The following is a 113619-nucleotide window of genomic DNA, read 5'->3' on the forward strand; positions in this document are numbered from 1 at the left end:
CATGACGCGGGCGAATTCCTTTTGGCGGCCTTCGCTGGTGTCGGCCAGACGGGCTTCCCACTCGCCGCGCTCTGCCGCGCCACGGGTGCCGACTTCTTCCCACCAGCTCTTGATCTCTGCCGGGATCACGAAGGGGGCAGAGGTCCAGCCCCATGTTTCCTTGGCGGCGTCATTCTGGTCCGCGTTGGTCAGCGCGCCATGGCCCTTGGAGGTGTCCTGCGCCGCGTGGCCGATGGCGATGTGGCTCTTGCAGGCGATCATGGATGGCTGCGAGGTCTTCTTGGCCGCGGTGATGGCGGCGTCGATGGCCTCGGGATCGTGGCCGTCGATTTCCTGCACATCCCAACCGGCAGCGCGGAAGCGCGCGACCTGATCGGTGCGGTCGGAGAGCGACACCTTGCCGTCAATGGTGATGTCGTTGTTGTCCCAGAAGACGATCAGGTGACCCAGTTCCAGACGCCCGGCAAGGCCGATGGCCTCATGGCTGACGCCTTCCATTAGGCAGCCGTCGCCAGCGATCACATAGGTGTGGTGGTCGATCAGCTTCTTGCCGAACCGCGCGCGCAGCGACTCTTCGGCGATGGCAAAGCCGACAGAGTTGGCGATGCCCTGACCCAGCGGGCCGGTCGTCGTCTCGATCGCCTTGGCGAGGAAGTTTTCCGGGTGGCCCGCGGTCTTGGCGCCCAGCTGGCGGAAGTTCTTGACCTGGTCCAGCGTGATCTCTTCGTCGCCGCAGAGGTAGAGCAGCGCGTAAAGCAGCATGGAGCCGTGGCCCGCCGACAGGATGAACCGGTCACGGTCGGCCCAGTCGGGGGTCTTTGCGTCGAATTTCAGGTGCTTCGAAAACAGCACGGTGGCCACGTCCGCCATGCCGATGGGCATACCGGAATGGCCGGAATTTGCCGCGGCAACAGCGTCAAGCGCCAGCGCGCGGATGGCCGTTGCGCGCATCCAGTGTTCGGGGTTACGGGTGCGAAGCTCTTGGATATCCACCGGGTTTCCGTCCTATGGCTGAGTGTATCGCAGGCTGAATAGCAGCCACGCGGCGAAGTGCAAGCACACCCCATGGTGTCGCATGAAGGCCGCCGCGTAAGGCCTTGGAACATAAGGGGGCGCATTTTTCTTTTTCGCTTGTTAAACTTTCCCTTGCCGGGCTGTGGGCGATTCGCGGTCGGGCTGTTCCCGTGCGAGTGAGGCCGCGGGTCTGAGGCAAGAGGGCAAAATGAGCCAGATCGAAGAATTGCAGTCGCGGATCACCCGCGCACTGGACCGGATCGGACAGGGGATCGACAATGTCGGCTCCGGTATAACGGATGCGGACCTTGAGGCCGTGCGCGGCCGGGCGGAGGCCGCGGAACAGGAACTGTCGGAAACGCAACAGGCCCTGGCCGAGGCGCAGGAGGCTCTGGCCGCGGCGCGAGAGCAGGCCGAGGTCGAGCTGAACGCGGCGGTCGAGGCGGTCCGGAATGAGGCCGTGGCCGAGATCGAACGCATCCGGCAAGACGCGCAAGCCGATGCCAAGGCGCCCGAGGCAGAGCCCGAAGAGGGCGAGGATGCGGGGCAATTGCGCGCGCTTCTGGAAGACGAACAGATGGCCAATGCCCAGTTGCAGGAGCGGCTGCGCGTGCTCAAGGGCCGTCTGGCGGAGGCCGAGGCCGCCACGCAACTCGCACCCACGGACCCGCCCAAGGGCGATATGGCCGAACTGGACGCGGAATTGCAGCGGTTGCGCACGGCGAACGAACAGTTGACCGCCTCCAACGCGGCGCTGCGCGAGGCCAATGCGCATGGCGTCGGTGAGCCGGAATTGATCAACGCGGCGATGGCCGCTGAACTGGAGGCGCTGCGCGCCGCGCGGGCGACCGAAACGGCCGAGGCGCTGGCGGTCATGGGCGCGCTGACGCCGCTGCTGGCCGATGCGGCCGAAGAGGAGGCGCAGGGATGAGCCAGATCGAAGTCGAGATCAAGATCGGCGGGCGCAGCTTTGAGGTGGCCTGCCAGCAGGGAGAAGAACAGTTCCTGCAGGCGGCGGCCAAACTGCTGGACACCGAGGCGCAGGTTCTGGTCAGCCAGATCGGGCGGATGCCCGAGGCACGCATGCTGTTGATGGCGGGCCTGATGCTGGCGGACAAGACCGCCGGGCTCGAAGAGAAACTGAACGAGGTGCAGGACAAGCTGCAGTCGGTCGAGGCCGAACTGGCCGAGGTCAAGGCGCGTCCGGCCCCGGATCCCGAAAAGGTCGAAGTGGCGGTGATCCCGGACGATCTGACCGACTCTCTGGCAGAGATCGCGGCCCGGGCGGAATCGCTGGCCAATTCGCTGGAAGAGGCCAGGGGCTGACCGGCACCCACTGTCAGCCGCTTGCTTTCAGGCGGCGGGTCATGGCGTGAAAAATCACCGGTTCAAATAGAAAAGCGGGCAGGAAAACCTGCCCGCTTTGCCGTTGGGACGCGAAAAGCCCTGCCTCAGGAGGCGTTGGCTTCGCGGATCTTGTCGGCGGCGTCCTTGTTGTAGGCCACGCCATTTTCGTCAAAAAGCTGGTCTAACTCACCCGAGAGGGTCATCTCGGTGATGATGTCGCAACCGCCGACGAACTCACCCTTCACATAAAGCTGCGGGATGGTCGGCCAGTCGGAGAACTCCTTGATGCCTTGGCGCAGGGCGTCATCCTCCAGAACGTTCACGTCCTGAAAGTCGACGCCCATGTAGTTCAGAACGCCGGCCACGCGGCTGGAAAAACCACACTGCGGCATGGTCTTGTTGCCCTTCATGAAGAGCACGACGTCGTGGGATTTGACGGTATTGTCGATGGTGAGTTTTACGTCTGTCATGTGCGTTGATCCTGCGTATCTGCGTCTGTTTCTGCGGGATCCGTCTGTGCGGTGTCCCTGTCGTCGGCGTCCGAGGTGGCCGTGTGTTCGGGGTCAAACTCCTCGGGGTCGTAGCTTTGTGCGTCGTCTGCGATTGTCCCGACATAGGTGGTGTTCGATTCGGGATCATAGGTCAAACCGTAGGTGGAACGCCCCCGTTGCCGGTATCGTCTGTTTTCCTGCCACGCCGCAGAGATGAACACCGCGACGAAGGGCAGTAACAGAAGAATGGCGATAAGGCCGGGTTCCATATGGTCGATCGCAGTCCTTTCCTCAGTCCGGGGCCTTGGTGGTCAGGGCAAGCGCGTGCAGCGCCCCGTCCGGGCCATCCATCTTGCCTTTGAGCGCGGCGTAGACGGCGCGCTGCTGCTGGACCCGGTTCTTGCCGCGAAAGCTCTCGTCCACGACCATCGCCGACATATGGACACCGTCGCTGCCATCGACAGTGATCTTGGCGTCGGGAAAGGACTGCCGCAGCAGGTCCTCGATCTCCTTGGCGTACATGGGCATTCAGTGGCTCCGCTGGTCTAATGTTTCCGACAAAAATAGTGCGTTGCCCGGGCCGGTGCAAGGCGACGCCGTGTCCGGGCAGGGCTGTTGGGGCAGGGGGATCAGGCGTTCAACTCGACCCAGACCGGGACGTGATCCGAGGGGCGCGGATCCGAGCGGCCGCGCACGGCGGCGTCGATCTGGCAATCGGTCATCATGTCGGCGGCGGCGGGTGACAGCAGGAAATGGTCGATCCGGATGCCGTTGTTCCGTTCCCATGCCCCGGCCTGATAGTCCCAGAAGCTGTAATGCCCCGGCGCCTGGGTGCGGGCGCGAAAGGCCTCGGTGAAGCCGAGGTTCAGGATCCGGCGAAAGGCGGCGCGCGTTTCGGGCCGGTACAGCGCGTCCTCGGTCCACTGTTCGGGGCGGGCGGCGTCCTCTTCCTGCGGGATCACATTGTAATCCCCGGCCATGAGCGCGGGCATCTCTTCGGCCAGCAACTCGCGGGCGCGGGCCTCCAGCCGTTTCATCCAGGCCAGTTTGTAGTCGTATTTCGGTCCCGGGGCCGGGTTGCCATTGGGCAGGTACAGCCCGCAGAGCCGCACCGCCTGATGATCCCCCATCACGGTCGCCTCGATCCAGCGCGCCTGTTCGTCCGTGTCGTCGCCGGGCAGGCCGCGCCGCACGTCCTCCAGCGGGCGTTTGGAGAGGATGGCGACGCCGTTGAAACCCTTTTGACCGTGGGTTTCGACGTTGTAGCCGCGCTCTTCAAAGGGCTCATGCGGGAAATTTTCGTCGATGGATTTGATTTCCTGGCACAGCACCACGTCCGGTTGGGATTCGTCCAGCCAGTCGGTCAGGGCGCCGAGACGGGCCTTGATGCCGTTAATGTTGAACGTGGCGATCTTCATGGCGCTCTCCTGCGTCTGGCGCGGTCGCGGCCATGGTTCGCAGTTAGGCGCAGGGGCGTCAAGCGACGCTAAACAACATCAGATTGTCTCAATTCAGGTTGTATTTACCATGTTCGTGCAACCTATGGGCGTCTTCGCTGACACGAAGCGGAGCATGGACTGATACAGATTCGGGGGCGATTCGGGGTCATTTGACTTTGCAAAGCGTCGTTGCGCTGCAAAGTCTGAACTTATCCCCAAGAAATTACATCCTGTGGATAAGTCTGATTGTACCGGCTTTCGAAACGGCTGCGCGAATCGAAATTGTGGATAAACTTTCTTTTAAACAACCTTAACAAGAATTAACTTTTTTGCAAACGCTTTTTGATTGCAGATTTCAAGGGCATAGCGCTCAACCTGAACAAGGAGCAATTCCATGACTGCACTGATCAAAACGCACAGCCCTGAAAAATTCGTTTCCAAAGCGGAAACGAGCGCCTTCGCAGGCGACGCTGTCGAGGCTTTCACCTCGTGGTCCGGCCCCGCAGAGGGCGACCTTTTCAACGGCGGCTCGGTCGAAGCGTTCACTTCGTGGTCCGGTCCCACCACTGGCTCCCGTGAAACGGGCGATGCTGTCGAAGCATTCACGTCCTGGTCGGGTCCCGCAAGCGGCGATATCGAAAAAGGCGACTCTGTTGAGGCTTTCACGTCCTGGTCCGGCCCGGTTCGTGGCTCTCGTGACGCGGGCGACAACGTCGAGGCGTTCACCTCTTGGTCTGGCCCGGCAGTTGGCGACCGTGACGCAGGCGACAACGTCGAAGCCTTTACCTCGTGGTCCGGTCCGGCAGCTGGCGACATCGACAGCGGCGACAACGTTCAGGCGTTCACGTCGTGGTCCGGCCCGGCGGCAGGCGACCGTGACGCAGGCGACAACGTCGAGGCCTTCACCTCGTGGTCCGGTCCCGCAGCAGGCGACATCGACAGCGGCGACAACGTTCAGGCGTTCACGTCCTGGTCCGGTCCGGCGGCTGGCGATCGTGACGCGGGCGACAATGTCGAGGCCTTCACCTCGTGGTCCGGTCCGGTGACAGGCGATGCCGACAACGGCGACAGCGTTCAGGCCTTCACCAGCTGGTCCGGCCCGACCCGCGCCTGATCCGGCAAGAGCGATACCCGGGCGGGGCGTTAGGGCGCTCTGCCAAGACAAGAGGAGACCCGTCGTGATGAACAATGTCATCCAACTCACCGTCCCGTCCCGGATACCCCCGCTGGAAGCGCGCATCAGTGCGCTTCTGGGAGCCTTTGCCGATCACCGTCGCCACAGTGACGATGTGTTCTGGCTGAAGGAAAACGCGGAACTGCTGAATATCCTCGAATGCACAGGTCAGGCCGTCGCCCCCGAGGCGCTGGCCCGACATGCGGCGTTTTACGCACAGGCCCTGCAACGGCTGGAGTTCTTTCCGCAATACTACCGTTTCATCCTGTCGCTGGCACTGGATCTGGAGGATCTGGGTATGCCCGGCGACCAGGCCCAGAAGATGGTGGATTTCGCCGCCCGCGAGGGATTGGCCGATGCCGAACTGTCGGATCTTCAGCGGGCCGAGGCGCGCCGGTTGATGACCCGTCGCGGTGTCGATCCGGTGCAGGATCCGGGGCTGGACGACCGGCTGCGGGCGTTCTGTTCGCGGACCAGGACCTTTGCCCTGCCGAACAAGAAAGCCGCCTATGAACTGACCCATATCGTTTATTACCTGTCGGAATACGGTCGCCGCGACCCGCAATTGCCCACGGAGGCGCTGCAAAGCCTGCATTTCGCCGGGCTGACGGCCTTCCTTGACCAGAACGCCGACCTGCTGGCCGAAATCTGCATCGCGCTGCGGTATGCCGGGGCGATGCCGCCGGATGTCTGGACCGCATGGCTGCAACAGGAAACCGCCGTCTATGAGGTGCAGGCCGACGATCATGTCAGCCTGAACGACGACTACCACGAATTTTTCGTCTGCAACTGGCACCAGGCCGTCACCGGAGCGCCTGTGTTCCGCCAACCGCTGAGTGACAGCCGGTTGCGGTTCGAACGCGGCGCGCGCTTGCAGACCGTGCTGCGCGAACTCAGCCAGACGATCTATGGCATGGACCACCGGTCGGGCGACTGGGACCGGATGCGGCCGCGGATGGAGCCGGAGCTTTCGCCGCAGGCGCGTGACGTGCTCAGTATGGCGGCGCAGTCCTGCGACCTGTTCGACGCCTATTTCGAGGGCTTTGCCCGGGCAGGCCGCGCATGAACCGGCTGGCGCTTTCCGGCACCGCCATCGGCGCGGGCCTTGTCGTCATCTTCACCGGCATGATGGCCGCTGCGGATGGCATCACCAAGTTCATCGCGGGCGGTTACAGCGCGCCACAGCTGTTTGTCCTGTCCTCGGCGCTGATCATGGCGTTTGCGCTGGCCGGGGCGCGGTCCGGCGATGGTCCGGGCCTGCGGATCCGGTCGAAAAAGGCGATGATCGTGCGGTCGGTCCTGACCGTCATTGCCTCTGTTGCCTTCTTTCAGGCGTTCCGTCTGCTGCCATTTGCGGATGTCTTTCTGTTCATCGGGCTGATCCCGCTGATCGCAGCCGCGCTCAGCGGTCCGGTTCTGGGGGAGAGCCCGCGCCCGGCAGCGTGGGCCGCACTGGCCCTTGGGGTTGGTGGTATCCTGTTCCTGATGCCGGGCGGGCTGAGCGGCGCTCAGGCCGGTCACGCCTGGGCCCTGCTGGCTGCCGTTTCGGGCTGCGGGTCGATGCTGGCCGCGCGTGTCATCGCCAAGGCCGAACGCGCGCCTTTGGCACAGGTCTTCTGGCCCAATGCCGCGCTGATGGTGGTCATGGCCGTGGCGCTGCCCTTCGTGTGGAAACCGATGAGCCTGACGGATCTGGGCTGGGTCACGGTTTATGCCGCTGCGCTGTTCACCGCCCGCTACGTCGTGGCCGAGGCGCTGCGCCTGCTGCCCGCCTATGTGGCCACACCGCTGATGAACCTGCAGTTCGTCTGGATGGTTTTCATCGGCTTTCTCTTCTTCAACGAAATCCCGACCGTGGGCACATGGATGGGGGTCCTCTTGGTGGTGGGCTCTGGTTTCTGGCTGGTGGCCGAAGAGCATCTGGCCAAGCCCAAGGTCATCCCGGCGGAATGATCACATCCGAAAAACAGAAAAGGGCGCCCGATGGAGGCGCCCTTTTTCTTTTGTCGGATCGGGCGTGACGGGCCCGCTGCGGTCGGGATCAGATCGAAAACGACGTGCCGCAGCCACAGGAACTGGTGGCGTTGGGGTTCTCGATCACGAAACGCGCGCCGATCAGCTCATCGGAGAAATCGATCACCGCGCCGGTCAGAAAGGGAAGGGACACCGGGTCCACGATCACTCGCTCTCCGCTGTCTTCAAGCACCAGATCGTCCTCGGCCGGGGCGTCGAGCTTGATTTCATACTGGAACCCCGAACAGCCGCCCCCTTCGACGGCGACGCGCAGCGCCTTGCCTTCGGCGCTTGCACCGATCTCGGCAAGGCGGGCATAGGCTCTATCAGTGACTTTGGGCGGCAGTTGCATGGCGTCCTCTTTGGCGTGTTACCGCAATATAAGCATCCGCGGTTGGCCTTCAAGCAAGGCAGATCGCCCCCTTGGGGAACCAAGGGGGCGATCATCAAGGTTTAGGCCAGTTTACTGCTGGTCGCCGATCCAGTTGGCAAGATCAAGCGAATGGGTGGCAAAGCGGCGTCCGGTCGAACGTTCCTTGCTCAGGTGCAGGCCGACCACCGCGCCGGTCGCGGCATCGAAGATCGGGGCGCCCAGATCACCGAAGTCGCTTTCGCAGGTGTGCTCAAAGGCCTTCTCCGGCAGGTAGGCGGGATCCTGCGCCACCGCGTTGCAATGGGTGAACTTCATCGACTCGCCGCGCGGATAAGAGAGCATGAAGAGCGGCGCGCGGGGATCCGGCAAGGCCTTGCCCACCGGCTGAATGCGGTCGGAGGAGAAGGTCATATCCGGATCGGCCAGATGCAGGATCGCAATGCCAGTGTCCTTGCTGGACAGTTCGGTATCCAGACGCAGCATGTAGCCCTGCGCCGTCCACAGACGCTGATCCGGGAAGATGTGATCGAACACGATGCGGATCTCTTCGATCTGGGTGGCGTAGGTGTTGTAGTTCTCAAGGATGCCCGGCACGCAGGCATAAGAGGTCGCCACAACGGTGGGGGCGAACACGAAACCCGAGCAGAAGACCGGGCCGGCGTCGGTGGTGACGCGGATGCGCCCGGCACCGCGCACGCTGTCGATCACCGAGAGTTCATGATCGTCCTTCTTGGGGGCGGCGAAGGTGATGAAGGGCATTTCAGTCAGCGGCGTCACGTCCTGCGTGTCCTTGGGAATTGGGGTAGCACCAGTGCGGATCGGCGGATTGACCGGCGGCGGGGCCAGCAGCGGGGGCCGCGTGGTGGGGGGCGGGGCGACGTTGATCACCCGGTCGCGCGGCGGCTTTACCACCGGCGGGGCGGTGATGGCCGGCGGACGGGTCACCGGCGGGGCCGCGACGGGCGGCGCTGCAATGACCGGCTGGTTCGGCTTGGGCGTGGCGACCGGCGGTGCGGCCACCGGCGGGGTCACCACGGGGCGCGATGCGACCGGCGGCGCGGCGATGGCCGGGGCAAAGGTGCGCGGCTTGTCCGCTTCGTTCGGGTCCAGAACAAGCGTTTCGTCAACACGGTTCTTCTTGATGTCGGCCTGTGCAAGCACGGGGGCCGGAAGGGCGAGGATGATGCAGCAAATGGCAACGCTGCGCAAAGGGCTGAACATGGCTTTCTCCAAGGGTTATCGACAAACAACTTGGGCCACAGTCTACAGGCCGGGTGAATCCCCGCATAGTAAGGAACCCCACCAGTCCAGGGCAGGACCGCATCGGCCAAGTAGTTGAATTCGTTGAAGCCGCGATTTCGACGCCAATCTGGTAATCGGTGTCGGAGACGGTTCCGGGTGGCATGCCCACATGCCCCGGAGCCCGCGACCATGGGCGGATATCGGGCCGCTGACCGGGGCCACCGGCGCAGGTCGTTGTTTTCGCAACATTGCGGGGCTATGGGTGTGCCGGGACAAGAAAACTCGGGACGAATCCATATGCGCGCCAGCCCTGCCTGCACGCCGAAGGCCGCGCGCGGCCGCCGCTATCCGGAAGAAGAGAGTGCGCATCGCTCCTGCTTTCAGCGGGACCGCGACCGCATCATTCATTGCTCTGCCTTCCGGCGGCTGAAACACAAGACGCAGGTTTTCGTGGAACACGAGGGCGATTTTTATCGCACCCGGCTGACCCATTCGATCGAGGTGGCGCAGGTGGCGCGGACGATCACCGGGGCGCTGGGGCTGGACGTGGACCTGACAGAGGCGGTGGCGCTGGCGCATGACCTTGGGCACACGCCCTTCGGCCATACCGGAGAGGATGCGCTGAGCGCGCTCATGGCGCCCTACGGCGGCTTTGACCACAACGCCCAGACCCTGCGCATCGTGACCCGACTGGAACGGCATTATGCCGAATTCGACGGGCTGAACCTGACCTGGGACACGCTGGAAGGCATTGCCAAGCACAACGGCCCGGTGGTGGGGGACATTCCCTATGCGCTGGCTGAATACAATGCCGAGCACGATCTGGAACTGCACACCCACGCCAGCGCAGAGGCGCAGGTGGCCGCGCTGTCCGACGACGTGGCCTACAACAATCATGACCTGCATGACGGGTTGCGGGCTGATCTCTTTACCGAAGAGGAAATCGCCCATCTGCCCATCGTCTGCGATGCCTATGCAGAGGTCGACCGCAAGTACCCCACGACGGACGCCTATCGCCGTCGCCATGAGGCGCTGCGCCGGGTCTTTGGCGCGATGGTCACGGACCTGATCGAAACCTCGCGGGCGCAGATCGCCGGGTCCGGTGCCGAAACCGCGCAGGAGATCCGCGACCTTGGCCGCCCGGTCATCGGCTTTTCGCAGGCGATGTGGGCGGACCTGAAACAGATCCGCGCCTTTCTCTTTACCAATATGTACCGCGCGCCCCGCGTGATGGAACAGCGCGCCCGCGTGACAGAGGCGGTCAATGAATTGTTCCCGATCTACCTGGGCGATCCCAGGCTGCTGCCGCAGCGCTGGCAGGGGGATGTTGCGGAGGCCGGCGATGACACGGCGCTTGCGCGGCTGGTGGCGGATTACATCGCCGGGATGACGGATCGGTTCGCGCTGCAACAGCACGCGCGGCTGACCGGCAAGGATGTGCTGGAAGGGCTCTGGCCCGTGGACGAAACGCGGCACTCGGCGCAGTAGTCGACGGCGGCACGCGGCGCGGCTAAGCTGCCGCGATCAGAGGGCAGGGGACGGGATATGGCAGTAGCGGAAACTGGCGGTCTGGAGACCGTTCTGGCCTTTGGCCTTGTCGGGGCGCTTGGCGTGGGGTCGCAATGGCTGGCGTGGCGGTTGCGCCTGCCTGCCATCGTTCTGATGCTGGTGGCGGGTCTGGTGATCGGGCCGGTCACGGGCGTTCTGGACCCCGCGGCGCAGTTCGGCGACATGCTGCAACCAATGATCGCGGTGGCGGTCGCCATCATTCTCTTCGAGGGCGGTCTGACGCTGGACCTGCACCGGCTGTCCGATGCGGCCAAGGGGGTGCGCAGGCTGGTGCTGATCGGCGCGCCGCTGGGTTGGCTGGCCTCTACCTTTGCCCTGCATTTCGTGGCGGGCCTCAGCTGGGAGGCCTCGGCCGTCTTTGGCGGCATCATGATCGTCACCGGGCCGACGGTGATTGCACCGCTCTTGCGGCAGGCGCGGCTGCGCCGCCGACCTGCCGCGCTGTTGCAGTGGGAGGCCATCGTCAACGACCCCGTCGGGGCACTGGCCGCTGTTCTGGCCTTCGAGGTGGTGCTGGTCATGCGCACCGCGACAGAGGCGGACGGCGCGGGATGGGATCTGGTGATCGGGATCGGCGTCGCGACGGCGCTGGGTCTGGCCGGTGGCTGGGGCATCGTGCGGGCCTTTCGTCAGGCCTATGTTCCGGAGTACATGAAGGTCCCGGTGTTGTTCGTTGTTTTGCTTGGCGTTTTTGCGGTTTCCGATCACGTCCTGCATGAATCCGGCCTGCTGGCTGTGACGATCATGGGGCTGTGGATCGCCAACGCGGGCCTGCCCAGCTTTGCCGAGCTGTACCGGTTCAAGGAACATGCGACCGTCCTTCTGGTTTCTGGCGTCTTTATCCTGCTGGCGGCGGGTATGAGTTTCGAACGGCTGGCGGTGCTGGACTGGCGCGCGGGGCTATTTGTCTTGTCGGTGATCCTGATTGCGCGCCCCTTGCCGGTGCTGGCGGCGCTGGCCTTTACCAATCTGGAATGGAAGGAGCGCCTGCTGGTCGCCTTCACCGGGCCGCGCGGGGTTGTGCTTGTGGCGGTTGCCGGACTGTTTGGCGAGCGGCTGGTACAGATCGGGGTCGAGGACGCCGACCGCGTTGCGCCCCTGGCCTTTGCGCTGGTGGCGGCGACGGTGGTTCTGCACGGGTTCACGCTGGCGCCGATGGCGCGCCTGCTGGGGCTGACCGCCTCACGCCTGCCGGGCGTGATCATCATGGGCGGGTCGAAATGGGCGGTGGAATTGGGGGCCGCGTTCAAGAAGATGGAACTGCCCGTCATCATCGCCGACCCCAACAACGCCCATCTGCGCAGCGCCCGAGAGGCCGGGCTGGATACGTTTTATGGCGACATCCTGTCGGAGGCCGCTGAAGACCGGGTAGAGTTCGTAGCCTATGAAAAGCTGATCTGTGCCAGCGACAACGACGCCTACAACACGCTTGTCGCCACCGATCTTGCACCGGAGTTCGGACGCGAAAATGTCTTTCAGCTAAAGCGCGTGCGCGATCAGAGCAGTCGGCACACGTTGCCCGCCACGCTTGGCGGGCGCTCGGTTGGGGCGGATGAGACTTTTTTCGAGGTCAATGCCGCCATAGCCGGGGATAGTGAGTTTCGCGTGACCCGACTGGCCGAGGAATTCACGCTGGAGCAATGGTGGGACCGCAACCCGGAGGCCGTGCCGATGGCTGAACTGGGACCGAACGGGACCCTGCGGCTGCTGGGGCCAAAGGACGAACTGTCCGGGCGCGCCGAAAGCCGCATCCTCGCCCGGATGCCCAAGCGTGAAGAGCGCAAGGCAGACTGAGCGGGGATTTGACCCCACGGGCCAAAGTGATACAGACCGCTCAACTCTGGAGCTTCTGAAATGAACCTGTTTACCGAAATCCGCACCCTCGTGCTGGACGCCATTTCCGCCTTGCAAGCCGACGGCACGCTGCCCGACGGGCTGAATACCGATCCTGTCACGACAGAACCGCCGCGTGATCCGCTGCACGGCGATATGGCGACCAATGCCGCCATGGTGCTGGCCAAGCCCGCCAAGCTGAAGCCGCGCGATATCGCAGAGGCGCTGGCCGCCAAGCTGCGCGTCGACGGCCGCATCGCCAGCGCCGAGGTGGCGGGGCCGGGTTTCCTGAACCTGCGGCTGTCGTCTGCGGTCTGGCAGGCGCTGCCGGGCAAGATCCTGACCGAAGGCACCGCCTATGGCCGGTCCGAAATGGGCGCGGGCAAAAAGGTGAACGTGGAATATGTTTCGGCCAACCCCACCGGGCCGATGCATGTGGGCCATGCGCGCGGCGCCATCGTGGGCGATGCCATGGCCTCTTTGCTGGCCTATGCCGGCTATGACGTGACGCGCGAATATTACATCAACGACGGCGGCGCGCAGGTCGATGTGCTGGCGCGGTCCGTCTACCTGCGCTACCTCGAAGCGCACGGCCAAGAGGTGGAATTTGCCGATGGCACCTATCCGGGCGACTACCTGATCGAGGTTGGGCAAAAGCTGAAGGACAAGGTCGGCGACGCCTTTGTCGGCAAGGGCGAACAGTTCTGGCTGACCGAGGTGCGTGAGTTTTCTACCGACGCGATGATGGAGATGATCCGCGGCGATCTCGCCTCGCTGGGCGTGAAGATGGATCACTTCTTCTCGGAAAAATCGCTGTACGGCACCGGCAAGATCGAGGCGGCCATCGATAGCCTGCGCGACAAGGGGCTGATCTATCGCGGCGTGCTGGAGCCGCCCAAGGGCAAGAAGCCCGAGGACTGGGAGCCGCGCGAACAGACGTTGTTCAAATCCACCGAGCACGGTGACGATGTCGACCGCCCGATCATGAAATCGGACGGCAGCTGGACGTATTTCGCGCCTGATATCGCCTATCACTATGACAAGGTGAGCCGGGGCTTTGACCTGCTGATCGACATCTTCGGTGCCGATCACGGCGGCTATGTCAAACGGATGAAGGCAGCCGTGTCGGCGCTGTCCGATGGCACGGTGCCGCTGGACATCAAGCTGATCCAGTTGGTCAAGCTCTACAAGAACGGCGAGCCGTTCAAGATGTCCAAGCGGGCAGGGACCTTTGTCACCCTGCGCGACGTGGTCGAAATGGTCGGCGCAGACGTGGCGCGGTTCCACATGCTGACGCGCAAGAGCGACGCCTCGCTGGATTTCGACTTTGACAAGGTGGTTGAGCAATCCAAGGAAAACCCGGTCTTTTACGTGCAATACGCGCATGCGCGGATCTGTTCGGTGCTGCGCAAGGCAGCCGAAGAGGGCGTGGACGTCAGCGATGCCACGCTGGCCGAGGTGGACCTGTCTTCGATGACCCATGCGGCGGAAGTCGCGTTGGCCGCCAAGCTGGCCGAATGGCCGCGTCTGGTTGAAATCGCGGCCCGCACGCATGAGCCGCATCGCATCGCCACCTACCTCAGCGAACTGGCGGCAGAGCTGCACGGATTGTGGAACCGGGGCAACGATCAGCCGGAACTGCGGTTCCTGCAGGGCGATTCGGCCACGACGCAAGCGAAAATTGCATTGGCGCGGGCCACCGCGGTTGTGATTTCCGCCGGTCTTGGTATCTTGGGCGTGCATCCGGTCGAAGAAATGCGCTGATAAACAGGCGCCTCGGCCGGATTTGTATCGAGCAGCAAGGCACTCTGACGGCAATGCATCGTCGGGGGGACAAGAGGCACTGAATGGCGGATTTCACATATGACGGGGCCGGTGTGGCCCCTGCTTCGGGAAAGATGGCCTCGGTCACGAACTGGGCCGGGGCGGCGGTATCGCTTGCGCTGATCGCAGGGATCGGCGTCTGGGGTTACAAGGTCATCGCGCGCGATGTCAGCGGCGTGCCCATCGTGCAGGCCATGTCCGGTCCGATGCGCTTCGCGCCGGTCGATCCGGGCGGCACGCTGGCGGATCATCAGGGATTGGCGGTGAACGCGGTGGCCGGGCAGGGCGCAGCCGCCGGTCCTGCGGACCAGCTGATGCTGGCCCCGCGGCCTGCGGGACTGCAGGCAGACGACGTGGCGCTTGGCGCTTTGGCACCCACGACGGTCGAACCTGAATTCCAGCCCTCGCTGGCCCATAACGCCGAGATCGTCGAGATCGAGCCCAAGGCCGCGCCGATCGCGGAAAGCGATCCGGCGGACGGGGATGACCCGCTCCTGGCGCTTGCCAACCAGATTGCCAAGCAGTCCAAACCGCTGTCGCCCGTCTCGCCCTCTGACGGGGCTCAGGATGAGGTTCTGGCAGCCCTTGCCGCGATCCCGGCGGGCACAATCGTTACGCCCGAACCGGAAAGCACGCTGAAACAGGCAACATTCGACGGCCCCGGCCTGCGCCGGTCGTTGCGGCCCAAGGTCCGCCCAGCGGGCCTGTCCGCGGTTCAGCGCACCGCCGCCCCTGTGGCTGCGCCCGCAGCCGCGACGGTCAAGGAAATCGACCCCGAAACGCTGGCTGCCGGAACCCGGCTTGTCCAGATCGGCGCCTTTGACAGCCCCGAGGCCGCGCGTACCGAATGGACGCGGCTGGACGCCATCTTCGGCGACTATCTCGAAGGGAAGGACCGGGTGATCCAGAAGGCGACCTCTGGCGGACGGGTGTTCTATCGCCTGCGCGCGCACGGGTTCGAAGACCTTGCGGATTCCCGCCGTTTCTGCGCCGCCTTCGTGGCGCGTGACGTCGACTGTATCCCGGCGGTGGCCAGATGAGCGGCTTCGGCGCGGTCATTTTCGGCTGTGCCGGGTCCGAACTCTCGGATCAGGAACGAACTCTCTTTTCAGAGAGCAAGCCTTTCGGCTTTATCCTCTTTGATCGCAACCTGCGCGACCCCGAACAAATCCGCCGCCTCTGCGCGGATCTGCGGGCGGCGGCGGGTCATGACGCGCCAATCTTCATTGATCAGGAAGGCGGGCGGGTGCAACGCCTGCGCCCGCCATTGGCGCGGGAATGGCCCGCGCCGCTGGACGATGCGGCCGGGGAAAATCCCGAACGGCGGTTTTACCTGCGGGCCCGTCTGATCGCCGCCGAATTGCGCGCGCTTGGCATTGACGGAAACTGCGTGCCGACATTGGACATCGCCCGCGACGAAACGCACCCCGTGTTGCGCAACCGCTGTTACGGCACCGACCGGGACAGCGTGATCCGCAACGGGCGCGCCGTGGTAAAGGGATGCGTTGACGGCGGTGTATTGCCGGTGATGAAGCACATGCCCGGCCACGGTCTGGGCACGCTGGACAGTCACCTTGACCTGCCCCGCGTGACGGCCCCGCGCCGCGACCTGAACGCGCAAGATTTTGCGGTTTTCACCGCCTTCAAGGATCTGCCGCTGGGCATGTCGGCGCATCTGGTCTTCGAGGCGATCGACCCGCGCCCGGCCACGATCTCTCCGGTGGTGATCGACATGATCCGCTGGCAGATCGGCTTTGACGGGCTCTTGATGACCGATGACATTTCGATGCAGGCCTTGCCCGGCAGTATCCCGGAACGGGGCGCCGCCGCGCGTGCCGCCGGCTGTGACGTGATCCTGCACTGCAACGGAAAACTGCATGAGATGCGGGCGCTCTGGGCAGAGGTGGGGCGCATGGATGCGGATGGGCAGACCCGCGCCGAGGCGGCGCTGTCCACCCGTGGCGAGCCCGCGCCGGTTGACATCGCTGCGCTGGAGGCCGAGGCTTTTCCATCAACCCTCTCGGATACCTCCGTCGACCGCGCATGAGTGACCCCGATACCCCCGATCTGTTGACGCTGTCGGTCGCCGACCGGGTGGCGGCCGAGGCGCTGGTCGTCGATGTCGACGGCTATGAGGGGCCGCTGGACCTGCTGCTGAACATGGCGCGGACGCAAAAGGTGGACCTGCGCAAGATCTCGATCCTGCAACTGGCGCGGCAGTACCTGACCTTCGTCGAAAAGGCCAAGGAACTGCGGATCGAACTGGCCGCCGATTACCTTGTGATGGCGGCCTGGCTGGCCTTCCTGAAATCGCGTCTGCTGCTGCCGCCAGAGCCCGGCGAAGAGGGGCCTTCGGGCGATGAACTGGCCGCACACCTGGCCTTTCAGCTGGAGCGTTTGCAGGCCATGCGCGATGCCGCTGCCCGCCTGATGGCCCGGGACCGGCTGGGGCGGGATTTTTTTGCGCGCGGATTGCCGGAACAGATGGAACAGGTGCGCCGGGTGAAATACACCGCCTCGCTGCTGGACTTGATGCAGGGCTATGCCCGCATCCGGACGCGCGATGAATTCCGTCCATTCGTGTTGGACCGCGACCGAGTCTTTACCATGGAACAGGCGCTGGAACGGATGCGCGGGATGATCGGCTTTGCCGGGCAATGGACGGATATCCAAAGCTACCTGCCAGACGGTTGGGGCGAGGATCCGCAGCGTTGGCGCTCCGCCACGGCGGCCACCTTTGCCGCCTCTCTGGAACTGGTGAAAGAGGGCAAGGCCGTGTTGAAACAAGGCGGCACGTTCGAGCCGATCCTCCTGCGGCGAAGGGAGTCCCGGGATGAGTGAAGAGCAGCACGCGCCGGAAGAGGCGCAGAGCGAAAGCCTGTTCGAGGCCCCCGTGATGGCCGAACAGGAACGCATGGTCGAGGCGATCCTCTTTGCCAGTGCCGAACCGGTGACGGTGCGCGAGCTGAACGAGCGTATGCCCCACGGCTGCGACGCGGCAGAGGCGCTGGTCTATCTGCGCAAACGCTACGAAGGGCGGGGCGTTCACGTGGTCCGCGTGGGCGACGCCTGGGCGATCCGCACCGCGCCCGATCTTGGCTTTTTGATGCAGCGCGAAACAGAGGAGACGCGCAAGCTGTCGCGCGCCGCGATTGAGACACTGGCCATCATCGCCTATCATCAGCCGGTCACGCGGGCTGAGATCGAGGAAATCCGCGGCGTTTCCGTGTCGCGCGGCACCGTCGATCAACTGCTGGAGATGGAATGGATCCGCTTTGGCCGTCGGCGCATGACACCGGGGCGTCCCGTAACCTTTGTGGTGACGGAAACCTTCCTGGATCACTTCGGCCTTGAATCCGCGCGGGACCTGCCGGGCCTGGCCGATTTGCGCGCCGCCGGTCTGCTGGAAAGCCGCCCGTCGCCTCTGGGCACACCGCAGCCGGGCGAGGGCGATGTGGACGCCGACGAAGGCGCCGACGAAGGCCAGAGCGAGTTGTTCGAGGACTGACTCGCCCGAAAATCGGCACAATTTCCTGCTAGGGGCAGGGCAAATAAAAGAGGAGTCTCGGGCATGAACGGACAACAGATCATCAACATGATCCTGCGCACGGTGATGCGCAAACTGATCAACAAGGGTGTCGACGCAGGCATGAACCGCATGGGGGGCGGTGCCCAGCAGCAGGGGCGTGAGGCGCAACGCGCCGCCCGTCAGGCCCGCCGCGCGGCCCGGATGGCAAACCGTTTCTGATCCGGTTTCTTTGACCGGGTTCCGATGGCGGCAGGCCGCCGTTGGCGTCAGGTGCTTTGGAAATGCTTGCTCAGCTTGAGGCCTTGCCCCTGATAGTTGGAGGCAATGCCAGAGCCATAAAGCTGCGCGGGCACCTCTGACATCCGCTCATAGACCAGACGCCCCACGATCTGCCCGTGTTCCAGCACAAAGGGCGCTTCGTGGCAGCGCACTTCCAGCACGCCACGCGCGCCCGCGCCACCCGCCGCCGCATGGCCGAACCCGGGGTCGAAGAACCCGGCGTAATGCACGCGGAACTCTCCCACCATCGCCAGATAGGGTGCCATTTCAGCGGCATAGCCGGGCGGGATATGCACGGCCTCACGGCTGACAAGGATATAGAAGGCACCGGGATCAAGGATCAGACGCCCCTTGTCCGCACGCAATTCGTCCCAGAAATCCTGCGGCGCATAGGCACCGATCCGGTCAAGGTCGATCACCCCGGTATGGGGCCGCGCCCGGTATCCGACCAGCCCGCCGGGACCGGGTTCCAGATCGACGGAAAAGCCCAGCCCTTCGTCGATCACCGCCGGACCGCCACCCACCAGCGTTTCGGCATTGTGCAGGGCGCGCAATTCGGCATCGGTCAGCACCGATTGCCCGCGCCGAAAGCGGATCTGGTTCAGTCGCATGCCCGGACGGGCCAGCACGGAAAAACTGCGGGGGCAGATTTCTGCATACAGCGGGCCATGATAGCCCGGCGCGATCCGGTCGAATTCCACCCCGCCATCGGTGATCACGCGTGTCAACAGATCCAGACGCCCGGTCGAGCTCTTGGCGTTGGCGATGGCCTGAACACCGGGCGGCAGGGCCAGCTGTTCCATCAGCGGCACAAGATAGACACAGCCCTTTTCCAGCACCGCGCCAGAGCCCAGTTCGATCCTGTGCATCTCGAATTCGGCGATCCGGTCGGCCACGCTGCGGCCCTGACCAGCCAGGAAAGAGGCGCGCACGCGATAGGCCACCGTCCCAAGACGCAAATCAAGACTGGCCGGCTGAACCTGCCCATCGACAAACTCTGCCTGCGCGGACAATGCGCCCTCGGCGATCAGGCGTTCGATCTGTTGGCTGGCCAGCACACCGGTCATGGCATCCCCCTTGTTTCGCTCGTCTTAGCAAGCGTGTCCGGGAAGGGGGAGAGCAAATTGCCTCTGGCGGCGATCTCGCCGCAGGCCCAAAGCTGTTGAACTGTCGGGACTGTGTCCCGGACGTGTGCGGCGTTCAGTGGATCAGGGGAAAACATCGCCAATCCGGCATTTGGGGATTGGTTTCTGTTTGGATTGGCAGCTGCGATTTGATTGGTCGGGCTAGCAGGACTCGAACCTGCGACCTTCCGTCCCCCAGACGGACGCGCTACCAGGCTGCGCCATAGCCCGACTTGTCGCGCCTAATTACGCTATTCTGCGGCTGGCGCAACCCCTTTGCCGCAAAAATCCGCGCCCTAATTATGGGGCGAAGTGCGGTTTTCGCACAGCGCGCGCAGGGCCGGAAGATGGGCCGCGACAAGGCGCTGTTTTTCCGGCGAAAGCGCGGAAATCCTTGCAAGATATCTGAGCGGGCCGACCGGATCGGCGGACGGGGCAGGCGCTGCCGCCGGGGGCGGCGGGGCGTTGAAATCCGGCAGGTCCAGCGGACGGGTCGGGGTCTCTGGGGCCAGGACCTCCGGCTCTGCTTCCGACAGGTCCTCCTCTTCCACATCCTGGGTCGAGAGGGACTCTTCGCGTGTCTCTTCGGGCTCCGGTTCCTCGGCCGGTTCCGGGCTGACCTGATCCACTTCTTCTTCAAGGGCGGGCGGCGTGGCCGCCTCGACCGCATCCGGCTCTGGCGTGTCTTCCGGTTCCGTGGTGGCAGCAGCGGGGGCCGGTTCTGCCGCCGAGAACAGGTCAAAGGGCAACTGCGGTGAGTCCTTCGCCTCCCAAGCCTCGGGCGAGAGCGGCGCAGGCTCCGGAGTCGAGTCCGTGTCGGGCAGCGATTCCTTTGTCTCCGGCTCCATGGTCCCCAATACGGGATCGGGCGCGGGATCTGTCTCCTCGGGCTCTTCCGTCACCTCGGCGGCGACCGGAACAGGCTCATCATCTGGCTCATCATCAAGATGGGGCACAGGCTCGGTTACTAGCTCCGGCACATCCGCGGGAATCTCCTGAACGGGATCGGCCTGCGCGTCCTCCGTGGCGGTGATCTCTTCCTCAGACACGGGATCCGGTTCGACGCTCGGGGCCTGTGCCGTGTCCTGCGGCGCGGCGGCGCGAGAGGGATAGGGAATGACTGGGGCGGGCGAGTCGTCCAGCGGCACCTCGACAAAGGGCGCATCTTCGATCAGGTCTTCCTGCGCGTTCTCGTCCGGGTCGACCTCCAGCGCGCACAGCGCGGTCACATGGCGCACGCCCTGTTCGCGCAGCACCTTTTGGACGCCCTTGATGGTCATCCCGTCATCGTGGAGCAACTTCTTGATTCCGCCCAGCAATTCCATGTCGGATGGACGATAGTAACGGCGGCCTCCCGCGCGTTTCACCGGTTTCACCTGGGTGAACTTGCTCTCCCAGAAACGCAGGACATGCGCCGGAGTCTCAAGCCAGTCCGCGACCTCTGAAATGGTGCGGAACGCATCGCGGGATTTGGGCATCGGCAATGCCTCAGCGCTTGTTGCCCGCGGCCACGCGGTCTTTCATCAGGTGCGAGGGGCGAAAGGTCAGCACGCGGCGCGGCTGGATCGGAACCTCTTGCCCGGTCTTGGGATTGCGCCCGACGCGGGCGGCCTTTTCCCGGACCGAGAAGGTGCCGAAAGAGGAGATCTTGACCTGTTCGCCTTCGACCAGAGCGTCCGACATATGCTGCAGGACAGCCTCGACCAATTCCGCGCTTTCGTTGCGCGACAGACCCACTTCGCGAAACACCGCTTCGCTCAGGTCCATGCGCGTCAGGGTCTTATCCCCCATAGTCATCCCTCCCGCTGTTTTCAGCAGATTAGAGGGAGGTCAAAACACAAGTCAATATCAATGACTTGCAGGGCGCGTTTTATCTATCGCAGAAAGCCATTCGTGCAATAAAGGCACAACTCTGCGGCAGCGGTGCCCGGATTTGGGCAGTTACCAGCGCAGAACCACCGCGCCCCAGGCCAACCCGCCACCGATTGCCTCTGTCACGATGACATCGCCCGGCTTGATCTGGCCGCGCGCCTTGCCCACCGACAGGGCAAGGGGAATCGAGGCCGCAGAGGTGTTGCCGTGGTCCTGCACGGTGACGACCACACGCTCCATCGGCAGGCCCAGTTTCTTGGCCGTGCCGGTGATGATGCGGATGTTCGCCTGATGCGGCACGACCCAGTCGATCTCGTCCGAGGTGACGCCGCATTTTTCCATTGCATTGGTCGCGGTCGAGGCCAGCTTTTCCACCGCGTGGCGGAACACTTCCTTGCCCTGCATGCGCAGAAAACCGGTGTTCTGCGTGGCAACGCCGCCGTCCACGTAAAGGATGTCGCGAAAGCGGCCATCGCTGTTGAGGTCGGTGGAGAGGATACCGCGATCTGCCTTGGTGCCATCGCCTTCGGCGCGCTCAAGGATCAGGGCGCCCGCGCCATCGCCGAACAGCACGCAGGTGCTTCGGTCGGTCCAGTCCATGATCCGCGAGAAGGTTTCGGCACCGATCACCATGACGCGTTTGGCTTGACCGGAGACGATCAGCGCATTGGCATTGGCCAGCGCATAGATGAACCCGGCGCAGACCGCCTGCACGTCAAAGGCAAAGCCGCTGGTCATGCCCAGTTCGGCCTGCACCATCGTGGCGGCAGAGGGAAAGGTCAGGTCGGCGGTCGAGGTGGCGACAATCAGCGCATCGATCTCTGAGGCGTCGATTCCGGCATCGTCCAGCGCGGCGCGCGCAGCCCGCGTCGCGAGGTCAGAGGTGGTCTGTCCCTCGGCGGCGAAATGCCGACGCTCAATCCCCGACCGGGAGCGAATCCATTCATCCGATGTGTCCAGGGATTTTTCGAATTCGGCATTTTCGACAATGCGGTCAGGCAGATAGTGTCCGACACCGATGACGGCGGCGCGTGTTGTCATGTCTTTAGGAGTCCTTTTGTACCGCGCCATCCTGCGCCGCCTCGGCGGCAGAGGCAACCCGTGCGGCCAGACGATCCCCAAAGCCGGAGCGCGCAAGTTCAAAGGCCAGTTTGACGGCCGCCGATATCCCGGTCGCATCGGCAGAGCCGTGGGATTTCACCACAGTGCCGTTCAGGCCAAGGAAAACGCCACCGTTCACCCGTCGCGGGTCGATCCGTTTTTTCAGGCGCCGCATGGAGGTCAGCGCCAGCACTGAAGCGATGCGCGACAGGGGCGAATAGGCAAAGGCCTCGCGCAAGAGATCGCCGATCAGCGAGGCGGTGCCTTCGCCGGTTTTTAGCGCCACGTTGCCGGTAAAGCCGTCGGTGACGATCACATCGCAGGAATCGCCGGGAATATCGCCGCCTTCGACAAAGCCGACGAATTCGTATTTTCCGGCGTCGCGATGGCTGTCGATCAGGTCATGCGCCTCTCTCAACTCGGCGCGGCCCTTGTGTTCCTCGGTGCCCACGTTCAGCAGGCCAACGCGCGGGCGTTCAAGGCTCAGCCCGTTGCGGGCATAGGCCGCCCCCATCAGCGCGTATTGCAGAAGGTCCTGCGCATCGGCGCGGATGTCCGCGCCCACGTCCAGCATCACGTTGAACCCCTGCGGATTGCGCGAGGGCCAGAGAATCGCGATGGCGGGGCGGTTCACGCCGGGCAGTTTGCGCAGCCGGATCATCGACAGCGCCATCAGCGCGCCGGTGTTGCCACAGCTGACGGCGACGGTCGCCTCTCCGTCCCGGACCGATTCCAGCGCGGACCACATCGAGGTGCCCTTGCCGTGGCGCATCACCTGGCTGGGCTTGTCGTCCATCGTGACGACACCCTGCGCATCACGGATGGTACAGCGTTCGGGCAGGCCCTTGCGCCGCGAGACAAGCTTTTCCAGCTCATCCGCAGGTCCGTGCAGGATGAAATCCAGCTCGGGATTCTTGCGCGCAGAATACGAAATGCCGGCGACAACAGCCGCCGGCCCACGGTCGCCGCCCATGGCGTCGACGGAAATCACGATTCGGGACGCGCCGTTTCCTGCGGAGTTCTTCAGAGAAGACATTCAGGGGGCGTCCCGCTTGGGCTGATCAGGCCGCGTCTTCGTCCAGGTCGATGTCGTCGGTCATCGCGACGATTTCGCGCTCTGCGTAGTGGCCGCAGGACGGGCAGACGTGATGCGGGCGCTTCAGTTCGCCGCAGTTGTCACACTCGTTCGGGTTGGCCGCGACCAGCGCGTCATGTGCGCGGCGGTTGTTGCGGCGCGACTTGGATACCTTGTTCTGTTGGACAGCCATGTCTCAACCTCGTCTATCGGAGGGGCGCAGGGTCTGCTCCCCTTGTTTCGGATCGCGTCGTGCCTTGGGACCCCGGGGCCGCGTCGACACACGCCTGTCATACTCATGAGCGCGCGAAAATACGCAGAACCTGTGATTTGGCAAGCGGATTCTCAGTCTTCCTCGTCGCCTTCCTGCATTTTTTCGCGCAGGGCCGCAAGCCCTGCAAATGGACGCGCTGCTTCGTCGGTCAGCGGGGCCACACCATCCTCTGCAAACTGGGCCTCACCCAGTTCGACACCGTCCTTGCGCGGATAGGTCGGCAAGGCCAGCGACAGCGCCTCTGTCATGACCGCCTCTACGTCGATCTCTTCTCCCAGCGGCTCGACCGAGTCGTCCTCAGGCATCTCGATTTCGGACCCGGCTTCGGGTTCGTCCAGCATCTCCTGCGGGACGAATTCGCGCAGCACCTCTGTATCGATCCTTGTGGTCACCGGCTCCAGCGTCACGATGCAGGACTGCACCACGGTCGCGCCCAGTTGCCCCTGCAGCCGCCAGCCGCGCTTGCCCAGCGGCGTCAGCACGCCTTCGAACCGCAGCTTCTTGATCGATACCGCGCCAAGCTCTTGCGCCAGCGCCGCGCGTGTCCCGGCATCCGGTTCAAGCCGGACGGGCGTCTTGCCGGACTGGCGCAGGCTGGAAACACGCAGCCGCGGGGCGGTCAGGGGGCCTTGGGGCGAGGGGGTGGTCATCGGGGCGGGTTTTCCTGCGCTTGAATGGATGGCGTTCCTTCTATAAGCGGGATAGGTGGCAGACCGTCCCATGACAAGAGGCGCATGACATGTACAGGTTTTCGGCAATGGCAAAAGGTGCCGTCGTGGGGATGATGCTCGCGGCTCTGGGCGCCTGCACGGCACAGCACCGTGTGCATGGCTACATGCCTGCCGAGGATGAGTTGCAGCAGATCGTGCCGGGCGTCGATACCCGCGCCACGGTCGAAGAGATCGTAGGCCCGCCCAATGCCTCCGGCGTGCTGAACGGGTCGGGCTTCTATTATATAGAGACCGAGATCCGACACTTCGCCTATCAAAAGCCGAGGATCGTCGATCGCCAGATCCTTGCCATCACCTTTGATGAGGCCGACGTGGTGCGCAACATCGCCACCTACGGTCTGGAAGACGGCCGCGTCGTGCAGATCAACCGCCGCGTGACCGAAACCTCGGATGGCGACATCAGCTTTATCCGCAAGCTGTTCGGCAACATCGGCGGCCTCAGCGCGTCCAACATCCTCGGCAACTGACCTCTGGTGCGGTTCGCGCCCGGATTTCGTCACGCGATTGTCACGCCGGTTTGGCATGGCCTGACCCATGCGCGCATCATCCGGCGCGCCGGGCAGGAGTGAGCGAAATGATTCAGTTGAACCGCGGGCGCTATCGCGCGCGCATGGCCGAGGGGCCCGCTGATATCGCGGCGGCGCAACGGCTGCGCGGACGCGCCTTTCACGGCCATGACAGGCCGGATGCCGATGCCTATGACGCGGTCTGCGATCATGTGCTGGTCGAAGAGGCCAGAACCGGCGCGCTGGTCTGCTGCTTTCGCTTCCTGCCGTTGTCCTCGGGCGGTGAAATCTCGCGCAGCTACTCCGCCCAGTATTATGAACTCTCGGCGCTCGAATCCTTTGACGGGCGCATGGTCGAATTGGGCCGCTTCTGCATCGACCCCGATCACTCGGACCCGGATATCCTGCGCGTGGCATGGGGCGCGATGACTTCATACGTGGATGCACAGGGGGTCGAGCTGTTGTTCGGCTGTGCCTCTTTCGCGGGGACGGATGCGCGCGCCTATTATGATGCCTTTGCCATGCTCAAGGCGCGCCATCTTGCGCCGCGCCGTTGGCTGCCACGGGCCAAGGCACCGGATGTCTTTCGTTTTGCCCAGCGTCTGAGGCGCCAGCCCGACGCCCGCAAGGCGATGCTGCGCATGCCCCCCTTGCTGCGCACCTACCTGATGATGGGCGGCTGGGTCAGCGATCACGCGGTGGTGGATGCGCAGATGAACACGCTGCACGTCTTCACCGGGGTCGAAATCGCCGCCATCCCCCCGGCGCGGAAAAAACTGCTGCGCGCCGTGGCGCGATAAAAGGGAAGGGGCTCAGGCCACCTGTTCCGGGGCGCGTTCAGCGGCGGGCACCAGCAAGGGTTTGCGCCGCAGATCCGCAAGCCGCGCCGCCGCCTTGCGAAAGGCGAAACTGCGCCGGGCCAGCGCGCCATACCCTTCTGCGACCCCGGCAGCCAATCCGGGTATCAGGCGCATCAGTTCGAACCTCAGGTTGGGGGCGAGCGCCCGGAGCGCATTGGGACCGGGATAAAAGCTTTCCGACGGCAGACCCTCTGTCATCAGGATCTGATGATCGTTTAACAGGACATGGTGGTATTCTGCGCTGCGGCGTCCGCTCATCTGTCTGACGCCCGGAAGACCGACCATCGCCTTGGCCGGGACAAATACCTCTGAAACGCCGAACGCGGATTGCACGTCCGGTCCCGACAGCAGCACCCGGTGTTGCGGGGACAGGATGACATCCCGGTGCGGCAAACCGGTTCCCAGCGCCTTGGCGGTGATCATGATCGGCTTGGAATCGTCCTCCGCACCCGGCCAGTGCAATGTGGTCTTGCCCACCCAAATTACAGGTCTGGCCCCGGCGTCGCGTGTCAGAACAAGGTCGCCGGGAGCAAGCCGTTCGACCGGGACCGGCCCGGTCGGCGTGTCGATCCGCGTGCCTGCCAGAAAGCAGACCGCCGAGGGCGGTGGCGAGGTGTCGAGATTCTGGATGTCGATGGCCCCGTTGCCAAAGGCATCCATTTCCGTCTGCGTGGCGTTGTCATCTGGGAGAAAGGCAAGCCGGGCCGAACTGCCCGGGGTGGGATAGTCCTGCACCGTGATGATGTAGACGGCGTTGCCTTCGAACTGGTCAGGAACCTGTTGCGATCCGTTCTTCTTGGTCGTCGGCAGGGTTCCGACCAATTCGAAGGTAAAGCTGTAGGTCGTGCCGCCAATGGACACGACGGTATCGGGATCGATGCCACCGCCTGCAGGCTGATCAAGGAACAGGTCGCCGGTTCCGCCAGTAGGTGTTTCGTTGACAAAGGTGATCTCGACCGCCGGATCGCCGGTCATGTTCAGCGCTGGATTATTCGCTGAATTGCTGTCGAACCTTGCCCAGAACGTATCGTTCATGGTGAAGCTTGGCCTCGAATAATTACAGAGCGGCAATTTTGTTTCGTATTTATCGACAATTAGCAGCGAATTAAGGCCAAAATGTGTCAAAGCGTGCGGTGCCATCGTGTGGCGGCGCGGGCCTGAACGGCCCTTGGCGGGCAGGGTCGGGTATCCCGCAATACGGCGCATGGCCCGCGCATGGTAAATTTTCGGCAGGACCAGAAACTGCCAATCCATGACCCGGAGGGCCTCCCCATGACCCGCAAGATGACCCGCACGACCGTTGCATTTGTAATCGCCGCTCTGCTTGTTCCCGGCCTTGCCAGCGCCAAGACCTGCAAAAACGGGGTGATCATCGGCGACGCGATGAAGGCGACCTCGGTTGCCATCACGTCCAAGAGCGCGGCCAAAAGCGCCGCCTACCAGAACTGGATCGGCAACTGCATGAACCGCTACGGCAATCCGTGGTGCGATGCCCAGAACGCGGCCTATCCCAAGTACAATTTCAACCGCGTGCCCAACGGCTTTGGCGGCTACAACTGGACGGCGACGCTGCACGCCACGCCTTGCCGCAACTGATCGCCTCCCATTGACTATGTCACGGCGCGGGATTAGCTCGCGCCCATGGCCGCACCTCCTTTGCTTCAACTCACCGACATCTCGCTGACCTTCGGCGGAAACCCTGTCTTCGACGCTCTGTCGCTGACCGTGCATCAGGGCGACCGCGTCGCGCTGGTCGGTCGCAACGGCTCGGGCAAATCCACCTTGATGAAGGTCATGGCCGGTTTGGTCGAGGCCGACAGGGGCGACCGCGTCGTGCCTGCGGGGTTCTCCGTAGGCTACATGGAGCAGGAACCGGACCTCTCCGGGTTCGAGACGCTGGGTGAATTCGCCGCCTCCGAACTGACCGCGTCAGAGATGTACCGCGTCGAACGCGCCTCCGAGGGGCTGAAATTCGACCCGGACCGCCCCGTTGCCACCGCCTCGGGCGGGGAACGGCGGCGGGCGGCTCTGGCCAAGCTGATGGCCGAAGCGCCCGACCTGATGCTGTTGGACGAACCGACCAACCATCTGGACATCGAGGCGATCGGCTGGCTGGAAGATGAGCTGAAGTCCACGCGCAAGGCCTTTGTCCTGATCTCGCACGACCGGCGGTTCCTGACGGAACTCACCCGCGCCACGCTCTGGATCGACCGGGGAGAGGTGCGCCGGCAAGAGCAGGGTTTTGCCGGGTTCGAGGCCTGGCGCGACAAGTCCTGGGATGAGGAAGACACCCAGCGGCACAAGCTGAACCGCAAGATCAAGGCAGAGGCCCGCTGGGCCGTCGAAGGCATCAGCGCGCGGCGCAAACGCAATCAGGGCCGCGTGCGGCGCCTGCAGGACATGCGCGCCGAACGGGCCGGACAGATCCGGCGGCAGGGCGCGGCGGCGATGGAACTGAGCGCGGCACCGAAATCCGGCAAGAAGGTGATCGAGGCGGTGGGCATCACCCATGCCTTTGCCGACAAACCCATTGTGCGGGGCTTTGACCTGACCGTGCAGCGCGGCGAGCGCGTGGCCTTTGTTGGCCCCAACGGCGTCGGCAAGACAACTCTGATCCGCATCCTGATGGGTGAAATCACCCCGGACGAAGGAACCGTCAAACACGGCACCAACCTGCTGCCTGCGGTCTTTGACCAGAGCCGGGCGCAACTGGACCCCGACGCCACGCTGTGGGACAGCCTGACCCATGACCGCGACATGCGGGTTTCCGGCCATTCCGATCAGGTCATGGTGCGCGGCGCGCCGCGTCACGTGGTGGGCTATCTCAAGGATTTCCTCTTTGACGAAGGGCAGGCGCGCGCCCCTGTGCGGTCCCTGTCGGGTGGCGAAAAGGCGCGTCTGCTGCTGGCCAAGCTGCTGGCGCGGGAATCGAACCTTTTGGTGCTGGACGAACCGACCAACGATCTGGACGTCGAGACGCTGGATCTCTTGCAGGAACTGCTGGACGATTACGATGGCACCGTGCTGCTGATCTCGCACGACCGCGATTTCCTTGACCGCGTGGCCACGACCACCGTGGCGATGGAGGGGCGCGGGCGCGCCACCGTCTACGCGGGCGGCTGGTCTGACTACCAGTCGCAGAAGCGCGAGGCCGAAGCGCCGGCGAAAAAGGCCAAACCGGCCGGCAAATCCGGCAGTTCCGCGCCAGAGGCCACCGCGCCGAAACCGCAAGCGGGCCTCAGCTTTACCGAAAAGCACCGGCTGGAGGCGCTGCCCGTCCTGATCGACCGGCTCACGGCGGAAATCGCCAAGCTGGAGGAATTCCTTGTCGCGCCTGATCTCTTCACCAAGGAACCGCTGAAATTCCAGAAGGCGACCGACGCGCTGGTGGAACGCCAGAACGCGCTGTCGGCGGCAGAGGAAGAGTGGATGGAACTGATGGAAAAGGCCGAACAGGCCTGATCCGGTCCTAACGCAGTTTCAGCAGGCGTGACACCACGCCCATTTCAACCACCGTCATCAGGATGCGCGCCACGTGGTGCAGGCTGACCAGCGCCGGATTGGCCGCAAGGCTCAGCGCCACGATGGACATCTCGGCCACGCCGCCGGGCGCAAAGCTGATCAAGAGGTGCAGCCATTCGATGCCGGTGATCTGGTAGAGCACCCACGACAGCGCGCCGCCCAGGGCCATCATATAGGCCACCGACACCACGGCCAGCCACAGACAGCGGCGCAACAGCGCCATGTTCGCGCCCTTGAACCGCATCCCGAGGCTGACACCGATCACCAGCTGCGCGCTGGCGATCAGCCAGACCGGCAGATGCAATTCCACAACCCCGGTCACGGTGAACCCCGCGACCAGCAAGAGAGGCCCGCTCAGCTGTCCTGCGGGCAGGTTGACCAGCTTGGCCAGCCCAAGCCCCGCAGCGGCGGCAAGGCAGATCAGCATCAGCGCCAGCGGCGTCACCGGCTCTTCCGGCGCGCTGGCGCTCAGCCCGGCGGCGCTGCCCACCGGCGCACCCAGCCACAGCGACAGCCCCAGCGGCAGCAGCGTGATGACCACGATGATGCGCAGGAACTGCTGCGCCGTCAGGATGCGGATATCCGCGCCCGCGCCTTCGCCCATCACGATGCTTTCCGTCAGCCCGCCGGGTGTCCCGGAGTAAAACGCCGTCGCACGGTCATAGCCGCCAAGACGCTGAAAGATCAGCATGTTGCCCAGATGCGCGCAGAGCACAAAGACCACCAGCCCGGCCATCGTCCAGGTGAACTGCCCCGCCATCGCGGCCAGCTCTGGAGTCACCTGCGTGCCGATCATCACCCCGATCAGCGCCACGAACCCGGTCCGGAACCGCATCGGAAAATCATAATCCCGCAGGATCCACGGGTCCCAGATCAGCACGACCGCCGCAGAGGAAAACAACCCGCCCAGCATCCAGGGCATCGGCAGGTGCAGAACGGTGGCCAATGTGCCTCCGATGACGCCAAAGGCGAGCATGAGGGCGGACTGCCAGATCAGGCGGAACGGGGGCAGGGTCAGCATGATGAGGGGTTTTCCTTCGCCCCCAGATGGCTCTACCTGTCGGGGCATGTCCAGCCCCGTTTTCATCGGCTCGCCCATTTATCGCGGATCGGTCTACGGACCGCGCCACCCGCTGTCGATTCAGCGGGTGCCTGCAGTCATGGATCTGGCGCGCGCCCTCGGCTGGCTGCCGGAGGGGATGTACCGGACCTCGCCGCGCGCCAAACCCGTTGCCCTGACGCGCTTTCACACGCCCGATTACATCGCCGCGCTGCAAACCGCAGAGGCCGCGCAACAGGTCAGCGATGAGACCCGCGACCGGCACGGCCTTGGCACCCTGTCGAACCCGGTTTTCACAGAGATGTACCGCAGGCCCGCCACGGCGGCGGGCGGTGGTCTCCTGGCCGCCGAACTGGTGGCGCAGGGGGGCGTCGTCTACAACCCCGGCGGCGGTCAGCATCACGGCATGCCCGACCGCGCCGCCGGGTTCTGCTATCTCAACGAACCGGTCCTGACGATCTCGCGCCTGCTGGACATGGGGCTGGAACGGGTCGCCTACGTGGACATCGACGCGCATCACTGCGATGGCGTCGAACCGGCTTTTGCGGGAAGTGAGCGCGTCCGCATGATCTCTTTGCATGAGGCAAAGCGCTGGCCCTTCACCGGCGCGCTGGAGGATCGGGCAGAGGGCGCGGCGTTCAACCTGCCGGTGGCGCGGGGCTTCAACGATACGGAATTCACCCTTGTCCTGAACGAGTTGATCCTGCCCGCGATCGAGACGTTCCGCCCCGACGCCATCTATCTGCAATGCGGGGCCGATGCCCTGCTGGAGGATCCTCTGGCGCGACTGGCGCTCTCCAACCGCTGTCACGTGGCGGCGGTGCGCGCCCTGCGCCCACTGGCCCCGCGCCTGATCGTCTCCGGCGGCGGCGGCTACAACCCGTGGAGCGTGGCCCGCTGCTGGACCGCCGTCTGGGGCGAAATCTCGGGCTTTGACGCGCCCGACCACCTGCCGCCAAAGGCGCAGGCGCTGCTGCGCGGGATGGACTGGCACCGCAAGGGACGTCCAGAACAGACGCTGCTGACCACCCTGACCGACGCGCCGCGCGAAGGGGCGATTTCCGACAACCTGCGCAAGGACGTGTCCCGCCTGCGGGCGCGTCTGAAACCGGTCATCTGAGGGGAAAACATGGAGCGGGTAGCGGGAATCGAACCCGCGCGTTCAGCTTGGGAAGCTGACAGGCTACCATTACATCATACCCGCCGCGAGGCGCATCGGTAGCTCAGGCCCGCTGTTCCGTCAAGCGCCTTGCACACGCGCGCGCCTGCGCTAAGGCTGTGCAAAACGACAAGACGGGAGGAGCGACATGACACTGAACTTGCCTGAGACGGGAACCTTCGTGGGGCGGGTCTGGCGTCCGGAGATCGGACCGGCCCTGATCGTCCGGTGCGGCGAAGAGGCGGTGGATATCACCAGCCGTGAGGTGCCGACCCTGCAGGCGCTGCTGGAACGCGATGATCCGGCAGAGTACGCGCAGAACACGGCGGGAGAAAGCCTTGGCCCCCTCGATGAAATCGCGGCAGGCTCGGTTGAGGGCGCAGAGGGCCTGCGCCTGCTGTCCCCCTGTGACCTGCAGCCGGTCAAGGCCTGCGGCGTGACCTTCGTCTCCTCGATGCTGGAACGGGTGATCGAGGAGCAGGCCAAGGGCGATCCGGCCAAGGCCGAGGCAATCCGTGACCGCTGCACCGCAATCCTTGGTGAAAGCCTGCGCGCCGTCGAACCGGGGTCCGAAAAAGCCGGGCAACTCAAGGAAGTGCTGATCGCCGACGGCGTCTGGTCCCAGTATCTGGAAGTCGGCATCGGCCCCTATGCCGAGGTCTTTTCCAAGGCGCAGCCGATGTCGGCGGTTGGGTTCGGGGCCAGCGTCGGCCTGCACCCGATTTCCACATGGAACAACCCGGAGCCGGAGATCGTGCTGGCCTGCGACAGCCGCGGTCGCATTCGGGGCGCGACGCTGGGCAATGACGTGAACCTGCGCGACGTCGAGGGCCGCTCGGCTCTGCTGCTGGGTAAGGCCAAGGACAACAACGCCTCCTGCGCCATCGGCCCGATGCTTCGGCTGTTTGATGACAGCTATTCGCTGGATGACGCGCGGCAGGCGGAACTGACGCTGACCGTGACCGGCGAAGATGGCTTTGTCCTGAACGGGCGCAGCAGCATGTCCCAGATCAGCCGCGACCCCGAAGATCTGGTCAGCCAGACCCATGGTGCGCACCATCAATACCCGGACGGGTTTTTCCTGATGCTGGGCACGCTCTTTGCCCCGACCAAGGACCGCGACGTACCCGGCGGCGGCTTTACCCACAAACTGGGTGACGTGGTCGAAATCTCGGAACCTTCACTTGGGCTGCTGCGCAACACGGTGCGGCTGTCGACGGACTGCCCGCCCTGGCGTTTCGGCACCAGCGCGCTGATGCAGAACCTTGCGCAGCGGGGCTTGCTGTAAGGGGGCGCTGCCCCCTCGGCCTTCGGCCTCACCCCCGAGGTATTTCAAAGCCCAAAGAAGAGCGGGGTGTTTCGTTTCTTTGGGCTGAAAATACCTCGGGGGAGCCGCGCGCCCCGCGCGACGGGGGCAGCGCCCCCCGCGTCGTCGGTTATCCGCGCCGCCGCCGCCGTCGGCCACCGCCGTCCTCACCGCCAGTATTGAAGCTGACGTTCGGAAGGGTGACGATCTTTTTCAGTTCCGGGAAGGGGTCCGTCGCGTGGGGGATCGCGTTTGCGGCGACGAAATGCTCCTGGAATTTCGGTTCGATGGCGGTTTCCACCTTGGTGATCTCCCGGACCACGCGCTCGATCTCGCGCCGTGCGCCAAGGTTGCACAGGGCGATCCGCGCGCCGGTGCCGGCGGCGTTGCCCGCGCTTGTCACCTTGTCCAGCGGCACATCCGGGATCATGCCCAACACCATTGCGTGCTGCGGCGAGATATGCGCGCCAAAGGCCCCGGCCAGCACCACGCGGTCAACCTTGTCGACACCGCGCGTGTCCATCAGCAGGCGCGCGCCCGCGTAGAGTGCGGATTTCGCCAGCTGGATCGCGCGGATGTCGCCCTGGGTGACGGTGATGCGCGGCCCGCCTTCGGCGGTGGCGTCATGGATCAGGTAGCTGTGGGTGCGGCCCTCGGCAAAGCAGCGGTCCGTTCCGGTCTGCGCCGGGCCGCCGATTAGCCCTGAGGGGTCCAGCAGGCCCGCGGTGCGCAGTTCCGCGACCGCCTCGATGATGCCGGAACCGCAGATGCCGGTGATCCCGGTGGCGGCGGTTTCTTCCCAAAAGCCGTCCTCATCCGACCATTTTTCACAGCCGATCACACGAAAGCGCGGCTCTTTGGTCGCCGGGTCGATGCGGATCGCCTCGATCGCGCCGGGGGCCGCGCGCTGGCCGGAGCTGATCTGCGCGCCTTCAAAGGCCGGACCGGTGGGCGAGGAACAGGCCAGCACGCGCGTCTTGTCCCCCAGCACGATCTCGGCATTGGTGCCCACATCAACGATGAGCGCCAAGTCACTGGATTTACCCGGTTCTTCTGACAAGGCCACGGCGGCGGCATCGGCCCCCACATGGCCCGCGATACAAGGCAGCACGTAGATCTGCGCCGAGGCGGGCAGCGCGGTCAGCTCCAGATCGCGCGCAGTCAGCACCAGCGAATCCGAGGTCGCCAGCGCAAAGGGCGCCTGTCCCAGTTCCACCGGGTCGATGCCCAGCAGAAGGTGGTGCATCACCGGGTTGCAGACAAACACCGTCTCTAGGATCAGCGCGGGGTCGATTTTTGCTTCGCCCGCTATGTCCACCGCCAGCGTGTCGATCGCCTCCCGCACGGCGCGGGTCATCTCGACGTCGCCGCCGGGGTTCATCATGGCATAAGACACCCGGCTCATCAGGTCTTCGCCAAAGCGGATCTGCGGGTTCATGATCCCCGAGGAGGCCACGACCTCGCCGGTGTCCAGGTTGGTCAGATGCGCCGCGATGGTGGTCGATCCCAGATCGATGGCCAACCCGTAAATCCCGCCCTCATGCAGACCCGGCCAGATTGCGGTCAGGCGCGGGATGGCACCGTGATCGGCCTTGTTGAGCGCCACGGTGATCTTCCAGCCGCCCTTGCGCAGAACCGGCTGCAGGCGGGAAAGGACCGAGAACTCCGCCGAAATCTCCGGGATATCCCATTGCTCCGCCAGCGCCCGTTCGACCCGTTCCAGATCGCCGGTCGGCTCGTGCATGTCCGGTTCCTGCACCTCGATGTAGTAGAGGCGGGTGGCCGGGTCCATTTCGATGACGCGGGCGGTGGCGGCCTTACGCACCACCTGCCGGTGCACCTGGCTTTCGGGCGGTACGTCGATCACCACATCGCGCTGCACGGTGGCCTGACAGCCCAGCCGACGGCCGGACTTCAGCCCGCGCACCCGGTCATAGCGCTCTTCGACCGCGTTCCACTCGGACAGGGCATCCTTGGCGACAGTGACCCCGTGCTTGGGGAAATCGCCGTAGGACGGGGTGATCTGGCATTTCGAACAGATGCCGCGCCCGCCGCAGACCGAATCGAGGTCGACGCCCAGCTGGCGCGCAGCGGTCAGGACAGGGGTGCCCACGGGAAAGCGGCCGCGCTTGCCCGAGGGGGTAAAGATCACGAGCGGGTCTTGAGACATGCATAAACCTCCGAATTGCGCGGACCATAGCGCCGGTTGCGGCAATGAAAAGCCGTCAGGCGTCACGTCCGGGGCGGAAAACGGCACGGATGGCCAATGGTGGGAAATTCATGCGGCTGGCGTGTCAGCCCTGACCCAGCCAGCGCAGGATTTCACCGCGGTTGCCGTCCAGATCCGGGGCCGGGCCGCGCGATTTCGGGTCCGGCGCATCGGTCATCTTGATCGGGTTGCCGGCGGCCTTGTAGGCCTGCCGCCCGTTCTTGTCGAGCACATCGACCACCATGTTGCGCGCGATGATCTGCGGATCTTTCAGCACCTGATCGACGCTCTGGATCGGCCCGGTGGGAATGCCCGCCGCCTGCAGGCGCGAGATCCAGAAGGCGCGGGTGTTGTCCAGCGTCACCGCCTCGATCAGCCGTTTCAGCAGGCGCGCGTGTTTGCACCGCTCGGGGTTGGTGGCAAAGCGCGGATCGTCCGAAATCGGCAGGTTCAGCGCGATACACAGCTTTTCGAACAGCCGGTCATTGCCGGCGGCGATCACGAACAGCCCGTCGCTGGCGTGAAAGGTCTCAAACGGGGTGATCGAGGGATGCCGCGCCCCCGATGGCGCCGGGGCCTTGCCCGTCACCGTGGTCAGCGCCACCGCGTGTTCGAGGATCGCCAGCTGGCTGTCCAGCATGGCCACATCGATCTTGCGCCCGACGCCGTTGCGGTCCCGGTCCAGGAGCGCCGCCAGAATGCCCTGCGCCAGGAACATGCCCGCCACGATATCCCCGATGGAGGCCCCCACGCGCACCGGGTCACGGCCCTTTTCGCCGGTGATCGACATCACCCCGCCGCGCGCCTGAACGACCATGTCATAGGCAGGCCGCTTGGAATCCGGACCGGTATGGCCAAAGCCCGACACCGCGCCATAGACCAGCCGGGGAAAGGCCGCGTGCAGGTTGTCCCAGCCATAGCCCAGCCGTTCCATCACGCCGGGGCGGAAGTTTTCGACCACCACATCCGCCCGCGCCAGAAGCCGTTCAAAGATCGCGCGGTCCTCATCGGCCTTGAGGTTCAGCGCGATGCTTTTCTTGCCGTGGTTGATGGCGGCGAAATAGGCGGATTTGCCGTCCTTGAAGGGCGGAAAGGTGCGCGTGTCATCGCCGCCGCCCGGCGATTCGACCTTGATGACCTGCGCCCCCATGTCCGCCAGCGTCATGGTGCAGAACGGCCCGGCCAGCACATGCGTCAGGTCGAGGATCACGTATCCGGCAAGGGGGGCGGTCATGGGCGGGTCCTGTTGTTTGGGTCTTTGTGCTCCTCACCACACAAGCGTGACAGCGCGGTGACGGCAAGGGTCTGTTTGGCCACTGGCAAAGGATGGCCGGGGGATGGTGCGGGAATGACGGGATTTTGTGTGGTGGGCGGGGGAAATTGGCGGGGTAAATGGACGGGGAAGGCTGCTTCAGGGCTCACCAAAGCAAAACCCCAAGGTTTCGCCCCGAAGCCACCCCACGCTTCGATCCGGCCTGACATCCCGGCCCGCCGGCGCCAAGCGAAATAGCCGTCTCCCGCCTTTGGCGGGGCCCTCGGCGATTTCCCTTGTCTCCGTCCGTCCGCGCTGTCGTCTCGGTCTCAGGCGAGGGGCGGCTCCGAAGCAAAACCTTTCACGGGGAGGTGGGCCGGTCAGGGCCGCGGCAGGCGCGCGTGAAAGACAAAGCCCAGCAGGTTCATCAAGAGTTGCGCCGCAAGGATGGAGGTGCTGCCCGTCGGATCGTAATCCGGGGCAACCTCGACCAGATCGATGCCGACGACGGGGTGGCTGCGGGTGACATGCTGCAGCAGTTCCAGCACCTCATAGTAGAGAAAGCCGCCATGGCTGGGCGTGCCGGTGCCGGGCGCGATGGACGGGCAGAAGGCGTCGATATCGATGGTGATATAGACCGGCGCGCCCGCAGGCAGGCGGGCCGCGGTGGGTTCTGGCCCCAGTTTGCGCATCTGGCGCACCGACAGGATATCCGATCCGCGGGCGCGGGCGTCCTCGTACCCATCGCGCGCGGTGGACGACACGTTGCGGATGCCCACCTGGGTCAGGCCGGTGACATGTGGTTTCTCGGCGGCGCGGCGCATCGGGTTGCCGTGGCCGCGGGTGACACCGTGACGTTCATCGACGAAATCCAGATGGGCGTCGATCTGCAGCACATGGAAGGGGGCGCGGCCCTCGTAGGCCTCGATGCAGGGGATGTTGATCGAGTGGTCGCCGCCGATGGTTACGGGCAGGGCGCCGGCGTTCAGCGCGGCCTCGACGCCGCTGCGGATATTGGCGTGGCTGGTGAGCGTATCGGTATGCACGATATCGGCGTCGCCCATGTCCACAAGGCGCACCCCGTCAAGGTAGGTCACGTCGTCTTCGTGGTCATAGGCGCCCGCGTGGCCAAAGCTGAAGAGCGTACTGGCCTCGCGCACTCCGCGCGGGCCGAACCGCGCGCCCGCGCGCCATTGCGTGCCCGCGTCGAAGGGCGCGCCAAGAATGGCGGCATCCGCTTGCAGCGCGCTCCAGTCCGGCTGATAGGGCGCGCGCGCAAAGGTGCAGATGCCGGTAAACGGCAGGTTCAGGCGACCGGTTTCATATCCGTGGCTCATGCGGCATCTCCTTGGGTGGGGGCAACCTAACCGGACGGAACGCATGGGCAAGCGGGAAGCCTGTCAAGACAAATAAACACGTATTGGTTGCATTTGTTTTCTTGGAATCCCCCTTGTTGAGGTTAACGTAGCGTCACTTTTACCAACCACGGATTTGAAGGGGGACGTGCGATGACGGGACATGGACGGGCAATCGGGGCCTTGGGGGCCTTGCTGATGCTGCCGTTGGCGGCGGCGGCGCAGGATTTCGGGGTGGACATGCCGGCGAACCCGGCGCCGGGGGTCACATTCCCGACAGCGGAGGATGAGATCAACAGCTGGATCTTTGTCGAACCGCAGGACACGGCGGCCATTCACGCCCACGGCTGGGGCATCTGGGCCGGTTTGACCAAGCCGGTGGAGGGCGAGGGCGGCTTTGCCCGCGTGACCTATCAGACATGGCTGACCAAGGCGGATGTGATTTCTGTCTTCACCGGCAAGGACCCGGAAAAGGACTTCCTGCTGGGCGAGTCGAACCAGATGTTCAAGCACGGGCTGGTGGATGGCTTCCTGGCCAATGCCGCCTCGGAAAAGAAGGACGGGACGGAGCCGGTCAAGAACGCCGCCGGGATCATCGTGAACACCGACGTGCTGGAGAATGTCGCCTACAGCCCGCCCTCGGCAGCCTACCTGCTGGAAACCGGCACCGGAAAGCCCGAGGTGCTGGACCGGCTGCTGGCCGAGGGCGACAAGGTGGTTTTTCCCGATGACGCGGTGAACGTCAAACCGGTCTACAAGCTGATCACCGAAGACCGGCTGAGCGACTGGACCGATGCCGACGGCCGCGCGCGCAAGCTCTATGCCTTTACCGCCTGGCCGGGCATCCCGGACATCACCAACTGGACGCCCGACATGAAAGAGGGCGGCTATCCCGAAACCCTCTGGCAGCAATGCGTCTATGTCGATCTGGAGCTGAAGGGGCGCACCACCTCCACCGGCGTCGATGTGAACTGTGCCAGCCCCGATGAAAGCAGCATCTATTCGCTGGACGATTTCATCGCCGTGAACCTCAAGGACGTGGACGGCGGGTTCATCAACACCGCGACCGGCGAGACGGAGGAGTTCGGCGGCGACATCGCCATTGCCCTGCTTGTGGCGATGCACGTCACCTCGCGCGAGGTGACGCAATGGACGTGGCAGACCTTCTGGTGGCAGGCGGATGCCGCCCATCCCAACACGCCCTCCAGCGCCGCCATCGCCGCCGCGCGCCCCGATACCCTGACGACGCAGGCCGCGCATTACGCCATGGCCCCGGCCTATTCCATGCTGGTCCCGGCGCAGCCACTCATCGGCGGCAAGAACGTCGGCGCGCTGGTCACCGCCTTCAATCCCTATCTGGAGGCAGGGTTCGGCACGCCCGTGGTGTCGATCACCGAAACCGTGCAGATCCCGCAGGGCGACGGCTGGTCCACGATCACCACCGATCTGGGCATTCAGACCAACTGCATGACCTGCCACGGCCTTGCGGCCTGGGGCGGGCGCGGCACCGGCTATGCGGCGAACTTCTACGTGCCGCGCGATTTCTGGGTCTTCGACACCGCGCTGGACGTGGATTTCGCCTGGTCCGTGCAGGCCATCGGAGAGGCGGTGCAGGCCGCCAACAAGAAGGCCGCCGACACCAAATCCGACTGACACACCCCCGGATCGGGCGCAAAATAGCGCCCGATCCCCGCTTGCCAGACCCGTCCGCCTGTCGCACTCTGCCGCCGTCAGGTGCCCCGCCAAGGGGAGAATCGGGAAGCCGGTGAAAAACCGGCGCGGGCCCGCCGCTGTAAGGGGGACGGTGCGGATACAGGCCACTGGGGCAATCCCCGGGAAGGCGTCCACACCGGCAGAACCCAAGCCAGAAGACCGGCCTGACGACATGGACCGCCGCGGTGGAACGCGCGCGGTCGCTGTCTTTCGCGGAGCCGACCATGAGCGATCCCACAATCGCGCCCAAAGGCGCGTCCACTTATCCCGCGCCCGAACGGGCGCGCACCTTCACTGCGTCCGAACGCCGGGCGCTCTATGACGTCATCGACGCGCGCCGGGACGTGCGCAACGAATTCCTGCCCGATCCCATCGCCCCGGACCGCCTGCGCCGGGTGCTGCAGGCCGCCCATGCCGCGCCCTCTGTCGGCTTCATGCAGCCGTGGAATTTCATCCTGATCCGCGACGCCGCGCGCCGCCGGGCCGTGCACACCGCATTCCAGCGCGCCAACGCAGAGGCCTGCCAGATGTTCGAGGGCGAAAAGCGCAGCAAATACGCGGCGTTAAAGCTCGAAGGTATCCTGAAATCCCCGCTGAACATCGCCGTCACCTGTGACCGCACGCGCGGCGGAAAGGTGGTTTTGGGACGGACCCACAACCGCGACATGGATCTCTATTCCACGGTCTGCGCGGTGCAGAACCTCTGGCTTGCTGCCCGGGCAGAGGGGCTGGGCGTGGGCTGGGTCAGCATCTTCCGGCAGGAGGACCTGCGCGAGCTGCTGGGCCTGCCGGACCACGTCGAAACCGTGGCCTATCTCTGCGTCGGTCACATCGACGACTGTTTCGCACAGCCCGAACTGCAGGCGCGCGGCTGGCGCAAGCGGCTGGACCTCGACAGCCTGATCATGGAAGACCATTGGCACGACGCGCCTCGGGATGCTGAGTAACGGACAAGCCACATGATCGACCAGACCACCGTCAAGCGGATCAACCTTCTGCACGGATCGCCGGGCTTTGTCCTGCGCACCGACCCCAAGACCGGGCAGGGCGCGGTCAGCAACCCGCCAAAGGTCCCAAAGGCCAGCGGCGAATACTGGATCCACGGCACCTCGATCCTTGCGGGCGGGACGGAACGGCCCTCCGTTTTTGTCGTCGACACCGACAGCGGCGGCACGCTGCGCGCAATTTTCTGGAAAACCGCCAGTGGCTGGATCGACAGTCAGGACCCGCAGGCCCCCGAAACGCTGGGCCTGCCGCGCGACCGGATCTTTCCCTTCGACTGGCGGTTCGATGTGCCCCTCGAAGAGGACATCTTTCACCCCGATCCGGGCGGGACGCCCCGACGCACCGCACGCTCTTTCCTTTCCCGGCTGCGCATGCGATAGGGACGCGCCAACCGATCCCTCCCAAGGAGTGCCCCTCATGGAGATTCGCGAGGCCCTGACCTTCGATGACGTTCTTCTCGTTCCCGCAGCATCCAGTGTGCTGCCATCCACGGCGGATACCCGCACACGGGTGACGCGTTCCATCGCGCTCAACATCCCGCTTTTGTCCAGTGCAATGGACACCGTAACCGAAAGCCGCATGGCGATCACCATGGCGCAGGCTGGCGGCATGGGCGTGATCCACAAGAACCTGAACGTCGAGGCGCAGGCCCGCGAGGTTCGCCGCGTCAAACGCTTTGAAAGCGGGATCGTCTACAACCCCGTCACCCTGACGCCGGAACAGACCCTTGCCGACGCCAAGGCGCTGACCGAACGCTATGGCTTTACCGGCTTTCCGGTGGTGGATGAAAAGCACCGCGTCGTCGGCATCGTCACCAACCGCGACATGCGCTTTGCCGCGCAGGACAATACGCCGGTCAAGGCGATGATGACCCATCAGAACCTTGCCATCCTTCAGGAACCGGCGGACCGCGATCAGGCCATCGGCATGATGAAGGAACGCCGCATCGAAAAGCTGCTGGTCACCGACAAGAACGGCAAGCTGACCGGCCTCCTGACGCTGAAGGACACCGAACAGGCCGTCCTGAACCCCACCGCCTGCAAGGACCGTCTTGGTCGCCTGCGCGTCGCCGCGGCCACCAGCGTTGGCGATTCCGGCTTTGAACGGACAGAGGCGCTGGTGGATTCCGGTGTCGATATCGTGGTGGTGGACACCGCGCATGGCCACTCCCGCGGGGTGATCGAGGCCGTGAGCCGGGCCAAGAAGCTGTCGAACGAGGTGCAGGTCATCGCGGGCAACGTCGCCACCGCAGAGGCGACGCGCGCGCTGATCGACGCCGGGGCTGACGCGGTCAAGGTCGGCATCGGTCCGGGCTCCATCTGCACCACGCGGATGGTGGCGGGCGTCGGCGTGCCGCAGCTGACCGCGATCATGGATTGCGCGGCGGCGGCGGGCGACGTGCCGGTGATCGCCGATGGCGGCATCAAGTTCTCGGGCGATTTCGCCAAGGCGATCGCGGCGGGGGCGTCCTGCGCGATGGTCGGGTCGATGATCGCGGGCACCGATGAAAGCCCGGGCGAGGTGATCCTCTATCAGGGCCGCTCGTTCAAGGCCTATCGCGGCATGGGGTCTCTGGGGGCGATGGCGCGCGGCTCTGCCGACCGCTACTTCCAGAAAGATGCCGCCAGCGACAAGCTGGTGCCCGAAGGCATCGAAGGCCAGGTGCCCTACAAGGGGCCTGCCGGCACGGTCATTCACCAACTGGTGGGCGGGTTGCGCGCGGCCATGGGCTACACCGGCTGCGCCACGGTCGAAGAGATGCGGGGCAACTGCCGTTTCGTCAAGATCACCGGCGCGGGGCTCAAGGAAAGCCATGTGCATGACGTGCAGATCACCCGCGAGTCGCCGAACTACCGGATCGGGTGAGCCCCGGTCCGCGTCGCGTTGAAGGCTCCAGCGGAGCCTTCAACGGTCCGACGGACAGAAAACCGGCCCAATGAACTGCCGTTTCTTATGCCTGTCGAACGGGTCGTGAGGAGGATGCGAGAGGGGCAAAGGTTTACAGTTCATGAATTCGTCTCTGTAACCCCTTGATTCTGCATTCCCCTTAGCTGTCCACGCGTGGACAGGCCCCAACCCAAGCCAGAGGATCCCCCATGACCCCAGCCGCCAGAGTCCAGGCCGCCATCCAGTTGCTGGACACCATCGCGGCCGGAAAACCGGCCGAACAGGCGCTGACCAACTGGGGCCGAACCTCTCGCTACGCCGGCTCCAAGGACCGCGCCGCCGTCCGCGACCACGTCTTCGATGCGCTGCGCCGCTGGCGCTCCTCGGCAGCCCTCGGTGGCGGCGAGACGGGAAGGGCGCGGATGCTCGGCCTCCTGCGCGGGCAGGGGCAGGACATCGACGCGCTCTTCTCCGGCCTCGGTCACGGACCCGAACCCCTGTCAGAGGCCGAACGCGCCGCCGGCCGCGCGCCGCAAGGCGCCGAAGCCTGGGACCTGCCGGACTGGCTCGCCGAAAAGTTCCGCGACAGTCTCGGCCCGCAGGCCGAGGCCGCCGCGCTGGCCCTGCGGTCGCGGGCCGAGATTTTCCTGCGGGTCAACCTCCTGCGCGCCACCGTCGCGGAGGCGCAGGCCAGCCTCGCCGAGGACGGCATCGCCACCGAAACGCATGACCTCTCCCCAACCGCCCTGCGTGTCACCGAAGGTCCCCGCAAGCTGGCGCGCAGCAAGGCCTTTCTGTCAGGTCAGGTCGAACTGCAGGACGCGGCCAGCCAGGCGGTGGTCGACCTCCTTCCGCTTCGCCCCGGTCTCAAGGTGCTGGACTACTGCGCAGGAGGCGGCGGCAAGGCCCTTGCCATGGCTGCACGGCTGGACGGCGGTCCCGTCGATGCCCATGACGCGGCACCCAAGCGCATGATGGACTTGCCCGCCCGCGCCGAACGGGCCGGTGCGGACGTCCGCCGCGTCGATCAGCCCGAAGGACCCTATGATCTGGTCCTCTGTGACGCCCCCTGTTCCGGCAGCGGATCGTGGCGGCGCGCGCCAGAGGGCAAGTGGAGCCTCACGCCGGATCGTCTGGCAAATTTGCAACGTATACAGGCAGAGATCCTCGACGCCGCAGCGAACCTTGTCGGCACCGGCGGCATGCTTGCCTACGTGACCTGCTCGGTGCTTCGCGAGGAAAATATCGATCAGTCACAGGCGTTTATGAGCCGAAATTCAAGCTTTTCTCTTGGCCGGCCACGACAGTTTTTACCTGATTTCGCTGGTGACGGATTTTTCGTCACTGTGATGTCGCGGCCCTGATACGCTGTATGGAATGCGAAAAACACACGTTTTGAGTGTATTTTTCTGACGGTTAACGTGGCTTTAATTGCCCGTGCGGGCATTATGCCCAAGGACGAATCGCGAACCCAGGGGGCTTTTTGGAGGCGTCGGTCAACATCGAGGGAAGACGGAACAGGGGAATGACACCCGTGTTCGGTGCGGCCGCGCTGATCCTGCTGGCAACCATGTCGCTGTTGATCGCCCAGATGGCTGACCTGCGGTCGGTTCGCGTGGCCGGGCTTGCCGCAACCGGGGCTTTTGGATGCCTTGCACTAGGCTGGTTAATCCTTGCTTCGATTTCCGGTGGACGTCGGCAGCGACGGTTCGAAATGCTGACGGATTTCGTGGAAACGGAGCCGTCGTTCTGTTTCTTGTGCGATGGATCGGCACAGGTGCTGCGGGCCAACCGTGCGGCGCGGGACAGGTTCTCGGTCGGGGACGAGACCCTGTTGTCCGACCTCCTGCGCGACGTTTTTGCCAGTTCCGAAGGCATCATTTACCGGCTGCAACATAAGGCCCTGCGCGACGGTGCGGCCGTCGAGGACGTGACGAGCCATTCCGAAGGCTATCGGATTTATGTCAGGGCCTTCCAACCCGATCTGACGCTCTGGCGGATGGAAAATGAATCGCAACGTGCTGGCGGTCGGTCACGCGCGGATCTGGCGGTTATTTCGCTGGGCCGAAACGGGGCGGTTCTTTACATGAACCCCGTGGCCCGAAACCTTGTCGGCAAACGCGTGAAGCGTCTGGACGATGTGTTCGCCGACCTGCCGCTGCGGGCCGGAGGGGTGCATTACCTCAAAGGCGCAAACGCCGGGCTGAGCGTCCTTGTCAACAGCGCCGACATCGGCGGCGGGCGGCAGGAACTCGTTCTTTCTCCCATCGCCGAGGACAGCACACGCAATGATGTCATGGGCAGTTTCGACGGACTGCCCGTCCCTCTGCTCAAGGTTGCACCGGACGGCCAGATCCTGAGGGCGAACCCGGAGGCGCGGCGCCTTCTCGATCTGGGACAGCGTCAACCGGGTCAGATCGTCGAGCACATGGAAGGCCTTGGCCGCGCCATCAAGGATTGGCTGCAGGAGGCTGCGGATGGGCGCGGTCTGCATCGGTCCGAGTTTCTCAGGCTGACGCGGGCCGACCGGGAGGTCTTTGTGCAGGTCACGCTCAACCGCGTGATCGATGAGGGAGAAACCGCGCTGATCGCGGTTTTGAACGATGCGACCGAGTTGAAAACACTGGAGGCGCAGTTCGTCCAGAGCCAGAAAATGCAAGCCATCGGTCAGTTGGCAGGCGGCGTCGCCCATGACTTCAACAACCTGCTGACGGCCATTTCGGGCCATTGTGATCTGCTATTGTTGCGGCATGATCAGGGGGATCCGGACTATGGCGATCTGGTGCAGATCAACCAAAACGCGAACCGGGCTGCGGCCCTTGTGGGGCAATTGTTGGCGTTCTCACGTAAGCAGACCATGCAACCCGAGGTCATGGACCTGCGCGACACCTTGTCTGATCTTGCCCATCTTCTGAACCGCTTGGTGGGGGAAAAGGTCCGTTTGACGCTCAAGCATGACCCTGTCCTGCCACCGGTGCGTGGGGATCGCCGCCAGTTGGAACAGGTGATGATGAACCTCGTGGTCAACGCCCGCGACGCCATGCCGGACGGCGGCGAAATCGTTGTTGAGACCGAACAACGTGTCCTGATCGAACCGTTGTCCCGGGACCGGGCGGTCGTCGCGCCGGGAAAATACGTGACGGTCCGGGTGACGGACGAGGGTGTGGGTATTCCGCAGGACAAGCTGCAAAAGGTCTTTGAACCCTTCTTCACGACAAAGCGCACCGGGGAGGGGACAGGCCTTGGGTTGTCCACCGTCTACGGGATCGTAAAACAGACCGGTGGCTTCATCTTCGTTGATAGTGTCGTTGGGCAAGGGTCCTGTTTTACCTTGCTTTTCCCGGCGCACGAAGTCGTTCAGGGAGAAGTCGCCAAGGTGCGGGAACCGGCCACCAAGAAGCTGCCCGAACAGGGATCCGGCGTGGTCCTGCTGGTCGAGGACGAAGCCCCGGTACGCGCCTTTGCCGCGCGCGCCCTGCGATTGCGCGGTTATACTGTGATCGAGGCAGAAACCGCCGAAGATGCGCTCGAAACCCTCGAGGATCAGGAACTCGCCGTGGATATCTTTGTCACGGATGTGGTCATGCCGGGCATGGACGGACCGTCCTGGGTGCGCAAGGCGCGCGAAACGCGGCCTGATACGCGTGTCGTCTTTGTCTCCGGCTATGCAGAAGATGCCTTTGGCGAGGGCAGCGAGGAAATCCCGAACTCCGTCTTCCTGCCCAAGCCTTTCTCGCTTTCCGACCTGACCGAAACGGTGCACCAGCAACTGAGCTGAGCGGGCGTGTCGCCTAGCGGGCGCTTTCCCAGACCTCGAAATCCGCGGCGCATTTGCGGTGGAGCTTTTCTTCGGTCGCAGGTGACAGGGACAGATCGCGCGGAGGAGAGACATTCTCTCTCGGCAGGTCGATCCGGGTTTGCAGACGGTCTTCCAGAAAGGCGATTAGGCCGGACTGGTTTTCGTATTTGAATAGATGCGTGACCGCGATCCCGTTTGGACGCGGTTCGACGAATTTCGCCTGACTGCCGACGTCGGCATAAGCGGGGCGGTCGCCCCGAGCGTAAGCGTCGCAAAAGGCATCGAAAGTGATGCCCTTGGTCGAGGTTGGCCGGTCGTCCAGAAAGGCGCGTTGCCGATACCGATACCACGACCCCAGCCAATCCACCGGTTCGCGCACCACGGCGAGCAATTCGAGGTCTTCCCCGCCAACGCGTTCGAACATCGGGCGGAAAAAGCGGTTGTAGCGGAAAACCGGCGAGTGTTTGAGTTCAGGCGGATCCGAGACGACCATGCCCGCCAGTGGCCCAAGCGCGCGTGCATAGGCCGATGTGCCCGTCTTGGGCACCGCCAGCATTACCAATCGCGCTTTCCAGAACACCAGCATCAATTTGTCTCCACCTTGGTAACCTTGCCTTAACCAACCTGTCGCAGTCTTGAAAGTGAAAGATTTAACTTGAATTGTTCACGTTTTGATCCCATAGAATTTGGGAACAAGAGGTGAACGAAAGCAGCGATTGCCGCGCTCCCCGGCATATGGAATAAGGACTGAAACGCATGGCAACGGCAGATCTTCTGAGCATGGACAACAAGCGTACGGCGGAAAAACAAAAGGCCCTGGACAGCGCATTGGCGCAGATCGAACGCCAGTTCGGCAAGGGTTCGATCATGAAACTGGGTGGTGAAAACGCCATCAAGGATATCGAGGCGACCTCGACCGGTTCGCTGGGCCTTGATATCGCCCTGGGGATCGGCGGCCTGCCAAAGGGCCGGATCATCGAGATTTACGGGCCGGAAAGCTCTGGCAAGACAACTCTGACCCTGCACTGCATCGCGGAAGAACAGAAAAAGGGCGGTGTCTGCGCCTTTGTCGATGCGGAACACGCGCTGGATCCGCAATACGCGAAAAAGCTGGGTGTCGATCTGGACGAACTGCTGATCTCGCAGCCTGACACCGGTGAACAAGCGCTTGAGATCACCGATACGCTGGTGCGCTCGGGCGCGGTCAGCATGGTGGTTGTCGACTCGGTCGCTGCTCTGACGCCGAAGTCCGAGCTTGAGGGCGACATGGGCGACAGCAGCGTCGGTGTGCAGGCCCGCCTGATGAGCCAGGCCATGCGCAAGCTGACCGGTTCGATCAGCCGGTCCAACTGCATGGTGATTTTCATCAACCAGATCCGGATGAAGATCGGCGTCATGTTCGGTTCGCCCGAAACGACCACGGGCGGCAACGCGCTGAAATTCTATTCCTCGGTCCGTCTCGACATCCGTCGCATCGGCGCGATCAAGGACCGGGATGAGGTTGTCGGCAACGCCACCCGCGTGAAAGTGGTCAAGAACAAGGTCGCTCCGCCGTTTAAACAGGTGGAATTCGACATCATGTACGGAGAGGGTATCTCCAAGATGGGCGAATTGCTGGACCTTGGGGTGAAGGCCGGCGTGGTGGACAAATCCGGCGCCTGGTACAGCTATGGCGACGAACGGATCGGGCAGGGGCGTGAGAACGCCAAGACCTACCTGCGGGAAAACACCCGCGTCGCGCTGGAGATCGAGGACAAGATTCGCGCGGCGCACGGGCTGGAATTCGATATGCCCGAGGACGATCCGGACATGGTCGAGGAGTGAGATCCTCACCCATCTAAATGTGAAAAGGGCGTCCCCGGTGGACGCCCTTTTCATGTCTGGCGCAGAAGAGAGCCCTGGAAGGTCACCGGCCTGTGGACACCGGCGGGCGGCACGGATACATCTTCGCCGATCACTCGCCCGCGAAGAGGCCCGACATGGCAAGCCTGAACGACATCCGCTCGACCTTTCTGACCTATTTCGAAAAGCAGGGGCACCAGGTTGTGGCCTCCAGCCCGCTGGTGCCGCGCAATGACCCGACGCTGATGTTCGTCAACTCGGGCATGGTGCAGTTCAAGAACCTCTTCACCGGGGTAGAAAAGCGCGACTATGTGCGGGCGACCACCTCGCAGAAGTGCGTCCGCGCAGGCGGCAAGCACAATGATCTGGACAACGTGGGCTATACCGCGCGCCATCACACGTTCTTTGAAATGTTGGGAAATTTTTCCTTCGGCGACTACTTCAAGAATGAAGCGATCCCCTTTGCCTGGGAGTTGGTGACCAAGGAGTTCGGAATCGATCCGACGCGCCTTTTGACGACGGTTTACCATACCGACGACGAGGCGTTCGAGACGTGGAAGAAACTGGGCGTTCCGGAAGACCGGATCATCCGGATCGCCACGTCGGACAACTTCTGGCAGATGGGCCCGACCGGGCCCTGCGGTCCCTGCACGGAAATTTTCTACGATCACGGCGATCACATTTGGGGCGGTCCTCCGGGATCGGCCGAAGAAGACGGCGACCGGTTCATCGAGATCTGGAACGTCGTCTTCATGCAGAATGAGCAGTTCGAGGACGGCTCGATGAAGGCGCTGGACATGCAATCGATCGACACCGGCATGGGGCTGGAGCGGATCGGTGCTTTGTTGCAGGGCAAACACGACAACTATGACACCGACCTGATGCGCAGCCTGATCGAGGCGAGCGCCAACGCGACAAGTGCCGACCCGGATGGCCCCGGCAAGATGCACCATCGCGTGATCGCGGATCACCTGCGGTCGACCTCTTTCCTGATCGCCGATGGGGTGATGCCGTCCAATGACGGGCGCGGCTACGTCCTGCGCCGGATCATGCGCCGCGCCATGCGGCACGCGCATCTGCTGGGTGCGCAGGATCCGCTGATGTACCGTCTGGTGCCTGCGTTGGTGCGCCAGATGGGGGCGGCCTATCCGGAACTCAGCCGCGCACAGGCGCTGATCGAAGAGACACTGAAATCCGAAGAAACGCGCTTCAAGGCGACCTTGGACCGTGGTCTGAAACTGCTGGACGATGAACTGGCCGGGCTGGACGAAGACGCGCCGCTGCCCGGGGCGGCCGCGTTCAAACTGTATGACACTTATGGTTTCCCGCTCGATCTTACGCAGGATGCCCTGCGCGAGAAATCGCGTGAGGTGGATGTTGAAGGGTTCGACGCGGCGATGGCCGAACAGAAGGCACGGGCGCGCGCGGCCTGGTCCGGCTCCGGCGAGGCGGCGGACGCGACCGTTTGGTTCGACGTGGCCGACACCCATGGCGCGACGGATTTCCTAGGCTACGACACCGAAACCGCCGAAGGGCAGGTTGTTGCGCTGGTTGTTGACGGGGCCCTGGTCGATCAGTTGAAGGCCGGGCAGGCCGGCTGGGTCGTTCTGAACCAGACGCCGTTCTATGGCGAATCCGGTGGTCAGGTGGGTGATACCGGCTGGCTGCGGCGGTTGGAGGACGAAGACGAAGGCGCGACTGTCACCGACACCCAGAAGATGGCGGGAGGCAAGATCACCGCGCACCATGTGACGGTGGATCGGGGCACCCTGACCAAGGGCGATGCGCTACAGCTTGAGGTGGATCACGGACGCCGTTCTGCGATCCGGGCCAACCACTCGGCCACGCACCTGCTGCACGAGGCGCTGCGCGAGGCGCTTGGCGATCATGTGGCGCAGCGCGGCTCGTTGAATGCGCCGGACCGGCTGCGGTTCGATTTCAGCCACAACAAGGCATTGTCCTTTGAGGAGCTGCGCGCGGTGGAACGTGATGTGAACGCCTTCATCCGCCAGAATGCGCCTGTCAGCACCCGGATCATGACCCCGGACGATGCGCGCGAGATCGGTGCGCAGGCGCTTTTCGGTGAAAAATACGGCGACGAGGTGCGCGTCGTTTCGATGGGCGTCCAGCGCGGCTCCGGCAAGGGGACCGACGGGCAGACCTATTCCATCGAACTCTGTGGCGGCACTCATGTCACTCAGACCGGCGACATCGGCCTCTTTGTCACTCTGGGCGACAGCGCATCCAGCGCAGGCGTGCGCCGGATCGAGGCGCTGACCGGTTCGGCGGCCTTCGACTACCTCAGCCAGCAGGATCGCCGGTTGTCCGAGGTTGCGAACCTGTTGAAAGCCGGGGCTGCGGATGTGCCGATCCGGGTCAAGGCGTTGATGGACGACCGCAAGAAACTGGAAGGCGAAGTAGCGCAACTGCGCCGCGAGTTGGCCATGGCCGGCGGGGCCGGGCAGGGCGGAGGCGCCGAGACACGCGACATCAATGGCGTGTCCTTCGTCGCTCAGGTCCTTAGCGGGGTGACGGGCAAGGACCTGCCGCCGTTGATCGACGAACACAAGGGCCGCATCGGTTCCGGCGCAGTGCTGCTGATTGCTGACGCAGGCGGCAAGGCGGCTGTGGCGGCCGGTGTGACCGACGATCTGAAGGCCAGCCTGTCGGCGGTCGATCTGGTCAAGGCAGCCGTCGTTGAACTGGGCGGCAAGGGCGGCGGTGGTCGCCCGGACATGGCGCAGGGCGGCGGTGCCTCGGTCGAGAATGCAGAGGCTGCCATCAAGGCCGCCGAAGTGGTGATTGGAGGACAGTGACATGCCTGCGCTCTGGATTGCTCATGTGACGGTGACGGACGCCGAAGCCTACGGAAAATATGCCGAACTGGCCGGTCCGGCAATCGCGGCCCATGGCGGCAGCTTTATCGCCCGCGGCGGTCGGTTCGTGCAGTTGGAAGGCAAGGAACGTCCGCGCAACGTCGTTGCCCGCTTTCCTACGGTCGAGGCTGCGGTGGAATGCTACAACTCGGATGCCTACCAAGAGGCGCTGAGCCACGCGCGCGGCGCCTCCGAACGTGAGCTGATGGTGGTCGAGACCAGCGAGTGACACCGCTGGCCGAGTTGCGCCGGTCCTTTGCCGGACCGGGGCGGCTGGACTGGATTGGCCTGCGCCCGGATCGCAAGGGGGATGTCCTGCAGGTCGCTTCCGCTGAGGTGACAGAGGCGGGATTGGCAGGCGATCATGGGCGTCCCGGAAATCGGGCCGTGACCATCATCCAGGCCGAACATCTGCCAGTGATTGCGCAATTGTCCCGGGACGCGCCGGTTACGCCCGAGGTGCTGCGCAGAAATCTTGTGATTTCCGGCATCAATCTGACCGCACTGCGGGAATTCGGCCTGCGCGTCGGGCCCGTGCGGCTGCAGGTGACCAGCCCGTGCGCGCCCTGTTCCCGGATGGAAGCGGCGCTGGGGCGCGGGGGCTATAACGCGTTGCGTGGGCACGGTGGATGGTGCTGTTCGGTCGTTGTGGGCGGTGTGTTGAGCGTCGGGGCAGAGGTCTGGCCGGACATCTGAGCAAATCGGCGCGTTTTCGCCCGTTAACGCCCGGGCATTGAGCAAGCTCCTGCCGCAACGGAGCCAGCCGTCTTGGGAAGTTTGCTGATTCGTGAGACAGTTGGCCCGCTCGCGTTGGGCGAGCCGAAAAATTTCCATTTTCAAGAACCTTTTCCGGCATCGAAAAAAACGGCTTCGTGGCTTTCCCGGGGACCGTTGCCGAACTATGGCACCCTCACCACAAATTCCCGGATTTCAGGTGGAAATGGCTGGGTTTGACCTTTTTTGCCCTGCCAAGTCAGGAATTCCTGTCGCGCCGCGCCGTTTTTGTTGGCTAAGTTTGGATACCATCAATTTTCTTGGGAGAAATATCATGAAAAAAGTTCTTGCTGGCGCAATCCTGGCTGCGTCCTTTGCTGCACCCGCCTTGGCGTGGGAAGGTCAGGTTGTGGCGTGCTACGACAAGGTCTGGGTACCTGCGAAGTATGAATACAAAAAGCACCTGATCATGGCTGCCCACACCGAGTGGGAATACAAGAACGGCCAGATGATCAAGGTCCACTACCCGGCCGTCTACAAAGAGACCAAGCACCTCGCGAAGGCGGGCTACTATCTGGCGAAGAAGGCCGCCTGCAAATAACGGCTCTGCCGTAGATCCATGACGAAGGCGCGGGGACTGCCACCCCGCGCCTTTTTGTTTTTCGGTGCTGTGGCTTGGCGAGTTATGGCCGGGGCCGATCAAACACGATCGAGCCGTCCAGAATGCCATCGATCCAGGCACAGCGATCGGCACGTTGATTCAGATGTGCCCAAGCGCTCAGGGCAAATTGGTCCGTTTTCATCATCAGTATCCCCAATCCGATGACATCCCGTTTGACCGTCTGCTGTGGGTCAAAATCCTGTAGCCATGGCGCGCGGAGTTCCGGGGTCAACGCCTCGATCTGCAGCGCATAGGCGAGGTATTCGGTGGTTACATAGCACTCGGTGAATTCGGCGCCGCAGGAAGTTCCGTCATAAAGCGCGTGGGTCATTTCGTGAATGACGACGCTTTCGAACATGTCGTCGGGGGGAATATGGGCAAACAGCCCGTCGGGATCGAGGTGCTTTGTCAGGGCGTCCGGGGTCAGGACCTCGATCATGGCCTTCCCGCAATGAAACAGGCCCAGACAATCGCCAATGATCTTTTGCCTTGTGTGGATCGAAACCGGTTCCGACAGGCTTTGCCCGCAGTCCGCAAAGATCTCCAAGGCCCGGTCAGAGGCATGACACGCGCGCTCGGCAAGCTCTGGCTCTGCCGTGTCCACACTGACCAGTCCATTGTCGCAGGGCACCTGCGCCGTGGCGCCGACCGCAAAAAATGCAGTCAGCAGGCCCACGGCCAAGGGTGCCCTGCGCAGGGCTATTGCGTCAGGCGGAACGCGCCATGCGCTTGCGCTCATGCGGGTCAAGGTACCGCTTGCGCAGTCGAATGGCGTTCGGAGTGACTTCGACCAGTTCATCGTCGTTAATATAGGCGATTGCCTCTTCCAGCGACAGGGTGATTGGCGTGGTCAGTCGAACGGCCTCGTCGGTGCCGCTGGCACGGACGTTGGTCAGCTTCTTGCCTTTCAGCGGGTTCACCTCAAGGTCATTCTCACGGCTGTGTTCGCCGATGATCATGCCCTGATAGACCTTGGCCTGCGCGCCGATCATCATCTTGCCGCGCTCTTCAAGGTTCCACAGCGCATAAGCCACGGCCTCGCCGTCTTCCATGGAGATCAGAACACCCGCGCGACGGCCCGGGATCGGGCCCTTGTGCTGGGTCCAGCCGTGGAACACGCGGTTCAGAACACCTGTGCCACGGGTGTCGGTGAGGAATTCGCCGTGATAGCCGATCAGCCCGCGCGAAGGCACATGCGCGATGATGCGTGTCTTGCCCGCGCCGGCCGGTTTCATCTCGACCAACTCGCCCTTGCGCACGCCGGTCAGCTTTTCGATGACGGCGCCGGTGTATTCATCATCAACGTCGATGGTGGCCTCTTCGACCGGTTCCATCGTCTTGCCGTCCTCTTCGCGCATGATGACCTGCGGACGAGAGATCGACAGTTCGAACCCTTCGCGGCGCATGTTCTCGATCAGTACGCCCATCTGCAATTCGCCACGGCCCGAAACCTCGAAGGCCTCGCCGCCGGGGGTGTCCTTGATGCGGATGGCGACGTTGGTTTCCGCCTCCTTGTGGAGACGGTCACGGATTACGCGGCTCTGGACCTTCTTGCCGTCACGACCGGCCAGCGGGCTGTCGTTGATGCCAAAGGTCACTGTGATGGTGGGCGGGTCGATGGGTTGGGCTTCCAGCGGCTCATCGACGGCCAAGGCGCAGATCGTGTCGGCCACGGTCGTCTTGGTCATACCGGCGATGCTGACGATGTCACCTGCCTCTGCCTCTTCGATGTCCTGCAAATGAAGCCCGCGGAACGCCTGAATCTTGGTGACGCGGAACTGTTCGATCTTCTGGCCAACCCGGCTGATGGATTGCACGGTCTGACCAACCTTGCAGCGCCCCGATTCCACGCGGCCTGTCAACATGCGCCCCACGAATGGGTCGGAACCCAGCGTGACCGCCAGCATGCGGAAATCGTCACCGCGCTTCTTGACCTGCTTGGGCTCGGGCACGTGGTTGACGATCAGGTTGAACAGCGCATCAAGGTTCTTACGCGGTCCGTCCAGATCCGCATCGCACCAGCCGGAGCGGCCCGAGGCGTAGAGATGCGGGAAGTCCAGTTGATCCTCATCGGCGTCCAGCGCCGAGAACAGGTCGAACACTTCGTCCAGCGCGCGATCCGGTTCGGCATCGGGTTTGTCGACCTTGTTCAGCACCACGATTGGGCGCAGGCCCAAGGCCAGCGCCTTGGAGGTCACGAACTTGGTCTGGGGCATCGGCCCTTCGGCGGCATCCACCAACAGGACAACACCGTCCACCATCGACAGGATCCGCTCCACCTCGGCGCCAAAGTCGGCGTGGCCGGGGGTATCGACGATGTTGATCCGGGTGCCCTTCCATTCGACGCTTGTCGCCTTGGCAAGGATGGTGATCCCGCGTTCGCGTTCGAGATCGTTCGAATCCATCGCCCGTTCGGCAACGGCCTGATTGGCGCGGAAAGCGCCCGATTGCTTGAGCAGTTCGTCCACGAGCGTGGTCTTGCCGTGGTCGACGTGTGCAATGATCGCGACGTTGCGCAATTCCATGAGAGGTGTCCTTTGTCCGGAGTTGGCGCGGGACTAGCCGGGTGCGGCACAAAATGCCAGAGCCAATGTGCCGCAAGCCGCCTGTTGCAAGGCAGGCACGGCTCACGGTTGCGCGATAGGCCGATGGAACCGGCGGATCATGGCGCAGCGGGCAGGGGGTCTGCGCGCCTTTTGGCCGGTGCCGCGATGGGGGCAAAACGATCACGGAACAGTTGATCGGTGGGGACGTTGAAGTGGCATCTCGGGTCGTTAAATGCGGCTCAGACGCGACGCAAAGAAAACAGTCGCGGAATACGGAAATAGGAGAATGACATGAAATCGAGCATCTTCACGCTTGTCGCCGTCACCGGTCTTGCAGCAACCCCGGCATTGGCCGGCAGCCTTGACTACACGCCCGCCGATCCGGCCCCGGTCGCGCCGGTTGTTCCGGCCGCAGCGCCCGCGCCGGTCGGCAGCGACTGGACCGGTCCCTACGTCGGTCTGAGCTTTGGCAACCTGAACACCCAGACGGGCAACACCTCGAACAACGGTGGCGTCTACGGGGTCTACGGTGGTTATGACCATGACTTCGGCAATGTCGTTGTCGGCGGCGAACTCGATTTCCAGGCTGGCGCTGACTACAAGATCGGCGGCGTCGACGTGGACAACATTTCGCGCCTGAAGGGCCGTGTCGGTTATGACGCCGGTCGCACGCTGGTCTACGGCACCGCCGGTGTCGCGCGGATCGACAGCTCGTTGGGCGATGCAACCGGCCCGGTCGGCGGTGTCGGCATGGAATACAAGGTCAATGAGACCTTCACCGTTGGTGGTGAGGCGCTGGCGCACAAGTTCGAGGACATCGGTGGGTCCGGTGTGGACGTCGACGGCCAGACCTATTCGCTGCGGGCGACCTTCCGCTTCTGATCGACGGATCATGTGCTTGTAAACGGCACGCATCCCCCCGGAGAAATCCGGGGGGATTTTTTGTGCGGGGGGAGGCTGTGGCAAGGGGTGTCCACGCGTGGACAGCTTAGGGGGAATGCAGGATCAAGGGGTTACAGGCGCGTTTTTACCGTCTCTTAACACAACACCCGCCGCGTCTAATGCGGCGAGGTCTTGGAAAACAGGTGAATGATCAGGATGCCCCCAAGGATCATCGCCATGCCCAGCACCGCTGGCAGGTCCAGTCGCTGACCGAAAACCATCAGGCCGATCACCGCGATCAACACGATGCCCAGCCCGGACCAGATGGCATAGGCGATGCCCACGGGAAAATACTTCAGCGCGACGCCCAGCAGGTAAAACGCCGTGCCATAGGCAAGGATCACGATCACCGTCGGGACGATCCGGCTGAACTGCTGGCTGGCCTGCAGCGCCGTGGTGCCAATGGTCTCGGCCAGCACGGCCAGTGCGAGGATCAGGTAAGGCATGGGAACCTCCGGTGTCTGCCGCCACTGGGGTAGAGGGTCGGGGCGCAGTCCGCAAGCGGCGGACCGCGCCATTTTCAAATCCGGCCTACGACCGGGACATTAGCACCCGGCGAAGGGGCCTTACCGTGGGAGATGGACCGCAAAGCGCGCCCGCAAAGAGGCGTCCAGCATTGGATCAAACCGGGCAGCCCCGGGCGCGCCGAGGATCTGCAGCTTGCGGGCGCGGGCCTTTTCGATGAGGTCGGGCTTGTCCTTCTCTTCCCATTCGCGGGGCGAGGACCGATCACCGAAATCGGGGTAGACGTGATCGCTTTGCATGCGGCCAAGGGTTTCGTCCTGTCCCAGATAGTGGCCGGGGCCTTTGGTGCAGACCTCACGGATCTGTTCCAGGGCCAGCGTGGTATCGTCCACCTCGATCCCGCGCACGCAGCGCAGCGCCTGCCCGATCAGGTCATTCCCGAGGATCAGGCTTTCGTGACAGAAGCCGAGAAGCGAGGCGTGCATCCCGGCGGCCTCATAGATCATGTTCGCGCCTGACAGCCCGGCCATGACGTTGGAGCACATCTGTTCCCATCCGGCCTGCATATCCGGCAGTTTCGAATCCGAGGCGCCCCCGGCGGTGCCGCCGGGCAAGCCATAAAAGGCGTGCATCTGCGCGCAACCGGCGCTGAGCAGCGCCTGTTCGCCCGATCCCACGGACATCGCCCCGGTGCGCAGGTCCAGACCGAAGGGCCATGTCCCGAAGATGGCCGGATGGCCGGGCGCGATGGCGTTGACGTAGACCATGCCGGCAAGGCATTCCGCCACGGCCTGCACGATGGCCCCGGCCACGGTCGAAGGTGCGGTTGCCCCCGCCATGCAGGCGCTCAGCAAGAGGACCGGCATGCCTGCGCGGATGCAGGCCTCCATCGTTTCGCAGCTTTCGGTGGCGAATTTCATCGGCGGCACGACGAAGCAGTTCGAATTGGAGACAAATGGCCGTTCCCGCCACTTGTCCTCGCCACCGGCGATCATGTGCAGCATTTCCATGCAGTCCGCCACATGGGACGGATCGGAAAAGGACGTGCCGATGTGTTTGGTCGTGCCGGAACAGCAGGCGTAGATGGTGTTCAGATCCATCTCTTTGTTGTCGGTGATGTCACGCGCCACCATGGGACGCTGCAGGAAATGCAGGTTGTCCAGAACATGGGCGATGCGGGCGGCGTCATGCAGGTCCTGCAGGGTGCTTTCGCGATAGCTGCGGCCGTCCGGTTCGACCATGTGCACAGCGGCGCCCGCCGTGCCGTAATGGACGCGCTGGCCGGACAGATCGAGGTCAAAGCGCGGGTCACGTCCATGCAGGGTGATCTGGCGCGCGGCCTTGGTCAGCATGTCTTCGACCAGGGCACGGGGAAAGCGTAACCGCCCGTCATCGCCCAGAATTGCGCCTGCGGCGGTCATCACTTCGACGCCCGAGGCGGGGGCGTCGGCAAGGCCGATCTGTTCCAGCGCGTCCAGCGCGGTCTGATGGATACGCTGCACCTGAGCGTCCGTCAGCGGGCGGTAGGTGCCGCCGGACATGCCGGGGCGGACGGGGCGGATATCTTCGGCAAGAGAGGCGGCGCGCGCGGCGACCCGGGCTGCGCGTCCACCGCTGCGACGGGAAAGGGGGGCGGTCATTTTCGGGGGAACTCCATGAGGAAAACGGGTGAGTCAGCGACGGAACGACCCTGCCGCGGGACGGCCCCGCGCCGCGCGCCCCCGGCGCGCCCCGATCACCCGCAGGATCCGTTCATGTGTCACGTGTTCGCGTCTCATGGCAGAGAGCGTTCCCCACCCGCGTCATTCTGTCTGTGCCGTTTCCGACGCCATGTCGCTTTCGAACCGTGCCGAAAAGTAATGTCAATTTTACAGGGTGTTAAGCTGGCGTAAATTCGGTTTGCCTAAGTTTCCGGCACTCGAACCCCAACCGGAGACCTCTCATGAACCGTGTTTTCCTGCTGGCCGCGGCCTTTGCCGCCGCCGCCCCGATGGTGCAGGCCGTAGAGCCCAACGAAGCAATGCAGGCCTATGTCGACAGTGCCATCATGGCCTGGGCCCATGACGCCGCCATCGTCGAGGCGATCCGGGCGCAGAACACCATGACATCCGGCTATGACGCCGCGCGGATCGACGAGATGGACCTGAAGTGGCGGGCCGAGGTGGGCAGCGCGTCGGATCTGGTGGATGGCGTGCTGATGAACGCCGCGGCGGATTTCCTGCGCGGACAGGTCGATGCCAGCGGCGGCCAGATCACCGAAGTCTTCATCATGGATGCGCAGGGCCTGAACGTCGCCGCCTCCGGCGCGACCTCGGACTACTGGCAGGGCGATGAGGCGAAGTTCCAGGAAACCTATCCCAAGGGCGCGGGGGCGGTGCATTTCGGCGAGATCGAATTCGACGAGTCCAGCCAGACCTATCAGGCGCAGATTTCCGTGACCATCACCGATCCCGCCAGCGGCGATCCGATCGGGGCCATGACGGTCGGTATCGACGCTGAATCGCTGATGTGACCGTGTGACCTCCGACTTTGGCAGATTCCATCGGGCAAGGAACAAGAAAACAATGACTGGTAAGAGCGGTGAAAAGCGGACAGGCGCCGGCCTGAGGTCGGTCTTTGTCCGATGTGCGGGGATCATGGCGGTCACCACGATCGCGGTGGCCGGCATCCTGTCGTTTCAATCGGCCCAGCTGATCAAGGGGCTGGCGGTCAAGAGCGTGCAGGAACAGGCGGAGAAATCCGTATCGCTCTCTGCGGATGCGCTGTTCAAACCGATCCGTTTCAAGGCCCTGCCGAAGATCGAGGAAGAGATGCAGGCGGCCCTTGCGGCGGCCGGTGCCAATGGCCGCGCGATGGTGATCCTGGATGGCGATGGGGCGGTGATGGCGCAATCCGGCGACAACGCGGGATTGGTGACCGGGATCACGGCGCTGGCAGGCGCGGCCTTGGGGGACGCCACGCAGAAGATCGGCGGGGACGGGCTGTTGGTGGCATCGCCGGTGCGGGCGGGCCCCGACGGTGACGCGATCGGCGCGGTGGCGATGGCGTGGAACGCGGATGCCGCCCTTGCCGCCGTGGCTGCGGACAAGATGCGGATCCTGATTTCCGCGGCGGTGGTCTTTGCGGTGATGATGGTCCTGACGGCCTTGGCCCTGCGGCGCTCCCTGGGGCGTCCCTTGACGCAGGTCACCGACGCGGTGAACCGTATTTCGCAGGGGGATTATGACACCGGCCTGGGCATGGAGGGGCGGCGGGATGAGTTCGGCCTGATCGGGCGGCACATGGAAACCATGCTGGAGGCGCTGCGCGACGCCCGGGCCGCCGAAGAAGAGCGGACCCGCAACCTGGAGGAGCAGGCCGCGATGGTGCAGGACCTCGGCGGCGCCCTGGACCGGCTGGCCGAAGGGGTGCTGAACCGCGAGATCGAAAACGAGTTCCCGCCGGAATACGTGGCGCTGCGGGTCAACTACAACCGTGCCCTTGGCAAACTGCGGGCGGTGATCGACGAGGTGACACTGGCGTCGAGCAGCCTTGTGGACAATGCCAACCAGATCGCGGCGGCCTCGGACGACCTCTCCAAACGGACCGAGACACAGGCGGCGACGCTGGAGCAATCGGCCGCGGCGCTGGAGGAATTGCTGGGCAGTGTCAGTTCGGCGGCGGAGAACGCGCAGCGCGCGGATGAGCAGGTGCGCGTCACCCGCGAAATCGCCGAACGCAACGGCGCGGTGATGAAATCCGCGATCGAGGCGATGGGCGCGATCGAGAAGAGTTCCGAGCAGATCGGCGAGATCACAAATGTCATCGACGACATCGCCTTTCAGACCAACCTTCTGGCGCTGAACGCGGGCGTCGAGGCCGCGCGGGCGGGCGAAAGCGGCAAGGGTTTTGCCGTGGTCGCCACAGAGGTGCGCGGTCTGGCCCAGCGCAGCGCCGCCGCCGCCCAGCAGATCAAGGACCTGATCACCGGCGCGGGAGAGCAGGTGCATTCCGGCGTCCGCCTTGTCGAAGAGGCGGGCAGCGCGCTGGACGAGGTGCTGGTAAAGGTGGCCGACGTGTCGGAAATGGTGACCAATATCGCCGGCAGCGCGGGCGAACAGGCACGCGGGCTGCAGGAGATCAACGTGGGGGTGTCCAACCTCGACCGGGTGACCCAGCAGAATGCCGCCATGGTCGAAGAAGCGACCGCCTCCGCGCATATGATGCGAAACGATGCGCGCTCTTTGTCGGCGACCGTTGGCCGCTTTACGACGGGCCGCAGCGATGGCGCGGCGGGGGATGGACGGGATCGGACCGGCAAGGCCGCCTGAAACCATGCGCTGATGCATCTCACACCGGGCGAGCGCAGGCTTGCCCGGTTTTCTTTTCATGCTGCGTAATCCTGCGGCATTCCCGGGGCGGCGGGCCATCCGCCGCTCGACGACTGCACAATATTTCATCACCGGACGTCCCGGAGGCCCCGGTATCCCGGAACTGCCAAGGGGAATTGCCCCCATCCGGCAGCGCGCCTTTACATCCCTAGCCCCGAGGGTTTCTGTAACCCAAAGGCAAACGCGACGAATGGGATAATCATGGCGATCACCGCAAGCATCCGGCACCTGACGCACTACAAATACGACCGGCCGGTCTCCCTCTCGCCCCAGATCATCCGGCTGAGGCCCGCGCCGCACAGCCGGACCCGGGTGATCAGCCACTCGCTGAAGGTCAGCCCGGGCGGGCATTTCGTAAATCATCAGCAGGACATCTACGGCAACTGGTTGGCGCGGTTCGTCTTTCCCGAACCGGTGCGCGAACTGAGGATCGAGGTCGATCTGGTGGCCGACATGACGGTCTACAATCCGTTCGATTTCTTTGTCGACGAGGTGGCCCGGTCGTACCCCTTCAAATACCCCGAAGAAATCGCCGATGACCTTGTGGTGTACCGCAAGACCGTGCCGCTGACCCCCTTGCTGAAGAAATGGGTCGAGAGCGCACCGAAAAAGGCCGAGGTCACCGTCGACATGCTGGTCGATCTGAACCGGCAGCTGCAAGAAGAGACAGAATACCTGATCCGCATGGAGCCGGGTGTTCAGGACCCCGAGGAGACGCTGAAAAAGAAGTCAGGCTCTTGCCGGGACAGCAGCTGGCTGCTTGTGAACATCCTGCGCCATCTTGGTTTTGCCGCGCGTTTCGTATCCGGCTACCTGATCCAGCTGAAACCGGATTTGGAGGCGCTGGACGGCCCGTCCGGCACGGATCACGATTTCACCGACCTGCACGCATGGTGCGAGGTCTACCTGCCCGGCGCGGGCTGGATCGGGCTGGACCCGACCAGTGGCCTGCTGACAGGGGAAAGCCACATCCCGCTGGCCGCCACGCCGCATTATTCGAATGCTGCCCCGATTGTCGGGGGCTTTGCCGGTCATAAGGACACCAAGACCGATTTCGAATTCGAGATGGAGGTGCACCGGGTCGCCGAACACCCGCGCATCACCAAACCCTTCTCGGAAGAGGCCTGGGAGGCGCTGGATACGCTGGGCAAGAAGGTCGACGCGGAAATTGCCGAGCAGGACATGCGCCTGACCATGGGCGGCGAGCCGACATTCGTTTCGATCGACGATTTCGAAAGCGAGGAATGGAACACCGCCGCTGTCGGCCCGCAGAAACGCGCGCTGGCCGATGACCTGATCCGGCGGCTGCGTGACCGTTTCGCGCCCGGTGGTTTCCTGCATTACGGGCAGGGCAAATGGTATCCCGGAGAGACGCTGCCGCGCTGGACCTATTCGCTGTACTGGCGCCGCGACGGCAAGCCGATCTGGAAGAACCAGGATCTGATCGCCCGCGAAGCCTCCAAATCCGCGACGTCCAAGGATGCCGAAAAATTCATGGTCGGCTTTGCCAAGGCGCTGGAGATCGGCACCGAATACGTGCAGGCGGCCTTTGAGGATCCGGCGGTCTGGATCCTGAAGGAAGCGGAACTGCCGGACAACGTCACCCCGGAGGATTCGCGTCTGAAAGATCCGGAAGCGCGGGCGCGGATCGCGCGTGTGTTTGAACGTGGTCTGGACACGGCGGCGGGGTTTGTGTTGCCGATCCAGCGCTGGCAATCGCGTGCCGTTGGCCGCGGCTGGCGGTCGGAACGCTGGCGCACGCGCCGCGGCAACCTGTACCTGATCCCCGGCGACAGCCCGGTGGGGTTCCGCCTGCCGCTGGGCACGCTGCCCTATATCAGCCAGGTCGCCTATCCCTATACATACCCGGCGGATCCGACGATCCCGGTCGAAGACCTGCCGGATTACAACGCGTTGGATGAAAAGCGCCGCGCCGTATACGAGGAACTGCGCCGCATCGCGCAGGAAGAGCGTGACACGCTGCCCGATGTGACCCCCGGACGGGAACAACCCGTGGCCAAATTGCGCCGGGATGAGCCGTCCGAGGCGCTGCGCGAACAGGCCGTCACGCCTGAAGGGGGCGAAGTGCGGACCGCTATCGCCATCGAGCCGCGCGACGGCAAGCTATGCCTGTTCATGCCGCCGGTGGAGACGCTGGAGGATTACCTCGAACTGATCGCGACGGCAGAGCAGACCGCCGAGGCGCTGGACCTGCCGCTGCACATCGAGGGCTACACGCCGCCCCGGGATTCGCGCCTGAACGAGATCAAGGTCGCCCCGGACCCGGGTGTGATCGAGGTGAACGTGCATCCCGCCCATAGCTGGCAGGATTGTGTCGACATCACCACCGGCGTCTACGAAGAGGCCCGGCAAAGCCGCCTTGGCGCCGACAAGTTCATGATCGACGGCAAACATACCGGGACCGGTGGCGGCAATCACGTTGTGGTCGGCGGGGCGACGCCGCTGGATTCGCCTTTCCTGCGGCGGCCGGACCTGCTGCGTTCGCTGATCGTCTACATGCAGCGGCATCCCTCGCTGTCCTACCTGTTCTCTGGCCTGTTCATCGGCCCGACCAGTCAGGCGCCCCGGCTGGACGAAGCGCGGCATGACACGCTCTATGAGCTTGAAATCGCCATGTCGCAGATCCCCGATCCGGATGAGGGCGCAGCACCGCCGCCGTGGCTGGTGGACCGGCTGTTGCGCAACATCATGATCGACGTGACCGGCAACACGCACCGGGCCGAGATCTGCATCGACAAGCTCTATTCACCGGACGGGCCGACCGGGCGTCTGGGTCTGGTCGAATTCCGCGGCTTTGAGATGCCGCCGGATTCGCGGATGAGCCTTGCGCAGCAGGTGCTGCTGCGTGCGCTGCTGGTGCGGCTTTGGAAGAGCCCGGTCAAGGGCAAGCCGGTGCGTTGGGGCACGACCCTGCATGACCGGTTCATGCTGCCCGAATTCGTCTGGGCGGACTTCCTCGACGTGCTGCGCGATCTCAAGGACCACGGGTTCGACATTGACCCGGAATGGTATGAGGCGCAGCGCGAATTCCGGTTCCCCTTTGCGGGTGAGGTCACTTACGAAGGCGTCAACCTTGAAGTGCGGCAGGCGTTGGAGCCCTGGCATGTCATGGGCGAACGCGGGGCCATCGGCGGCACCGTGCGCTACACCGACAGCTCGGTCGAGCGGATGCAGGTGCAACTGACCGCGGCGGATCCGTCGCGCTATATCGTGTGCTGCAACCAGCGGCCCGTGCCGCTGCATGACACGGGCACCAGCGGCCGGCGCGTGGGCGGTGTGCGGTTCAAGGCCTGGCAACCGGCAGAGGCATTGCACCCGGTGCTGCCGGTCAATGCGCCGCTGATCTTTGACGTGTTCGACACATGGTCTGGCCGGTCCATCGGCGGGTGCACCTATCATGTGGCGCACCCGGGCGGTCGGAGTTATGATACATTCCCGGTCAACACGAATGAGGCGGACGCCCGCAGGCTTGCACGGTTCGAGAAATGGGGACACACGCCCGGCACCTACTGGCCGACGCCTGAAAGCCCGCATCCCGAATTCCCGATGACGCTGGACCTGCGGCGGGCGCCCTGGATCTAAAAAAATATGGCTGAAACCAGCCCTGCCGCCAATGCGCGGTCCAAGCCTCTGGAGTCTTATCAGCCACACGAAGGTGTGGCTGATGAGCTTTTGCGGCCTGACGGCAGCCTGCGGCCGGTCTGGCAACCGCTGATCGATCATCTGGCGGCGCGCAGTCCGGCGCAGATCGCGCAGGATTTCGCGCGCGGCGATCTCTACCTGCAGGATGCGGGGGTCTATTACCGCCATTACACCGGCGACGACTCCACCGTGCGGGACTGGCCGCTCAGCCACATTCCGGTGCTGATCGCCGAATCCGAGTGGAAGGATCTGGCCGAGGGCATCACCCAGCGGGCGGAACTGATGGAAATGGTCATGGCCGACCTTTACGGCCCGGCCGACCTTGTGAAACGCGGGCTGTTGCCGCCGCAGTTGATCGCCCGCAACAAGGAATGGTTGCGGCCCATCGTCGGGACCAAGCCGCGGTCGGGCAATTTCCTGCATGTTCTGGCCTTTGAAATCGGCCGATCGCCTGATGGCAGCTGGCTGGTGCTGGGGGACCGGGCGCAGGCGCCCTCGGGGTCCGGGTTCGCGCTGGAAAACCGGATGGCGACCCTGCGGGTGTTCAACGATCTGTATCCCGATGCCAATGTTCACCGGCTGGCGGGGTTCTTTCGCACTTTCCGGGACCGGCTGACCCAGTTGCGCGGGCCGGAACGCGGGCAGGTTGCGATCCTGACGCCGGGCCAGAACACCGATACCTATTTCGAACATGCCTATATCGCGCGTTACCTTGGCTTTCTGCTGTTGGAGTCCGAGGATCTGGTGGCGGTCGATGGCAAGCTGATGGTGCGGACCATCAGCGGGCTGGAGCCGGTCAGCGTGCTGTGGCGCAGGCTGGATTCGCGCTTTGCCGATCCGCTGGAACTGGATGAAAGCTCTGCCATCGGGACGCCGGGCATGGTCAGCACGCTGCGGTCTGGCGCGGTGACGATGCTGAACTGTCTAGGCTCTGGCGTGCTGGAGGCGCGGGCGTTGATGGCCTTTCTGCCGCGCATATCTGAGGCACTGCTGAGCGAGCCGCTGAAGCTGCCGAATATCGCGACGTGGTGGTGCGGACATGAGGCCGAGCGCGCCTATGTGGCCGAAAACCTCGAACGCATGATGATTGGTCCCGCGCTGTCGACCGACCTGCCGTTTGACATCGACAGCAACACGGCGCTTGGCGGGCGGTTCCGCGACAATGCCAAGGCCCCGGTGCGGGAGTGGCTGGAAAAGAGCGGCGGCTCTCTGGTCGGGCAGGAGGCGGTGACGCTGTCCACGACGCCCGCGATGATCGACGGACAACTGAAACCGCGCCCGATGGTGGTGCGTGTCTTTGCGGTGCGCACAAGCGAAGGCTGGACCGTGATGCCGGGCGGCTATGCGCGCATCGGGCCGAGCAACGATCCGACCGCACTGGCGATGCAGAACGGCGGATCGGTGGCGGATGTCTGGGTGGTGTCCGACGAGGAGGTCGAAAGCGACACCCTCAGCGGTCAGGCCGAAGGGCCGTTCATCCGGCGCATGCCGGGGCGGCTGCCATCCCGCGCGGCGGACAACCTGTTCTGGCTTGGCCGTTACGTGGAACGGGCGGATTTCGTCGCGCGCTGTCTGCGGGCTTATCACCTGCGGCTGGAGGATCACGGCGTCACGCCGGTGCCGGTCTTTGGCAAACTGCGCGGCTTTATCGAAGGGCGCGGATATTCCCTGAACGAACCGATGCCGGAACGGTTCCTGCAACTGATGGACCGCGCGCGCGGATGTGCGTCGAAGGTGCGGGACAGGTTTTCGGACGATGGTTGGTACGCGCTGGATGAATTGGACAGGGCGGCGCGCGATCTGTCCAACGGGCTGCAGCCGGGGGATCAGACCGGGCGGGCGCTGAGCGCGCTTTTGCGCAGGCTGGCCGGGTTTGCCGGTCTGGTTAATGACAACATGTTCCGCTTTTCCGGTTGGCGGTTCATGACGATGGGACGGGCGCTGGAACGCGGGGTGCAGATTTCCGATCTGCTGGCGGAGTTCGCGGCCCGGGGCGCGCCGCCGGGCAGTTTCGATGCGGCGCTGGAAATCGGTGACAGCGTGATGACCCATCGCCGTCGCTATTCGGTGCAGACCAATCGCAACACCGTGGTGGACCTGCTGGCGCTCGACCCGGAAAACCCGCGTTCGGTGATCTATCAGGCAGGGGTTCTGCGCGCACAGCAGGCAGAGCTGCCGCGGCGCAGCCGGTCCACGCAGCTGTCACAGGTCGAACGCCAGATCCTGAACATGCACACGGAATTGTCGGTGGGGACGCCGGAACATTTCGACAGTGCAAAGCTGGCCATGATCGGCGACGATCTGCAGGCGATTTCGGATTCTATACAGGCCGAGTACATGGGATGAGCGATGCTCTATGACGTGACGCTTGCGGTTCGCTATGCCTACGACCAGCCCGCCGGGGCGGCGCGGATGTACCTGCGCATGATGCCGGGCGGCAGTGACCGGCAGCGGCTGATTTCTGGCTTGCTGGAGGCAGAGCCCGCACCGGATTACAGGCGTGACCGGGTGGATTTCTTTGGCAACGCGCTGACGGAGATCGCCTATAACGCGCCGCTGTCGTCGGTGATGTTCCGCTTTACCGGGCGGGTGCAGCGCCGCGACCTGCCAAAGGAACTGGATCTGTCCTGTCAGCTTGGGGATATGCCGCGCGAATTGTCCGAGGTGCCCTCTGTCGCGCCGGAGTCGCCGCATCATTTCCTGGGAAACTCCGAACGGGTGCAGCCGGTGCCGCCAATCACCGCCTTTGCGCGCGGCGTGACCAAGTTCAACCAGCCGGTGCTGAGCGCGGTCGAGACGATTTCGGCGGCATTGCACAAGGAGATCACCTTTGACTCGACCGCCACCGATGTGACGACCGACCCGGCCGAGGCCTTTGCCCAGCGGCGTGGTGTCTGTCAGGACATCAGCCATATCATGATCGCGGCGCTGCGGGGGATCGGTGTGCCTGCGGGCTATGTGTCGGGCTTTCTGCGCACCGAACCGCCGGAAGGTGAGGAACGGCTGGCCGGGGCCGATGCGATGCACGCCTGGGTGCGGGCCTGGTGCGGGCAGGAGGTGGGCTGGATCGAGATCGATCCCACCAACGACATGCGTGTGGGGGCCGATCACATCAGCGTCGCTGTTGGACGCGATTATGCGGATGTGGCGCCGGTCAAGGGATCGCTGCGCAGTTCCGGCTTTCACAGCACTGATCACAGCGTGGATGTGATCCCGGTCGACGAAGGCTGGAGCCGCCCGCAGGAGGGCTGAGCGGGCGGCGTCCGGGGGTCAGTAGGTCATCACGCTCTGGCTGCCATCATCCCAGACGGTGATGCGTTCGATCAGATTGCCCAGATCGTCAAAGGTCTCTGTCGCGTGGTCCCATGCGTAGGCATCGGCAACATCGCTGAGCACGGCGCTGGACCGAAAACCATCGACATAGTCGGTTTCGTACAGGCGACCATCGTCATAGGTGGTGGTCAGGCTGTCCAGGTTGCCCGTGTTGTCCCACGTGCGGTTGATCGAGGTCCAGACAAAGGCATCCGCGCCGTCCACGATCGTGCTGTCGACTACCTTGCTGCCGCTGTAGAGGTTTGTCACCTCGCGGCCGTCATCATAGATGGTGACGCGCTGTGTCCGTGCGCCTGACGAAGCGTAGCTGTCCGTGTAGCTGCTCCAGGACGCCGTGTTGCCAGTGTCGGACATACTGATGGAGGAGCGGACACCGTTGGTATAGGCGATTTCCTGAACGCGGCCATCGTCGTAGGTGTTGGTCTGCAGGGTCAGGGTGCCGCTCTGGTCATAGCCGCGATGAATCGTGTGCCAGGAATAGTCATCGGCCCCGTCGGTCACGAGGGACCCGCTGCGCTGCCCGTTGGCATAGTAGGTTTCGACCACCTTGCCGGTGTCCCAGGTCGTCTCGTTCGCGGTTTTGGCGCCCTCGAGATCGTAGCTGTCGGTGTAACATTCCCAGCCATAGATATCGGCGGCGTCCATCATCGTGGCGGCGGTGCGCAGCCCATCGGTGAACTCGATTTCCAGCACGCGGCCATCGTCATAGGTGTTTGTCTGCGTCTCCCATTTGCCCGCCACAAAGGTGCGGGCGATGCTGGACCAGTCGTAGGAATCCGAGGTGTCCATCTGCAACAGGCGAGAGGTCAGCGCGCTGCCGTTGGCGGAGACACGCAGCGTGGTGGTGGCCGCATCGCTTTCGAAGATGCCGGTATACCCGCCGGAAAAGCTGAGGGTTTCGATCCCGGTCAGATGGTCGGTGCCCTGATCGGCGCCCGTGGACAGGTCCGTGTCGCTGATCGACAGCATGTAGCCGTCCCAGCCCAGATCATAGCCGTCGGGCGTGCCTTCGATCAGCAGGGTGTCGTTCCCCGCGCCGCCGTCGATGGTGTCGTCCCCGGCGCCGCCCGTGATCGTATCCACGCCGGCGCCGGTTTGGATATCGTTGTTGGCGGCATTGCCGGTCACGGCGTCGTCACCCGATCCGGTGATCGCATTCTCGATCACCGCGCCGCGCGCGATCCCGAAATTTCCGATCTCGCCGTTCAGGTCCGACCATGCCTCGGCATTGAGGTCCAGCCGTTGATCGAAATTGCGGGTGCCGAGGTCGACCAGATCAACGCCCGTGCTGTCAAAAATGGTCACCGCCCAGTCGGTGGACAGGTCCATGCCCAGTTGGGTCAGGTTGGTGTTGTCGCCATAGGTGGTGTTGCCGGTGTTCACATTGGTCGGCGTGCCATAGAGGTTCTGAATGGCGAGAATGTCCGCCATCGAGGCCGTGGCGAGGTAGTTGTAGCTGGCATCCACATTGTCGTTTTCCCATTGCGAGAAATACGACATGACCGACATCTGCCAGCTGTCGTTGGCGTAATGCGCCTGGGTATCGAAATCGGCGCTGCCGTTGTAGTCGCCCCCGTGGCCCAGACCCAGCGCATGGCCGATTTCGTGGATGAAGGTCTGTGTGTAGTAGTCGCCGTATTCCTGCCAGCTGGTGTGGACGTTGACGTGGCTGGACGCGATCTGGTTCCAGCCGACGTAGATCGACGACCATGCGTAGGCGCCCGATTCCTCATCATCGAAAGAGATGTCGGCGGTCCCGGAGGTGGTCTGGAACTGCAGCCCGGAAACGGCGGTCCATGCCGCCAGCGCGGTCATCGCGGCGGCCTGTCCGGTGGCATCCAGCCCGTCGATATTGACCGTCAGCGTGCCGCCGGCGTCCACACTGAATGCCCGCCATTCGGCGCCCTTGGATTCCCAGTAGCCGTGGGACAGCTGAGTGGCGACCTGGTCCAGGGTGTAGGTGGGCTTGGCCGAACCCGCCGCGCTGGAAGGGGCTTCGTCCGTGGTGGTCGAACTCAGACCGTGGGCGTCGTATTCGGTGATCGTCGGATCAAGGCTCTGGCAGAGAAAGCACATTGGATCGGTCTCCGGTGGTCTCAGCCGTGGTTGCGGCTAAGGGGCGGCCGCGCAGGGGCGGCTGGGGATGGCGTCAGGGGGGCATTGCCAACCGGACATGCCCGGGCGGCAGAGCGGCTGCCGATATCACGGCAGTCCGCATCCCGCGGTGGGGTCCGGTGGTGCGAATGCATGGCATCGAAATGCCGGGGGCAGCGGTTCGTCATGTCCCGTCCTGAAGCAGCGTGGCGAGCAGTGGACCAATTGGCAGAGGTCCTTGAAATGATGCTTGGTCGGCGATCTTGAGCGCCTGTGGGCCGGAAAAAGGTCAAAACGCGTCATTGGTTCTGCGTAAGAAACCATTAAGCTTTGTTAACAAGGAATGTTTCTGGAACCCGGTAAAGCGGGGTGCGGTGTTTGCCCCAAGTTTATCATAAATTGCGTGGTTTCGCGCCTGTGGGTCGAGTCGGCGGCTTGCACGGATCAAGGGCGTTGACTACCACTTGGCGCATCGGGAGATCTGCGGCGTGCTGGACTACTCACATCATCCGGTTCTTGTGGCGGCCTCTCTGGCAGTTGCCCTCATGGCCGGGTTCAGCGGTCTTTCCCTGACGCGCGGGGCCTCGGCCCTTGGGCTTGGGCGGCGCAAGGTTGTGGTGGCCATCGCCTCTGTCGCGCTTGGCGGCGGGATCTGGTCGATGCATTTCGTTGCCATGCTGGGCCTGCAGCTGCCGATCCTGTTCTATTACGACGCGCTGGTGACGCTGATTTCGGCCCTGATCGCGATTCTGATGGTGGGGCTTGCGCTGTTGATCCTGCACTTTAAGCAGCGCACGCGCATCACCATGACACTGGCGGGTGCGATCATCGGTCTGGGCATCGTGGCGATGCATTACGTGGGGATGAGCGGCATGGAGTTGTGCCGGCCGGTCTATAGCGCCTTCGGCGTCGCGGTGGCGCTGATCGCTGCGATCGTCCTGTCGGTGGCGGCGGTCTGGGTGGCCTATGATGAACGCACGCGCGGCAACATCCTGTACGGGACGCTGTTCTTTGGCTTGTCGGTCTTTGCCGTGCATTTCATCGCCATGGCGGGGACGGGGTTCCTTGCGCTGGACAGCGGCGCTGCGGCGGGGCCCGCGCTGTCGAACCAGACACTGGCCATTGGCGTCACCCTCAGTTCCTTTGTGATCTGCGGCGCGTTCCTGCTGACCGGGATCACCTTTTTCGGGCCAGCGGCAGAGGCGCAGCCGGAACCGGATGTGATCAGTGCCACGGGGCGCATTCCCGTGCCCTATGAAAAGGAAGGCCGCAAGCAGTTCGCGGAGTCGACGCAGATTGCGGCGGTCGGGGCAGAGGGGCATTACACGGTGCTTTTTCTGAACAGTGAAAAACTGTTCTGTCCGTGGTCGATTTCCGAGGCGGCAAAGCGGCTGGAACCTGTGGGATTTGTGCGGACGCACCGCAGCTATCTGATCAATCCGGGCTTCGTGACCGAATTCCGGCGCACCAAGGACAACGGCCTGCTGTTCTTCGAAGGGGTCGAGGCGCTGGCCAAGGTTCCGGTCAGCCGCTCACGCCTGTCGGCGGTGCGCGAGGTTCTGGGTATCTGAAAAGGCCCCGGTCCGGACAGACTCGACCCCGAGTGAGATATTGACGGTATCGGACCAGGTCCCAAACGGGGTGCGCGCATTTCGAGCGGTTCGCATCTCGTGCAGGCATGTCGCATTTCGTGCGGTGATGCCTGTTTTTCGTCCCTCTGTCATTGGTTGCGCGCCCCTTCGCGTCCCACCATCCACCCAGCGGCGGAAGACCGCAGGGAGGAATTAAAGACATGATACCGGCTGGTTTTGATTACCACAGGCCGGGCGACCTTGCTTCGGCATTGGCGCTCTTGCAGACCCACGGAGAAATGGCGCGCGTTGTCGCGGGAGGGCACAGCCTGATCCCGATGATGAAGCTGCGCCTGACCGACCTGAGCCATCTGGTCGATCTACAGGACATTGCCGACCTGAAAGGCATCTCTGTCGATGGTACGGCGGCGCGGATCGGCGCGATGGTGACGCAGGCTGAGTTGATCGCGCATGAGGGACTGACACAGCACCTCCCGATCCTGCGGGAAACCGCGCTGCAGATCGCCGATCCGCAGGTGCGCAGTCTGGGCACGCTGGGCGGCAATGTCGCCAATGGCGACCCGGGCAACGATATGCCTGCGGTCATGATGTGCCTTGGCGCGACCTATGATCTTGTCGGGCCAGAGGGCACACGCACGCTGGAGGCGCGGGCGTTCTACGAGGGCGCCTATGACACGGCACGCGCAGAGGATGAGATCCTGACGCGGATCAACATCCCCATGCCCGTGGCGGGCAGCGGTCAGGCCTATGTGAAACAAAAGCGCAAGATCGGCGATTACGCCACCGCTGCGGCGGCGGTAATTATCGGGCAGGGAACGGCATCGGTTGCCTTGACCAATCTGGCGGATACGCCGGTCTGGTCGGCAGAGGCGGGCGCGGCTTTGGCGGGGGGGGACACCGAGGGGACCGTCGCGGCCGCGCTCGCTGCCATTGATCCGCAGAAGGACATGAAAGGTCCGGTGGAGTTCAAGAAACACGTGGCGGGCGTCGTTCTGCGCCGGGCCATCGCCAGCGCCCAGTCGCGCCGGGCCTGAGGGAGAGGGACCATGAGCAAGATGCACGTCAAGATGCAGGTGAACGGGGAAGAGGTGGAAGCGCTGGCCGAACCGCGCACCCTGCTGATCCATTTCCTGCGGGAAAACCTGAAGATCACCGGCCCGCATGTGGGCTGCGAGACCTCGCACTGCGGGGCCTGCACGGTGGATATGAACGGCAAGTCGGTCAAGGCCTGCACCGTGTTCGTGGCGCAGGCCAACGGGTCGGATGTGACCACGGTCGAAGGGCTGGTGAACCCGGACGGTTCGCTGTCCGTCCTGCAGGAGATGTTTCGCGAACATCACGGGCTGCAATGCGGTTTCTGCACGCCGGGCATGATCACTCGCGCGCACCGGTTCCTGCAGGAGAACCCGACACCGAACGAGGAAGAGGTGCGCATGGGCATGGCAGGCAACCTGTGCCGCTGCACCGGCTATCAGAACATCGTCAAGGCGATCCTTGCCGCTGCTGACATGATGAACGCTCCGAAGGAGGCCGCGGAATGAAGGACGAGGTTGCAAGCCCCGAAGAGCGCTCTGCCGGGCTGAAGGGTATGGGCTGCTCGCGCAAGCGGGTGGAAGATGTGCGATTCACGCAAGGCAAGGGGAACTACGTCGACGATATCAAGATGGACGGCATGCTGTTCGGCGATTTCGTCCGGTCCCCCTATGCCCATGCGCGGATCAATTCGATCAACACCGAAGAGGCGTTGAAAGTGCCCGGCGTGCTGGCAGTGCTGACGGCGAAGGATCTGGAGCCGCTAGGCCTGCACTGGATGCCGACACTGGCGGGCGACAAGCAGATGGTGCTGGCCGACGGCAAGGTGCTGTTTCAGGGGCAGGAGGTCGCCTATGTGGTGGCGACCGACCGCTATGCCGCCGCCGATGGCGTCGAGGCGGTCGAGGTCGACTATGACGATCTGCCGGTGTTGACCGACCCCTTCGAGGCGCTGAAATCAGATGTGGTGCTGCGGGAGGATCTGGAAGGCCAGACCGAGGGCGCGCATGGCCCTCGCAAGCATCACAACCACATCTTTACATGGGAACAGGGCGACAAGGACGCCACAGAGGCGGTGCTGGCCGAGGCCGACGTGGTGGCCGAGGAGATGGTCTATTACCACCGTACGCATCCCTGTCCGCTGGAAACCTGCGGCTGTGTCGCCAGCATGGACAAGGTGACGGGCAAGCTGACGCTCTACGGCACCTTTCAGGCGCCACATGCGATCCGCACGGTCGTCAGCCTGATCTCCGGCATCGCCGAGCACAACATCCGCGTGATCTCTCCGGATATCGGTGGGGGCTTCGGCAACAAGGTCGGGGCCTATTCCGGCTACGTCTGTTCGGTGGTGGCCTCCATCGTGACCGGCAAACCGGTGAAATGGGTCGAGGACCGGATGGACAACCTGATGTCCACTGCCTTTGCCCGCGATTACTGGATGCAGGGCAAGATCGCCGCCACCAAGGAGGGCAAGATCACCGGGCTGTGGTGCCACACAACGGCTGACCACGGCGGCTTTGACGCCTGCGCGGATCCCACGAAATTCCCGGCCGGATTCATGAACATCTGCACCGGCTCTTATGACATTCCCACCGCCTATCTGGCCGTGGACGGTGTCTATACCAACAAGGCGCCGGGCGGCGTGGCCTACCGCTGTTCCTTCCGCGTGACAGAGGCCGCCTATTTCATCGAACGCATGATCGAGGTTCTGGCGATCAAGCTGAACATGGACGCGGCAGAGCTGCGGCGGATCAACTTCATCCGCAAGGACCAGTTTCCGTATCAGTCTGCGCTGGGGTGGGAATACGACAGCGGTGACTATCACACCGCCTGGGACAAGGCGCTCGCAGCGGTCGGCTATGACGATTTGCGTAAGGAACAGGCCCAACGGCTGGAGGATTTCAAGGCTGGCAAGACGCGCAAGCTGATGGGCATCGGGCTGACGCATTTCACAGAGATCGTCGGTGCGGGGCCGGTCAAGAACTGCGATATCCTTGGGCTTGGCATGTTCGACAGTTGCGAAATCCGCATCCATCCGACCGGCAGCGCCATCGCGCGGCTGGGCACGATCAGCCAGGGGCAGGGGCACGCGACCACTTTTGCCCAGATCATCGCCTCTGAAATCGGCATTCCGGCCGATGACATCACGCTGGAAGAGGGTGACACCGATACCGCGCCATATGGCCTTGGCACCTATGGGTCACGGTCCACGCCGGTTGCCGGGGCGGCCACGGCCATGGCCGCGCGCAAGATCCGCGCCAAGGCGCAGATGATCGCGGCCTACCTGTTGGAGGTGCATGACGACGACGTGGAATTCGACGTCGACCGCTTTGTGGTCAAGGGTGACGGCAGCCGATTCAAGACCATGAAGGAAATCGCCTTTGCCTCTTACAATCAGGCGATCCCGGGGCTGGAGCCCGGTCTGGAGGCGGTCAGCTACTATGATCCGCCGAACATGACCTATCCCTTTGGCGCCTATATCTGCGTGATGGATCTGGACGTGGACACCGGCGAGCACGAGATCCGGAAGTTCTATGCGCTGGACGATTGCGGCACCCGGATCAATCCGATGATCATCGACGGGCAGGTGCATGGCGGCTGTACTGAGGGTTACGCCATCGCCATGGGGCAGGAGATCGCCTACGACGAGATGGGCAACCACATGACGGCGACCCTGTCGGATTTCTTCCTGCCGACCGCCTGGGAGACGCCCACCTATCAGACCGATTTCACGGTCACGCCGTCACCGCATCATCCCATCGGCGCCAAGGGTGTCGGCGAAAGCCCGAATGTCGGCTCTGTGCCGTGTTTCTCCAACGCGGTGCACGATGCCTTTCGCCACTTTGGCCTGACGCAAAGCCACATGCCGCATGATCACTGGCGCGTGTGGAAGATCGCGCGGGATCTGGGGTTGCACGGGTAACGGGATTTCGCTGCGCTGTTGCGCGGCGATCCACCGGGGGAGGCTCTGCCTCACCCGGACCCCCTCCGAGGTATTTCAAAACCAAAGAAGATGCAGACGATGGACGTAGCGGATCTGACAGAGCGCCTTGCTGTGCGAGGCTACGTGGCGGACGGGACGCTGGCCATGGCGCTGCATCTGGCGCTGGCGCTGGGACGCCCCCTGTTGCTGGAGGGGCCCGCTGGCGTGGGCAAGACAGAGATCGCAAAGGCGCTGTCGGAGGTCCTGCAGACGCGGTTGATCCGGCTGCAATGTTACGAGGGGCTCGACGCCTCACACGCGATCTATGAGTGGAATTACCAGCGGCAATTGCTGGCGATCCGGGCTGAAGGTGCGGGCGAAGAGGCCCTGTTTTCCGAGAAGTTCCTGCTGCGCCGGCCCTTGCTGGATGCGATATCGCAGGAGGTTGCGCCGGTGCTGCTGATCGACGAGATCGACCGCGCGGATGAGGAGTTCGAGGCCTACCTTCTGGAAATCCTGTCGGATTTCCAGATCACGATTCCTGAGTTGGGCACCGTGACCGCTCAGGCGCGGCCGGTGGTGATCCTGACCGCCAATGGTACGCGCGATCTGTCGGACGCGCTGCGGCGGCGCTGTCTCTATGCCTATGTCGATTATCCCGATCTTGAAACGGAACTGGCGATCCTTGCGCGGCGTGCGCCGGATCTGGAGGCGCGACTGGCACGCCAGATCGTCGGGGTCGTGCAGGCCTTGCGCCGCGAGGATCTGGAGAAGAAACCGGGCGTAGCCGAGATGCTGGACTGGGCGGCGGCGCTGTCGGGGCTGGGGTTGAACGACCTGTCTGCGGATCCCGCCCGGGTTCAGTCCACGCTGGTCTGCCTGCTAAAGACGGCGGCAGATCGGGATGCCCTGCCGGAGGAAGTCATGGCACGGATCGTGGGCAAGGTCGCCTGATGCAGGTCACGCGTTTTCCGACCCGTGCGGCGGGTGTCGCGGACCGGGTGGCCGGGTTCGTCGGGCATTTGCGGGAAAACGGGCTGAAGCTGGGCCCGGGAGAGAGTGAGGCGGTTCTGGCCGCGCTGGCGCAGGTGCGCGCAACCGATGCGGAAGAGGCGCGGCAGGCGATGAAGGTGCTTCTGGTGCCGGACGCAGACGGCTGGCGCAGGTTCGACGATCTGTTCGACGCCTATTGGTTCAACGCGGGCCGGGTGACACGGCGCGAGGCCCCGGCGCATGTGCGGGTTCAGGCCTCGAAACCCGCGCTGTGGCAGGCGCATCTGGGAGAGAACGGCCCGGACGAGGGGGCAGACGGGCCCGCCGGAGACAGCCGCCCCGATGACGGTATGGGCGAAGCCGAAGGCACCGAAGGGCGCCTGATCGCTACGCGGGTCGACAACCTGCGCAAGCGGGATCTGCGCGAATTGATGGATGAGGATACGCTGCGCGAGGCCGAACGCGTGGCCTTGGATCTTGCCCGCGCGATACGGGACCGGCGCAGTCGGCGCAGGCGCCGGGCGATACGGGGGGCGGAAATCGATCTGCGCCGTGTGATGCGGGCCAGTCTGGCCCGGGGGGGAGAGCCGCTGGACCTGTACCGGCGCAGGCGGCCCGAGCGGCCCCTGCGGATCGTGGCGCTTTGCGATGTGAGCGGGTCGATGAGCATGGTGTCGCGGGTCTTTCTGGCCTTTCTCAAGGGGCTGATCGGGGCGGACACGCGTGCCGATGCTTACCTGTTTCACACCCGTCTGATGCGCATCACAGAGGCGCTGCGCGACCGCGATACGCTGCGTGCGGCGGGGCGGTTGAGCCTGATGGCCGAGGGGTTCGGCGGGGGCACCGATATTGGCGGCTCTCTGCGGGCTTTCAACGACGGCTATGCGGCGCGCGCGCTGAACGGGCGGACCGTGGTGATCGTGCTGAGCGATGGCTATTGCTGCGGAGACCCCGAGGTGCTGGCCGAGGCGCTGGCGCGGATCCGCAAAAAGGCGCGGCGGGTGGTCTGGCTGACGCCGCTGGCGGGCTGGCAGGATCATGCGCCCGTTGCGCGGGCGATGGCGGCGGCGCGCCCGCACATAGACGCCTTGTTGCCCGCAAATTCGATCGAGGCGCTGGCGGCGCTGGAAGCGGAATTCGAACGGTTGTGAGGGATGGGATGAGCAGCTTTGACATATTCGACTGTATCGAGGATCTGCGCCGTCAGGGGCGTCCGTTCTGTGTGGCGACGGTGATCCGGACCGCGGAGGTGACCTCGGCCAAGGCGGGGGCCAAGGCGGCCGTGACCATCGGGGGAGAGGTGCAGGGCCATCTTGGCGGGGCCTGTGTGACGCGCGCGGTGCGCGAGGCGGCGGTCGAGGCCCTGCGCGAGGGGGAGGCGCGGGTGATCCGGGTCAAGCCCTCGGCCCGGGTGGTGAACCTGACCGATGACGACGGCGCGCAAGTCTATCGCAGCGGCTGCCCCTCTGGCGGGACCGTGGACCTGCTGATCGAGCCGTTCGAGTTGCCGCCGCGATTGGTGATCCTTGGCGAGACGCCGATTGCCGAGGCCCTGGCCGGTCACGGGGCGCTGGCGGGGTATCGCGTCTTGCGCGACACGTCCGATGCTGAACTGACCGCGCGGGATTTCGTGGTGGTCGCGAGCCAGGGCGTGAAGGATGGCGATCGGTTGCTGGCGGCGCTGGAAAGTGGGGCGCGGCGGGTGTCGATGGTGGCCTCTCGGAAAAAGGCCGGGGTGCTGGCGCAGCGGCTGTTGGATCAGGGGGTGTCGCCTGACAGGGTGGCCCGGCTGAAGGCGCCGGCGGGGCTGGATATCGGGGCAGTGGATCCGCAGGAAATCGCCCTGTCGATCATGGCCGAGATCGTCGCCTGGCGGCGGGCGGACCGTGCCGTGCCGGTGGATGGCGAAGAGGTGTCCACGCGTGGACACCTTGGCGGTTGAATGAAATCAAGGGCTTCCAGAGGCGAATTCACTTTGCGTTAGGAAGTTGCCCCTTCATGCGGACACTTTTCACAACCGCTGAACATGCTCTACTGTCGAGGCAGTAACGCTGAAAACGGGAGTGGCCGCGGTGTTCGAGATTCTGTCAGACCGCACCTATCGGCACCTGTTTCTGGCGCAGGTCGTGGCCCTGTTGGGCACCGGGCTGGCGACCGTGGCGCTTGGCCTGTTGGCCTATGATCTGGCGGGCGACAGCGCGGGCATGGTGCTGGGCACGGTGTTTACCATCAAGATGGTGGCCTATGTGGGCATCGCGCCGGTGGCCGGGGCCTTTGCCGACCGGGTGAACCGGCGGACCCTCTTGGTGGTGCTGGACGTCATCCGCGCGGCGGCGGCGCTGTGCCTGCCTTTTGTGAGCGAGGTCTGGCAGGTCTACGCGCTGGTCTTTGTGCTGCAGTCCGCCTCGGCCGCCTTTACCCCCACGTTTCAGGCGACGATCCCGGACGTGCTGCCCGAAGAGGCGCGCTATACCCGTGCGCTGTCGCTGTCGCGGCTGGCCTATGATCTGGAAAACATCGTCAGCCCGACGCTGGCGGCGCTGCTCTTGGCGGTCATGGCCTCGCAGACGCTGTTCCTTGGGACGGTTGTGGGGTTCATCGCCTCTGCGGCGCTTGTGGTGTCGGTCATGCTGCCCAGCCCCAAGGCCAGCGCGCCGCGCGGCATCTATGAGCGCACCACGCGCGGCATTCGCATCTATCTGGCCACGCCGCGCCTGCGTGGGCTGCTGGCGCTGAACCTTGCGGTGTCCTCTGCCGGGGCCATGGTGCTGGTGAATTCCGTGGTGCTGGTGCGGGGGCAGTTGGGTCTGGGTGAAAGCGCGCTGGCCTGGACGCTGTTTGCCTTTGGTGCGGGGTCGATGGCGGCGGCACTGGTGCTGCCGCGCGTGCTGGACGATCTGCCGGACCGGCCCGTGATGCTGGGCGGGGCGGTGCTGATGGTTGCGGCGCTGCTGGCGCTGGCGTTTGGCATCGCGATCAGCGGTCTGAGCTGGGTCCTGCTGGCGGGGGTCTGGGTGCTGATCGGTCTGGGCTATTCGGCGGTTCTGACGCCCTCCGGCCGCCTGTTGAAACGATCCGCCCATGCCGAGGACAGGCCCGCCGTCTTTGCCGCACAGTTTGCGCTGAGCCATGCCTGCTGGCTGCTGACCTATCCGCTGTCCGGATGGCTGATGACGGCGCTGGGGCCGGTGCCTGCACTGATCGGATTGGCGGCGCTGGCGGGATTGGGGGTCATCGTGGCGCTGAGGCTCTGGCCTGCGGGCGACCCGGCAGAGGTGGCGCACCGTCACGACAACCTGCCGCTGGACCATCCGCATCTGCAGGGCCATCGTGAGCATCGGCATTCGCTGGTCATCGACGACCAGCATCCGCGCTGGGGGGCAAAATTCTGACCGGCGCGGTCACAGGACAGGGTTCTTGAAGGACAGGCGCAGCGCATGAGCTTTACCACGCGACCGGAATTGAGCGGCACCTTTGGCATGGTGGCTACGACCCATTGGCTGGCCAGTGCGGTGGGGATGAAAATCCTCGAAGCGGGCGGCAATGCCTTTGACGCGGGCGTCGCGGCGGGGTTCGTGCTGAACGTGGTCGAGCCGCATCTGAACGGGCCGCTGGGCGATATGCCGGCGCTGGTCTGGCGCGCGGGAGAGGAGGCACCGGAGGTGATCTGCGGGCAGGGCAGCGCGCCTGCGGGTGCCACGGTGGCGCATTACCGCGATCAGGGGCTGGACCTGATCCCCGGCTCCGGCCTGCTGGCGACGGTGATCCCCGGGGCCTTTGACGCATGGATGCTGATGCTGCGGGACTATGGGACGCTGCCGCTGCGCGCCGTTCTGGAACCGGCGATCCACTATGCGCAGGCGGGGCATCCCATGTTGGCGCGGGCGGCGGGGGTTATCGCGGATCATGCGGATCTGTTTCGTCAGGAATGGCCAACCTCGGCGGCGGTCTGGCTGCCCGGCGGCAAGGTGCCGGAGGGCGGCGCGCTGTTCCGCAACCCGGAACTGGCGGGCTTCTGGATACGGTTGTTGGCCGAGGCCGAGGCTGTCGAAGGGAGAGAGGCGCAGATCGAGGCGGCGCGGTGCGTGTTTTCCGGCGGGTTTGTGGCCGAGGCGGTGGATGATTACCTGCGCGAGGCCTGCGTGATGGATGGCACCGGCGCGCGGCGGCGCGGTGTGTTGACCGGGCAGGACATGGCGGGCTGGCGTGCCACGGTCGAACCGGCGGTTTGCGGCGATTATCACGGCTGGCAGGTCTGGAAAGCGGGGTTCTGGACACAGGGACCGGCGCTGTTGCAGTCGCTGGCCATGCTGGAGCAGACCTGGATTGCCGAGGCGGGCCCCGGCTCCGCGGAATTTGTGCATCTGGGGGTGGAGGCGATGAAGCTCGCCTATGCCGACCGAGAGGCCTATTACGGCGATCCGCTGCAGTTCGACGTGGCCGGGGATCTGCTGTTGTCCAAGGGATATGCGGTCGAGCGGGCGGCGCAGATCGGGCATCAGGCCTCGACCGAGCAGCGACCGGGGGTGGTGCCGGGGCAGGAGAATCTGGCGGCGGCGTTTCAGGCCCGCGCGGCGCGGGCGGTGCCGGATCAGGCCGGGGCAGGCGGCGGAGAGCCGACGATGGCGCATCTGGACAAGCGCGAAGGCGACACCGTGCATCTGGATGTGGTGGACCGCTGGGGCAACATGGTGTCGGCCACGCCCTCGGGCGGGTGGTTGCAGTCGAACCCGGTGGTGCCGGGGCTGGGCGTGCCGCTGAACACGCGGGCGCAGATGTTCTGGCTGGACGAGGGGTTGCCGACCACCCTGATGCCCGGGCGTCGGCCACGGACGACGCTGACGCCGTCGATGGCGCGGGGGCCGGACGGGCGGCGGCTGGCCTTTGGCACGCCGGGTGGCGACGGGCAGGACCAGTGGCAATTGTTCTTTTTCCTCAACCTCGTGCATCACGGGATGAACCTGCAAGAGGCGATTGATGCGCCTCTGGTCCTGTCGGCGCATCTGCAATCCAGTTTCTATCCGCGTGCGGCGCGGCCCGGCGCGCTGATGGTGGAGCCGGGGTTGGGGGAGCCGGTGATTGCGGATCTGCGCGCGCGCGGGCATGGCATCGATGTGGCCGCGCCATGGAGCCTTGGGCGGTTGACGGCGGTGTCGCGCGCGGTGGATGGCCTGCTGCGCGGGGCGGCGACGCCCCGGCTGATGCAGGCCTATGCCATCGGGCGCTGAGGGCGTCAGGCCGCCTGTGTGTCGGCCTGCTGCGCCGCCAGCGATTTGGGGTAGCGCAGGAAGAGGATCGCGGGGCTGCGCAACCCTTCGGCGCGGATGGTGTCGGGCAGGCGGGCCAGCGTGGTCGCCGCATGGCGTTCGGCATCGGTGCTGACCGAACAGATCACGTCCACGGGGCAGTCCGCCGGGGCGCCTGCCGCGATCAGCTCCTGGCTGACCTGATGCGCCTTTTCGACGGCCATGTAGAAACAGACCGAGGTGCCGAGATGGGCAAGGCGCGTGCGGTCCGGCGCGCCGTCGCCGGGGCGGCAGGTGCCGGTGGTGATGACAAAGGTGTCGGTCTCGCCGCGTTCGGTCAGCGGCTGTTTCAGGCTGGCGGCAGCGGCAGAGGCGGCGGTGATGCCGGGGACGATCTCGACCTCGATACCGGCGCTCTGGGCGGCGTCAAGTTCCTCGCGCGCGCGGCCAAAGATCGATGGATCGCCTGATTTCAACCGCACGACGCGGCGGCCCTTGGCGGCCTCGGCCACGATCAGGCGGTCTATCTGGTCCTGTGGCCAGGCGCAGGCGCCGACCTCCTTGCCGACATAGACGCGCTCGGCGTCGCGGCGGGCGAGTTCCAGAACCTCGGGGTCGACCAGCCGGTCATAGAAGATCACGTCCGCCTGTTGCAGGCGCTGGACGGCGCGCAGGGTCAGCAGATCGCGTGCGCCGGGGCCTGCGCCGACCAGCGCGATATGGCCGGTGTTCGACGGGGCGTGGCCTGCCTCGATGGCCTGTTTCAGCATTGAGGCGGCGGCGCGTTCGCGGCCCGTGTTGTGGGTGCGAAAGACCTCACCGGCAAAGACCCACTCCCAGAAGGCGCGGCGCGACGCGGGGGCGATGCGCTCTGCCACGGCGCCGCGCATCCGTCCGCCCAATGCCGCAAAGCCGCCAAGGCGCGGCGGCAGCATGGTTTCGATCTCTGTCTTGATGCGGCGGCCAAGGACGGGGGCGGTGCCCTCTGTCCCGATGGCGACAACCACCGGATCTCGGTCGACGATGGAGGGGGTGAAGGCGTCACACATCTCTGGCCGGTCGACCACGTTGACCACGGCACCTGCCGCGCGGGCGCGGGCGGCGAGCGCGGTATCAAGGGCAAGATCCCCGGTGGCAACAAAGACGAGGGCGGCGTTGTCAAAGGTGTCGTCGCGGGCGTCGGGGTGATGATCGGCGCGGCCCGCATCGACCAGGGCCTGCAGTTCCGCATCCAGATCCCGCCCGACGATCACCAGCCGCGCCTCTGTCTTGAGGGCCAGCCGCGCCTTGCGCGCGGCGTCTTCGCCTGTGCCGCAGAGCACAATGCGGCGTCCGTCCATGCGCAGGAACATCGGAAAGTTCTTCATCTCTGTCACCCTTCCAAAACAAAAAAGGCCGCACGACGCAGACGCAACCGAAGTTGCGAGAGGTCGAGCAGCCTTGCTCATCAGCCCGTTGTCGGGAATCGGCGACGCCCTTGCCGCCTATGGGATCAGATTTCCGTCGATAGGTGCCGCAGGGCAAGGAAAAACGTGCTGCGCTGCGGCATGGCCTGTGTCGATGCATAATTCGCAGGCATTTGCGGCCCGTTGCCTCACAGGATGTCGGCGTTTCGCATGTCCTCGACGGCGAAATCGATCAGGGCGCGGACCTTGCGGGGCAGGGTTCGCCCCTCAAGGTAGACGGCTGTCACCGGCCCGCTCTGGCCATGATATTCCGTCAGGAGCGGAACCAGCCGCCCGCTGTCCAGAAAGTCCCGGATTGCAAAGCGCGGGACGCAGGCGATGCCCAGACCCTGTTTCGCCAGTTCGGCCGCCGCACGGGCCGAATTGACCTGAAAGCGGCCCGGCACCTGTATCGTGTGATCCGATGCGTCGCGTTCAAAGACCCATCGGCGCGGCGTTCGCCGGTTAGTGTCGATGATGCATTCATGCGCCGTCAGGTCCTGAGGGCTGTCCGGTGTGCCGTAGCGGGCAAGGTAGTCCGGGCTGGCAACAACGAGCGTCCGGAACACCGCCAGTTTCCGCGATTTCAGCGAGAGCATCTCTGACTGGCCCAACCGAAAGGCGAGGTCGATGCCCTCACTGGCCAGATCGACGAAGTGGTCGGTCAGGCGCAGGTCGATCGTCAGCCCCGGATTGCGTTCGGCGAAGTGGCCCAGCAGGCCGCTGACGTAGATCTCTCCAAAGGTCACCGGGGCGGAGATGCGGATCGTGCCGGTAAAACCGCGCGAGCCTTCGCCGACCTCGGCCAAGAGATCGTCCAGATCGTCCAGCAGGGCCGGGGCGCGGGCCAAGAGGTCGGCGCCCGCCGGTGTCAGGCCCACCTTGCGCGTGGTACGCTGAAACAGCCGCACGCCAAGCCGCGCCTCAAGCTCTGCCACGTATTTCGACGTCAGGCGGTTGGACACGCCAAGCTGATCGGCAGCCCCGGTGAAAGAGCCGGTTTGCGCGGTGGCCACGAAGGCGCGGAGTTGGTCGAGGGTATCCATGAAGCCTATTCGGAACAAAACGTGGATAGTATTCCAATAAAGTCGCCATTTTGTTGACTGTGAGCAAGCGGTATTTCCGTCTCATCACAACACGGCAGGCCGCCACGGGCCGCTTGCCTTTCAGGAGACGCAACAATGACCACTTCTTCCGATTATGCCGCCACCCTTCTGCGGGTTTCGACCGGCGCTCTGTTCCTTGCCCACGGGCTGTTGAAGGTGAATGTCTTCACCGTCGCGGGCACTGTCGGCTATTTCGAAAGCCTCGGCCTGCCGGGCGTTCTGGCCTATCTGACCATCTTCGCCGAGCTGGCGGGCGGGCTGGCGCTGATCCTTGGCGTGGCGACGCGACTGGTGTCGCTGGCGCTGATCCCGGTTCTCTTGGGCGCGGCATGGGTCCATGCGGGCAATGGCTGGCTGTTTTCCGGCGAAGGCGGCGGCTGGGAATTCCCGGTGTTCTGGGCCATCGTCCAGGGGGCGGTCGCCCTGTTGGGCGCCGGTGCCTTTGCGCTGCGCCTGCCGGTCCTGCAACGGACCCTTGGTCAGTTCGCCTGACTTTGCACGGCCGCCATCCCGGCGGCCCCCAGCCATAGGAGAGACCGGATGAGCACGATCCAGCAACTTGACCGTTTGCGTGACCGGCTGACGCCGTCCGACCGGATGCCGCTGGTCTTTCTGGGCCACGGCAGCCCGATGAATGCCATCGAGGATACCGGCTATAGCCGGGCCTGGACGGAACTGGGCGCGACGCTGCCGCGTCCCAAGGCGATCCTTGTGGTGTCCGCCCACTGGATGACCAAGGGCACGACGCTGGTCGATGTGTCCGCCGCACCGCGCACGATCCATGATTTCTACAACTTCCCCGAGGAACTGTATCAACAGCAGTACCCGGCGCAGGGCGACCCCGATCTGGCGCGCGAGGTGGTCAGCCTGCTGGCCAGCCACCACGCGGCAGAGGACGATACATGGGGGTTGGACCACGGGGCGTGGACGCTGTTGAAATTCATGTATCCCGGCGCGGATGTGCCCGTGTTCCAGGTGTCCATCGACATGAGCCGGGGTCTGGCGCATCAACTGGAGGTGGGGCGCGCGCTGTCCGATCTGCGGGATCGCGGGGTGCTGATCCTTGGCTCGGGCAACGTGGTGCACAACCTGCGGGCCATGCGGCCCGGCGGCAAACCACTGGATTTCGCGCTGGAATTCGATGCGTTGTTTGCCGACCGGATGGAAGACCGGGACTTTGGCGCGCTGGCCGATGCCGAAGGGTTGGGGACGCTGTTGCGACAGGCGCATCCGTCGGTGGATCACTACATGCCCGCGCTGACCATTGCGGGCGCCTCTGACGGGCGCGATGCGCTGACCTTCATGACCGATGCGATCGACCTTGGCTCGGTTTCGATGCGGTCTTTCGTGTTCCATTCCCTCTGAAGGGGCGTTTGCGGCGGGGGCACGATTCGTCGCCCCGTTTCTGGGTCGTCGGGGCGGCATCTGCTAGACCAAGGTGCTAATGACCGGTTGCCCGTGGGCCTGATACTCCTATCTCAGCGACACAATGGCGCGACAGGATTGCCCGGGGTGGCGGTGGATGTACAACAAGGCATTCCCTTCGTATGTCTTGGCCAGCCCGGTCCACCGGGACCCTGAATGCTGACGCGCGGACAGACGGACTGAAATCGGAGAGACCTATCCCATGATGAAGAAGATCCTCGGAGCCACCTTCATTGCAATGCTGCCGACCCTGGCCTTTGCAGAGAGCCACGAGCTGCCCGGCGACGCCGATGCGGGCGAAAAGGTGTTCCGCAAGTGCAAGGCCTGCCATCAGGTCGGCGACGACGCCAAGAACCGCGTCGGCCCGGTGCTGAACGGTATTGTCGGCGGCCCGATCGCCGCTGCCGAAGGGTTCAAATACTCGGACGCGATGGTGGCCTTCGGCGCAGAGAACGAGGCGTGGACGCCCGAGATCCTGGACCAATACCTGACCAACCCGCGTGACTACATCCCGGGCAACAAGATGTCCTTTGCCGGTCTGCGCAAGGAAGAAGAGCGTCAGAACGTGATCGCCTATCTGGCGGCCAACGGTGAGGATGACGCAGACTGACCCTGCGCCATTCCTGACGTGCATGTGCCCCGAGTGCGTGCAACCCGAATCCCCGTCACCGCCCGTATCCCGGGCGGTGATTTCGTCTCTGGAGGGCGGAGTCCTGCTGGCTACACGACCAAAGGACAAGTCGTTGCCGTGGCGCGGGTGTTCTAGGCTTTGACAGAGCCCGGACGGGGAGGTCCGGAGAGATACGGGAGGAATTCAACATGCTGAAGATGTTCAGCCGTCTGGGTGCTGTCGGCGCGGCGGTCATGGCGCTTGCGGCGCCGGTTCTGGCTGCGGATATGCCGGTGATCCGCGCCGCTGTCCTGAAGATCGGGACCGTGAATTGGGAACTGGCGACGATCACCGAAAACGGGTTCGACAAGGCACATGGGTTCACGCTGGACGTGCAGGGTTATGCCGACAACGGCGCGACACGGATCGCGGTCGAGGGCGGCGAGGCCGACATGGCGGTGGCAGACTGGATCTGGGTCGCGCGGCAGCGGGCGGCGGGCAAGGATTACGTGTTTATCCCGTATTCGCGGGCCGTGGGTTCGATCCTTGTGCCCGGCGACAGCGACGCGAAACGGCTGACCGATCTCGACGGTGGCAAGATCGGGATCGCCGGTGGCCCTCTGGACAAATCGTGGTTGATCCTGCGCGCCTATGCGCAAAAGGAATACAACATGGATCTCAAGGCGCAGACCGAGCAGGTCTTTGGCGCGCCGCCGCTGATCTTCAAATCCGGGCTTGGCGGTGACTATGCGGGGGCGATCAACTTCTGGCACTTCCTTGCCAAGATGAAAGCGGCCGGAATGCGCGAGCTGATTTCCGTCGACGAGGCGGGCAAGGCGCTGGGGCTGGACCCGAATACGCCGCTGCTGGGCTATTATCTCAAGGAAAGCTTTCTGGCCGAGCATCCCGGCCTTGCGCAAAAGCTGTACGACGCCAGCCGCGACGCCAAGGACCTGCTGGCCAGCGATGACGCCGCGTGGGAGGCCATTCGTCCGCGCATGAACGCCAAGTCCGACGCGCAGTTCGAAACGCTGAAGGCCGACTGGATCAGCGGCATTCCGGCGCGCGGTCCCGTGGACGTCGAGGCCGCCAACAAGATGCTGTCTGTCATGGCGGATCTGGGCGGTGAGGACCTGGTGGGCAAGGCATCGTCCGTGCCGGAGGGGCTGTTTGCCGACCTCGACTAAAACGGCAACGGCGTCGCGCGGGGTGACGGCACTGTCCATCGCCCTGTTGCTGGGCCTGTGGGTTGTCGCGGCGGCCCGGACGGCAGATCCGCAGGTTCTGCCGTCTCCGCTTGCGCTGATCGATCCGTTCCGGGCCGAACTGGCCTCTGGCGAGTTGCTGTTTCACCTGTCGCAGACGGTTGTGCGCGTGCTCTGGGCCTTTTCGTTGGCGATGGGGGCGGGGATCGCGCTGGGGCTGGCGATGGGCCGGTGTGAGGCGCTGAACCGATGGCTGGACCCTTGGCTGGTGATCTTTCTGAACCTTCCGGCGCTGGTGCTGATCGTGCTGTGTTACCTGTGGATCGGGCTGAACGAGACGGCGGCGATTTTGGCGGTGACGCTGAACAAGATCCCCAACGTGACCACCGTGATCCGCGAAGGCGCGCGGGCGATGGATCCGCAGCTGGACGCGATGGCGCGGATTTACCGGATGAGTTGGGGCGCACGGATGCGCCATGTGATCCTGCCGCAGCTTGCACCCTTCATCACCGGCGCGGCGCGGTCCGGCATCGCCGTGATCTGGAAGATCGTGCTGGTGGTTGAATTCCTTGGCCGGTCCTCTGGCGTGGGGTTTCAGATCCACCTCTATTTTCAGCTTTTCGACGTGGCGATGGTGCTGGTCTACGCGCTGTCCTTCATCTGCGTGATGCTGCTGGTGGAATGGCTGATCCTGCAACCCTGGGAGCGCCGCGTGCGCGGCTGGAGGGACGCGTGATCCGGGTCCGCATTGACGCGAAACGCTTTGGCGATGTGCAGGTGTTGGGGGCTGTGCATTTCGATATCGCGCCGGGCGAAAGCGTGGCCTTGGTGGGCGAATCCGGAATCGGCAAAAGCACCGTTCTGCGCATCATCGCGGAGACCGATCTGGCGTTCGAGGGCCATGTGGACCGGCCCGAACGGATGGCGGTGGTGTTTCAGGAACCCACGCTGCTGCCTTGGCGGTCGGTGCTGCAAAACCTGACATTGGTGCATCCCGGATTGGGGGCAGAGGGCGCGCGGGCGGCTTTGGATCGTGTGGGGCTGGCGGGCAAGGAAGACCTCTTTCCCGGTCAGCTGTCGCTGGGCCAGCAGCGGAGACTGGCGCTTGCGCGCGCTTTTGCGACCCCGCCCGATCTGCTGATCATGGACGAACCCTTTACCTCGCTCGACCCGGCGACTGCAGAGCGTATGCTGACGCTGACGGAATCGCTGTTGGCGGCGACGCGGCCCGCGACCCTGTTCGTGACCCATGACCGGGATGAGGCAGAGCGTTTGTCCGACCGCATCCTGCGGCTGGAAGGGGCACCGGCGGAATTGACGGATGGGTGAGTCGATGGACGAGGGCCTGCGGGTCGAGGGGCTGAGTTTCAGCTATGGGGCGAAACAGGCGCTGGACGATGTGTCGTTCGAGGTTCCGAAGGGGCGGTTCTGCGCGCTCTTGGGGCCGAACGGCGCGGGGAAATCGACGCTGGTGGCCTTGCTGACGCGACTTTTGGTGGCGCCAGGGGGAGAAATCAATGTGGCCGGTCAGGACATGCGGCGGCACCCGCGCCGGGCGCTGGCGGCATTGGGCGTGGTGTTTCAGCAGCCGACGCTGGATCTGGACCTGACGGTGCGGCAAAACCTGTCCTATTTCGCGGCGCTGCACGGATTGCCGCGCAAGGGACTGGCGGCGCGGATCGACGGGGCGCTGGACCGGTTGGGGATGCGCGAACGGGCGGGCGAAAAGGTACGCGCGCTGAACGGGGGGCACCGGCGGCGGACGGAACTGGCGCGATCCCTGCTGCACGCGCCCAAGGTGTTGCTGCTGGATGAGCCGACCGTGGGACTGGACGTGGAATCCCGCAAGGCGATCACCGCGCAGGTGCATGATCTGGCCCGCGACGAGGGGATGTGCGTGCTGTGGACCACGCATCTGACCGATGAGGTGCGGGACGCGGATCACCTGTTGGTGCTGCACCGGGGGCGTATCCTTGCCGATGGCATCACCGGGGAGGTGCGGGGGGACAAACCACTGTCGGACTGGTTCGTGGACCGCACGAGGGCCATGGCATGAGCGCGGGGGGCATGAGCGGCCATCTGGGTGTCCTGCGCGCGGTCGTGGGCCGCGAGTTCCTGCGCTTTGTCCATCAGCGTGAGCGGTTCCTGGCCGCTCTGGTGCGCCCGCTTGTCTGGCTGCTGGTTTTTGCTGCCGGGTTCCGGGCGGCCCTGGGCCTGTCGATCATTCCGCCCTACCAGACCTATATCACCTATGAGACCTACATCGTGCCGGGCCTGTGCGGGATGATCCTGCTGTTCAACGGGATGCAGTCGTCGCTGAGCCTGGTCTACGACCGCGAGATGGGGTCGATGCGCCTGCTGCTGACCAGCCCCTTTCCGCGATGGTGGCTGCTGTTGTGCCGACTGTTGGGGTCGACCGCAATTTCGGTTCTGCAGGTCTATGCCTTCCTCGGCATCGCCGCGCTGTTCGACATCACCATGCCGCCTTGGGGCTATGTCACGGTGCTGCCCGCGCTGGTTCTGGCGGGGCTGATGCTGGGGGCGCTGGGGCTGGTGCTGTCGAGCTTTATCCGGCAGTTGGAGAATTTCGCGGGCGTGATGAATTTTGTCATCTTTCCGATGTTCTTTCTGTCCTCCGCGCTCTACCCGCTGTGGAAGATGGCCGAAAGTTCGGAGCTGTTGCATGACATCTGCGCGGTGAACCCGTTTACACATGGTGTCGAACTGATCCGCTTTGCGCTCTATGTCGAGGTCAACTGGGCCGCCTTGGGATGGGTGGTGCTGGCGAGCGTCGTGCTGATGGCGGCGGCGGTCTGGGGCTATGACCCCTCGCGCGGGTTGATGAAGCGCAAGACCTGAGAGGCTATCCCCTTGTTTGAAGGAAGGTTGGGGCGCTGCCCCCGTCGTAATCTGCGTGACGACTCCCCCGAGGTATTTTGAAGCCCATAGAAGCGGGTAAGGTATCGGCCCTTGCCGACGGTCGGGGAATGACGCGAAGAATGCAAAGGAAGTCGCGCGCGCAGGTTGACCCTTCCCTTGGGAAGTGGCTTGATGTGCGGGAAATCATGCGGCGCGGTTTTTGGCGCATGATGCGCGTTTCGGAAGGGCGGCTAAGCCGGCCTTCCAGATTGGAAACGTGAGTAGAAGACAGGGCGCGGGGATGTGTCCTGCACCCGCAGCGGGCGGCGCGTCCGGACCGCTGATCAACGACAGGGAGTCATGATGCGATATCATAGTCCGGCATCGTTCGAGGATGCGGTGGAAATTGCCTTGGCCGGAACCGGCGTGACGCGGTTCCTTGCCGGGGGCACGGATGTGCTGGTGCAGATGCGGGCAGGCATGGTGTTGCCCGACGATCTGATCGACCTGAAGAAAATCCCGGGCGTGAGCGAGATCACGCAGAGTGCTGATGGCGGCTGGCGGATTGGCGTGGCCGTGCCGGGCATTGCGCTGGGGGCGCATGCGGGGCTGTGTGCGGATTGGCCCGGCGTGGTCGAGGGCATGGAACTGGTCGGGTCGACCCAGATCCAGGGCCGGGCGACGCTGGTGGGGAACCTGTGCAACGGCTCTCCGGCGGCGGATGGCGTGCCGGGTCTGGTGGCGGCGGGGGCCTCTGTCGAGGTGACCGGGCGCGACGGCACGCGTACCGTGCCGGTCGAGGAGATCCCGGCGGGTCCGGGCAAGACGGTGCTGAAGCCGGGTGAGGTGGTCTCTGCCGTGCTGCTGCCACGGCGCGGTGCCGGGGGTGGTGACGCCTATCTGCGGTTTATTCCGCGCACCGAGATGGACATCGCCGTGGTCGGCTGTGCGGTCAGCCTGAGCGTCGAGGGCGACAGGATTTCTGCGGCCCGCGTGGTTCTGGGGGCCGTCGCGCCGACCGTGGTTCTGGTGCCCGAGGCGGCGTCTGCCATCATCGGCAGCACGCTGGATGACGCGGCATTGGACAAACTGGCAGCAGCGGCCAGTGCCGCCTGCAAGCCGATCGATGACAAACGCGGGACCGTGGCGTTCCGCACCGAGGTGGCGGGTGTGCTGGCGAAGCGCGCGGCCCGCATCGCCTATGACCGGGCAAGGGGAGCCGGCAAATGAGCAAGATTCACGTAACGACACGGGTGAACGGCGAAGAGGTCGAATTCCTCGCGGACCCGCGCGAAACCCTGCTGGACAGCTTACGCGACCGGCTGGACCTGACCGGCACAAAGGAAGGCTGCGGCACCGGCGACTGCGGGGCCTGTTCGGTGACGCTGGACGGCACGCTGGTCTGTTCCTGCCTTGTCCTTGGGGTCGAGGCCGAGGGCAAAGAGATCGAAACCATCGAGGGCATGGGGCAGGGCGACAGCCTGCACCCCCTGCAGCGCAAGTTCATCGAACATGCGGCGCTGCAATGCGGGTTCTGCACGCCCGGGTTCCTTGTGGCGGCGAAAAAGCTGCTGGAGGTGAACGCCGATCCCTCGGAGGAAGACGTGCGGTACTGGCTGGCGGGGAACCTCTGCCGCTGTACCGGCTATGACAAGATCGTGCGCGCCGTCATGGATGCGGCTGCGGAACTGCGCGGGGAGGCTGCGTGATGGCAAAGGACGAGTTCAAGGAATTCCGGCTGGTCGGCACACGTCCCGATCGTCCCGATGGTCTGGACAAGGTGACGGGCCGCGCGCGCTATGGTGCGGATATCACTGCGCCGGGCATGATCTGGGGCGCGGTCGTGCGTTCGCCCCATGCACATGCGCGGATCGTGCGGATCGACACCTCGAAGGCCGAGGCGCTGGACGGGGTCAAGGCCGTGGTCACGCGCGCTGATTTTCCGACGGGTCTGACCGGTGAGGACTGGGACCTGCAGGAAAACACCATGGCCGGGGAACGTGCGCTGTACGACGGGCACGCGGTGGCAGCTGTGGCGGCGACATCCAAGCTGTTGGCCGAAGAGGCGGCGCGTCTGGTCGAGGTGGAATACGAGATCCTGCCGCATGTGACCGACGTTGACGCCGCGATGTCCGACGGCGCGCCGGTGATCCGCGAAGGGGCGGCGGATGCCACCGTACCCGAGGGGCTGCATCCCAACGTGGTCAAATACATGGAGTTTGGTCACGGCGACGTGGACGCGGGCTTTGCCGAGGCGGATATCGTCCGCGAGGGCACCTACAAGACCGAGGCCACGCATCAGGGCTATATCGAGCCGCATGCCTGCCTTGGCCAGATGGGCGCGGACGGCAAGGGCGAGATGTGGGTCTGCACGCAGGGCCAATGGTTCATCCGCAAGATGTGCGCCTCGGTTCTGGGGCTGGAAGCGTCTCAATTGCGCGTGACCCCGTCCGAAATCGGCGGCGGATTTGGCGGCAAGACCACCATCTTCATGGAGCCGCTGTCGCTGGCCCTGTCGAAAAAGGCGGGCGGGCGTCCGGTCAAGATCGTCATGACCCGGTCGGAGGTGCTGCGCGCCACGGGGCCGACAGCCTCGGCGTCGATGGACGTCAAGATCGGGATGAAGAAGGACGGCACCATCACCGCGGCCCGGGCCGAATTCCGCATGCAGGGCGGGGCCTTTCCCGGGGCGCCGGTGGACATGGCGCTGTATTGCGCCTTTGCCGGGTACAAGCTGCCTGCGGTCGAACATATCGGCTATGACGTTTTGGCCAACCGTCCGAAATGCGCGGCGTATCGTGCGCCGGGGTCGCCCATGGGCGCCTTTGCGGTCGAAAGCCTTGTGGACGAGATGTGCCGCGAGTTGAAACTGGACCCGATCGAGGTGCGCCAGAAAAACGCCGTGCACACCGGCGACCGGTCCAGCTATGGGCCGAAATTCGGGTCCATCGGACTGGCCGAGGTGTTGGAGGCGACCAAGGCGCATCCGAACCTGCAGGCAGAGCTTGGCCCGAACCAGGGGCGTGGTTTTGCGGTGGGCTACTGGTTTAACCACAACGGCGATACCTCTGTTTCCATGGCGATTTCCGAGGATGGCACCGCGCAGGTTTCTGTCGGGACGCCGGACATCGGCGGCAGCCGCGCCTCCATCGGGCTGATGGTGGCAGAGACACTGGGCATTCCCTACGAGGACGTCCGCGTGAACGTGGTGGAAACCGGCGCGCTTGGCGTGAATGAACCGACGCATGGCAGCCGCGCGACCTTTGCCACTGGCAAGGCGGCGGTCGAGGCGACGGGCAACGCGATCAAGGAGATGTGCCGCCGCGCCGCGAACGAATGGGGCATCGATGAGGAGGCCGTGGAATGGGCAAACGGCGCGGCGCAGCCTGCCGGGCCCAACGCGGGCAAGTTCCCCCCGATGACCATCGCGCAAATCGCCGCCAACATGGGTGACACCGGGGGGCCGATCTCTGGCCACCACGAGTCAAAACCTGACGGCGTCGGTGCCAGCTTTGGCGCGCATGTGGTGGATGTGGAGGTCGATCCCGAAACCGGGCGCACGACGATCCTGCGCTACCTCGTGGTGCAGGACGCGGGCCGCGCGATCCATCCGTCCTACGTCGAAGGGCAGTATCAGGGCGGTGCGGCGCAGGGCATCGGCTGGGCGCTGAACGAGGAATACATCTACGACGACAAGGGGCGTCTGCAGAACTCTGTCTTCCTCGATTATCGCGTGCCGGTCGCCTCTGACCTGCCGATGATCGACACCGTGATCGTCGAGGTGCCGAACCCGGGCCATCCTTACGGCGTGCGCGGTGTGGGCGAAACCGGGATCACCCCGCCGCTGCCCGCCATCGCCAACGCCATCCACGAGGCGGTGGGCGTCCGCATGCGGCACCTGCCGATGAGCCCGCCCAAGGTTCTGGCGGCCATCAAGGCCAAGGGGTGAGCGTCAAGGTTCACCTTTGGTCCGCTCTGCGCCGTCTGACCGATGGCGCAGAGGTGGTCGAGGTCGAGGCCTCGACCGTGGGCGGCATGCTGGATGGGCTGGTGGCGGCGCATCCGGGGCTTGGCCAGATCATCGAGGCGGGTGTTTCGGTGGTGATCGACGGCGAAATGTCGACCGGTCGCCATCAAGCGCTGTCCCCGGAAAACGAGGTTTACCTGATGCAGCGGCTCAAGGGCGGCTGATTGCGGTTGGCACCTGCTCTGACAGTATGGGGTGAGACATGACACGACACGGCGGCAAACTGCTGGTCGAATGCCTTGTGGCGCTTGGGGCGACCAAGGCCTTTGGCGTGCCGGGTGAAAGTTATCTGGCGGTGCTGGATGCGCTGCACGACACGCAGGGCGCGCTGGATTTCGTCAACTGCCGGAATGAGGGCGGGGCCGGTTTCATGGCCGCCGCCTGGGGTAAGCTGACCGGAGAGCCGGGCGTCTGCATGGTCACGCGTGGTCCGGGGGCTACAAATGCCTCAATCGGTGTGCATACGGCGATGCAGGACAGCGCGCCGATGATCCTGCTGGTCGGGCAGATCGGCACCGACATGCGCGGGCGCGAGGCCTTTCAGGAGGTCGATTACCGCGCCGTCTTTGGCACCATGGCGAAATGGGCGGTCGAGATCGACGATGTGAACCGCATCCCCGAGATCATGGCTCGCGCGTGGAAAACGGCCACAACGGGCCGACCGGGGCCGGTGGTGATCGCGCTGCCCGAGGACATGCTGACAACCGCCACGGATACGCCGGCGCTGACCGGTCCGGCGGTCTATCCCGAACCGGCGCCTGCGGCAGAGGCGGTTGCGCAGGCCCGCGCCATTTTGGGTCAGGCAGAGCGTCCGCTGATCCTGTTTGGCGGCTGCAACTGGACCGAAGTGGGCCGGGCGGGCTTTAAGACATTCGCGGAAGCCTCTGACATACCTGTTGTTTCCGTCTTTCGCTATCAGGACATGTTCGACAACTTCTCAGCCTGTTTCTGTGGCGAGGCCGGGGTGGGCATGACGCCGGGCGTGCGGAAGCTGATCCGTGAGGCAGATGTGATCCTCGCCGTGAACAACCGCTTTGGCGAGAATTCGACCGAGGCCTGGACTCTGCTGGATGTTCCGGTGCCAAAACAGCGGCTGATCCATGTGCATGGCTCTGATGGCGAGTTGGGCAAGGTCTATCAGCCCGAACTGGGCATTTGCTGCGGCCCGAACGCCTTCATGCAGGCGATGGCAGCGCAGCCAGTCGCGGGCAACTGGGGCGCGTGGCGGGCCGATGCGCGGACGACGTGGGAGGCGGGCTTTGACCTTGGCGATCTGCCCAGCCCGGTGGACATGGGCAAGGTCTGCGCCCATCTGCGAGAGGTGCTGCCGGAGGATGTGGTGCTTACCAACGGGGCAGGCAATTTCACCGTCTGGCCCAACAAGTTCTTCAAATATGGGCCGGATGCGCGTCTGCTGGCACCGCAGGCGGGTGCGATGGGCTATGGTCTGCCTGCCGCGATCGCAACCAAGATCCGCCACCCGGATCGAACCGTGATCTGCTTTGCGGGGGACGGCGATTTCCAGATGAACTGTCAGGAACTTGCGACGGCCGCGCAATACGGCGCGCAGCCGATTGTCCTGATCCTGAACAACGGGATCTACGGCACCATCCGCGCGCATCAGGAACGGCATTACCCGACGCGCGTGTCCGGTACGGACATGAACCTGAACCCGGATTTCCCGGCACTGGCCAGGGCCTATGGGTTCCACGCGGAACGGGTTGAAACCACAGCGGAATTTGCGGCGGCCTTTGAGCGGGCGCTGGCCTCCAAGACCGGCGCGGTTCTGGATCTGAACATCTCTCCCGAGGCGTTGACGCCCCGGGTTTCTCTGTCGCAAATGCGCGATGCCGCATTGAAGGCAAAAGAACAGGCGTAATGCGCGGCAGCGCTGGGTGATGGGCCGGACATGAAAGACAGCTATGACGTGGTGATCGTCGGCGGGGCGGTGATCGGCTCTGCCGTGGCCTATTACCTGACGGCCAACCCGGATTTTGACGGGTCGGTGTTGGTGGTCGAACGCGATGCCAGCTTTGCCCGCTCTTCGACCGCGCTGTCCTTTGCGTCGATCCGGACACAGTTTTCCAACGCGATCAACGTGAAGATCAGTCAGTACGGCGCTGAAGTCATTCGTGATTTCGGTGGAGTGATGCAGGTGGATGGGGAAAGGCCGGATCTCAATTTTCACGCCGGGGGGTATCTGTTCCTTGCCCGGACTCCGCGGCAGGTCCGGATCCTGCAGGAAAATCACGCCGTGCAAAAATCCTGCGATGCGGAGGTCGAACTGTGGAGCCGTGACCAGCTTGCCGATGCCTTTCCGCACCTGCGGGTGGATGACATCGCTCTGGCCTCTTACGGGCGGTCCGGTGAGGGCTGGTTCAACAACACCGGGTTGATGAACGGGTTCCGGGCCAAGGCGCGGGCGCAGGGGGCGGAGTTTGTGACCGATGAGGTCACGGCAATCACCCGCGAGGGGAACCGGGTGAACAAGGCTGTGTTCGCCTCTGGCAAAGAGATTGCGGCGGGGACAATCGTCAATGCCTCTGGGCCGCGAGCCGCCCTGACCGCGCGTATGGCAGGGTTGGATATCCCGGTGGAGCCGCGCAAGCGGACGGTATTTGTCTTTGACTGTGCCAAGTCGCCCGAAGGGTCGGCGCAGGTGAACGCAGGCCGCCTGCCGCTGATGATCGACCACACAGGTGTCTTCTGCCGGCCCGAGGGGCGCTATTTCATGGCCGGGTGTCGGCCTGACCCGGACCCGGCGGTGGATTGGGACGATTTCGACCCGCGCTATGACGAGTTCGAAGAGGTGATCTGGCCCGCGCTGGCCGAACGGTCTGAGGCTTTTGAGGCGATCAAGGTAGTAAACCACTGGGCCGGGCACTACGCCTACAACACGCTGGACCACAACCTTGTTGTCGGACCGCACACCGAGGTGAAAAATTTCATTTTCGCCAACGGGTTTTCGGGCCACGGGTTGCAGCAGAGCCCGGCGACCGGGCGGGGCGTGTCCGAGGTGATCATCTACGGTGGATACCGGACGCTGGACCTGAGCCCGTTGGGGTACGAACGGATCGCGGAAAAGCGCCCCTTCGTCGAGCAGGCCATCATCTGACAGGGGTGGCGCAAGGCCTTAAAGATTCTGTAAAACAAAGCATTGTCATGATTTCTTGATGTTTCGCAACACTTCCCTCGTGCGCGCGACCAGAGGGGCGTGGGTTTCTTTCAGGATCTGGACGCGGTCGAAGCGATCCGGATCCACATTCACAGCCTGCCGCAGTGCCGCACCAAAGGCCGTGCGCAGTTCGGTACCGATATTGAATTTGCAGATGTTGGATCCGTGGGCCAATGTGCGTCGTTGCGTGACCGGTACGCCAGAGCCGCCGTGGATCACAAGCGGCACCTCTGTGACCGCCTCGATGGCGCGGATGCGCGCCTCATCCAGTCCGTCCCCGGCGTTCTGTTGCAGGTGCACATTGCCTACAGAGATCGCCAGGGCGTCCACGCCGGTTTCGGCAGCAAAGCGGCGCGCCTCTTCCGGGTCCGTCCCGGCGCTTTCCGCGCCGCCGGAATAGCCAACAAAGCCGATCTCACCTTCGCAGGAGGCCCCGGCCGCATGGGCCATTTCGGCAATCGCCGCCGTTTCGTCGATGTTCTGCTGCAGCGGCTTGCTCGAGCCGTCGAACATGACCGAGGTGAATCCGCAGTCCAACGCCTCGCGGCAGTCCTCGACCGTGTAGCCGTGGTCCAGATGCGCCACCACCGGCACGCTAGCGGCATTGGCGAGGTGCCGGAACATGGCCCCGAGGATGGGCAGTGGCGTGTGTTCACGGCAGGACGGCCCGGCCTGCAGGATGATGGGGCAGTTTTCGGCTTCCGCCGCCTCGACAAAGGCGCGCATGTCCTCCCAGCCGAGCGTGACCACCCCGGCGACGGCATAGCCCTCGCGCAGGGCCGGTTGCAGGACATCCGACAGCGTGACAAGCGTCATTTGAATTTCGCGATCATGTCCTTGATGCCGGGGATCGTTTCGATCTGATAGGCATGGGTCGGCTGGAAATACTGCACCAGAGACCGTTGGCTGAGGCCGCCGAGGATGGTGAAATAGTACATCTCGTAGCCCGGCAGAACGCAGCAGGGGTGATAGCCGTTGTCGAGACAGATCGTGGAGCCATCGACGATGTGATAGGCGTCACCGGGCTTGCCATCCTCGCGCTGCAACATCTGCAGGCCCGAGCCCCAGTTCGGCTTGAAGCGGAAGTTGTAGGTTTCGTCATGCCGGGTTTCGTCCGGCAGGCGGTCGGTGTCATGTTTGTGGCTGGGAAAGCCAGACCAGCCACCGGCCCCGACAGTGAAGAGCTCGGAGACCAGCAGGCGGCCCACCTTGTCATGCTGTTTCTGGCCGAGGATGTGCTTGATCTTGCGGTGTGTCTTGGTGTCGTCCGAGCCGTATTGCACAAGGTCGATGTCCGCCACGCGCACGTCGAAGGGATCCAGCACCTTGTCGTATCTGGCCCCGGCGACAAAGACCTCGGCTGTGTCCGAGGTGCAGACCATCGTGGCCTTGGCCCCTGACGGCACATAGACGCCTTCGGGTTCGCCGTCCCAGACGTCCTCGCCCCGGTTGCCGAGGGCGGCAAAGCTGACACCTTCGACATCCACGTCCACCGTGCCGGTCGCGGGGGCGATGCAGGTTTCATAGCCGGGCACCTGGTATTCGAAGGCCTCGCCCTTCTTCAGCTTGACGATGTTGAAGTAATTTAGCGGCACCGTGGGGTTGTCCACGTCGACGATGGGTTTGTTGTGGTTGTCGTAAGGGGCGATATGCATGGTCAGACCTCCGTGGGACCGGGGTGATTGGCAAGAAATTCGGTAAGTTGCGCCGGTGTCGGCATGGAAGGGGCGCAGCCGGGTTTGGAGACGACGATGGCCGCGCAGGCAGAGCCCTGCAGCACCGCGTTGCGCAGGTCTTGGCCGTTTGCGATGCCGGACAGGAGACCGGACATGAAGGCGTCGCCCGCGCCGTTCGGTTTGACGGCGGTGACAGGATAGATGCCGGTGCGGATTTCTTCTCCGTTCCAGAAGGTGACAGCGCCCTCGGATCCCATCTTGTAGATCACGAGGCGACCCCCGGCGGCCAGGTCGCGCGCCTTGTCCAACCCCTTTTCGATGCCGCCCGCCATGAAGCCGAATTCTTCGTCGTTGCCGACGATCATGTCCGAGGCTTCTCCGGCGCGGGTCAGCACCTCCGAGGCGACCTCCGCCGAGGGCCAGGAATAGGGGCGGTAATCGATGTCGAAGATCACCGGCAGACCGGCAGCCTTGGCATTGTCGAAGGCACGAAAGGTGGCACTGCGGGATGGCTCTGCGGCAAAGACCGTGCCTGCGGTCACAAGCGCCGTCCAGTCGGCGTAGCGCACGCGGTCCATGTCCGCCTCGGTCACCTGGAAATCCACCGCGCCGTTGCGATAGATCACCAGTTGAAAGTCCTCCATCGTGCTTTCGTAGACCGCCAGAGAGGTGCGGTATTCACCGCCGACCGGTTTGCAGTATTCGGTGTCCACACCGTACCGTTTGAGCTGGTTCAGGCAGAACCGTCCGACCGCATCGTCGGAGACCGAGGTCACCAGCGCCGATGCGCTGCCCAGTTTGCACAGTCCGGCGCAGATATTGGCAGAGGATCCGCCAAGACCGCTTTCAAAGGTTTCGGCCTCTTCGGCCTTGGTGCCTTGGGGGGAGGCGAACATATCCATGCCCGCTCGGCCGAAGACGATGAACCGATTGCCCCGGATGGCCTCGATCAGCGGCATCAGACGCCCCTTCGCTGTTTGGAGCGGGAGGATTCCCAGTCCAGATGCGCGGCGCGAACCTTTTCGTCTTCGGTCACGTGGGGTGTGCCGACCTCCCACCAGGCGTGGCCCTGCGTGGTCCAGCCTTCGAAAGGGTCGACGTCCATCACGATGACATAGGTCTTGTCGCTGGCCTTGGCGCGCTTGAAAGCCTCGCCCAGTTCCTGCGGGTTGCTGACCTTTTCCGTGGCGGCCCCCATCGCGGCGGCATGGGCGGCGAAATCGACGCCAAACGCCTCGGGGATCGTCGGGCAATCGCTGAGAAGATTGTTGAAGCTTTCGTTGCCGGTGTTGTTCTGCAGCTTGTTGATGACGGCAAAGCCGCCGTTGTCCAGCAAGAGCACGATCAGTTTCTTGCGGCTGAGGACCGAGGAATAGATGTCGGAGTTCAGCATCAGGTAAGAGCCGTCACCGCAAAAAGTGATGGTGTCCTTGTCCGGCTCTTGTTCGGCTTGCGCGATGCGCGCGCCCCAGGCGCCTGCGATTTCATAGCCCATGCAGGAAAAGCCAAATTCCACGTCCACGGTGCCCACGTCCAATGTGCGCCAGTTGGCCGTGACCTCGGCAGGCAGACCGCCGGCGGCGGCCACGACACGATCGCGCGGGTCGCACAGCGCGTTCACCACACCGATGGCCTGCGCATAGGAATTCGGACGGTTGTCAGCGTGGGACGTGTTGTCGGCGACATAGGCGTCCCACGCCTTGCGCTGGTCCTGCGCGAAGGTGACCCAGTCTGCCGGGCCGGTGTGCCCCTTTAGGGCTTCGTTCAGTGCGGATAGCGAAAGTTTGGCGTCACCGACGACCGGCAGGGACCGGTGCTTGCCCGCATCGTGGCGCGCGGCGTTGACAGAGATGATGCGCGCGTCCTTGGCGAAGGCGGTCCACGACCCCGTGGTGAAATCCTGCAGCCGCGTCCCGACCGCCAAGATCACGTCGGCCTTTTCAGCAATCGCATTGGCGCTGTCCGATCCGGTCACGCCAATGGGGCCGATGTTCAGCGGGTGCGTGGCCAGCAAGTTCGCCCGGCCCGCAATGGTTTCGACCAAGGGGATCTGATGCGCCTCGGCAAAAGCGGTCAGTTCGGCCACGGCGCGGGAATACTGTACGCCGCCACCAGCGATGATCATGGGCCGTTCGGCTGATTTCAACAGCGCGACGGCATCGGCGATTTCCCCGGCGTCCGGGGTGATCCGGCGGATGCGATGGACTTTCTTTTCGAAGAAGACCTCAGGATAGTCATAGGTCCAGCCCTGCACATCCTGGGGCAACCCGATGAAGGCCGGGCCGCAATCGCCCGGATCCAGCAGCGTGGCCAGCGCGGCAGGCAGGGATTGGATCACCTGCGCAGGGTGACAGATGCGATCCCAATAGCGGCTGAGCGGCTTGAAGGCGTCATTGGCGCCAAAGGTCGGATCGGTGAAATTCTCCATCTGCTGAAGCACCGGATCGGGCAGGCGGGTCAGGAAGGTATCGCCACAGAGCATCAGCATCGGCAGCCGGTTGGCATGTGCCAGGGCCGCCGCGGTGGTCAGGTTCAGCGTGCCCGGACCGGCAGAGGCCGTGCAGAACATGAAACGTTGGCGCAGCCATTGCTTGGCATAGCCGGACGCCGCGAACCCCATGCTTTGTTCGTTCTGACCACGATAGAGCGGCAGCTCTTCGCGGTAGCCGTTCAGTGCCTCGCCCAGACAGGTGACGTTGCCATGACCGAAGATGCCAAAGCCGCCGCCGCAGACCCGCAGTTCCTGCCCGTCGATTTCGATGTACTGATTGGCCAGCCAGCGGACGATGGCCTGAGCGGTTGTCAGTTTGATCGTCTTGTCGGTCACGAATGCCTCCCCACAGTCGTCGCCATCGCGCGGGCCGCAGGTGATTGCCGCTTGCGCCGCGTCTGGCGCCAAGCTACAGAATTTGCAACCGGTTGCAAACGAAATCCGGGCAAGGGAGGGGACAGGGTCAGGACCGGGCGGGCAACCGCCTGTCGCAGACATGCGGGACCCGACGCCAAGCCGCCACTTTCGAAAGCCATCGGCACAGATCGGAAACGAGCTTGAAAGCATTGTCTTCAAACAAGGAATGAACGCATGGCAAAGCTGAAATGGGGGATGATCGGCGGCGGCGAGGGAAGCCAGATCGGACCGGCGCACCGTTTGGGTGCGGGTCTGGACGGCGCATTCGAGTTCACCGCTGGCGCGCTGGATCACCGGCCTGATGCGGGGCGCGCGTACGGCCAGCGTCTGGGGCTGGCCGATGATCGGGCCTATGGCGACTGGCGCGAGATGCTGGCCGGTGAACTGGCGCGCGAAGACCGCGTCGATCTTGTCACCGTGGCAACCCCCAACGCGACCCATTTCGAGATCGCCAAGGCGTTCCTGGAGGCCGGCTTCAACGTGTTGTGCGAAAAGCCGATGACGATGACCGTGGAAGAGGGAGAAGAGATCGTGCGTCTTGTCCAGGAGACTGGCCGGATCTGCGCAGTCAACTATGGGTACACAGGCTATTCGCTGGTGCGTCATATGAAGGCGATGGTGGCGCGCGGCGACCTTGGCGCGATCCGGTTGGTGAAGGCGGAGTTCGCACATGGCCACCATGCCGATGCGGCGGATGCGGACAACCCGCGGGTGCGCTGGCGTTATGATCCGGCGCAGGCCGGGGTTTCGGCCCAGTTCGCCGATTGCGGTATCCACGCGCTGCATATGGCCAGTTTCATCATCGGGCAGGAGGCGGAAAAGCTGTCTGCCGATACGGTGTCCTGCATCGCCAGCCGCGAGCTTGAAGACGACGCAATGGTGAACCTGCGGTTTGACGGCGGTGCGGTCGGGCGGCTCTGGACCTCGTCGGTGGCCATTGGCCGCCAGCACGGTCTGACCATGCAGATCTTTGGCGAAAAGGGAGGGCTGCGTTGGTCGCAGGAGCAGCCGAACCAGCTGTACTGGATGCCGCTGGGGGAACGTCTGCAAGTCATCGAACGCGGCGAAGCCGGTCTGTCACCCGAGGCGGACAGAACCAGCCGCGTGACCATCGGCCATGCCGAGGGGATGCCACTGGCCTTTGCCAATATCTACAAGGATCTGGCCGAGGCGATCCGGGCACAGAAAGAAGGCCGCCAAATGGATCCGGCGGCCAACCTCTATCCGCGCGCCGAGGATGGATTGCGGTCCATGGCGGCAGTGTTTGCGGTGGCTGAAAGCGGCAAGGCCGATGGCACATGGGTGGATGCCCGCCCGCCGATGTTCCGCGTCTGAATTGACCCTCGGGTGCGCGTCCGGGGCAGGGCGCGCATGCTGGTCTTTCCCTATTGATCCGGCTTGGGGCGCAGTGTCCTGCGCTCCACCAGTTGGCAGGGAAAGACCCGCGCCGCCGGACTGCGGCCCGGATCATCCAGCATTGTGACCATCAGTGCGACGGCCGCGTTCACGATGTCGGAGATCGGCTGTCGGATCGTCGTCAGTCCGATGTTCTGCCAGCCCGCCATTTCCATGTCGTTCAGGCCAATCAGGCCTATGTCGTCGGGCACCCTGCGTCCGCTGTCGCCGATCGCGGACAGGGCCCCGATGGCCACCACGTCATCGCCGCAGAAATAGGCCTCTGCCGGGAAGGCCTTCAGCAGATCGGCCATTGCCGCGCGCCCTTCGGCAAAGCTGTAGGCTCGGGCAAAAGACCGCGTGCAGGTGACGTCCGGATGCTCGGTCAGCACTTCGGCAAAACCGGCAAGGCGGTCCTCGGTTGTTGTCGCGGTCTCTGGCCCGCCAAGGAACCCGACGTACCGATACCCCCGTTCGATCAGCGTGCGGGCCGCCATGCGCCCGCATTCGACGTTGTCGATCCCGACCACATGGACCGTCGGCGCATCCGATGGGCGGCCAAAGGCATGCACCACCGCAATGCCGGCCTGACGGAATGCCTCGGCAAAACTTGCGGGCAGGGTCGAGGAGGCGACGACAACGCCGTCGACGGAATACTGCTTCAGCATGCGGACGGAGGCCTCTGGCGCATCCTCGTCCGACAGGTTCACTAGCAGGGGTCTCAGCCCGCGATCCTGCAGAGCCCGGGTGAAGCGGTCAAAGATTTCGAGGAACACCGGGTTGCGAAAGTTGTTGGACACCAGCCCGATCAGCTTGGTCCGTCCGGTCGTCAGCGAAGAGGCCAGCGCGTTCGGGTGATAGCCGAGGTCACGCGCGGCCCGTTCGACTTTTTCCCGTGTCTTTGCAGAGACCGAGGCACCCTTGGTGAATGTCCGCGACACCGCAGAGCGGGAGACGCCCGCGCGCTCGGCTACATCCTTCAACGTGATCGCCATTGGCGGCTGTGGTCTCCTGAAGTTGCGACGGCTATGCACCGCCGGGCAAGGGGTGTTGCGCCGGGCAGGCACAGCCAGGTCATCATGCGTCTTTGGCGCCGGGGGGCAAGCCCGACGGTCGGCTATGATGCGATGCGAATTTGCCCTGCGCTTGATGCGCGCAACCGAGCGGAACACAAGCGGCACAGGTCCAAGTCTGCAAGGTTTCCCGTCTACAGGGGCAGACACAGCCTTGGCCGAGCCCAGATGCCCGGTCGAAATGCTGACCGGTTCTAGCTCTTCGACAGAGCATCATACGTTTTCCGGAGTATAGATCTCAAAACTCAAGGCCACGCGTTGCGCACCGCCATCGGCACCGGAACGTTTTGCCTTGATCATTGTCTGGATCGTTTCGGTCGCGAGGGTCTGCATCGGATGCGAGATAACCATGCTGAGCGTGCCGTCGATCAGCGCAGAGCGGGTGGCATCGAACAGTTCATACGCAACAGTGACGAAATCAGAGCGGTGAGGCGCATCGCGCAGCGCGGCGATCGCGCCGGTGATCCCGCCACCGGACACGAACAGCCCGCAGAGGTCAGGATGCTCCTTCAGAAGGTTTTCGACCAGTTCGCGTGCCGCCGCAGCCGATTCATAGGTGGCAATCGGCTCCAGCAGGGTGAAAGCGTTGTTGTGTTCGCGGAAATAGGACCGGAACCCGCTCTCGTTCATTTCCTGATTCCGGTAGCGGTGGTTGCCGAGCAGGATGCCGATCTTGCCCGGCTGCTTGACGATATTGACAAAGGCCCAGGCGGCGGTTCGTCCGACTTTCCAGGCGTCCAGTCCGACAAAGCTGACGTTGCCGGAGGCGGACAGCGGGGCGATGATGGCGGTAACGGGCACGCCGCGCTCCATGACCGTGTCGATGGCATCGGCAATCAAGGGATGCTGCGCCGCGACCAGCGCGATCGAATCCACTTCGCTAGACAAGGCCACCAGTTGGGCCGCGACCTTGTCCGGCGAGAGGTCATCCATGTATCTCAAGGTCAGATCGACCGAGCAACCCGCCTGCGCCATGGCCGCCTGCCGAAGGGCTGTGCCGAGGTTGTTGTAGAAGGTCCGTCCCTCCTGTTGCAAAAGGATGCCGAGACGGTGGGTTTCCTGCCCGGCGCGCACTGCGTGCTGGAGCGTGCCAAGCCCGTAGAAACCGATTTCCTGGGCGGCGCTCATCACACGTTCGCGCGTCGGCTGGCGTACTGATTCCGGCTGGTTCAGAACCCGGTTCACGGTGGACACGGAAACGCCCGCCGCCTCAGCCAGATCCGGGATCGTCGGTCGTTTCATCGTGCATCCTCATGTCAATTTGTTTCAAATACAGGGCGTCATGATCTGTAATGATACGAAAAGCGCCTTTGTATTTGAGTTAGCTTGATTTGATCTGGATCAACCTGTCAAGAAAATCTGCATCGCGGTGACACCAATTCAGTTGTTGTCGTCGCCTCTGGGAGGGATGCCGAATGGACGACCTGCAATACGGCACCCGTGACAAGCGCGGCAATTGGGCGCCCAGCAAACCGCTTCAGACCGCGCCTTTCTGGGAAGGGCGCTGGGGCAAAATGGGGCATTTCGTGGTCGAGTACCTGTGGCCGTGGAACGCCTTTCACTTGGCGGTCACGCTGATCTACTGGTTCCTTATCATCCAGCCCAACCTGAACGAATTCGCAAGCTGGTCATGGAAGTGGGCTGCCATCCTCTACGCGGTCAACGCGGGCGGCATCTTTGTCATGTATGGCTCGATCGAGCTGTTCTACTACGTCAAGCGCATTCAGGGCACGCGCTTCAAATACAACGCCAAATTCCCGTCCGAAAATCCGTCTGACGTGTTCTGGTTCAAATCCCAGAACCTCGACAACTTCCTGCGCAGCTTCTTCGTATCCATTCCGATCTGGACACTGGTACAGGTGGCCTTTTTGTGGTGCTTCGCCAATGGCTACCATGCCTTTGCATGGCTTGGCTGGGAGCAGCACTGGCTGTGGCTGGTTGTGCTGACGCTGCTGGTGCCCGCGATCCACGAAATTCACTTTTTCTGCATTCACCTGCTGATCCATCAGGGCGCGCTCTACAAGCATATCCATTCGGTGCACCACAACTCGATCAACCCCAGCCCGTGGTCGTCCATGTCCATGCATCCGGTTGAATCGACGCTCTATTTCGCCGAGATGTTCTGGCATCTGCTGATCCCCTCCAACCCGGTCGTGGCCTTGTTCCAGCTGAATGCGACCGGCTATGGCGCGATCAACGGCCATATCGGCTTCGAAAAGCTCGAGTTCGACGGGGAGCAGGGCAACAAGGCGCTGAACAGCCATGCCTATGCCCACTACCTGCACCACAAATATTTCGAGGTGAACTACGGCGGCGAGGGGCTTGTCCCGCTCGATAAGTGGTTCGGCACCTGGCACGACGGCTCCAAGGATGCCGACGAGCATATGAAGGCCCGTTTCCGCGCCAAGAAGGAGCGCCTGAAGGCCAAGCAGGCCAAGGCGACCCTGGCGGAATAACCGGATCGGCCCGCGAGGAGGCGGGCCGGATGATCCCAATCTTTAACAATCGCCGCAACGAGCGGCACATAGGGAGGAGACCCACATGAAACTGATCAAGATCCTTGCCACCTCGGCGGTTCTGGCACTGGGCGCAGGCACGGCCTATGCCGAAGGCGCAAACATCTTCGTCATCGGTGGCAAGCCCGACGATCCCTTCTGGTCGATCGTCAAGAAAGGCGCCGAGGACGCCGGTCTGGTTGTCGAAGCTCAAGGCGGCAAGGTGACGTGGCTTGGCCCGCAGAACTACGACAACCTCGGTGTCGACGCCGCCGAACTGATCCGTCAGGCCATTGACCAGGGCGCGACGGGCGTCGTCGGCCCCAACTGGGTGCCCGAGGCGATGGACCCTGCCTTTCAGGCGGTTGTCGATGCCGGCATCCCGCTGGTGATCTACAATGCCGGTGGCATCGAGGCGGCGGATCGTCTGGGTGCGCTGAACTACGTGGGCGCGGTTGACTACAAGGCTGGCGTCGCGGGCGGCGAATGGTTGGGCAACAACGGCGCAAGCACCGGTCTGTGCGTGAACTCGCTGCCCGGCGCCGCGAACATCGAAGACTATTGCAACGGTTTCGCCGAAGGTATGGCCAACGCTGGCCATAGCGCCTCGACCATGCCGCTGCCCGCCACCGCGCAGGGCAACGTGACCGCCGTCGCTCAGGCCGTGCGCGCGCATCTGCTGCAGAACCCTGAGATCGACGCCGTGTTTGCCACTGCGAACCTCGACGCCGTCGGCATCGTGCAGGGCATCCAACAGGCGGGCAAAGCCGGTCAGGTACAGGTCTGCGGGATCAACTTCGACGAAGCGATCCTGAACCAGATCTCGAACGGGCAGCAATCCTGCGCCATCGACCAGCAGGGCTATCAGCAGGGCTTCTATGCGGTGTCGATCCTGAACGGCCACATCAACTATGGCCTGTCGATCCCGACGCGCGAAATCCTGACCGGCCCCGGCGTCGTCGATGCCTCCAACATCGCAGCCACGATGGCCGGCGCCAAGTCCGGCACGCGCTGAGCGTTGAAAACATGGGGTCGCGTTCGTCGCGGCCCCATCAAGGCAGGGCTGGCAAGTGCCGTCCGGGGGGAGAACCATGTCAACCAATATGAAGACGAAACGCGATATGGCCGATACAATCGGCACGCTGATCCGGCGGCCAGAATTCGGTACGTTGATCGGGACGCTCGTTGTCTACGTTTTCTTTGCGTCCCTTGGTGGCAAGATCTTTCTGGGTGCGCCGGGCTGGTCGGCCTTCCTGACCATGGCGGCCGAGGTCGGCATCATTGCGTTGCCCGTGGGCCTTTTGATGATCGCGGGCGAACTCGACATCTCTGTTGGAGCAGTGGTGCCTGCCGCTGCCCTGACCACGGCGCTGGTCTCCGGCCATTATGATCTGCCCACATGGTTCGGAGTTTTCGCAGGTCTCGCGGTGGGTCTGGGCGTGGGCTTCGTCAACGGGCAGCTTGTGACTCGCACCGCTATTCCGTCGCTGATCGTCACCATCGGAACGATGTTCGGCACGATGGGCCTGACCTTGGGCTTTACCGTGATGATCGCAGGGTCAACAGGTGTCTTCATGACGCCGGACCCCTCGGCCAAGGCGCTTCTGGGGTCGTCGATCAATTTCATGTTCCGCGCAACGATCTTCTGGTGGTTGGGTTTCGCGGGGCTGGTCTATTTCTTCCTGCACATCTCGCCTTGGGGGAACTGGGTTTTTGCCCTTGGCGGCGACCGCGAAAGCGCGCGCAACGCGGGCATCCCCGTCGCCCGCACCACAATCGGGCTCTACATGCTGAGCGGGTTCGCAGCAGCATTCGTCGGCGTCAGCCAGGTGCTGACCTTTGGCAGCGCGCAGGTCGCGGCAGGGCAGGCGTTCATCTTCAACTCGATCATGTGCGTCGTGATCGGCGGCGTGCTGCTGACCGGCGGATCGGGTTCGGTGATCGGCATCGTCCTGGGCACGCTGACCTTTGCCATCGTCAATCAGGGCATCTTCTTTTCCGGGATCGACCCGAATTTCGGTTCGATCATCATTGGCGCGCTGCTGCTGATCGCCGTGATGTCAAACGACAGCTTCCGCAATCTGGCGCTGTCTTATGCAACCAAGAAAAAGGCGGGCTGAGCCATGCGTGATGCATTTGGAACCTTCCTCCGCCAGCCCGGTGCGGGGGCCGTCCTGAGCCTGATCGGCATCCTGCTGTTCTTTGTCATCTTCGGTGGTGTCGATCTTGTTGCCCTCATGGGCGCGGCAAGCTGGGTGAATTTCGCGGCCAATATGGGGATCGTGGCCATCCCGGTGGGGCTATTGATGATCGCCGGAGAACTGGACATTTCCATCGGCGCGTTGATCCCGGCGGGGTCGATGACGGTCGCCATCGTCTCGGGCCATTTCGGGTTGCCGATCGTCTTTGGCATGATCGCGGCGCTGGGGCTGGGGGTGATCGTCGGGACCATCAACGGTATGTTGACGATCCGCACCACGGTGCCGTCGCTGATCATCACGCTGGGGACGCTGGTGGCCATGCAGGGGATCGTGCTGACCGCATCAAAGGTGTTGACCGGGGCGGCGAGTGTCGCCGTGACGGCGCCGGGATGGGCCAAGTTCGCCTTTGGCAGCCTGATGGGGGCGAGCCATCAGGTCATCATCGTCTGGTGGGTGATCGCGGCGGTCGTCTTCTGGTTCGTGGTGCACAGGCAGCGCTTTGGCAACTGGTTGTTCGCCATGGGCGGCGACCGTGACAGTGCGCGCAACGCGGGCATTCCGGTGGACCGCATGACAATCACCCTTTTCATCCTGTCGGCCACCGCCGCCACCTTTGTCGGCATGTGCCAGGCGATCCTGTTCAATTCGGCGCAGGTGTCGGGCGGTATGGGGATCATCTTCAACGTGATCGTCAGCGTCGTTGTCGGCGGCACGCTTTTGACCGGCGGGTTCGGCTCGGTGATCGGCATCTTTTTCGGCACGCTGACCTTCGCAGTGGTCAACCAAGGCATCTATTTCACCGAGATCGACCGTAACTGGTCGAACCTGATCATTGGGGTGACGTTGCTGATTGCCGTCGCCATGAACGAAAGCTTCCGCTCGCTGGCCCTGTCGATGGTCACACGCAAGAAGAAACCGGAACGCACGGCACAAGCCGTCGCCCGGCTGTAAACAATGTCGACGGGCGTTGTCTTTGGCACGCCGACCTTTGGCATCGTGTTCCAAAGAATCAATGTCACCGCCTTCGACGAGGATCTGAACATGCTTTTCATCGGGGCGATGTCGATGAACGACACCTTTCGAAACCCGGCGACCGGCGCGTCGACCACCGAGAAAAAGTGAGGGCAACAGATGTCTGACAAGAACCCCGTTCTGGAGATGCGCAAAGTCGACAAAAGCTTTGGCCCCATCGACGTGCTTCACGAAATCAGCCTGAAGGTGAACGAAGGCGAAGTGCTTTGCCTTCTGGGCGACAACGGTGCTGGCAAGTCGACGCTGATCAAGACGCTGTCCGGTGTTTTTCAGCCGACCCGTGGTGAGATGCTGATGGACGGCAAACCTGTCAACTTCGACCGCCCACGCGCCGCGCAAGAGATGGGCATTGCCACGGTGCACCAATTCGGCGGCACCTATCCACTGATGTCCATCGGGCGCAACTTTTTTGCCGGAAACGAGCCCACCAGGGGTATCGGCCCGTTCAAGGTCTTTGATCGGCAGAAGGCGAACCGGATCGCTGTGGACGAGGTCCAGAAGATGGGCATCACCCGCATCACCGACGGCGACCGTCTCGTCGGTGGCCTCTCTGGCGGCGAACGGCAATCACTGGCCATCGCCCGTGCGGTGTATTTCGGTGCGCGTGTGCTGATCCTTGATGAGCCGACCGCCGCATTGGGGGTGAAACAGGCCGCCCACGTGCTGCGCATCGTGAACGAGGCCAAGCGTCGCGGCCTGGCGGTGATCTTCATCACTCACCAGGTCATGCACGCGATGGCGGTGGGCGACCACTTTGCCGTTCTGATCCGGGGCGCCATCGCTGCCGACTTCCGCAAAGGAGAAAAAACCCGCGAGGAAATCGCGGACCTGATGGCGGGTGGCGAATCCATGGCCGATCTCGAAGCGAATATCGAAGGCTACATGGACACCCACGACGGCCATGTGCCGGAACCGGCGCACTGAACCAACCGTCCCGGGCTTGCCCCGGGACCTCTACCCTCAAGCGAAAGCACGAAAAGAATGACCCTTCGCATTGCCGTCATAGGCGCAGGCCTAATGGGAGCCGATCACGCCCGCATCGTGGCCGAAGACCTGCCCGGCGCAACCCTTCGGGCGGTCTGCGACATGGACGCCGCACGCGCCAAGTCCATTGCCGACCAGTTTGGTGCCGAGGCCGCAACCGATGCGCATGCCACCATCGCCCGCGACGATGTGGACGCCGTGATCGTCGCCAGCCCGGATTTCACCCACGCGCCGCTGAGCCTCGCCTGCATCAAGGCCGGCAAGAAGGTGCTGTGCGAAAAGCCCCTCTCGCAGTCCTCGGCGGAATGCCTTGACGTGATGAAGGCCGAAGAGGCCGCAGGCGAAAGGCACATCATGCTGGGCTTTATGCGCCGCTACGATCCGGCCTATCTGCAGATGCGCGCAGCGCTCAAGACGGGCAAGATCGGCCGGTGCCTGATGCTCCACAACTGGCACCGCAACGTGGCAACGCCTGCTGCCGATTTCACCGGCGCCATGGCGATCACCAACTCTGCGCCGCACGAATTCGACGTCATGCGTTACCTGCTGGACACCGAGGTCACCTCGATTTCCGCGTCACAGCCCAAGCGGTCGGACGCGCTGGTGGCGCCTGTCTTCATGGTTCTGACCACCGCCGATGACCAGATCGTCACCGTCGAGGTGAACAACAACGCGGCTTACGGCTATGACGTGAAGGCCGAACTGGTGGGCGAGACCGGCACGATCTCGACCAACCATGTCAGCTATACCCGTGTCGATCAGGACGCGGCCCAGACACTGGGCCACGATCCCGACTGGCGCGATCGCTATGCCGAGGCCTATCGCCAGCAGGACCGCGCCTTTGTCAAATGGGCGCAGGGCGGCGGCTATCCCGAAATCGCGTCCTCCGCATGGGACGGCTACGCCGCCGCCGTGATCGCCGAGGCAGGCGTGCGCGCACTGGTCAATGGTGTGCGCGAAGACATCACCCTCGTCTCCAAGCCGGAGTTCTACAAATGAAGCTGGGTTTCGTATCGGACAGCCTTGGGGACTTGTCCTTCAAGGACATGACGGACAATGCCGTGCGCATGGGCGTCAGCGGTGTCGAGGTGAACACCTGCGGTTGGTCTACGGCCCCACATTGCAGAATGTCCGACCTGCTGGGCAACGGCGCTGCGCAAAAGGCATTCCAGACCGAATTCGATGATCGCGGGCTTGAGATCATCAGTTTCAATGCCAAAGGCAATCCGTTGCACCCGACTGATCCGGTTCAGGGGCAGGGGTTGCGCGACACCATCCGCCTTGCTGGCGAGATGGGCGTCAAGACCGTCTGCACCATGTCGGGCCTGCCCGCCGGGTCCGCGAATGACGTGATGCCGAACTGGGTCGTCAGCAGCTGGCCCCCCGAGACGCAGGAGATCCTGCGTTATCAGTGGGAAGAGAAGCTGATCCCGTTCTGGACCGAGATCGTGGCGCTGGCGCAGGAGTGCGGCGTCGAGAAGATCGCGCTGGAACTTCACGGCAACCAGTGTGTCTACAACGTTCCCTCCCTGTGGAAACTGCGCGAGGCGGTCGGGCCCGTGATCGGGGCAAACCTCGACCCCTCGCATCTTTTCTGGATGGGGGCGGACCCTCTGATCGCGGCAGAGGCACTGGGCGAGGCCATCTATCACGTCCACGCAAGGGACACGATGTTGAATGAGCCCGTGCAGGCCACGACCAGCCTGCTGGAGAACGGCTCGCTCATGGATATCCCGGCACGCAGTTGGTCCTACATCACGCTAGGCTTCGGCCATGGCGAGCAATGGTGGCGGCAGTTCTGCTACCGGCTGAAGATGGGCGGCTACGACGGCTGGTTGTCAAACGAGCACGAGGACGTGCTGTTGAACTCGCTCGAAGGGCTGGAAAAGTCGGTTGACCTGCTGAAGGGCGTCATGCCGTCGGCCCCTGCCGATTTCAAACCGCAGGAGATCTGACCCCATGCCCCGTGATTACAACCTTCTGGGACCTGATTCGCAGAGCGCCGTGGCCAATGGGCTGGTCACAGAGGACTGGTATCGTACACCCATCGACCGCAAAATCATGAAATCGCTGATGAAGCGGGCGGACCAGCCCGCAATTCGTGACACGATCATCCTGTTCGGGCTGATGGTGGTATTCGCCGTCACGGCCATAGTGCTGATGCCAAGCTGGTGGTCGGTGCCGTTCTGGCTTGTCTATGGCGTGCTGTACGGCTCGGCGATGGACTCGCGCTGGCACGAATGCGGGCACGGCTCTGCGTTCAAGACCCGCTGGATGAACATGGCCGTCTACCAGGTCGCGTGTTTCTGCATGGTCCGCGATCCCTATTGCTGGAAGTTCAGCCATGCGCGGCACCATTCGGACACGGTCATCGTGGGCCGTGACCCCGAGGTGGCGATCATGCGCCCGGTCGAGATGCTCAAGATGGCGGCGAACCTTGTTGGACTCCTCGACGTGATCGACGGGGTGAAACGCATGGTCCGCCATGCCCAGGGCCACATTCTGCCGGACGAGGCGGATTACATGGTCGAAGCGTTTCATGCCAAGACCATCCGCACCGCGCGCATCTGGATGGCGGTCTACGTGGCGACCATCGCCGCCGCGCTGATTTTTCAAAGCTGGGTGCCGCTGCTGTTGATCGGTCTGCCGCGCCTCTATGGCTGCTGGCAAATGGTGCTCTGCGGCTGGCTGCAGCACGGCGGGCTGGCGGACAACGTGCTGGACCACCGCATGAACAGCCGGACGGTCTACATGAACCCCGTCAGCCGCTTCAT

101 protein-coding genes, 2 tRNA genes, 1 pseudogene and 1 riboswitch (2 of these 105 running past the window's edge) are annotated in these 113619 nt (G+C 64.0%); of the genes and pseudogenes, 69 read left to right on the forward strand and 35 right to left on the reverse strand.

From position 1 onward, the window contains the following. On the reverse strand, nt 1-993 hold the beginning of the coding sequence (gene tkt, locus ACTXGA_RS03740; RefSeq protein WP_443391790.1) for a transketolase. Its footprint begins 1023 nt before the window's first position; the window shows 993 of its 2016 coding nt (coding positions 1-993); it begins with the start codon at nt 991-993; its stop codon lies beyond the left edge, outside the window. Between the two features lie 229 nt (nt 994-1222). On the opposite strand from tkt, the gene ACTXGA_RS03745 reads away from it, so the two are divergent. Both ACTXGA_RS03745 and ACTXGA_RS03750 read left to right on the forward strand, forming a co-directional pair. Beyond that, entirely contained in the window at nt 1223-1945 is a 723-nt protein-coding gene (locus ACTXGA_RS03745) for a hypothetical protein (protein ID WP_443391791.1), read from the forward strand. Beyond that, a complete protein-coding gene (locus tag ACTXGA_RS03750; RefSeq protein ID WP_443391792.1) occupies nt 1942-2340 on the forward strand; it encodes a cell division protein ZapA in 399 nt (132 codons plus the stop codon). The genes ACTXGA_RS03745 and ACTXGA_RS03750 overlap by 4 nt, the downstream gene beginning before the upstream one ends. 125 nt (nt 2341-2465) lie before the next feature. Here the strand turns inward: ACTXGA_RS03750 and grxD are convergent, their stop codons facing one another. The 4 genes from grxD to xth form a co-directional block, all read right to left on the reverse strand. Continuing rightward, entirely contained in the window at nt 2466-2831 is a 366-nt protein-coding gene (grxD, locus tag ACTXGA_RS03755; protein WP_443391793.1) for a Grx4 family monothiol glutaredoxin, read from the reverse strand. Next, complete coding sequence (locus ACTXGA_RS03760; RefSeq protein ID WP_443391794.1) at nt 2828-3121, reverse strand: hypothetical protein; 294 nt, start codon at nt 3119-3121, stop codon at nt 2828-2830. Before ACTXGA_RS03760 ends, grxD begins: the two co-directional genes overlap by 4 nt. A gap of 22 nt (nt 3122-3143) precedes the next feature. After that, entirely contained in the window at nt 3144-3380 is a 237-nt protein-coding gene (locus ACTXGA_RS03765; protein WP_443391795.1) for a BolA/IbaG family iron-sulfur metabolism protein, read from the reverse strand. A 101-nt stretch (nt 3381-3481) separates the two neighbouring features. After that, nucleotides 3482-4270 carry an exodeoxyribonuclease III gene (gene xth, locus ACTXGA_RS03770; RefSeq protein ID WP_443391796.1) on the reverse strand — a complete coding sequence of 263 codons (789 nt, stop codon included), beginning with the start codon at nt 4268-4270 and terminating at the stop codon, nt 3482-3484. A gap of 415 nt (nt 4271-4685) precedes the next feature. Here xth and ACTXGA_RS03775 point away from each other — a divergent pair, with 415 nt between their 5' ends. The 3 genes from ACTXGA_RS03775 (at nt 4686) to ACTXGA_RS03785 (ending at nt 7418) form a co-directional block, all read left to right on the forward strand. Next, nucleotides 4686-5405: a hypothetical protein gene (locus ACTXGA_RS03775; protein WP_443391798.1), complete on the forward strand. Its 720-nt coding sequence runs from the start codon at nt 4686-4688 to the stop codon at nt 5403-5405. 67 nt (nt 5406-5472) lie between these two features. Further along, nucleotides 5473-6531, forward strand: coding sequence for a DUF6902 family protein (locus ACTXGA_RS03780; protein ID WP_443391799.1), 1059 nt, complete (start codon nt 5473-5475; stop codon nt 6529-6531). Continuing rightward, nucleotides 6528-7418 carry a DMT family transporter gene (locus ACTXGA_RS03785; protein WP_443391800.1) on the forward strand — a complete coding sequence of 297 codons (891 nt, stop codon included), beginning with the start codon at nt 6528-6530 and terminating at the stop codon, nt 7416-7418. The genes ACTXGA_RS03780 and ACTXGA_RS03785 overlap by 4 nt, the downstream gene beginning before the upstream one ends. Before the next feature lie 88 nt (nt 7419-7506). Here ACTXGA_RS03785 and ACTXGA_RS03790 read toward each other — a convergent pair whose 3' ends face one another. Both ACTXGA_RS03790 and ACTXGA_RS03795 read right to left on the reverse strand, forming a co-directional pair. Next, nucleotides 7507-7830 carry a HesB/IscA family protein gene (locus tag ACTXGA_RS03790; protein ID WP_443391801.1) on the reverse strand — a complete coding sequence of 108 codons (324 nt, stop codon included), beginning with the start codon at nt 7828-7830 and terminating at the stop codon, nt 7507-7509. 111 nt (nt 7831-7941) lie between these two features. Beyond that, nucleotides 7942-9072, reverse strand: a complete 1131-nt coding sequence (locus ACTXGA_RS03795) for a trypsin-like serine peptidase (RefSeq protein ID WP_443391802.1) — start codon at nt 9070-9072, stop codon at nt 7942-7944. Nucleotides 9073-9390: 318 nt separating this feature from the next. On the opposite strand from ACTXGA_RS03795, the gene ACTXGA_RS03800 reads away from it, so the two are divergent. The 8 genes from ACTXGA_RS03800 to ACTXGA_RS03835 all read left to right on the forward strand — a co-directional run bounded on the left by ACTXGA_RS03800 (nt 9391) and on the right by ACTXGA_RS03835 (nt 18067). Then, nucleotides 9391-10581 (forward strand): deoxyguanosinetriphosphate triphosphohydrolase, encoded by a 1191-nt coding sequence (locus ACTXGA_RS03800; RefSeq protein ID WP_443391803.1) that lies wholly within the window; start codon nt 9391-9393, stop codon nt 10579-10581. Nucleotides 10582-10638: 57 nt separating this feature from the next. Further along, complete coding sequence (locus tag ACTXGA_RS03805) at nt 10639-12456, forward strand: cation:proton antiporter (protein ID WP_443391804.1); 1818 nt, start codon at nt 10639-10641, stop codon at nt 12454-12456. A 60-nt stretch (nt 12457-12516) separates the two neighbouring features. Continuing rightward, nucleotides 12517-14259, forward strand: coding sequence for an arginine--tRNA ligase (argS, locus tag ACTXGA_RS03810; protein WP_443391805.1), 1743 nt, complete (start codon nt 12517-12519; stop codon nt 14257-14259). An 83-nt stretch (nt 14260-14342) separates the two neighbouring features. After that, nucleotides 14343-15359, forward strand: a complete 1017-nt coding sequence (locus ACTXGA_RS03815) for an SPOR domain-containing protein (RefSeq protein WP_443391806.1) — start codon at nt 14343-14345, stop codon at nt 15357-15359. After that, nucleotides 15356-16366 (forward strand): glycoside hydrolase family 3 N-terminal domain-containing protein, encoded by a 1011-nt coding sequence (locus tag ACTXGA_RS03820; RefSeq protein WP_443391807.1) that lies wholly within the window; start codon nt 15356-15358, stop codon nt 16364-16366. The genes ACTXGA_RS03815 and ACTXGA_RS03820 overlap by 4 nt, the downstream gene beginning before the upstream one ends. Further along, nucleotides 16363-17160: a segregation and condensation protein A gene (locus ACTXGA_RS03825; protein WP_443391808.1), complete on the forward strand. Its 798-nt coding sequence runs from the start codon at nt 16363-16365 to the stop codon at nt 17158-17160. The genes ACTXGA_RS03820 and ACTXGA_RS03825 overlap by 4 nt, the downstream gene beginning before the upstream one ends. After that, complete coding sequence (scpB, locus tag ACTXGA_RS03830) at nt 17153-17827, forward strand: SMC-Scp complex subunit ScpB (RefSeq protein ID WP_443391809.1); 675 nt, start codon at nt 17153-17155, stop codon at nt 17825-17827. The genes ACTXGA_RS03825 and scpB overlap by 8 nt, the downstream gene beginning before the upstream one ends. A gap of 63 nt (nt 17828-17890) precedes the next feature. Further along, nucleotides 17891-18067 (forward strand): hypothetical protein, encoded by a 177-nt coding sequence (locus ACTXGA_RS03835; RefSeq protein ID WP_443391810.1) that lies wholly within the window; start codon nt 17891-17893, stop codon nt 18065-18067. Between the two features lie 47 nt (nt 18068-18114). On the opposite strand, the gene ACTXGA_RS03840 is transcribed toward ACTXGA_RS03835, so the two are convergent. The 8 genes and pseudogenes from ACTXGA_RS03840 to ACTXGA_RS03875 form a co-directional block, all read right to left on the reverse strand. Next, complete coding sequence (locus ACTXGA_RS03840; RefSeq protein WP_443391811.1) at nt 18115-19194, reverse strand: 2'-deoxycytidine 5'-triphosphate deaminase; 1080 nt, start codon at nt 19192-19194, stop codon at nt 18115-18117. A 211-nt stretch (nt 19195-19405) separates the two neighbouring features. Further along, nucleotides 19406-19482 (reverse strand) — tRNA-Pro (locus ACTXGA_RS03845). Nucleotides 19483-20467: 985 nt separating this feature from the next. Continuing rightward, a pseudogene (locus ACTXGA_RS03850) lies at nt 20468-20729 on the reverse strand (MerR family transcriptional regulator); the annotation flags it as partial. Between the two features lie 10 nt (nt 20730-20739). Next, nucleotides 20740-21042, reverse strand: a complete 303-nt coding sequence (gene ihfA, locus ACTXGA_RS03855) for an integration host factor subunit alpha (RefSeq protein WP_443391812.1) — start codon at nt 21040-21042, stop codon at nt 20740-20742. Between the two features lie 150 nt (nt 21043-21192). Continuing rightward, nucleotides 21193-22164 (reverse strand): beta-ketoacyl-ACP synthase III, encoded by a 972-nt coding sequence (locus tag ACTXGA_RS03860; RefSeq protein ID WP_443391813.1) that lies wholly within the window; start codon nt 22162-22164, stop codon nt 21193-21195. Between the two features lie 4 nt (nt 22165-22168). Continuing rightward, nucleotides 22169-23260, reverse strand: a complete 1092-nt coding sequence (gene plsX / locus ACTXGA_RS03865) for a phosphate acyltransferase PlsX (RefSeq protein ID WP_443391814.1) — start codon at nt 23258-23260, stop codon at nt 22169-22171. Nucleotides 23261-23285: 25 nt separating this feature from the next. Next, a complete protein-coding gene (gene rpmF, locus ACTXGA_RS03870) occupies nt 23286-23492 on the reverse strand; it encodes a 50S ribosomal protein L32 (RefSeq protein ID WP_443391815.1) in 207 nt (68 codons plus the stop codon). A 152-nt stretch (nt 23493-23644) separates the two neighbouring features. Next, on the reverse strand, nt 23645-24223 hold the full coding sequence (locus tag ACTXGA_RS03875) for a YceD family protein (protein ID WP_443391816.1): 579 nt from the start codon (nt 24221-24223) through the stop codon (nt 23645-23647). Between the two features lie 89 nt (nt 24224-24312). On the opposite strand from ACTXGA_RS03875, the gene ACTXGA_RS03880 reads away from it, so the two are divergent. Beyond that, nucleotides 24313-24771 carry an outer membrane protein assembly factor BamE gene (locus tag ACTXGA_RS03880; RefSeq protein ID WP_443391817.1) on the forward strand — a complete coding sequence of 153 codons (459 nt, stop codon included), beginning with the start codon at nt 24313-24315 and terminating at the stop codon, nt 24769-24771. Nucleotides 24772-24878: 107 nt separating this feature from the next. Continuing rightward, complete coding sequence (locus ACTXGA_RS03885; RefSeq protein ID WP_443391818.1) at nt 24879-25610, forward strand: GNAT family N-acetyltransferase; 732 nt, start codon at nt 24879-24881, stop codon at nt 25608-25610. 12 nt (nt 25611-25622) lie between these two features. On the opposite strand, the gene ACTXGA_RS03890 is transcribed toward ACTXGA_RS03885, so the two are convergent. After that, on the reverse strand, nt 25623-26705 hold the full coding sequence (locus ACTXGA_RS03890; RefSeq protein WP_443391819.1) for a Hint domain-containing protein: 1083 nt from the start codon (nt 26703-26705) through the stop codon (nt 25623-25625). Between the two features lie 237 nt (nt 26706-26942). On the opposite strand from ACTXGA_RS03890, the gene ACTXGA_RS03895 reads away from it, so the two are divergent. Together ACTXGA_RS03895 and ACTXGA_RS03900 are read left to right on the forward strand one after the other, a co-directional pair. Continuing rightward, nucleotides 26943-27266 (forward strand): hypothetical protein, encoded by a 324-nt coding sequence (locus tag ACTXGA_RS03895; protein ID WP_443391820.1) that lies wholly within the window; start codon nt 26943-26945, stop codon nt 27264-27266. Nucleotides 27267-27311: 45 nt separating this feature from the next. After that, nucleotides 27312-29132, forward strand: a complete 1821-nt coding sequence (locus tag ACTXGA_RS03900; protein ID WP_443391821.1) for an ABC-F family ATP-binding cassette domain-containing protein — start codon at nt 27312-27314, stop codon at nt 29130-29132. A gap of 7 nt (nt 29133-29139) precedes the next feature. On the opposite strand, the gene ACTXGA_RS03905 is transcribed toward ACTXGA_RS03900, so the two are convergent. Then, the gene (locus ACTXGA_RS03905) at nt 29140-30213 is read right to left on the reverse strand and encodes an AbrB family transcriptional regulator (RefSeq protein ID WP_443391822.1); all 1074 of its coding nucleotides are present in this window, start codon (nt 30211-30213) and stop codon (nt 29140-29142) included. 46 nt (nt 30214-30259) lie between these two features. Between ACTXGA_RS03905 and ACTXGA_RS03910 the strand changes: the two genes are divergently transcribed. Next, complete coding sequence (locus tag ACTXGA_RS03910) at nt 30260-31372, forward strand: acetoin utilization protein AcuC (protein WP_443391823.1); 1113 nt, start codon at nt 30260-30262, stop codon at nt 31370-31372. A gap of 10 nt (nt 31373-31382) precedes the next feature. Here ACTXGA_RS03910 and ACTXGA_RS03915 read toward each other — a convergent pair. After that, nucleotides 31383-31456, reverse strand: a tRNA-Gly gene (locus ACTXGA_RS03915). 103 nt (nt 31457-31559) lie between these two features. On the opposite strand from ACTXGA_RS03915, the gene ACTXGA_RS03920 reads away from it, so the two are divergent. Further along, nucleotides 31560-32699: a fumarylacetoacetate hydrolase family protein gene (locus tag ACTXGA_RS03920; RefSeq protein WP_443391824.1), complete on the forward strand. Its 1140-nt coding sequence runs from the start codon at nt 31560-31562 to the stop codon at nt 32697-32699. Nucleotides 32700-32847: 148 nt separating this feature from the next. On the opposite strand, the gene ACTXGA_RS03925 is transcribed toward ACTXGA_RS03920, so the two are convergent. The 3 genes from ACTXGA_RS03925 to ACTXGA_RS03935 all read right to left on the reverse strand — a co-directional run bounded on the left by ACTXGA_RS03925 (nt 32848) and on the right by ACTXGA_RS03935 (nt 37515). After that, nucleotides 32848-34887 carry an ASKHA domain-containing protein gene (locus ACTXGA_RS03925; protein WP_443391825.1) on the reverse strand — a complete coding sequence of 680 codons (2040 nt, stop codon included), beginning with the start codon at nt 34885-34887 and terminating at the stop codon, nt 32848-32850. A 124-nt stretch (nt 34888-35011) separates the two neighbouring features. Beyond that, nucleotides 35012-36160 carry a CaiB/BaiF CoA transferase family protein gene (locus ACTXGA_RS03930; protein ID WP_443391826.1) on the reverse strand — a complete coding sequence of 383 codons (1149 nt, stop codon included), beginning with the start codon at nt 36158-36160 and terminating at the stop codon, nt 35012-35014. A 398-nt stretch (nt 36161-36558) separates the two neighbouring features. Then, entirely contained in the window at nt 36559-37515 is a 957-nt protein-coding gene (locus tag ACTXGA_RS03935) for an agmatinase (protein ID WP_443391827.1), read from the reverse strand. Nucleotides 37516-37686: 171 nt separating this feature from the next. Here ACTXGA_RS03935 and ACTXGA_RS03940 point away from each other — a divergent pair, with 171 nt between their 5' ends. The 6 genes from ACTXGA_RS03940 (at nt 37687) to ACTXGA_RS03965 (ending at nt 45916) form a co-directional block, all read left to right on the forward strand. Then, on the forward strand, nt 37687-39186 hold the full coding sequence (locus tag ACTXGA_RS03940) for a hypothetical protein (protein ID WP_443391828.1): 1500 nt from the start codon (nt 37687-37689) through the stop codon (nt 39184-39186). Between the two features lie 62 nt (nt 39187-39248). After that, nucleotides 39249-39428, forward strand: a riboswitch (cobalamin riboswitch). 42 nt (nt 39429-39470) lie between these two features. Beyond that, nucleotides 39471-40193 (forward strand): 5,6-dimethylbenzimidazole synthase, encoded by a 723-nt coding sequence (gene bluB, locus ACTXGA_RS03945; protein WP_443391829.1) that lies wholly within the window; start codon nt 39471-39473, stop codon nt 40191-40193. Nucleotides 40194-40205: 12 nt separating this feature from the next. After that, nucleotides 40206-40631: a hypothetical protein gene (locus tag ACTXGA_RS03950; RefSeq protein ID WP_443391830.1), complete on the forward strand. Its 426-nt coding sequence runs from the start codon at nt 40206-40208 to the stop codon at nt 40629-40631. Nucleotides 40632-40668: 37 nt separating this feature from the next. Continuing rightward, nucleotides 40669-42117, forward strand: coding sequence for an IMP dehydrogenase (gene guaB / locus ACTXGA_RS03955; protein ID WP_443391831.1), 1449 nt, complete (start codon nt 40669-40671; stop codon nt 42115-42117). A 230-nt stretch (nt 42118-42347) separates the two neighbouring features. Then, complete coding sequence (locus ACTXGA_RS03960; RefSeq protein ID WP_443391832.1) at nt 42348-43502, forward strand: RsmB/NOP family class I SAM-dependent RNA methyltransferase; 1155 nt, start codon at nt 42348-42350, stop codon at nt 43500-43502. A 161-nt stretch (nt 43503-43663) separates the two neighbouring features. Next, on the forward strand, nt 43664-45916 hold the full coding sequence (locus ACTXGA_RS03965; protein ID WP_443391833.1) for an ATP-binding protein: 2253 nt from the start codon (nt 43664-43666) through the stop codon (nt 45914-45916). 13 nt (nt 45917-45929) lie between these two features. On the opposite strand, the gene ACTXGA_RS03970 is transcribed toward ACTXGA_RS03965, so the two are convergent. Next, on the reverse strand, nt 45930-46523 hold the full coding sequence (locus ACTXGA_RS03970; protein WP_443391834.1) for a gamma-glutamyl kinase: 594 nt from the start codon (nt 46521-46523) through the stop codon (nt 45930-45932). 170 nt (nt 46524-46693) lie between these two features. Here ACTXGA_RS03970 and recA point away from each other — a divergent pair, with 170 nt between their 5' ends. From recA to ACTXGA_RS03995, 5 genes are all read left to right on the forward strand, one after another. Beyond that, nucleotides 46694-47761, forward strand: a complete 1068-nt coding sequence (recA, locus tag ACTXGA_RS03975) for a recombinase RecA (protein ID WP_443391835.1) — start codon at nt 46694-46696, stop codon at nt 47759-47761. Nucleotides 47762-47916: 155 nt separating this feature from the next. Then, complete coding sequence (alaS, locus tag ACTXGA_RS03980) at nt 47917-50595, forward strand: alanine--tRNA ligase (RefSeq protein ID WP_443391836.1); 2679 nt, start codon at nt 47917-47919, stop codon at nt 50593-50595. A 1-nt stretch (nt 50596) separates the two neighbouring features. Then, complete coding sequence (locus ACTXGA_RS03985; protein WP_443391837.1) at nt 50597-50884, forward strand: DUF1330 domain-containing protein; 288 nt, start codon at nt 50597-50599, stop codon at nt 50882-50884. After that, nucleotides 50881-51351 (forward strand): MOSC domain-containing protein, encoded by a 471-nt coding sequence (locus ACTXGA_RS03990; protein ID WP_443391838.1) that lies wholly within the window; start codon nt 50881-50883, stop codon nt 51349-51351. Before ACTXGA_RS03985 ends, ACTXGA_RS03990 begins: the two co-directional genes overlap by 4 nt. Before the next feature lie 352 nt (nt 51352-51703). After that, nucleotides 51704-51970: a hypothetical protein gene (locus ACTXGA_RS03995; RefSeq protein WP_443391839.1), complete on the forward strand. Its 267-nt coding sequence runs from the start codon at nt 51704-51706 to the stop codon at nt 51968-51970. Nucleotides 51971-52052: 82 nt separating this feature from the next. On the opposite strand, the gene ACTXGA_RS04000 is transcribed toward ACTXGA_RS03995, so the two are convergent. Continuing rightward, on the reverse strand, nt 52053-52706 hold the full coding sequence (locus ACTXGA_RS04000; protein WP_504434220.1) for a DUF6639 family protein: 654 nt from the start codon (nt 52704-52706) through the stop codon (nt 52053-52055). A 31-nt stretch (nt 52707-52737) separates the two neighbouring features. Next, entirely contained in the window at nt 52738-54555 is a 1818-nt protein-coding gene (gene typA, locus ACTXGA_RS04005; RefSeq protein ID WP_443391841.1) for a translational GTPase TypA, read from the reverse strand. Nucleotides 54556-54867: 312 nt separating this feature from the next. Between typA and ACTXGA_RS04010 the strand changes: the two genes are divergently transcribed. Further along, nucleotides 54868-55458: an outer membrane protein gene (locus ACTXGA_RS04010; RefSeq protein ID WP_443391842.1), complete on the forward strand. Its 591-nt coding sequence runs from the start codon at nt 54868-54870 to the stop codon at nt 55456-55458. 176 nt (nt 55459-55634) lie between these two features. Here ACTXGA_RS04010 and ACTXGA_RS04015 read toward each other — a convergent pair whose 3' ends face one another. Continuing rightward, entirely contained in the window at nt 55635-55964 is a 330-nt protein-coding gene (locus tag ACTXGA_RS04015) for an SMR family transporter (protein ID WP_443391843.1), read from the reverse strand. A gap of 120 nt (nt 55965-56084) precedes the next feature. Continuing rightward, nucleotides 56085-57623 (reverse strand): trimethylamine methyltransferase family protein, encoded by a 1539-nt coding sequence (locus ACTXGA_RS04020; protein ID WP_443391844.1) that lies wholly within the window; start codon nt 57621-57623, stop codon nt 56085-56087. A 302-nt stretch (nt 57624-57925) separates the two neighbouring features. On the opposite strand from ACTXGA_RS04020, the gene ACTXGA_RS04025 reads away from it, so the two are divergent. The 5 genes from ACTXGA_RS04025 (at nt 57926) to ACTXGA_RS04045 (ending at nt 67268) form a co-directional block, all read left to right on the forward strand. Further along, nucleotides 57926-58495, forward strand: coding sequence for a hypothetical protein (locus ACTXGA_RS04025; RefSeq protein WP_443391845.1), 570 nt, complete (start codon nt 57926-57928; stop codon nt 58493-58495). Between the two features lie 52 nt (nt 58496-58547). Next, the gene (locus tag ACTXGA_RS04030; protein WP_443391846.1) at nt 58548-60293 is read left to right on the forward strand and encodes a methyl-accepting chemotaxis protein; all 1746 of its coding nucleotides are present in this window, start codon (nt 58548-58550) and stop codon (nt 60291-60293) included. A gap of 261 nt (nt 60294-60554) precedes the next feature. Continuing rightward, nucleotides 60555-63956, forward strand: coding sequence for a transglutaminase family protein (locus tag ACTXGA_RS04035; protein WP_443391847.1), 3402 nt, complete (start codon nt 60555-60557; stop codon nt 63954-63956). 6 nt (nt 63957-63962) lie between these two features. Further along, complete coding sequence (locus ACTXGA_RS04040) at nt 63963-66362, forward strand: circularly permuted type 2 ATP-grasp protein (RefSeq protein ID WP_443391848.1); 2400 nt, start codon at nt 63963-63965, stop codon at nt 66360-66362. 3 nt (nt 66363-66365) lie between these two features. Next, nucleotides 66366-67268, forward strand: coding sequence for a transglutaminase family protein (locus tag ACTXGA_RS04045; RefSeq protein ID WP_443391849.1), 903 nt, complete (start codon nt 66366-66368; stop codon nt 67266-67268). An 18-nt stretch (nt 67269-67286) separates the two neighbouring features. Here ACTXGA_RS04045 and ACTXGA_RS04050 read toward each other — a convergent pair whose 3' ends face one another. Next, nucleotides 67287-69425 carry a M10 family metallopeptidase C-terminal domain-containing protein gene (locus ACTXGA_RS04050; protein ID WP_443391850.1) on the reverse strand — a complete coding sequence of 713 codons (2139 nt, stop codon included), beginning with the start codon at nt 69423-69425 and terminating at the stop codon, nt 67287-67289. 506 nt (nt 69426-69931) lie between these two features. On the opposite strand from ACTXGA_RS04050, the gene ACTXGA_RS04055 reads away from it, so the two are divergent. The 9 genes from ACTXGA_RS04055 to ACTXGA_RS04095 all read left to right on the forward strand — a co-directional run bounded on the left by ACTXGA_RS04055 (nt 69932) and on the right by ACTXGA_RS04095 (nt 81211). Next, the gene (locus tag ACTXGA_RS04055; protein WP_443391851.1) at nt 69932-71014 is read left to right on the forward strand and encodes an MHYT domain-containing protein; all 1083 of its coding nucleotides are present in this window, start codon (nt 69932-69934) and stop codon (nt 71012-71014) included. Nucleotides 71015-71235: 221 nt separating this feature from the next. Next, entirely contained in the window at nt 71236-72069 is an 834-nt protein-coding gene (locus ACTXGA_RS04060; RefSeq protein ID WP_443391852.1) for an FAD binding domain-containing protein, read from the forward strand. 12 nt (nt 72070-72081) lie between these two features. Then, complete coding sequence (locus ACTXGA_RS04065; protein WP_443391853.1) at nt 72082-72576, forward strand: (2Fe-2S)-binding protein; 495 nt, start codon at nt 72082-72084, stop codon at nt 72574-72576. Further along, nucleotides 72573-74990, forward strand: a complete 2418-nt coding sequence (locus ACTXGA_RS04070) for an aerobic carbon-monoxide dehydrogenase large subunit (RefSeq protein ID WP_443391854.1) — start codon at nt 72573-72575, stop codon at nt 74988-74990. Before ACTXGA_RS04065 ends, ACTXGA_RS04070 begins: the two co-directional genes overlap by 4 nt. Before the next feature lie 99 nt (nt 74991-75089). Continuing rightward, nucleotides 75090-75944, forward strand: coding sequence for an AAA family ATPase (locus tag ACTXGA_RS04075; RefSeq protein ID WP_443391855.1), 855 nt, complete (start codon nt 75090-75092; stop codon nt 75942-75944). Further along, a complete protein-coding gene (locus tag ACTXGA_RS04080) occupies nt 75944-77134 on the forward strand; it encodes a vWA domain-containing protein (RefSeq protein ID WP_443391856.1) in 1191 nt (396 codons plus the stop codon). Before ACTXGA_RS04075 ends, ACTXGA_RS04080 begins: the two co-directional genes overlap by 1 nt. An 8-nt stretch (nt 77135-77142) precedes the next feature. After that, the gene (locus ACTXGA_RS04085; RefSeq protein ID WP_443391857.1) at nt 77143-77925 is read left to right on the forward strand and encodes an XdhC family protein; all 783 of its coding nucleotides are present in this window, start codon (nt 77143-77145) and stop codon (nt 77923-77925) included. 130 nt (nt 77926-78055) lie between these two features. Beyond that, on the forward strand, nt 78056-79375 hold the full coding sequence (locus ACTXGA_RS04090; RefSeq protein ID WP_443391858.1) for an MFS transporter: 1320 nt from the start codon (nt 78056-78058) through the stop codon (nt 79373-79375). Between the two features lie 45 nt (nt 79376-79420). After that, nucleotides 79421-81211, forward strand: a complete 1791-nt coding sequence (locus ACTXGA_RS04095) for a gamma-glutamyltransferase family protein (protein ID WP_443391859.1) — start codon at nt 79421-79423, stop codon at nt 81209-81211. Nucleotides 81212-81216: 5 nt separating this feature from the next. Here the strand turns inward: ACTXGA_RS04095 and cysG are convergent, their stop codons facing one another. Both cysG and ACTXGA_RS04105 read right to left on the reverse strand, forming a co-directional pair. Further along, nucleotides 81217-82596, reverse strand: a complete 1380-nt coding sequence (gene cysG, locus ACTXGA_RS04100) for a siroheme synthase CysG (RefSeq protein ID WP_443391860.1) — start codon at nt 82594-82596, stop codon at nt 81217-81219. Between the two features lie 227 nt (nt 82597-82823). Then, on the reverse strand, nt 82824-83720 hold the full coding sequence (locus ACTXGA_RS04105; protein WP_443391861.1) for a LysR family transcriptional regulator: 897 nt from the start codon (nt 83718-83720) through the stop codon (nt 82824-82826). 135 nt (nt 83721-83855) lie between these two features. Here ACTXGA_RS04105 and ACTXGA_RS04110 point away from each other — a divergent pair, with 135 nt between their 5' ends. From ACTXGA_RS04110 to ACTXGA_RS04175, 14 genes are all read left to right on the forward strand, one after another. After that, nucleotides 83856-84272, forward strand: a complete 417-nt coding sequence (locus ACTXGA_RS04110; RefSeq protein WP_443391862.1) for a DoxX family protein — start codon at nt 83856-83858, stop codon at nt 84270-84272. A 48-nt stretch (nt 84273-84320) separates the two neighbouring features. Beyond that, entirely contained in the window at nt 84321-85145 is an 825-nt protein-coding gene (gene ygiD, locus ACTXGA_RS04115) for a 4,5-DOPA-extradiol-dioxygenase (RefSeq protein ID WP_443391863.1), read from the forward strand. Nucleotides 85146-85407: 262 nt separating this feature from the next. After that, the gene (locus ACTXGA_RS04120) at nt 85408-85815 is read left to right on the forward strand and encodes a c-type cytochrome (protein ID WP_443391864.1); all 408 of its coding nucleotides are present in this window, start codon (nt 85408-85410) and stop codon (nt 85813-85815) included. Between the two features lie 218 nt (nt 85816-86033). Then, on the forward strand, nt 86034-87002 hold the full coding sequence (locus tag ACTXGA_RS04125; protein WP_443392029.1) for an ABC transporter substrate-binding protein: 969 nt from the start codon (nt 86034-86036) through the stop codon (nt 87000-87002). Next, the gene (locus tag ACTXGA_RS04130; RefSeq protein ID WP_443391865.1) at nt 86986-87756 is read left to right on the forward strand and encodes an ABC transporter permease; all 771 of its coding nucleotides are present in this window, start codon (nt 86986-86988) and stop codon (nt 87754-87756) included. Before ACTXGA_RS04125 ends, ACTXGA_RS04130 begins: the two co-directional genes overlap by 17 nt. Continuing rightward, a complete protein-coding gene (locus ACTXGA_RS04135) occupies nt 87753-88349 on the forward strand; it encodes an ABC transporter ATP-binding protein (protein WP_443391866.1) in 597 nt (198 codons plus the stop codon). Before ACTXGA_RS04130 ends, ACTXGA_RS04135 begins: the two co-directional genes overlap by 4 nt. Then, nucleotides 88342-89076: a lanthanide ABC transporter ATP-binding protein PedB/LutE gene (pedB, locus tag ACTXGA_RS04140; protein WP_443391867.1), complete on the forward strand. Its 735-nt coding sequence runs from the start codon at nt 88342-88344 to the stop codon at nt 89074-89076. The genes ACTXGA_RS04135 and pedB overlap by 8 nt, the downstream gene beginning before the upstream one ends. Nucleotides 89077-89087: 11 nt before the next feature. After that, nucleotides 89088-89879: a lanthanide ABC transporter permease protein PedC gene (gene pedC / locus ACTXGA_RS04145; protein WP_443391868.1), complete on the forward strand. Its 792-nt coding sequence runs from the start codon at nt 89088-89090 to the stop codon at nt 89877-89879. A gap of 363 nt (nt 89880-90242) precedes the next feature. Then, nucleotides 90243-91109: an FAD binding domain-containing protein gene (locus ACTXGA_RS04150; RefSeq protein WP_443392030.1), complete on the forward strand. Its 867-nt coding sequence runs from the start codon at nt 90243-90245 to the stop codon at nt 91107-91109. Further along, nucleotides 91106-91588: a (2Fe-2S)-binding protein gene (locus tag ACTXGA_RS04155; protein ID WP_443391869.1), complete on the forward strand. Its 483-nt coding sequence runs from the start codon at nt 91106-91108 to the stop codon at nt 91586-91588. The genes ACTXGA_RS04150 and ACTXGA_RS04155 overlap by 4 nt, the downstream gene beginning before the upstream one ends. Beyond that, nucleotides 91588-93828, forward strand: a complete 2241-nt coding sequence (locus ACTXGA_RS04160; protein WP_443391870.1) for a xanthine dehydrogenase family protein molybdopterin-binding subunit — start codon at nt 91588-91590, stop codon at nt 93826-93828. The genes ACTXGA_RS04155 and ACTXGA_RS04160 overlap by 1 nt, the downstream gene beginning before the upstream one ends. Continuing rightward, a complete protein-coding gene (locus ACTXGA_RS04165) occupies nt 93825-94070 on the forward strand; it encodes a ubiquitin family protein (RefSeq protein WP_443391871.1) in 246 nt (81 codons plus the stop codon). The genes ACTXGA_RS04160 and ACTXGA_RS04165 overlap by 4 nt, the downstream gene beginning before the upstream one ends. Before the next feature lie 38 nt (nt 94071-94108). Then, nucleotides 94109-95785, forward strand: coding sequence for a thiamine pyrophosphate-dependent enzyme (locus ACTXGA_RS04170; protein WP_443391872.1), 1677 nt, complete (start codon nt 94109-94111; stop codon nt 95783-95785). Between the two features lie 30 nt (nt 95786-95815). Then, nucleotides 95816-97021 carry an NAD(P)/FAD-dependent oxidoreductase gene (locus tag ACTXGA_RS04175; RefSeq protein WP_443391873.1) on the forward strand — a complete coding sequence of 402 codons (1206 nt, stop codon included), beginning with the start codon at nt 95816-95818 and terminating at the stop codon, nt 97019-97021. A 45-nt stretch (nt 97022-97066) separates the two neighbouring features. Here the strand turns inward: ACTXGA_RS04175 and ACTXGA_RS04180 are convergent, their stop codons facing one another. The 4 genes from ACTXGA_RS04180 to iolD are packed head-to-tail and all read right to left on the reverse strand — an operon-like array spanning nt 97067 to nt 101584. Continuing rightward, on the reverse strand, nt 97067-97897 hold the full coding sequence (locus ACTXGA_RS04180) for a class II fructose-bisphosphate aldolase (protein WP_443391874.1): 831 nt from the start codon (nt 97895-97897) through the stop codon (nt 97067-97069). Next, the gene (locus ACTXGA_RS04185; protein ID WP_443391875.1) at nt 97894-98736 is read right to left on the reverse strand and encodes a 5-deoxy-glucuronate isomerase; all 843 of its coding nucleotides are present in this window, start codon (nt 98734-98736) and stop codon (nt 97894-97896) included. The genes ACTXGA_RS04180 and ACTXGA_RS04185 overlap by 4 nt, the downstream gene beginning before the upstream one ends. A gap of 2 nt (nt 98737-98738) precedes the next feature. Beyond that, nucleotides 98739-99716 (reverse strand): 5-dehydro-2-deoxygluconokinase, encoded by a 978-nt coding sequence (gene iolC / locus ACTXGA_RS04190; RefSeq protein ID WP_443391876.1) that lies wholly within the window; start codon nt 99714-99716, stop codon nt 98739-98741. Then, nucleotides 99716-101584 (reverse strand): 3D-(3,5/4)-trihydroxycyclohexane-1,2-dione acylhydrolase (decyclizing), encoded by a 1869-nt coding sequence (gene iolD, locus ACTXGA_RS04195; RefSeq protein ID WP_443391877.1) that lies wholly within the window; start codon nt 101582-101584, stop codon nt 99716-99718. Before iolD ends, iolC begins: the two co-directional genes overlap by 1 nt. Nucleotides 101585-101839: 255 nt before the next feature. Here iolD and ACTXGA_RS04200 point away from each other — a divergent pair, with 255 nt between their 5' ends. Continuing rightward, on the forward strand, nt 101840-103000 hold the full coding sequence (locus tag ACTXGA_RS04200; RefSeq protein ID WP_443391878.1) for a Gfo/Idh/MocA family protein: 1161 nt from the start codon (nt 101840-101842) through the stop codon (nt 102998-103000). Between the two features lie 50 nt (nt 103001-103050). Here ACTXGA_RS04200 and ACTXGA_RS04205 read toward each other — a convergent pair whose 3' ends face one another. Together ACTXGA_RS04205 and ACTXGA_RS04210 are read right to left on the reverse strand one after the other, a co-directional pair. After that, nucleotides 103051-104055, reverse strand: a complete 1005-nt coding sequence (locus ACTXGA_RS04205) for a LacI family DNA-binding transcriptional regulator (protein ID WP_443391879.1) — start codon at nt 104053-104055, stop codon at nt 103051-103053. 291 nt (nt 104056-104346) lie between these two features. Then, nucleotides 104347-105375 (reverse strand): substrate-binding domain-containing protein, encoded by a 1029-nt coding sequence (locus ACTXGA_RS04210; protein ID WP_443391880.1) that lies wholly within the window; start codon nt 105373-105375, stop codon nt 104347-104349. A gap of 173 nt (nt 105376-105548) precedes the next feature. On the opposite strand from ACTXGA_RS04210, the gene ACTXGA_RS04215 reads away from it, so the two are divergent. From ACTXGA_RS04215 to ACTXGA_RS04255, 9 genes are all read left to right on the forward strand, one after another. Beyond that, on the forward strand, nt 105549-106589 hold the full coding sequence (locus ACTXGA_RS04215; RefSeq protein WP_443391881.1) for a sterol desaturase family protein: 1041 nt from the start codon (nt 105549-105551) through the stop codon (nt 106587-106589). An 85-nt stretch (nt 106590-106674) separates the two neighbouring features. Beyond that, nucleotides 106675-107643 (forward strand): substrate-binding domain-containing protein, encoded by a 969-nt coding sequence (locus ACTXGA_RS04220; RefSeq protein ID WP_443391882.1) that lies wholly within the window; start codon nt 106675-106677, stop codon nt 107641-107643. Nucleotides 107644-107719: 76 nt separating this feature from the next. Next, the gene (locus ACTXGA_RS04225; RefSeq protein WP_443391883.1) at nt 107720-108748 is read left to right on the forward strand and encodes an ABC transporter permease; all 1029 of its coding nucleotides are present in this window, start codon (nt 107720-107722) and stop codon (nt 108746-108748) included. A 3-nt stretch (nt 108749-108751) separates the two neighbouring features. Continuing rightward, a complete protein-coding gene (locus ACTXGA_RS04230; RefSeq protein ID WP_443391884.1) occupies nt 108752-109780 on the forward strand; it encodes an ABC transporter permease in 1029 nt (342 codons plus the stop codon). A gap of 3 nt (nt 109781-109783) precedes the next feature. After that, nucleotides 109784-109951, forward strand: coding sequence for a hypothetical protein (locus tag ACTXGA_RS04235; protein ID WP_443391885.1), 168 nt, complete (start codon nt 109784-109786; stop codon nt 109949-109951). 9 nt (nt 109952-109960) lie between these two features. Further along, entirely contained in the window at nt 109961-110785 is an 825-nt protein-coding gene (locus tag ACTXGA_RS04240; RefSeq protein WP_443391886.1) for an ATP-binding cassette domain-containing protein, read from the forward strand. A gap of 57 nt (nt 110786-110842) precedes the next feature. Then, nucleotides 110843-111844 (forward strand): Gfo/Idh/MocA family oxidoreductase, encoded by a 1002-nt coding sequence (locus ACTXGA_RS04245; protein ID WP_443391887.1) that lies wholly within the window; start codon nt 110843-110845, stop codon nt 111842-111844. After that, complete coding sequence (locus ACTXGA_RS04250; protein ID WP_443391888.1) at nt 111841-112800, forward strand: sugar phosphate isomerase/epimerase family protein; 960 nt, start codon at nt 111841-111843, stop codon at nt 112798-112800. The genes ACTXGA_RS04245 and ACTXGA_RS04250 overlap by 4 nt, the downstream gene beginning before the upstream one ends. Before the next feature lie 4 nt (nt 112801-112804). Further along, nucleotides 112805-113619, forward strand: the 5' portion of a protein-coding gene (locus tag ACTXGA_RS04255) for a fatty acid desaturase (RefSeq protein WP_443391889.1). The gene runs 265 nt beyond the window's last position; the window shows 815 of its 1080 coding nt (coding positions 1-815); its start codon is at nt 112805-112807; the stop codon falls past the right edge of the window.

Source organism: Antarctobacter jejuensis, from assembly GCF_052266595.1.
Lineage (GTDB): Bacteria > Pseudomonadota > Alphaproteobacteria > Rhodobacterales > Rhodobacteraceae > Antarctobacter > Antarctobacter jejuensis.

Coding starts and splice junctions, on each gene's coding strand:
- ACTXGA_RS03745 (WP_443391791.1), top strand. CDS start 1,223: ATGAGCCAGATCGAAGAATTGCAGTCGCGGATCACCCGCGCACTGGAC.
- ACTXGA_RS03750 (WP_443391792.1), top strand. CDS start 1,942: ATGAGCCAGATCGAAGTCGAGATCAAGATCGGCGGGCGCAGCTTTGAG.
- grxD (WP_443391793.1), bottom strand. CDS start 2,831: ATGACAGACGTAAAACTCACCATCGACAATACCGTCAAATCCCACGAC.
- ACTXGA_RS03760 (WP_443391794.1), bottom strand. CDS start 3,121: ATGGAACCCGGCCTTATCGCCATTCTTCTGTTACTGCCCTTCGTCGCG.
- ACTXGA_RS03765 (WP_443391795.1), bottom strand. CDS start 3,380: ATGCCCATGTACGCCAAGGAGATCGAGGACCTGCTGCGGCAGTCCTTT.
- xth (WP_443391796.1), bottom strand. CDS start 4,270: ATGAAGATCGCCACGTTCAACATTAACGGCATCAAGGCCCGTCTCGGC.
- ACTXGA_RS03775 (WP_443391798.1), top strand. CDS start 4,686: ATGACTGCACTGATCAAAACGCACAGCCCTGAAAAATTCGTTTCCAAA.
- ACTXGA_RS03780 (WP_443391799.1), top strand. CDS start 5,473: ATGAACAATGTCATCCAACTCACCGTCCCGTCCCGGATACCCCCGCTG.
- ACTXGA_RS03785 (WP_443391800.1), top strand. CDS start 6,528: ATGAACCGGCTGGCGCTTTCCGGCACCGCCATCGGCGCGGGCCTTGTC.
- ACTXGA_RS03790 (WP_443391801.1), bottom strand. CDS start 7,830: ATGCAACTGCCGCCCAAAGTCACTGATAGAGCCTATGCCCGCCTTGCC.
- ACTXGA_RS03795 (WP_443391802.1), bottom strand. CDS start 9,072: ATGTTCAGCCCTTTGCGCAGCGTTGCCATTTGCTGCATCATCCTCGCC.
- ACTXGA_RS03800 (WP_443391803.1), top strand. CDS start 9,391: ATGCGCGCCAGCCCTGCCTGCACGCCGAAGGCCGCGCGCGGCCGCCGC.
- ACTXGA_RS03805 (WP_443391804.1), top strand. CDS start 10,639: ATGGCAGTAGCGGAAACTGGCGGTCTGGAGACCGTTCTGGCCTTTGGC.
- argS (WP_443391805.1), top strand. CDS start 12,517: ATGAACCTGTTTACCGAAATCCGCACCCTCGTGCTGGACGCCATTTCC.
- ACTXGA_RS03815 (WP_443391806.1), top strand. CDS start 14,343: ATGGCGGATTTCACATATGACGGGGCCGGTGTGGCCCCTGCTTCGGGA.
- ACTXGA_RS03820 (WP_443391807.1), top strand. CDS start 15,356: ATGAGCGGCTTCGGCGCGGTCATTTTCGGCTGTGCCGGGTCCGAACTC.
- ACTXGA_RS03825 (WP_443391808.1), top strand. CDS start 16,363: ATGAGTGACCCCGATACCCCCGATCTGTTGACGCTGTCGGTCGCCGAC.
- scpB (WP_443391809.1), top strand. CDS start 17,153: ATGAGTGAAGAGCAGCACGCGCCGGAAGAGGCGCAGAGCGAAAGCCTG.
- ACTXGA_RS03835 (WP_443391810.1), top strand. CDS start 17,891: ATGAACGGACAACAGATCATCAACATGATCCTGCGCACGGTGATGCGC.
- ACTXGA_RS03840 (WP_443391811.1), bottom strand. CDS start 19,194: ATGACCGGTGTGCTGGCCAGCCAACAGATCGAACGCCTGATCGCCGAG.
- ihfA (WP_443391812.1), bottom strand. CDS start 21,042: ATGGGGGATAAGACCCTGACGCGCATGGACCTGAGCGAAGCGGTGTTT.
- ACTXGA_RS03860 (WP_443391813.1), bottom strand. CDS start 22,164: ATGACAACACGCGCCGCCGTCATCGGTGTCGGACACTATCTGCCTGAC.
- plsX (WP_443391814.1), bottom strand. CDS start 23,260: ATGTCTTCTCTGAAGAACTCCGCAGGAAACGGCGCGTCCCGAATCGTG.
- rpmF (WP_443391815.1), bottom strand. CDS start 23,492: ATGGCTGTCCAACAGAACAAGGTATCCAAGTCGCGCCGCAACAACCGC.
- ACTXGA_RS03875 (WP_443391816.1), bottom strand. CDS start 24,223: ATGACCACCCCCTCGCCCCAAGGCCCCCTGACCGCCCCGCGGCTGCGT.
- ACTXGA_RS03880 (WP_443391817.1), top strand. CDS start 24,313: ATGTACAGGTTTTCGGCAATGGCAAAAGGTGCCGTCGTGGGGATGATG.
- ACTXGA_RS03885 (WP_443391818.1), top strand. CDS start 24,879: ATGATTCAGTTGAACCGCGGGCGCTATCGCGCGCGCATGGCCGAGGGG.
- ACTXGA_RS03890 (WP_443391819.1), bottom strand. CDS start 26,705: ATGAACGATACGTTCTGGGCAAGGTTCGACAGCAATTCAGCGAATAAT.
- ACTXGA_RS03895 (WP_443391820.1), top strand. CDS start 26,943: ATGACCCGCAAGATGACCCGCACGACCGTTGCATTTGTAATCGCCGCT.
- ACTXGA_RS03900 (WP_443391821.1), top strand. CDS start 27,312: ATGGCCGCACCTCCTTTGCTTCAACTCACCGACATCTCGCTGACCTTC.
- ACTXGA_RS03905 (WP_443391822.1), bottom strand. CDS start 30,213: ATGCTGACCCTGCCCCCGTTCCGCCTGATCTGGCAGTCCGCCCTCATG.
- ACTXGA_RS03910 (WP_443391823.1), top strand. CDS start 30,260: ATGTCCAGCCCCGTTTTCATCGGCTCGCCCATTTATCGCGGATCGGTC.
- ACTXGA_RS03920 (WP_443391824.1), top strand. CDS start 31,560: ATGACACTGAACTTGCCTGAGACGGGAACCTTCGTGGGGCGGGTCTGG.
- ACTXGA_RS03925 (WP_443391825.1), bottom strand. CDS start 34,887: ATGTCTCAAGACCCGCTCGTGATCTTTACCCCCTCGGGCAAGCGCGGC.
- ACTXGA_RS03930 (WP_443391826.1), bottom strand. CDS start 36,160: ATGACCGCCCCCCTTGCCGGATACGTGATCCTCGACCTGACGCATGTG.
- ACTXGA_RS03935 (WP_443391827.1), bottom strand. CDS start 37,515: ATGAGCCACGGATATGAAACCGGTCGCCTGAACCTGCCGTTTACCGGC.
- ACTXGA_RS03940 (WP_443391828.1), top strand. CDS start 37,687: ATGACGGGACATGGACGGGCAATCGGGGCCTTGGGGGCCTTGCTGATG.
- bluB (WP_443391829.1), top strand. CDS start 39,471: ATGAGCGATCCCACAATCGCGCCCAAAGGCGCGTCCACTTATCCCGCG.
- ACTXGA_RS03950 (WP_443391830.1), top strand. CDS start 40,206: ATGATCGACCAGACCACCGTCAAGCGGATCAACCTTCTGCACGGATCG.
- guaB (WP_443391831.1), top strand. CDS start 40,669: ATGGAGATTCGCGAGGCCCTGACCTTCGATGACGTTCTTCTCGTTCCC.
- ACTXGA_RS03960 (WP_443391832.1), top strand. CDS start 42,348: ATGACCCCAGCCGCCAGAGTCCAGGCCGCCATCCAGTTGCTGGACACC.
- ACTXGA_RS03965 (WP_443391833.1), top strand. CDS start 43,664: ATGACACCCGTGTTCGGTGCGGCCGCGCTGATCCTGCTGGCAACCATG.
- ACTXGA_RS03970 (WP_443391834.1), bottom strand. CDS start 46,523: ATGCTGGTGTTCTGGAAAGCGCGATTGGTAATGCTGGCGGTGCCCAAG.
- recA (WP_443391835.1), top strand. CDS start 46,694: ATGGCAACGGCAGATCTTCTGAGCATGGACAACAAGCGTACGGCGGAA.
- alaS (WP_443391836.1), top strand. CDS start 47,917: ATGGCAAGCCTGAACGACATCCGCTCGACCTTTCTGACCTATTTCGAA.
- ACTXGA_RS03985 (WP_443391837.1), top strand. CDS start 50,597: ATGCCTGCGCTCTGGATTGCTCATGTGACGGTGACGGACGCCGAAGCC.
- ACTXGA_RS03995 (WP_443391839.1), top strand. CDS start 51,704: ATGAAAAAAGTTCTTGCTGGCGCAATCCTGGCTGCGTCCTTTGCTGCA.
- typA (WP_443391841.1), bottom strand. CDS start 54,555: ATGGAATTGCGCAACGTCGCGATCATTGCACACGTCGACCACGGCAAG.
- ACTXGA_RS04010 (WP_443391842.1), top strand. CDS start 54,868: ATGAAATCGAGCATCTTCACGCTTGTCGCCGTCACCGGTCTTGCAGCA.
- ACTXGA_RS04015 (WP_443391843.1), bottom strand. CDS start 55,964: ATGCCTTACCTGATCCTCGCACTGGCCGTGCTGGCCGAGACCATTGGC.
- ACTXGA_RS04020 (WP_443391844.1), bottom strand. CDS start 57,623: ATGACCGCCCCCCTTTCCCGTCGCAGCGGTGGACGCGCAGCCCGGGTC.
- ACTXGA_RS04025 (WP_443391845.1), top strand. CDS start 57,926: ATGAACCGTGTTTTCCTGCTGGCCGCGGCCTTTGCCGCCGCCGCCCCG.
- ACTXGA_RS04030 (WP_443391846.1), top strand. CDS start 58,548: ATGACTGGTAAGAGCGGTGAAAAGCGGACAGGCGCCGGCCTGAGGTCG.
- ACTXGA_RS04035 (WP_443391847.1), top strand. CDS start 60,555: ATGGCGATCACCGCAAGCATCCGGCACCTGACGCACTACAAATACGAC.
- ACTXGA_RS04040 (WP_443391848.1), top strand. CDS start 63,963: ATGGCTGAAACCAGCCCTGCCGCCAATGCGCGGTCCAAGCCTCTGGAG.
- ACTXGA_RS04045 (WP_443391849.1), top strand. CDS start 66,366: ATGCTCTATGACGTGACGCTTGCGGTTCGCTATGCCTACGACCAGCCC.
- ACTXGA_RS04050 (WP_443391850.1), bottom strand. CDS start 69,425: ATGTGCTTTCTCTGCCAGAGCCTTGATCCGACGATCACCGAATACGAC.
- ACTXGA_RS04060 (WP_443391852.1), top strand. CDS start 71,236: ATGATACCGGCTGGTTTTGATTACCACAGGCCGGGCGACCTTGCTTCG.
- ACTXGA_RS04065 (WP_443391853.1), top strand. CDS start 72,082: ATGAGCAAGATGCACGTCAAGATGCAGGTGAACGGGGAAGAGGTGGAA.
- ACTXGA_RS04070 (WP_443391854.1), top strand. CDS start 72,573: ATGAAGGACGAGGTTGCAAGCCCCGAAGAGCGCTCTGCCGGGCTGAAG.
- ACTXGA_RS04075 (WP_443391855.1), top strand. CDS start 75,090: ATGGACGTAGCGGATCTGACAGAGCGCCTTGCTGTGCGAGGCTACGTG.
- ACTXGA_RS04080 (WP_443391856.1), top strand. CDS start 75,944: ATGCAGGTCACGCGTTTTCCGACCCGTGCGGCGGGTGTCGCGGACCGG.
- ACTXGA_RS04085 (WP_443391857.1), top strand. CDS start 77,143: ATGAGCAGCTTTGACATATTCGACTGTATCGAGGATCTGCGCCGTCAG.
- ACTXGA_RS04095 (WP_443391859.1), top strand. CDS start 79,421: ATGAGCTTTACCACGCGACCGGAATTGAGCGGCACCTTTGGCATGGTG.
- cysG (WP_443391860.1), bottom strand. CDS start 82,596: ATGAAGAACTTTCCGATGTTCCTGCGCATGGACGGACGCCGCATTGTG.
- ACTXGA_RS04105 (WP_443391861.1), bottom strand. CDS start 83,720: ATGGATACCCTCGACCAACTCCGCGCCTTCGTGGCCACCGCGCAAACC.
- ACTXGA_RS04110 (WP_443391862.1), top strand. CDS start 83,856: ATGACCACTTCTTCCGATTATGCCGCCACCCTTCTGCGGGTTTCGACC.
- ygiD (WP_443391863.1), top strand. CDS start 84,321: ATGAGCACGATCCAGCAACTTGACCGTTTGCGTGACCGGCTGACGCCG.
- ACTXGA_RS04120 (WP_443391864.1), top strand. CDS start 85,408: ATGATGAAGAAGATCCTCGGAGCCACCTTCATTGCAATGCTGCCGACC.
- ACTXGA_RS04125 (WP_443392029.1), top strand. CDS start 86,034: ATGTTCAGCCGTCTGGGTGCTGTCGGCGCGGCGGTCATGGCGCTTGCG.
- pedB (WP_443391867.1), top strand. CDS start 88,342: ATGGGTGAGTCGATGGACGAGGGCCTGCGGGTCGAGGGGCTGAGTTTC.
- pedC (WP_443391868.1), top strand. CDS start 89,088: ATGAGCGGCCATCTGGGTGTCCTGCGCGCGGTCGTGGGCCGCGAGTTC.
- ACTXGA_RS04150 (WP_443392030.1), top strand. CDS start 90,243: ATGCGATATCATAGTCCGGCATCGTTCGAGGATGCGGTGGAAATTGCC.
- ACTXGA_RS04155 (WP_443391869.1), top strand. CDS start 91,106: ATGAGCAAGATTCACGTAACGACACGGGTGAACGGCGAAGAGGTCGAA.
- ACTXGA_RS04160 (WP_443391870.1), top strand. CDS start 91,588: ATGGCAAAGGACGAGTTCAAGGAATTCCGGCTGGTCGGCACACGTCCC.
- ACTXGA_RS04170 (WP_443391872.1), top strand. CDS start 94,109: ATGACACGACACGGCGGCAAACTGCTGGTCGAATGCCTTGTGGCGCTT.
- ACTXGA_RS04175 (WP_443391873.1), top strand. CDS start 95,816: ATGAAAGACAGCTATGACGTGGTGATCGTCGGCGGGGCGGTGATCGGC.
- ACTXGA_RS04180 (WP_443391874.1), bottom strand. CDS start 97,897: ATGACGCTTGTCACGCTGTCGGATGTCCTGCAACCGGCCCTGCGCGAG.
- ACTXGA_RS04185 (WP_443391875.1), bottom strand. CDS start 98,736: ATGCATATCGCCCCTTACGACAACCACAACAAACCCATCGTCGACGTG.
- iolC (WP_443391876.1), bottom strand. CDS start 99,716: ATGCCGCTGATCGAGGCCATCCGGGGCAATCGGTTCATCGTCTTCGGC.
- ACTXGA_RS04200 (WP_443391878.1), top strand. CDS start 101,840: ATGGCAAAGCTGAAATGGGGGATGATCGGCGGCGGCGAGGGAAGCCAG.
- ACTXGA_RS04205 (WP_443391879.1), bottom strand. CDS start 104,055: ATGGCGATCACGTTGAAGGATGTAGCCGAGCGCGCGGGCGTCTCCCGC.
- ACTXGA_RS04210 (WP_443391880.1), bottom strand. CDS start 105,375: ATGAAACGACCGACGATCCCGGATCTGGCTGAGGCGGCGGGCGTTTCC.
- ACTXGA_RS04215 (WP_443391881.1), top strand. CDS start 105,549: ATGGACGACCTGCAATACGGCACCCGTGACAAGCGCGGCAATTGGGCG.
- ACTXGA_RS04220 (WP_443391882.1), top strand. CDS start 106,675: ATGAAACTGATCAAGATCCTTGCCACCTCGGCGGTTCTGGCACTGGGC.
- ACTXGA_RS04225 (WP_443391883.1), top strand. CDS start 107,720: ATGTCAACCAATATGAAGACGAAACGCGATATGGCCGATACAATCGGC.
- ACTXGA_RS04230 (WP_443391884.1), top strand. CDS start 108,752: ATGCGTGATGCATTTGGAACCTTCCTCCGCCAGCCCGGTGCGGGGGCC.
- ACTXGA_RS04235 (WP_443391885.1), top strand. CDS start 109,784: ATGTCGACGGGCGTTGTCTTTGGCACGCCGACCTTTGGCATCGTGTTC.
- ACTXGA_RS04240 (WP_443391886.1), top strand. CDS start 109,961: ATGTCTGACAAGAACCCCGTTCTGGAGATGCGCAAAGTCGACAAAAGC.
- ACTXGA_RS04245 (WP_443391887.1), top strand. CDS start 110,843: ATGACCCTTCGCATTGCCGTCATAGGCGCAGGCCTAATGGGAGCCGAT.
- ACTXGA_RS04250 (WP_443391888.1), top strand. CDS start 111,841: ATGAAGCTGGGTTTCGTATCGGACAGCCTTGGGGACTTGTCCTTCAAG.